Source organism: Roseitalea porphyridii, assembly GCF_004331955.1.
Taxonomy (GTDB): domain Bacteria; phylum Pseudomonadota; class Alphaproteobacteria; order Rhizobiales; family Rhizobiaceae; genus Roseitalea; species Roseitalea porphyridii.
On sequence record NZ_CP036532.1, the window covers coordinates 2,414,789 to 2,527,370 of the forward strand.

The following is a 112,582-nucleotide window of genomic DNA, read 5'->3' on the forward strand; positions in this document are numbered from 1 at the left end:
AGGATCACCGATTCGCCGTTCGCCATCTCGCCGCGCGCCCAGTCCCAGCGTTCGAACGTGTTCTCGAGCCCCGTTTCGCCCCAGTTGGAATCAAGATAGCCATGGCCGGACCAGTCCGGCATCGCGCCGCGGGTGAATTCGAGCGCGATGTCGCCGGACGGCGCGATCGGCCACCAGCGCTGCCGGCCTTCGGCGTCAATGTCGAAGGCGCGGTTCGTGATCGCGTGCGGGACGAGCGTGATGCGCCCCGCGACCCGTTCGGGCAGCCACTGGCGCGGCGGACGCGGCACGGCGATCTCGTCGAAATCGATGGTCAGCCGGTCGCCGTGCCAGACGAGCCGGCTCGGCCCGACGCGGAACTGCGTCGCATCGCGCCGCATGGCGGATCGGCCGCGCTCGGTCATCGTCCAGCGATGCCCCGACGGACCGTAGAGCGCCACGTTGATGCACACATGATCGTCCGGATCGTGCCGCCCGCGCCAGGCATAATAGGGCGAAAACACCGAGCCGATGAAGGCGATCACCGACACGCCGTAGCGGCCGCAGGCGCTCAGCCCGTCGACATACCACCAGAGATAGCCGCCGGACGGGACGCCGGCATCGAACCGTGGTCCCTCACCAGCGCGTCCGCCGCCAGCAAGCCCGAAAGCGTCGCCATCGGCACGCCCGGACCCGGATGCACGCTGCCGCCCGCCAGATAGAGCCCCTTGAGCGCCGTGCGCGCGCCCGCCCGCTGGAAGCTCGCCAACCATCCGTGCGTCGCCCGTCCGTAGATCGCCCCGCCGCTGCCCGGAAACAGCTTGGCGAAGCCCGCCGGCGTCGTCACTTCGGTCCGCAGCGACGCCCGGTCGAGCGTCAGCCCGCAGCGGTCCAGTTGTTCGAGGGTCAGGGTCAGGCATCGGTCGATCTCGTTGTGGTCGTATTGTTTCGTGTCACCGTCGGCCGGCGCGTTGACCAGCATCAGCACGCGCTCGCGCCCGGCCTGGCGCGCCGCGTCCGAAACCGTGCCGTGCGGGTCGCGATCCTGCGCGCAGATATAGACGGTCGGTTGGGCCGCGATGCGGCGCTCGTCGAAGATGGCCGAGAACTCGGCCGGATAGTCCGGGCCGAAGAACACCGTATGGTGGGCGAGCGGAAAGTCGGCGACCGGCATCGTGCCGGCGACCGCGATCGCCGACAGGGACCGTTTCGCCGGCGGCACGGGACGTGGGCGCACCGCGCGGCCCGCTTCGCCGGCAAGCCCGGCGCCGAGCGCCGAGACATCGCCGTTGAAGACCACCGCGCGCGTCTCGACCCGCTCGCCATCGTCCAGAACGACGCCCGAAACGCGTCCGTTTTCCGACAGGATTTCGGCGACGCCCGTGCCGAACCGGTAGCGCACGCCGCGCGCCTCGCCAAGCCGCACCAGCCCCTTGGCCAGCGCATGCATGCCGCCATCGACCATCCACACCCCTTCCTGCTCGACATGGGCGATCAGCATCAGCGTGGCCGGCGTCAGGAAGGGCGAGGAACCCACATAGGTCGAATAGCGCGCGAACAGCTGGCGCAGGCGCGGATCGGAGAAATAGTCGCCGAGCGCCGACCACATCGTGTCGAACGGCCGCAGCGTCAGGTGGCGCCGGATCGACAGCGGCCCCAGCCGCCACAGGAACCGCGCCATGGTCGGCCGCTGGCCGGCGATGAACGGCTCCTTGAGGATCGCGAAGATCGTCTCGCTGTCGGCGCAGAAGCGGCGATAGCCGTCCGCGTTGGCGCGGTCGCTGAAGGCCTCGATCGCCTCGGCCGACTTGCCGATGTCGGCGAAAAGATCGAGCGAGGACCCGTCGGTCCAGCGGTGGCGCGCCAGAAGATCGGCCTTCTTCAGCCCGACCGCGTCTTTCAGCCTCTGGCCGGAGCCTTCGAGCAGCCGGTCGAACACCCATTTCATCGTGAAGACGGTCGGCCCGCCATCGACCAGCGCCCCGTCGACCGCCACGTGCCGCATCTTGCCGCCGGGCGCGTTCTCCTTGTCGAAGACCACCACGTCATGGCCCTGCCCGGCCAGCCGGATCGCGGCGGCGAGCCCGCCCATGCCGGCGCCGATCACCACGGTCCGCTCGCGCCTGACGCCCATGTTCATGTCTGTCGCCGCATTGACATTCCCGACCAGTGTGTCAATTTCACTTTACAGTCTTTCTTGTCGTTGTAAATTGACGATCGGTGAAGCGGACGGAGGGTGGCCATGGACATGCAAAAGCGGATCGAGCGCGCCCTCGAAACGGCCCTCAAGCACACAACGGCCGGCGGCCAGCCGCCGAAGATCGCCGCCGCGCTGCGCTATGCGGTGTTTCCCGGCGGCGCGCGGGTGCGCCCGCGCCTGTGTCTGGCGGTCGCCATGGCCTGCGGCGACGACAATCCGCAGGCCGCCGACGCCGCCGCCACCGCGATCGAGTTCCTGCATTGCGCTTCGCTCGTCCATGACGACATGCCCTGTTTCGACAATGCCGATACGCGCCGGGGCAAGCCATCGGTTCACGCGGCCTACTCGGAACCGCTCGCCCTGCTTGCCGGCGACGCGCTGATCATCGCCGCCTTCGAGACGATTGCCCGCGAATGCGTCGCCACCCCGCACCTGATCGCGCCGCTGACCGGCACCGTCGCCCGCGCCGTCGGCATGCCGCACGGCCTCGTCGCCGGCCAGGCCTGGGAGAGCGAGGACGACGTTCCGCTCGCCGAATATCATCGCGCCAAGACCGCCTCGCTGTTCACCGGCGCGGCCATGGCCGGCGCCATCGCCGCCGGCGCCGACCCGCAGATCTGGCGGGCGATGGGTGACCGGCTTGGCGCCGCCTATCAGGTCGCCGACGATCTGCGCGATTTCGCCGCGAGCGCGACGGAACTGGGCAAGCCGGTCGGCCAGGACAGCCTCAATGCGCGGCCCAACGCGGTCGCCGCCGGCGGGCTCGACGAGACCGTCGCCCGGCTGCACGACATGGTCTCGCAGACCGTCGCGGCCGTGCCCGACTGCCCCGGCGCGCCGGTCCTGCGCGACCTGATCGCCGGCGAGGCCAAGCGGCTGATGCCCAAGAGCCTTGCCAGCCATGCGGCCTGACCGGCCATGGCCGACACCGCAAGCCGCGCCGAACCGCTGAACCAAATGGGCGCGGCCCGCCGCATGACGCTCGGCGACCGGCTGCGCGCCTGGCGCAACCGCACCATCGCCGATCCATCCTTTCGCGCCTTCGCCCGCCGCTGGCCGATCTTCCGGCAGATCACCAACCGGCGCGCCAACGACCTGTTCGCGCTGACGGCCGGCTTCGTCAATTCGCAGGTCCTGCTCGCCTGCGTCGAACTCGACCTGTTCGCCGCGCTTGACGACGACCCCCAGGACACCGCTTCCCTCGCCCGGCACATGAAGCTGACCGGCGATGCGGCCGGCCGGCTGTTGCGCGCGGCCGAAGGGCTCGACCTCGTCACCCGTACGTCGGACGGACGCTGGACGCTGGCCGACCACGGCGCGGTGCTCAGCGAGAGCCCCGGCATCACCGCCATGATCCGGCACCATGCGATGGTCTATCGCGACCTGGCCGATCCGGTCGCGCTTCTGCGCGATCCGCCCGCCGAGACCGAAACGTCCCGCTTCTGGTCCTATGTCGGCGGCGATGTCGGCAACGAAGACGGGGCGGCCTATTCGGAGCTGATGCGCGTCAGCCAGGACATGGTCATCGCCGAAGTGCTCGATGCGGTCGATCTGTCCCGGAACCGGCGTCTGCTCGATGTCGGCGGCGGCAGCGGCGCCTTCGTCAGCGCCGCCGGCGCGCGCTGGCCCGATCTCGATCTCGCCCTGTTCGACCTGCCCGCCGTTGCCGGGACTGCCCGCACGCGGCTTGCCGACACGCCGATCGCCGACCGGCTGGAAATCCATGGCGGCTCGTTCTTCGACGACCCGATTCCCGGCGAGGCCGACTATTACAGCCTGATCCGCGTGCTCTACGATCACGACGACGAGGCGGCGCTTGCGATCCTGACCGCGATCCGCAAGGCAATGGCGCCCGGCGACACGCTGATCATCGGCGAGCCGATGGCGGGCGACAGCGCCGGCGCGCGGCAGGTCGCCGCCTACTTCACCTTCTACCTGCTGGCGATGCGCTCGGGCCGCTGCCGCACGCCGCAGGATCATTTCGCCCTGCTCGAACGCGCCGGCTTTTCCCGCATGCGCGTGCACCCGACGGCCATGCCGGTCGTCGCAAGCGTCATTTCTGCTCAAATCTGAGGCAAGTTGCGTTCGTTGTGTGTAAAAAATAGTTGACACCTTATGTTGTCATTCTAGGATGACGGTCGGAGGAAGAGTCCGGCGAAAGATGCGGCCGGGCCAATGGGAATGCGAACCGAAGCGATCGTTCTCGAACAGCCAAAGGACATTGCCCTGCGCGATGTTCGCCTGACGCCGCCCGACGATGGCGACGCGCTCGTCGACGTGCTGTGGAGCGGCATCTCGACGGGGACCGAGAAGATGCTGTGGGACGGCACGATGCCGGCATTTCCCGGCATGGGCTATCCGCTGGTGCCAGGCTACGAGACCGTCGGCCGGGTTCGCGAGACCGGCGCCGATTGCGCGCTGCAGCCGGGCCAGATGGTCTTCGTGCCCGGCGCCCGCTGCTACGAGGACGTTCGCCCGCTGTTCGGCGCCACCGCCGCCCATCTCGTCGTGAACGGTGACAAGGTCTATCCGGTCGCCGACGCGCTCGGCCAGGACGCCGTGCTGCTGGCGCTCGCCGCCACCGCCCATCACGCGCTGACCCTGCCCGGGGTCGCGCTGCCCGGCCTGATCGTCGGCCATGGCGTCGTCGGTCGCCTGCTTGCCCGCATCGCCATCGCGCTCGGCGCCGAGGCGCCGGCGGTCTGGGAGATCAACCCGGCCCGCACAGATGGCGCGCGCGGCTACGCCGTCACCAACGCCGACGATGACGACCGGCGCGACCACGCCACCATCATCGATGCCAGCGGCGATCCGTCGATCATCGACACGGCGGTCCCGCGCCTTGCCAGGGGCGGCCAGATCGTCCTCGCCGGCTTCTACGCAAAGCCGCTGAGCTTCACCTTCCCGCCCGCCTTCATGCGCGAGGCCTCCATCCGCATCGCCGCCGAGTTCCAGCCGGCCGATGTCAACGCCGTGCTCGATCTGATCGCGCGCGGCCGGCTCGATCTGTCGGGCCTGATTTCCAATCAAGCGTCCGCCAGAGACGCAAGCACGGCCTACCGGACGGCCTTCGACGATCCGGCCTGCACGAAAATGGTTCTGACCTGGGAGAATGACGCATGACCGACTCCATGAGCCGGCCCGGCGCCGAAATGTACGACAATCTGCGCGACGAGGCGAGCCAGGAACCCGATCCGGTCCACACCGGCGAGGTCGTCAAGGAAACGCAGATCATCGCCATCTACGGCAAGGGCGGGATCGGTAAGTCCTTCACGCTGGCCAACCTGTCCTACATGCTCGCCCGCCAGGGCAAGAAGGTGCTGCTGATCGGCTGCGATCCCAAATCCGACACCACCTCGCTCCTGTTCGGCGGCAAGGCCTGCCCAACCATCATCGAGACCTCGTCCAAGAAGAAGGAAGCGGGCGAGGAGGTCGCCATCGGCGATGTCTGCTTCAAGCGCGACGGCGTCTTCGCCATGGAACTGGGCGGCCCGGAAGTCGGCCGCGGCTGCGGCGGACGCGGCATCATCCACGGCTTCGAGACGCTCGAGAAGCTCGGTTTCCACGACTGGGACTTCGACTACGTCCTGCTCGACTTCCTCGGCGACGTGGTCTGCGGCGGCTTCGGCCTGCCGATTGCCCGCGACATGTGCCAGAAGGTCGTCGTCGTCGGCTCGAACGACCTGCAGTCGCTCTATGTGGCCAACAATGTGTGCTCGGCGGTCGAGTACTTCCGCAAACTGGGCGGCAATGTCGGTGTTGCCGGCATGGTGGTCAACAAGGATGACGGCACCGGCGAGGCGGCCGCGTTTGCAGAAGCGGTCGGCATTCCCGTTCTGGCGGCCATCCCGCAGAACGAGGACATCCGCCGCAAGAGCGCCAACTACCAGATCATCGGCTATCCCGAGGGCCAGTGGGGCGATCTGTTCGGCGAACTCGCCGACAATCTGTGCGATGCCCCGCCCCATCAGCCCACGCCGCTGACCCAGGACGGCCTGCTCGCCCTGTTCGACACCGAGGACACCGGCGGCGACTTCGTGCTCACGCCGGCCACCCAGGCCGACATGTGCGCAGCCGACAAGCTCGATAAGCCCTCCCTCGAAGTGATCTACGACGAGGTGTGAGATGGCAGAGACGCTGATCAGGGATCCGCACATTCCAAAGGACATCGACGCGCCGCCCGACCACGACGCGGAACTGGCCCGTCAGGCAGCCGCGCAATCGGCGATCGACGGTGCCGGTTGCCATGCCGGCCCCGAACAGATGAAGGCGGCCGCCAAGGCCGCCGGCAATGCCGAACTGATGGAAGGCTTCGAGCGGGACTATCCCAAGGGCCCGCACGAGCAGCCGCAGTCCATGTGTCCGGCGTTCGGAAGCCTGCGCGTCGGCCTGCGCATGCGCCGCGTCGGCACGATTCTCAGCGGCTCCGCCTGCTGCGTGTACGGGCTGACCTTCACGAGCCACTTCTACGGCGCGCGTCGCTCGGTCGGCTATGTGCCGTTCAACTCCGAAACGCTGGTCACCGGCAAGCTCTACGAGGACATCCGCGACGCCGTCCAGGAGATGGCCAAGCCCGACGATTACGACGCGGTCGTGGTCACCAATCTGTGCGTGCCGACAGCTTCGGGCATTCCGCTGGGCGCCCTGCCCAAGGAAATCGACGGCGTGCGCATCGTCGGCATCGACGTGCCGGGTTTCGGCGTGCCGACCCATGCAGAGGCCAAGGACGTCCTGTCCGGCGCGATGCTGAAATACGCCCGCGAGGAAGCGGCGAGCGGGCCCGTGATGGCGCCGCGCGAAGGCGTTTCGGAGCGGCCGACCGTCACGCTGGTCGGCGAGATGTTCCCCGCCGATCCGGTGGTGATCGGCCAGATGCTCGAACCGATGGGCCTGGCCGCCGGTCCGGTCGTGCCCGTGCGCGAATGGCGCGAGCTCTACGCGGCGCTCGACTGCGCCGTGGTCGCCGGCATCCATCCGTTCTACACGGCAAGCTTCCGTGAATTCGCCGCCGCCGGACGCCCCGTCGTCGGCTCGGCCCCGGTCGGCGCCGATGGGGTCGATGCCTGGCTCACCGCGATCGGCGACAAGGCCAATGTGGCCAGGGCGAAGATCGATGCGGCGCGCAATGCGTTCGTCGGTGCCACGCGCGGCGCGCTTGCCGCCAACCCGATCAAGGGCCGCATCACGCTTTCGGGCTATGAGGGCTCCGAACTGCTCGTCGGCCGGCTTCTGGTCGAGGCCGGCGCGGATCTGCGCTATGTCGGCACCGCCTGCCCGAAGACGGCTCTTTCGAAGGACGATGCCGACTGGCTCGAAGCCCGGGGCGTGGAGGTGCGCTACCGCGCCTCGCTCGAACAGGACATCGCCGCGTTCGAGGAGTTCGAGCCCGATCTGGCCATCGGCACGACGCCGGTCGTCCAGCATGCCAAGCAGGCCTCGACGCCCGCGCTCTACTTCACCAACCTGATCTCGGCCCGCCCGCTGATGGGGCCGGCCGGCGCCGGCTCGATCGCCACCGTCATCAACGCGGCGATCGCCAACAAGGCGCGCTTCGACAAGATGAGCGAATTCTTCGAGGGCGTCGGCACCGGCGACACCGCCGGGGTCTGGGAAGACAAGCCGCAGATCAACACCGCCTTCCGCAAGAAGTACGCGGCCCGCGGCAAGGTCGCCAACAACGCCGTCGATGCCGGCGAGGCGGTGGGGACATGACCCTGATCATCGATCACGACCGCGCCGGCGGCTATTGGGGTTCGGTCTACGCCTTCACCGCCATCAAGGGCCTGCAGGTGATCATCGACGGGCCGGTCGGCTGCGAGAACCTGCCGGTCACTTCGGTCCTGCACTACACCGACGCCCTGCCTCCGCACGAACTGCCGATCGTCGTTACCGGCCTCGGCGAGGAGGAACTGGGCAAGACCGGCACCGAGCAGGCGATGAAGAACGCCCGCGCCGTGCTCGATCCGGACCTTCCGGCCGTCGTCGTCACCGGTTCCATCGCCGAGATGATCGGCGGCGGAGTGACGCCGCAGGGCACCAACATCCAGCGCTTCCTGCCGCGCACCATCGACGAGGACCAGTGGCAGTCGGCCGACCGCGCCATCAAGTGGCTGTGGACCGAGTACGGCCCCAAGAAGGGCAAGGTGCGCCCGCCACGCGAGCTCAAGGAAGGCGAAAGGCCGAAGGTCAACATCATCGGCCCGATCTACGGCACCTTCAACATGCCCTCGGACCTTGCCGAAATCCGCCGGCTGATCGAAGGGATCGGCGCCGAGGTCAACATGACCTTCCCGCTCGGCTCCCATCTGGCCGACGTGCCCAAGCTCGCCAACGCGCACGCCAATGTGTGCATGTATCGCGAGTTCGGGCGCGGCCTGTGCGAGGCGCTCGAGCGGCCCTATCTGCAGGCGCCAATCGGCATCCATTCGACCACCGCCTTCCTGCGCACCCTCGGCGAGATGCTCGGGCTCGACCCCGAACCGTTCATCGAGCGCGAAAAGCACACGACGCTGAAACCGATGTGGGATCTGTGGCGCTCCGTCACGCAGGACTTCTTCGCCACCGCCAGCTTCGCGATCGTTGCCAACGAAACCTACGAGCGCGGCGTGCGCAATTTCCTCGCCGACGAGATGGGGCTGCCCTGCACCTTCTCGTTCCAGCGCCGCGCCGGCATCAAGCCGGACAACGAGGCGATCCGCCAGGCGATCAAGGACACCCCGCCGCTGATCCTGTTCGGCTCCTACAACGAGCGCATGTATCTGGCCGAAACCGGCGGCAAGGCGATCTACATCCCGCTGTCCTTCCCCGGCGCGATCATCCGCCGCCACACCGGCACGCCGGTGATGGGCTATTCGGGCGCGTCCTGGATGATCCAGGAGGTCTGCAACGGCCTGTTCGACGCGCTGTTCAACATCATCCCGCTCGCCACCGACCTCGATTCCGTCGAGGCGACGCCGGCGCGCGTCCAGCGCTCCATGCCGTGGAGCGAGCAGGCCCAGTCCGACCTCGACCGGATCGTCGAGGCCCAACCCGTTCTGGTGCGCATCTCCGCAGCGAAGAACCTGCGCGATGCCGCCGAAACCATTGCCCAAAACGAGGATGCCGAGCGCGTTCAGACCAGCCATGTCGAGCGCGCCCGGCTTCAGATCGTGGCGGGCAAGGCCGCGTGAGGCGGCCGCTCAACGGTTCGCCTGCGGGCGAACGAAAGGAGTGAAACGATGACGACACAGACGCATCCGATCAAGGCGCCGCGCCATCACCGGAGCGAACGCCGGCGCGACCGGTTCGAGTATCGCACGCTCGTCGCCATCTCGTTCCTGCCCTGCCTGGGGGTCGCCATGCTGCGCCGTTTCGGCGCCGAGGCCCAGGCGGGACAGACCGTTTTCACGGAGGCGCTGTCTTCGGCCCGCGCCGCCGCCGGTTACGCCCTTCTGGTGTGACCGGACCCGTTTCACCGGGGCAACCCGGTGGAAGCCGAGGGGTGGTCCGCCGCCCCGAAGCACCCGGCCGCGGGGTTCCGCGGCAACCGTGACTAGGAGGTCTATGAATGTCTAGTCCGCAAAGCGTTTCGCTGTCCGGAATGACGGAAAGCGAAGCCCAGGAGTTCCACGGCTACTACATGCAGGGCTTTGGGATCTTCACCGCGATCGCGGTGGTGGCCCACTTGCTCGTATGGTTGTGGCGTCCGTGGATTCCGGGACCGGATGGTTACGCATCTCTCGAGAGCGTCAACCAGACGGTGTCGACCCTCCTGCCCATGCTTTCGTAAAGGAGAAGCGACATGTGGAGAGTCTGGATGATTTTCGACCCGCGCAAAACGCTGGTCGTCCAGGGAGTCTTCCTGTTCTCGCTGGCAGTTCTGATTCATTTCGTTCTGCTGAGCACGGAGCGCTTCAACTGGCTCGAAGGCAACCCCGCAACGGGAGCCGCCATGGAACAGTCCATGGAAGGTTCGGTGGATACACCGCGCTTTTTCGGCTGACGCTGCGACACCAAAGGTGGCGGGCAACGCCCGAGGGCTTCGTGCCTGACGGTTTGCCCGCCGCCGATCAGCGATTTTTCGGGCGGACGGTGCCGCTGAACGCCGTCCGTCATTGGAGGTAAACCATGGCAATGCTCAGTTTTGAGCGCAAATACCGCGTGCGGGGCGGGACGCTGATAGGCGGGGATCTGTTCGACTTCTGGGTCGGTCCCTTCTATGTCGGCTTCTTCGGCATCACGACCGCGTTCTTTGCAGCTCTGGGCACGGTGCTCATCGTCTACGGTGCGGCGCTCGGCCCGACCTGGAACATCTGGCTGATTTCCATCAATCCGCCACCGATCGAATACGGCCTCGGCCTCGCCCCGCTCGCGGAAGGCGGGTTGTGGCAGGTCATCACCATATGCGCCGTCGGCGCGTTCGTTTCGTGGATGCTGCGCGAGGTGGAAATCTGCCGCAAGCTCGGCATCGGCTATCACGTGCCGTTCGCCTTCGGCGTGGCGATCTTCGCCTACGTGACGCTGGTCGTCTTCCGGCCGCTGCTGCTGGGCGCCTGGGGCCACGGCTTTCCCTACGGCATCATGAGCCACCTGCAATGGGTGTGGGACACCGGCTACCAGTACGGCAACTTCCACTACAACCCGGCCCACATGATCGCCATCACCTTCTTCTTCACCACCACCTTCGCGCTCGCGCTGCACGGTGGCCTGGTGCTGTCGGCGGTCAACCCGCGCAACGCGCAGTCCTTCCGCTCCGGTCCGGCCGAGGTGAAGACCCCCGAGCACGAGGACACCTACTTCCGCGACACGATCGGCTATTCGATCGGCACGCTGGGCATCCACAGGCTCGGCCTGTTCCTGGCGCTGAACGCGGGCTTCTGGAGCGCGGTCTGCATCTTCATTTCCGCGGGCCCGATCTATGGCGGCTCGTGGATCGAATGGTGGGAGCCACTGCGCAACCTGTCCCTGCGCTGGGCCGGTTGAGGAGGATCTGACAATGCTACCCGAATATCAGAACATCTTCACGACGGTTCAGGTCCGCACCGCACCCGAGATGGGCATTCCCATCGAGAGCGAGATGGACCGGTCCAAGTCGGCCACCTTCAACTACTGGATCGGCAAGGTGGGCAACGCCCAGCTCGGCCCGATCTACCTGGGCTTTCTGGGCGTGGCCTCACTGATCACCTTCACGATCGGCTTCGTCATCATCGGCCTGAACTTCTGGGCGCAGGTGGACTGGAACCCGGTCCGCTTCGTGCTGGAAATGCCGTGGCTGTCGCTCGACCCGCCGCTGCCCGAGCACGGCATCAAGGTGATGCCCCCGCTCGCCGAGGGAGGCTGGTGGATGATCGCCGGCTTCTTCATCACCGTCTCGATCATCCTGTGGTGGTTCCGCATGTACCGCCGCGCGGTCGAACTGGGCATGGGCCTGCACGTGCCGGCCGCGTTCGCGGCGGCGATCTGGCTCTACCTGGTGCTCGGCTTCATCCGGCCGCTCGCCATGGGCTCGTGGAGCGAGGCGGTGCCGTTCGGCATCCTCAGCCATCTGGACTGGACCAACAACTTCTCGCTGATCTGGGGCGGAAGCCTGTTCTGGAACCCGTTCCACATGCTCTCGATCGTGTTCCTGTACGGTTCGGCGCTGCTGTTCGCCATGCATGGCGCGACGATCCTTGCGACCAGCCGCTACGGGGCCGAGCGCGAGATCGAGCAGATCGTCGACCGGGGCACGGCCGCCGAGCGCGGTGCGCTGTTCTGGCGCTGGACCATGGGCTTCAACGCCTCCATGGAATCGATCCACCGCTGGGCCTGGTGGTTCGCCATGCTGTGCGTGCTCACCGGCGGCATCGGCATCCTGCTCACCGGCACGGTCGTCGACGACTGGACCGCCTGGGGCATCAAGCACGGCATCGTGCCCGAGGATGCGAGCTGGTGGCCGATCACGCCCGACTCGACCCGCTCCTCCTGGGGTCAGCAGTAGCGGGCAGTCCCATGCCGGGCGGATGACCGACCTCCATCCGCCCGCATGACCGGCCGGGCACGGCGCGCCATGGCGCCGAACCGGTCACGGCCAGACCGAACCGCCGGCCATTGTCCTCCAAACATGGGGCCGGCCTACCTCCGCTTCGGACGCGAAGCGGAGGTTTTTCTTTGCCGGAGGTTCGGGAAGCGGCGCGACCGCGCGCCGGTCAGATCTTCAGGTCGGGAAACCGGTCGCAATAGATGCGGAACCAGGGCGTGAAGGCGTGCGGATTGTCGGCCATGTCGGCCTTCAGCGCCTCGGCCGTGACCCAGCGCACATCCTCCACCTCGTCCGGATTGGGCCGGATTTCGAGCGTGCTGCGGTCGGCATGGCCGACGAACATGGTCACGCGCTCGTGTTCGTGCAGCCCGTTGCCGACATCGGCGAAATACTCGACCTCGTGGCTTTCGATCAGCGGTACGCCGAAGCCGAGTTCCTCGCGCAGGCGACGGGCGGCGCTCGTCGCCACCGGCTCGTCCCAGTGCGGATGCGTGCAGCAGGTGTTCGCCCACTGCCCGCCGCAATGGTATTTGTGCGCGGCGCGCTTCTGGATCAGAAGGTGATCGCCGGAGAACACGAACACCGAAACGGCCAGATGCAACACCGCCTCGCGGTGCGCCTGCATCTTGCCGATCGGGTAGAAGGAGCCGTCCCCGGCGATCGCCGGGATGATCGTGTCGGTGTCGCGTATCGTATCCATCAGGCTGCCTGCATCGGTTCGATTTCGGGCTCGCCGGCCGCGAAACGGTCAAGGCCGGGCCAGCGGCCCTCGACGGCGAGCAGATTGAAGCGGGCGAAAAGGTATTCGGCGAACCAGCCCTCGTCCCAGGCGCGCCGGACGGCGACGCCATGGGTCGGGCTGTTGACGGAGAACGCGCGCATCGCCGCCTCGTCGTCCCAGATCGAGAACGTCATCATGTGCTTGTAGGGGACCTCGCCCAGACCCATCATGAAGTGCTGGTGCGGGTCGGCTTCGGCCATGTCGGAGATCGCCGGCACAAGCGACCAGAATTGCGTCAGCGTCGCCCAGCGCAACGTAGCGCGGGTCAGCGCGACGATCGGGCCGGTCGGCCGGGTCTGCGCATCGACGGCGAACGGCGCCCGTCCGTTCCACTGTCCCCGCGCCTGCGTCGCGGTCAGATAGAGCGTCGCCGACCGGTCCGCCCGGTCGCGATAGCGCGCAAAGGGTTTCGCATGGGCCTGCGCGGCGCGCGCGGCCCCCATGTCCCGCCACGCGCACAGAAGGCCGTAGGTTGAAAAATCCGGCTTGAGCGAAAAGCCCGCGCCGGCCCCCGATCCGAGCATCTTGGCGAAGCTGGTCCCTTCCATGCGCGTCACGGCCGGCCGCATCAGCCCCATCTGCGAGAACGCCCACAGCTTCGCCGGCAGACCGGTGAAATGATAGAGCGAGAGCGTGACGACCTGCATGGATTGGCGGCCCCTTTCGCCGCTCATGGTTCGGGATATACGAGCACCGTAACCGTGCCCTTACGCAATCCAACCCCAACCTTAGGGTCAATCGGTGGCGTCAGGATGTCCCCGGGCCGCCGATCCGTTGGCCCACGTGGCCCGCTTGCGTGCGCGGGAACCGAGGACGCGGGGCCACCCTTATCGACGTGCAGTCATCTCACCGGCCCAAGACCGGGTGAGCACGGAACCGCGATACAACCCTCATCCCGCGAGGGCGACACAGGGAAACGGGCGGGAGGCGTGAAGCCCTGCCCTACGCCACGGCCCTTGCGAGGGCGCACTGGCTCCACAGGTCGCACAGGGCGCCCGAAAGATGGGCGATGTCGGCGTCGGTGTGGAACGGGGTCGGCGTGATCCTCAGCCGTTCGGTACCCACGGGAACCGTCGGATAGTTGATCGGCTGCACATAGATCCCGTAATCCTCCAGCAGGATGTCGGAGATCCATTTGCACTTGGCCGCGTCCCCCACCATCACCGGCACGATGTGCGAGGGGTTTTGCATGTGCGGAATGCCCTGCCGGTCGAGCGCCGCGCGCACCTTGCGCACCGCCTCCTGGTGGGCCTGCCGCTTTTCGTCATGGGCCTTCAGATGCCGGATCGAGGCGACCGCGCCGGCGGCCAGTGCGGGAGGAAGCGCGGTGGTGAAGATGAAGCCCGAGGCGAACGAGCGCACGAAGTCGACCAGGTTCCTCGAACCGGTGATGTAGCCGCCCATCACGCCGAACGCCTTGCCCAGCGTGCCCTCGATCACATCGATCCGGTCCATCAGGCCCTCGCGCTCGGCGACCCCGCCGCCGCGCGGACCGTACATGCCCACCGCATGCACCTCGTCGATATATTTCAGCGCGCCATGCTTGTCGGCGACGTCGCAGATCTCGGCGATCGGCGCGATGTCGCCATCCATCGAATAGACGCTCTCGAAGGCGACCAGCTTGGGCGCGGCCGGATCGTCGGCGGCCATCAGCCGGTCCAGATCGCGCCAGTCATTGTGCTTGAAGATGCGCTTTTCGCATCTGGAATGGCGGATGCCCTCGATCATCGAGGCGTGGTTGAGCGCGTCGGTGTAGCAGATGATCCCGGGGATCTTGGCGAGCAGCGTGCCGAGCGCGGCCCAGTTCGAGACATAGCCCGAGGTGAAGATCAGCGCGGCGTCCTTGCCGTGCAGGTCCGCCAGTTCGCGCTCGAGCCGCACATGGCCATGATTGGTGCCCGAGATGTTGCGCGTGCCGCCCGCGCCGGTGCCGCAGCGCTCGATCGCATCGTGCATCGCCGCGACCACCTCCGGATGCTGGCCCATGCCCAGATAGTCGTTCGAGCACCACACGGTCACATCGTGCGTCGAGCCGTCCTCGCGATAGCGCGTCGCCCGCGGAAACGAACCCCGCTTGCGCTCAAGCTCGGCAAACACACGGTAATTGCCCGCCTCGTGAAGACCGGCGAGCGCCGTGTCGAAATGCTGCTCGAAGTTCATCGCGGTTCCCCTTCTAACTCATGACCGGCGCGGCACGCTTGTCGGCCCGGACGTCCTTGTTGGATGCTGTTTCCGGCTCGGGCGCCACCTGCGCCTGCCGCTTGACGAAGCCGCCCCCGGAGCGGCCGGTCGCCCAGCCCCACAGCGCGGCATCGCGCACGGGCAGGACGAGGAAAAGATGTTCGATCAGGCCGAGGAAGGCGAAGGTCGCCATCAGCGACCAGCCGGTGACCATGCCCGGCGCGTCGGCGGTGGCCGCCATGTAGACGCAGATCGTGAACAGGCAGGTGATCGCCGTGACCGAGACGATGAAGAACGGATGCACCCGGTCGGTGCGGAAATAGCTGGTCAGGTACGCCATGCGTTCGGGCAGGATCTCGCTGACCGCGTTCGGCGCGCCCAGGAACACGTTGAACTTGGTCAGGAGCCGCATCACCCACATCAGCGCGTAGATCGCCCAGGCGAACGGGTTCACCGCGCCCGCTAGCAGCGCGATCAGCACCACGCCCGTGGCGAACAGGACGAACTCGTGGTCGCGCACGGCCGCATAGGCGAGACGGAACCGCGCAGCGCCGGTCACGCCCGCCGGCAGCGCCGTCCGGCGCGGGCCGGCCACATGGCCGGTCAGGAAGGTGATCTCGTGGAACGCCCAGATGGCGAGCGCGGCGAAGAAGGCGCCATAGACGGCGACGACCGAACTCGAGCCCGCCGTCACCAGCGCCAGCACAAGCCCGGCCACCGCGAGCGCGGCCGCCGGCACCAGCAGATAGAGCGGATGGCCGACGTTGCGCCGCGCCGCGACGATCACCGCGCCGGTGGCGAACCACCAGGCGATGAGCGCGACCGCGAAGGCACCGAGGGCAAGGCTCATGTCCGCGCTCCTACCAGACCGGCTGCAGGCGGCTGGTCTCGGGGATCTCGTTGGAGATGCCCGGGATCATGTACAGCCGCGCGAAGTTGAGCGCGGCGCGCGCGCCGTGCCAGCCCTTCTTGACCCGGCCCGCGATGCCGCCCTGCGCATGGGCGCGCGCCATCGCGTCGTTGATCTCGACCATGCGCGTGAAGCCGCGCCGCAGCGCCGGATTGTCGAGGTCGAGCAGCACCGGAAAGACCTGCTTGGAGATCTCCGTGGTCAGGTTGAACACCTTCCAGTCATATTCGTCGATATCGACGCCGAGCGCCTCGTGGAACGCCGGGCGCTGATGGTCGCGCACATGCATGGTCACGAAGACGGCAAGCAGGAAGAACTTGATCCATAGCCGGTTGCGGCCTTCCAGCAGCTTCGGGTCGGTGCGCATCAGCAGCGAGAACGCCTCGCCATGGCGGAACTCGTCGTTGCACCATTCCTCGAACCATTTGAAGATCGGGTGGAAGCGCTTGTCCGGGTTCTGCTCGAGGTGCCGGAAGATGGTGATGTAGCGCGCATAGCCGATCTTCTCGGACAGGTAGGTGGCGTAATAGATGAACTTCGGCCGGAAGTAGGTGTACTTCTTGGCCTTGGCCAGAAAGCCCATGTTCACGCCGATGTCGAAGTCCTTGAGCGCATCGTTGATGAAGCCGGCATGGCGGCTTTCGTCGCGGCTCATATAGCCGAACAGCTCGCAGATCTCCTTGTTGGAGCCGCGCCGCTTCATCTCCTTGTAGAGCACGCAGCCGGAGAATTCGGCGGTGAGCGAGGAGACGAGGAAATCGATCAGTTCCTTGCGCAGTTCGGGCGACAGCGACTCGATGTCGATATCGTCCCACTCCTCGTTGCGCTTGAAGTGGCCCTTGTTGGGGTCCGAGCGCATCTCTTCCATCAGCGCGTCCCACTCCCCGCGCACCGGCGTGACGTCGATCCGGTCCATCTCGTCGAAGTCGGTGGTGTAGAAGCGCGGGTTGAGCATGGTCGTCTCGTGCGCCATGCGGGTTGTTTCGTTCTGCGCATCGAGCGGCGCTGCGGTCTTGCGGCCGGCGACCGGCGTTTCGACGTGCTTGTTCATAGCGCTGCCTCCTCGGAGAAGCTGAATTCGCACAGCTCCATGAATTCAAGATCGCCCGTCGCTTTCGTCCAGGCGCGTTCGATGCCGCTGGCCCGCGTGATGGTGGCCATCCGCTCGAACGTGGCGCATTCGCCATAGGGCACCGAGACCGGCGCGCCGTGCACCATCACCTCGTCGCCCGGCTCGACGGTCACCCCGCCCTCGAAGCGCACATGGGCCCCAAGTTGCTCGAACGTGTTGTTGATCTCGACCGTGCACGGCACATCTTCCCGCGTCCGGGCGATCAGACCGATCAGACTCATTTCTGTCCTCCATTGAGCGCCGCCACCTGGCTCGCCAGAGCCTGCGACTTGGCGCGGTTGAACGCATTCAGGCTGATCAGGTCGCCGGTCTCGATGTCCTCCAGGAAGACCAGACGGCCGTTGCCGATGCGCAGCACCGCGAATGTGCGGGTGCTTTCCTCCACTGCCGGCCGCATCCGTTCGAGCGAACGCAGCGCGCCGGCAAGGAATTGTTCCCGCGATTGCGGGTATGAGGCCACCACCTCTTTGGTCGAAGCGTCGAGCACGTGGATGGTGCCCTCGGCATCGCGCGCGACCTGCACATGGCCGGCGACGACGATCTCGTTGGCGCCGGTGTGCACCACGCCCTTGCCGGTCAGGTTGGCGAAGGTGACGACGCAGAGCGTGAACAGCACCATGCCGACCGCCATCGTCAGCGGCACCCACTTCACCGACGTGCCGTGAACGTGGTGGCCGTGTCCGTGCGCGGTGGCTTCGGTGTCGCTCATGATCGTCTCCTTGCGCCTTTCCTACTCGGCCGCTTCCGGGAACGGCATCAGGGTGCCGTCCATCGTCTGTTCGGCCGCACCGGCCGGGCGTTGCGTGCGCGCCGCATTGGCGTGCAGTTGCGTCGCCAGCAGACCGGCCACCTCGGTGACATCGTCGATGCAGATCAGCTGCGGCTCGGTGCGCGCCATGCGGAAACCGCGCACGTTCGGCCAGAACACCAGCCAAGCCAGCCGCACGTCGGGCTGGAACCTCAGCGCGATGTTGCCCGACCCGTCGGCCCGCTCCAGCACGTCCACCGATTCGATCTCGGCGAACGGCAGGTTGAAGGCGGTCGGCAGGGCCACGCCGAACTTCATCACGACGCGCTTTTCGGTGATCGTGTAGACGGTGGCGCGGGCCACCGCGCCGGCATACCAGCGGGCAAGGCCGATGACGACGGCGCCCGCCAGCGTCATGATCACCAGCGACATGATGATGTCGTCGGCGGCACGGCCGAAATAAAGGCCCGTCGCGACCAGCCAGACGAGCATGATGCCGAAATAGCCGGCGATCCAGCGCGTCTTCAGGACGTGCCTGGCGATGCCGGCCGCCCTGGGGCTGCCCTGCCAGACGATGTGCTCGCCGGCCGGCAGGGGCCCGGGCAGGCCGCCATGGGCCTTTTCGTCGAACTCCGGTGCGATGAAGCCCGTCACAGGTAGGCCTCCTGCCGCGCGGGGGTCGCATAGAGAAGGCCGGCGCCGTAATAGGCCATGATCTTCTCTTCCTCGAGCAGCGTGATCTCGTCGTCCTTCTTGGTGCCCGGCACCATGGCGAACTGCTCGCCGGTGATGGCATGCACGTAGAAGACCTTCTCACGGTCGCGCGGCGTCTTGACGACGCAGAAGTTCATCGGAACCAGCACCGAACGCGGCGCTTCGCCCACTTCGGTCTCGATCTCGAGGAACCGCGCCATGTGCTCCATGCGGTCGACCCAGACATCCTTGACGCGACCGGCCACGATGGAATCGCAGCCCACCACGCGCAGTCCGCGCGGATCGACATCGCCCTCGGCGATGGTCACCGTCTCGTCGGCGCGCATCGGAACGATCTTCGGACGGCCGTCATGCAGCGGATCGGGCACGTCGGCCCGCTCGGTCCAGGCGCCCGGGCCGATGCCGTCGAGCATCGGGTTCTCGGAGGTCGGCCGCCAGGGCGTGCCCTCGAAGCCCATGTGCTCGCCCTTGATGTTTCCGGCGGCGGCGACCGAGTCCACCTTCTGGTTCGGCGCTTCCACCGTGCCGCGTCCGTGCGGCATGTGGAACGTCTTCGGGCCCGGCGTGAAGATGAAGGACGGGGCGTTCTTTTCGCCCGCATCGTTCTCCAGCGGGAAGCCCTCGCGGCGGCTTTCGCGCTGCAGATAGACGACGAGTCCGATGAAGAAGACGACGAACACGTAAAACGTGATCAGCGCCACATCATAGCCTGCGGTGAGTTCAACCATGGCGGTTCTCCTGGTTCATGGTTATCCGGGCAGTTCGGCAAGGCCGAACCGCTTGGACGGGTTTTGGTCTTCGGCGCGCCGGCGCGTGCGGCCGGCGAGCGGGCCGAGCGCGACGAGGCTTGCGAACAGAAGACCGATTTCGATGTGGTAGACGACGCCGTAGCCGGCGGCGGGAGCGACAAGGGCCTGTCCGAACATGCCCGCTTCGACGGCCGCGTTGACGCCGTCGCGGATAAAGCCGCCGAACGCCAGGCCAAGGCCGATCGCGGTCGCCTGTACCGCGCCCCAGGCGCCGATGGCGATGCCGCTGTCGGTGGTGTCGGAGACGTCCATCGCGGCCAGCATGGTGCATACCGCGAACAGCCCGCCGCCAAGACCGATCAGCGCGGTGCCGATGCGGAACAGCGTCGGCGACTGCAGCGGTTCGGCGAAGACGACCGCCGAAAAGGCGAACACGCCGATCAGCGCGCCCACGGCGGCGAGCCGGTACATGTCGCGCCCCTTGTCCAGCCAGCGCCCGGCCATGGCGAACCCGACCAGCGTGCCGCCGGCCCAGATCGCCGTCAGCATGGTGGTCGCCGAGACCGAAAGCCCCAGAACCTCGCCGCCATAGGGTTCGAGCAGCACGTCCTGCATCGAAAAGCCGGCCGCGCCGAACGCGACGGCGACCAGCAGGCGCACCGTGCGGTCATCCTTGCAATAGCCTGTGAACGCCTCGCGGAAGCTCGGCACCTCACGGTCGTGCCGGGTGAGCTGGGCGTTGCGCGGCTCCTGCTTCCACAGCGCGACCAGATTGATCGCGACGGTGGCGACCGCTGCCCCCTGCACCACCTTGATCAGGGCGACGGCGGCGAAGTCACGCAGCAGCCAGCCAAAGGCGAGCGCGCTGACGATCATGCCGATCAGCAGCATCACATAGGCAAGCGCGACGACGCGCGGCCGATTGTCGGGCGCGGCGAGATCGGTCGCAAGCGCAAGGCCGGCGGTCTGCACCATATGCATGCCGATGCCCGTCAGAAGGAACGCGAGCGCGGCGCCCACCGGGCCTGCCCAGGTCGGACCGAGCGTCTGCGACTGCAGCAGCAGCAGCGCGAACGGCATGATGGCAAGGCCGCCGAACTGGAGCATCGAGCCGAGCCAGATGTACGGCACCCGCCGCCAGCCGAGGAAGGAGCGATAGGTGTCGGACCGGTAGCCGATCAGCACGCGGAACGGCGCGGCGAGCACCGGAATGGCGACCATCAGCGCGACCAGGCTGGTCGGCACGCCCAGTTCGACGATCATCACCCGGTTCAGCGTGCCGGTCAGCAGCACCATGGCCATGCCGACAGACACCTGGAACAGGGTCAGGCGCAGCAGCCGGCCGAGCGGCAGATCCTCGGTGGCCACATCGGCGAACGGCAGCCAGCGCGGGCCGAGCCGCTGCCACATGGTGGCCATGGACCGCTTCTTGCGCGGATAATGAACGCCGCCAAAGGCCATCAGCGCATCACCTCCATGGCTTGCGAAATGTAAAAGCCGCGCGCGACGCGATGCGTCTGTCCGGCGCGCCAGTCCGTCATGTCGGGACGCGCCAGCAGCAGGTCGGCGAGCCGGCGCGGCGCGACGGGCTCGATGCCCGGCGACCGGTCGCCGCGCGGAAACAGCTGTCCGACCGCGTGCATCGCGGCCAGCATCGCCGTGCGCGGCGCGACGGTGAAGACCAGCTTGCGGTCGGTGCGGCCGGCCAGTCTGGCGATCGCGCTGACCGCGTCTTCAGTCCGGTAGTGGATCAGCGAATCCATGGCGAACACCGCGTCGAACCGGCCCCGGTCGGCCAGCATGTCGCCGGCTTCGAACGTCACGCGCGCTTCGAAAGGACGGTAGCGTTCGATCTCGGCGAGCCGCTCGCGCGCAAAGCCGATCATCTGCTCGGACAGATCGACGCCGACCACGTCGGCGCCGCGCCGGGCAAGCTCGAACGTGGCGACGCCCGAGCCGCAGCCCGCATCGAGCACGCGCCAGCCGGTCAGGTCGTCGGGCAGATAGGACAGCATGGTCGCGCGCATCGCATCGCGGCCCTCGCGGACGGTCTGGCGGATGCGGCTGACCTTTTCGTCGGTGACCAGCTTCTTCCAGCCGTCGACGGCCGTGCGGTCGAAATAGACCTCCAGCTCGCCGCGCCGCTTGGCGTATGTGCCGCTATGGACGTCCGCCGTCGTCATCTCATTCGAACCCCAGGAAATCGAAGATGTCCCGGTCCTTCATCGGATCGGCCTTCAGCTCGTCCGTCCCCGCCCAGAGCTGTTCGGCAAGCTGCAGATATTCGTTCTGGATGGCGACGATCTCGGGATGATCGCCCAGTTCGAACAGGGTGGACTTCTTCAGGCGCGACTTGCGCACCTCGTCGCTGTCGGGAATGTGCGCCAGGCGCTTGAGCCCGATCGCCTCGTTGAACCGGTCGATCTGGTCGGTCTCGCGCGAGCGGTTGGCGATCACCCCGCCAAGGCGCACGTCGTAGTTCTTCGACTTGGCCTTGATGGCCGCGACGATCCGGTTCATCGCGAAGATCGAATCGAAATCGTTGGCGGCGACGACCAGCGCCCGTTCGGCATGCTGGAGCGGCGAGGCGAACCCGCCGCACACCACATCGCCCAAAACGTCGAAGATGACGACGTCGGTGTCCTCGAGAAGATGATGTTCCTTCAAAAGCTTGACTGTCTGGCCGACGACATAGCCGCCGCAGCCGGTGCCGGCCGGCGGGCCGCCCGCCTCGACGCACTGCACGCCGTTATAGCCTTCGAACACGAAATCCTCGGGCTTGAGTTCCTCGGCGTGGAAATCGACCTCCTCGAGAATGTCGATGACCGTCGGGATCAGGCTCTTGGTCAGCGTGAAGGTGGAATCGTGCTTCGGATCGCAGCCGATCTGCAGGACGCGCTTGCCCAGCATGGAAAAGGCCACCGACAGGTTCGACGAGGTGGTCGACTTGCCGATGCCGCCCTTGCCGTAGATCGCAAACACCTTTGCGCCCTCGATCTCCATGGACGGATCGAGGTGGACCTGCACCGATCCTTCCCCGTCCTCGCCCTTGCCCGGCTTTGCGGCGGCCGGGGCCTTGCCCGACGCCTTCGCCAGTAGGCGGGCCTCGCGCTCGGCGGTTTTCGGATGCGTAAAGACGTTCATGCCGCCACTCCCACTGTGCCAATGCCCTCGACACGGTCTTCCAGCTCGTCGCTGGCCGCGCACAGGGCCTGGTATGTTTGCTCGTCGGGCTGCCAATAGGCCCGTTCGGTTGCTTCGATCAGCCGATTGGCGAGTTTGGCGCTCGCCTTGGGATTGAGATCGGCCAGCCGCTGGCGCATCTCGGCGTCCAGCACGAAGGTTTCGGCGATGTTCTTGTAGACCCAGGGCTGCACCTTGCCGGTGGTCGCCGACCAGCCCAGCGTGTTGGTCACCTGGCTCTCGATCTGGCGCACACCCTCATAGCCATGGTCGAGCAGCGCCTCGTAGAATTTCGGGTTGAGCGTGCGGGTGCGGGTTTCGAGCGCGACCTGTTCGTCGAGCGTGCGCACCTTGCCCTTGCCGGAGGTCTGGTCGCCCACATAGACCTGCGCGTCGCGGCCGCCGGCCTTGCGGATCGCCCGCGAGATGCCGCCGAGCGTGTCGAAATAATGGTCGATCGTGGTGATGCCCAGCTCGACCGATTCGATGTTCTGGTAGGCCGCATCGACATCCTTGAGGATGGTGCCGAGCATGTCGGCGCGCTGCACCGGCTGACCGTCGACGCCATAGGCAAAGCTCTTGCGACGGGTGTAGGTGTCGGCGATCTCGTCTTCCTCGTCCCAAGCGCCCGAGTCGATCAGCAAATTGACGTTCGAGCCGTAGGCGCCGGCCGCGTTCGAGAAGACGCGCAGCGCGGCCGTCTCGAAATCGCAGCCATGCTGTTCGGCATAGGCCAGCGCATGGGCGCGCACCGGGTTCATCTCGACCGGCTCCTCGGCCAGCGCCGCCTGCAGCGCGGCATCGGCGAGCAGTTTCGTCTGCAGCGGCATCAGATCGCGGAAGATGCCCGAAAGGGTCATCACCACGTCGATGCGCGGCCGGCCCAGTTCCTCAAGCGACATCAGGTCCGCGCCGGCGAGCCGGCCGAAGCCGTCGAAACGCGGCTTTGCCCCGATCAGCGCCATCGCCTGGGCGATCGGCGCGCCCTCGGACTTGAGATTGTCGGTACCCCACAGCACCATGGCCACAGATTTCGGCAGTTCGCCGTCATTGTCGGCCGCAAAGCGTGCGATCAGGAGGTCGGCCTGCTTGCGCCCGTCGGCCACCGCAAAGGCGCTCGGCAGGCGGAACGGGTCGAACCCGTGCAGGTTGCGGCCGGTCGGCACGATCGAGGGCGAACGCACGATGTCGCCGCCCGAAACCGGCCGGATGTAGCCGCCGTCGAGCGCGTGCATCAGCGCCGGCAGTTCATGGTCCCGGCGCAGATCGTGATCGAGCCGGGCCAGCGTCTGAACGCCTTGCGGCGCGCGGTCGCCCTGCTTCTGATAGGTCTGAAGGGCGGCGTCGATGGTCATCGCGCCGATGCCGTCCTCGCCCATCGCCGTGTTGACCGCTTCGAGCAGATCGTGCCGCTCGTCATCGGACACCGGCTCGCCGACCACATGCAGGCCGTGCGGAATCAATGTCTGCTCGAACTCGGCCAGCTCGTTGACAAGGCTGGGGATTTCGTCGGTTCCGCCGGCGCTCCATTGGGCGTCCTCGGCGACCAGATCGAGCGCTTCGGCCTGCGCCCTGATGGCAACGGCCAGATCGTTGCGCTCGTTTACCGCCTGCGGCTCCAGCGCCCGCCAGCGGTCGAGCGAGGATTTGAGGTCGGCAAGACCCTTGTAGAGCCCGGCATTGGCGACCGGCGGGGTCAGGTGCGAGATCAGCGTGGCCGCCGAACGCCGCCGCGCGATCGCGCCTTCGGACGGGTTGTTGGCGGCATAAAGATAAAGGTTCGGCAGATCGCCGATCAGCCGGTCCGGCCAGCAATCGCCCGAAAGGCCGGCATGCTTTCCGGGCATGAATTCGAGCGCGCCATGGGTGCCGAAATGCAGGACCGCGTCGGCGCCGAAATCGTCCTTCAGATAGCGGTAGAAGGCGGCAAAGGCATGCGTCGGCGCGAACCCCTTCTCGAAAAGAAGCCGCATCGGATCGCCCTCGTAGCCGAACGCGGGCTGCACGCCGACGAAGACGTTGCCGAACCGGTGGCCCATCACGAAGATGTTGCGCCCGTCGGTCTGCTGGCGGCCCGGCGCCGGGCCCCACTGCGCCTCGATCTCGGCGAGCCACGGTTCGCGCCGGACGTGGGTGTCCGCATCGATCTTGGCGGCGACGTTGGCCGGCGTGCCGTGGCTGTCGGCATTGCCGCCCAGGATCATGTCGCGCAGCGCATCGGCGCTTTCGGGCACATCGACCGTGTAGCCCTCGGCCTTGAGCGCCTTGAGCGTGTTGTGCAGCGAACGGAAGACGGACAGATAGGCCGCCGTGCCGGTCGCCCCGCCATTGGGCGGGAAGTTGTAGAGGATGGTGGCGATCTTGCGCTCGGCCTTGTCGCGCCGGCGCAGGGCGACGGTCTTCGCCACCCGGCTCGCCAGCATCTCGGCGCGCTCGGGACAGGACTGCATGTCGCGGCCGTTAACGGCGTTGTCGAAGCGGCATTGCCGCGTGCAGCCCGCGCAGGGGCCAGACCCGTCATTGCGCCCACCGTAAAGGATCGGTCCTGTCGCGCCGTCGATCTCGGGCAGCGAGACCATGATGGTCGCCTCGACCGGCGTCAGCCCCTGCTCGCCGCGGCCCCATTGCTGCAGGCTCTGGAACTCGCTGGCGAACGCCGAGACATAGGGGACATCGAGGCGGGCGAGCAGCTCTTCGGCCGCCGCCGCGTCATTGTAAGCCGGTCCCCCGACCAATGAGAAACCGGTCAGCGAAACGACCGAATCGACCGTCGCGCGTCCATCCTTCATGAAGAACTTCTCGACCGCCGGCCGCGCGTCGAGCCCCGAAGCGAACGCGGTGACGACCTTCAGTCCGCGCGCGGCAAGCGCCGCGATCACGCCTTCATAATGGGCCGTGTTGTCGGCCAGCACATACGAGCGCATCACCAGAAGACCGACCGTGCCGGCCTCCCCGCCCCTGCCCGTGGCGCGCTCATAGACCGCCAGATCGTCGGTGACCCGGTCCTTGAGCGCGGGATGATAGAGCCCGACATCGGGATAGATCGCCGGATCCGCCGGCTTGACGATGGTGCGCAGCACCTCGCGCGGCCCCTTGGCATAGCGCGCGATCAGGAACCGGACCAGATTGACGATGTTGTCGTCCGAGCCGGCCAGCATGTACTGCATGGTCAGGAAATAGGCGCGCACGTCCTGCGCCTTGCCGGGAATGAAGCGCAGGAATTTCGGGATCTGCCGCAGCAGCTTCATCTGCCCCGCGCCGGCCGAGCCGGTCTTGGACTTCTTGCCGCGCAGCCGCTTCAGGAGGCCGATCATCCCGCCGGTCGGGTTGGCCATGTTGAATTCGCCGAGCCGCGTCAGCTTGACGATCTCGGCGGCCGACAGCGTGCCCACCGTCGCATCGTTGCGCTCGCGCGCCTCGGTCAGCCACGGCTCGACGACTTTGATGTGTTCTTCAAGGAACACCATGTTGGCGATGACGATGTCGGCGCTCAGCACGTCCTCGCGGGCATGCGCCATCGCCTCGGCGTCGCCGGCCCATTCGGTCACCGCGTGCAGCGTCAGCGAAAGCCCCGGCAGCTCGCGCTTCAGGATCGCCCGGGCGCGTTCGACGGTCGAGGCCATGTGGCTGTCGAGGGTGACGATCGTCACCTTCACCGGAGTGGCCGCTGGCGATGCAGCGGCCCGTGCGGCCTCAGCGGCCGTAATGGGCTTTTGCATCATAGAGCGTCTCGATGGTGATGGGGTTCACGCCCTGCTCGGCGGCGAACCGTTCGGTGTTACGGCGCGCCTTGCCGCGCACGAAGAAGGGGATCTTCTTCAGCTCCAGTTCGGCGTCGTCGGTCCATGACGGGGACCCGAAGCTCGCCGCCACGCTGCCATTCGCCACTACATCCTGCGTTTTATCATCAGGCGCGGTCTGGGCTTCGGGTATCTCGATGGTCTCATGTTTCGCCCCGGCGTGCAACGCCGCCAGATGCGAAGCCTGCGCGTCGTCGTTGAACTCGAAGTCTTCCCGGAACATGCCCAGAAGATGCTCTTCGAGCCCCATGACGAGCGGGTGGACGAAGCTGTCGAAGATGACGTTGGCGCCCTCGAACCCCATGAAGGGCGAATAGCGCGCCGGGAAATCCTGCACGTGGACGGGCGCCGAGATCACCGCGCAGCCGATCCGCAGGCGCTTGGCGATGTGCCGCTCCATCTGCGTGCCGAGCACCAGTTCCGGCTGGGCCGCGACGATGGCGTCCTCGACCTCCAGATGATCGTCGGTGATCAGCGCCTCGATGCCGTATTCCTTGGCCGCGGCGCGCACCTCGCGGGCGAATTCGCGGCTGTAGGTGCCAAGCCCGCACACCTTGAAGCCAAGCTCGTGCTCGGCGATGCGCGCGGCGGCGATCGCATGGGTCGCATCGCCGAAGATGAACACGCGCTTGCCGGTCAGATAGTTGGAATCAATCGACAGCGAGTACCAGGACAGCCGTTCGTCGGCCTGGGCGATCACCGGCTCGGGATCGGCGCCGACCAGTTCGGCCACTTCGCGCACGAACTGCCGTGTCGCGTTCACGCCCATCGGCACGGTCGACACGATCGGCTGGCCGAAGGTGCGCTTGAGCCATTGCGCCGCCTGGCCGGCGACTTCCGGATAGAGGACAACGTTGAAGTCGGCATTCGGCAGCCGCGTCAGGTCGTGCGGCGTCGCGCCCATCGGCGCGACCACGTTGACCTCGACCCCGAGCGTGCCCAGAAGCCGCGTGATCTCGGTGACATCGTCGCGGTGGCGGAAGCCGAGCGCGGTCGGACCGAGGATGTTGCACGTCTTCGGCGCGCCCTCGGGCTTCTCTTCGGGCGTGCGCCCGCCGGCGAGCCCGCGCACGAGCTGGAAGAAGGTCTCCGAGGCGCCCCAGTTCTCTTTCTTCTGGTAGGACGGCAATTCGAGCGGAATGACCGGCACGTTCAGATCGAGCGTCTTGGCGAGACCGCCCGGATCGTCCTGGATCAGTTCGGCGGTGCACGAGGCACCCACGATGATCGCCTGCGGATCGAACCGCTCGACCGCCTCCTTGCAGGCGGTCTTGAAGATCTCGGCGGTGTCCGAGCCCAGATCGCGCGCCTGGAAGGTCGTGTAGGTGACCGGCGGACGCGCCTTGCGCCGCTCGATCATCGTGAACAGAAGGTCGGCATAGGTGTCGCCCTGCGGCGCGTGCAGCACGTAGTGCAGCCCCTTCATGCCGGTGGCGACGCGCATCGCGCCCACATGCGGCGGCCCTTCATATGTCCAGACCGTCAGTTGCATGTCAGACCTCCACCTGAAGCAGGTCGCGCCGGCCAAGCGGACGGGCGAACAGTTCAGCGAGGTCGCCGGCCTGCTCGTAGCCCTGGATCGGCGTGAATGCGAACTCGATCGACCATTTGGTCGTCCGGCCCTCGGCCTCGAACGGATTGCCAAGGCCCATGCCGCAGATGATCAGGTCCGGATCGTCGGCGCGCACCCGGTCGATCTGTTTGTCGACGTCCTGGCCCTCGGCGAGCCGCACGCTGGAGGGCAGCAGAGCAAGGTCCGGCGCCATGTGGTTCTTGTTGAGGTAGGGCGTGCCGACCTCGAGGATCTCAGCGTCCACCTCGCGCGACAGGAAGCGCGCAAGCGAGGGCTCCATCTGGCTGTCGGGGAAGAAGAAGACGCGCTTTCCGGCCAGACGGTCGCGATACAGCGAGACCGCCTTGCGGGCGCGCTCACGGCCCGCGTCGGTGATCGCCGCAAACCGGTCGGCCGGCACGTCGAACGCATCCGCCGCCGCGCGGAGCCAGGCCGTCGTGCCTTCCTCGCCCAGCGGGAACGGCGCGGTCAGCACGCGCGCGCCCTTCTTCTCGAGCATCTTGGCCGTCTCGGTCAGGTAGGGCTGGGCCATCAGCACGGTGGTGTTCGGGCCGATCGGCGGCACGCCCTCGGCGTGACGGGCCGGCAGGAAATGCACGTTCTCGATGCCGAGCCCGTGGAAGATGCGGGTGAACTGGTCCTCGATCACGTCCGCCAGACAACCGGCAATCAGCAGCTGGCGCGGTGCGTCGGGCGCGGCGCGCGGCGTGCCGCCGATCACCGCCTGGAGGAAATTGTCCTCGCCCTGCGTGAAGGTCGTCTCGATGCCCGAACCCGAATAGGACAGGACCCGCAGGTCCGGCGCGAAACGCTCGTTCAGCTTCATCGCGGCGCGGCCCAGATCGAGCTTGATCACCTCGGAGGGGCACGAGCCGACCAGCACCAGCATGCGGATGTCGGGACGGCGGGCGATCAGCCGCGCGACCACCTTGTCGAGTTCCTCGTTCATGTCGGCCATGCCCGACAGGTCGCGATCGTCGATGATCGCGGTGCCGAATCGCGGCTCGGCGAAGATCATCACGCCGGCGGCCGACTGCATCAGATGCGCGCAGGTGCGCGAGCCGACGATCAGGAAGAACGCGTCCTGCACCTTGCGATGCAGCCAGATGATCGAGGTCAGCCCGCAGAAGACCTCGTGTTGCCCGCGCTGCTTGATCGGCGTGACGTCGGTGCATCCGAGGCCGTCGGCCTCGCGCGCCTCGGCGGCGGCGACATGCGGGGGGACGTGGCGGTTCATGTCGCAGCTCCCGCCGGCACGACGGCCGCATCGCGCCGCGTGCGCGGATCGCTCAGCCGCGCCATCCGCAGCTTCCAGACGAACTGGGCCGCGTTGATGACGTAGGCGCCATAGGCAGCAAGCGCGAGCGCCATCAGCGGCGCAGGCGCCAGAAGGCCGCCGAAGGTGGCGATCAGATAGGCGGTGTGCAGGGCGAGCACAGCCATCGAGAAGACGTCTTCCCAGAAGAAGGCCGGCGCGAACAGATAGCGGCCGAACACGACCTTCTCCCAGATCGCTCCGGTGACCATGATCGTGTACAGAACGAGTGTCTTGACGATGATCGAAATGTCGGCCGCAAGAAGCCCCTCGCCCGTCCACAGATAGCGGACGATGAGACCGAGGCTGACGGCGAACACGAGGAACTGGAGCGGCGCCAGAATCCCCTGCACCAGCGTCCAGCGCGTGTTGTCGCGACGCACACGCTGCTCGGGCGTATACAGTTCAAATCGCGCGCTTTTTGGGATTTCGCCCTTCATCGTCGCTGCGCCTTGGCGGCTTCCTCCCTGACCATGGGAGAAATCTAAACCCGGGCTTCGCAGAGTGTCAACTTTAATTGACGTTTATTTTTGTTTACAATCGGAGCGCACTGTTCCATCCTTCATCGCGTCGGGGTTGGTCGCACGAGCGCAAAGCCCGGGTTCCGGCCAATGAACCGGTCGCCGTCCCTGGCACGTTCCATGGGTCCGCCGCTTCATGGGGGACCTGCAGTGCGCGATCGGGAACGCGCCAAGCGCGTCAAAAGCCATGACTGACGACACCAAGGCTATCGATGGGCTCGCGGCCACAGCGGCGGAGGATCCGGTCGGCCTGGAACCGTTGCACGACATCGAGGCACCGCCTCCTTCCGACGCACGCGCGCCGGCGCGGAAGCCACGCCCGGCCGTCACCGACGAGGTGGCACACCGGCCGCTTCTGCATGCCATCATCCGCACGCGCGTGTTCTGGCAAGCCAAGGAACGGCTTGGCATCGGAGGCCATGACGAGGCGGACCGGGCCCTGTCCGACGCGCGGACCCTCGACCGGTTCAAGCAATCGCTCTATGGCGGCGAGGAGAAACGCGGCCCCGGACCCAGGCGCGGCTCCGGCCGCCGCCCACTGACGGCGCCGGCCCGCTGGCTGGTGCGCCAGCGCCTGTCGATGCCGGGCAAGCTGGCCTTCCTGGAAGCGGTGGCCCGTTCGCTGGGCGATGACTGGTCGCGCGATTCGCGCAGCTTTCTGGACGTGACGATCGCCATGGGCCGCCTGCAGCTCGTGCTGCGGCAACTCGTACACGCCCAGGGCGAGCGCGGCCCCGCACCCCAGCGCGGCACCGCGCTCGTCACCGTTCCGCCCGCCGAGGCACACCATTTCGCCCAGTGCATGATCGAGGAACTGTTTCGCGCCGAGGGCTGGTCGACCGATCTGTACTGGCCCGAAAGCACCGGCGCGATCATCGACCGCATCGCCGAGCGGGGGCACGACATCGTCTGCCTGTCCTGGTCCACCGGGGCTCTGGCCGAAACGGCGCGCGCGACGATCAAGGCCATAGAATCAATGCCTTACGCCACGCGCCCGGCGGTGATCGCCGGCGGCCGGGCCAGCAGCGAGCACCAGCGCTGGCTCGTCCGGCTCGGCGTTGACTGCATTTGCGAGAGCACGTATGGCGCGCTGGCTGCGGCTCGGCAACTGCTCGATACGCGCGCTTCCGCGGGTGGCCATTCGCCGCCATCCCTTTCCGCATTGCCCGCCGCCCCGTGAGTGCTATGGAAAAGCAGGTCTCACGCCACAACCATCGCATCTTCAGCCGGTCGAACCGGCTCTTCGACAAGGCGAGCCCCGAAACGATCGCGTTTCTCGCGTCGGTCGGCGCCGATCTGTCGCTGCTGATCTCGCCTGAGGGCGACATCGTCGACGTCGCCTATCGCGAGCCGGGCGTCGAGCGCTATGGCGTGGACGACTGGATCGGCCGGGCGTGGCGCGACACCGTCACCCCGAATGCTTCGACAAGATCGATGCGCTGCTCGAAGAGAACGACAAGACCGGCACCACCCGGCGGCGCCAGGTCAATCATCCGGCAAAGGGCCTGCCCGACCTTCCGGTCGACTATACGCTCGTCACCATCGAGGGCATGCCTTGGCGGCTGGCGCTCGGCGAGGACATGCGCAAGCTGTCCGACATCCAGCAGCAGCTCGTGCGCACCCAGACCGAGCTCGAATCAGAATATCGCAAGATCCGCGAGGCCGAGGGCCGCTACCGGACCATTTTCCACAAGACCGCCCAGGCGATCATCATCGTCGACGGCGACAGCCACGCGGTCATCGACATCAACCTGACCGGCGCCAATCTGCTGCACCAGCCCGCCTCGCGGCTCATCGACAAGCCTGCCCAGCAGCTCGTCGAGCGCGATGACCGCAACGCGCTGACCGATGCGCTGGGCGCGGCCCGCCACGGCGGCGCCCGCAAGACACTGACCCTGCACGCGGCCGGCCACGCCGACCCGCTCAGCGCGGTGATCGAGCCCTATCGCGAGAACGGGCGCGGCAACCTGATGCTGTCGCTCCTGCCCGCCGCCGGCACGAGCGCCGAAATGTCGGAAAGCGCGGACATGGCGCTGCTCGACAGTTTCGCCGAGGCGCTGGTGATCATCGACCGCAAGGGCATGATCGCGGCGGCCAACGACCCCTTCCTCGACCTGATCCACGTGCTCAACAAGTCGATGGTCATCGACCGCAATCTCAACGGCTGGCTCGGAGCCTCGTCCGTCGATCTGCAGGTGCTGCTGTCGCGGGTTCGCGAGGAAGGCCAGGTGCGCCAGTTCTCGACCGTGGTCCGGGACGAGCTGGGGACCACCAAGACGGTCGCCGTTTCCGCCGCCCGCATGCCCGGAGAGAGCGACGGGCAGCGGATCGGCGTGCAGATTTCGGAGGCCGCCCGCCGCGACGCCCAGTTCACCGTCCCCTCGCCCGGCGCCGATGCGGGTTCGTCCGATTTCGCCGAACTGGTCGGCCGCGTGCCGCTCAAGGACCTCATCCGCGAGGCGGTCGATGTCATTGAAAAGATGTGCATCGAGGCGGCGCTGCGCCAGACCGACAACAACCGCGCCTCGGCCGCCGACATGCTCGGCCTTTCGCGCCAGAGCCTCTATATCAAGTTGCGCCGTCACGGGCTGGAGGATTTCGGCTCCGACAACGCCTGAGCCGGCCCGCGCCTCCTTCCGAAATCGTCGCCTATTTTTGACAACACGGACTGTCAATTTGAATTGACACTCTGAATGGACCGCTCTAGCTTTCCAGCCATGAGCGCGCCGTCCGCAACATCACCGGCCATCACCGTGCCCCGACCGGGCGCGGTTGTCGCGCTGCTCAAGCCGATCACCTGGTTTCCGCCGATGTGGGCCTATGCCTGCGGCACCGTCTCGGTCGGCGCGGTCGGGATCGACCGGCTGCCCTACATCATCGGCGGGATCATTCTCGCCGGCCCGCTCGTCTGTGGTGGCAGCCAGGCCATCAATGACTGGTTCGACCGCCACGTCGACGCGATCAACGAGCCCGACCGGGTCATCCCCTCGGGCCGCATGCCCGGCCGCTGGGGCCTTTACATCGCGCTGATCTGGACGGCGCTGTCGCTGGCGCTCGGAGCGTTGCTGGGCACCTGGGTTCTGGTCGCGACCGTGATCGGGCTGGTTCTCGCCTGGGCCTATTCGATGCCGCCGGTGCGCCTCAAGCAGAACGGCTGGTGGGGCAACGGCGCCTGCGGTTTCGCCTATGAGAGCCTGCCTTGGATGACGGCCGCTGCCGCCGCGCTCGGCGCGTTGCCGCCCGGACCGATCCTGGCCGTCGCCCTGCTCTATGGCCTTGGCGCGCACGGCATCATGACGATCAACGACTTCAAGGCGATCGAGGGCGACCGGCAGATGGGCGTGCGCACCCTGCCCGTCCAGCTCGGCGCCCGGCGTGCCGCGCTGGTCGCCAGCCTCGTCATGGCCGTCCCGCAAGCCATTGTCGTCGCGATCCTTTTCGCACTCGCCATGCCGTGGCACGCAGCAGCCATCGCGGTTCTCGTGCTGGTTCAGGCGGTCGCCATGGTCCGCTTCGTCGGCAACCCGCTCAAATACGACGTCTGGTTCAGCGCCATCGGCGTCGGGCTTTACGTCACCGGCATGATGATCGCCGCCTTCGCCCTGCGCGCGGCGACGCTCCCAACGGTCTGAGGAGGCACGAAAGATGTTTCAGACCCGCGCATTGTGGTACCCCCGCTCGCCCGGCCTGAGCTGGCTGGCGATCGTCCGGCTCGGGCTCGTCCAGGCCGCGCTCGGCTCGATCGTGGTCCTGACCACCTCGACGCTCAACCGCATCATGGTGGTCGAACTGTCGCTCGCCGCCGTCGTGCCCGGCCTGCTGGTCGGCCTGCACTATGCGGTGCAGATGGGCCGGCCGCTGTGGGGCCACGCCTCCGACAATGGTTCGAGCCGCACGCGCTTCATCCTCGGCGGGCTCGCCCTGCTCGCCTTGGCCGGCACCGGCGCCGCGGCGACCACGATGCTGTTCGAGCAGAGCTTCTGGCTCGGCATGGCCGCCGCGACCGCCGCCTTCACACTGATCGGCTTCGGCATCGGCGCCTCCGGCACGTCGCTGCTGGCGCTTCTCGCCAGCCGCACCGCGCCCGAACGCCGCCCGGCCGCCGCCACCGTCGTCTGGATGATGATGATCGCCGGCATCGTGATCACCGCGATCGTGTCGGCGCAGTTCCTCGACCCTTATTCGCACGCAAGGCTGGTCATCATCACGGCCATCTCGGGCACGATCGCCTTCCTCGTCGCGGCTCTTGGCGTTCGCGGCATCGAGCGGAGCACCCGCGACATCCGCGATCCCGGAACGCGCGCCGAAAACGTCTCCTTCCGCGAGGCCCTCGTCGACATCTGGCACGATCCGGCCGCGCGCACCTTCACCGTGTTCGTCTTCGTCTCGATGCTGGCCTACCAGACGCAGGATTTGATCCTCGAACCGTTCGCCGGCCTTCTGTTCGGCCACACGCCCGGCGAATCGACCGCGCTGGGCGGCATGCATCATGCCGGCGTGTTCCTGGGCATGGCCTTCGTCGGCATCGTCGGCAGCGTCTTCGCCAGGCGCCGGCCGGGCCTTCTGAAGCTGTTCACGATCGCCGGCTGTCTGGGCTCGGGCGTCGCGCTGGCGCTCATGGCCGTGGCGGCAAGCGCCGCCCCGGCCTGGCCGCTCGAGGCCAACGTCTTCGCGCTGGGCGTCGCCAACGGCATGTTCGCCGTCGCCGCCATCGGCACCATGATGACGCTCGCCGGCCAGGGCGCGAAATCGCGCGAGGGCATCCGCATGGGCGTGTGGGGCGCGGCCCAGGCCATCGCCTTCGGCCTTGGCGGCTTCCTGGGCACCGTCGCCATCGACATCACGCGCTGGCTGACGGGCGATGTCGCCCTGTCGTTTGCCGTCGTCTTCACCGGCGAGGCGCTTCTGTTCCTGGTTTCGGCGATGATCGCCACCACCATCGGCGTTGCCGCCACGCGGCAGCAGCGGCCGGCCGCGCACGCCCCGCTCGCGCCGGCCGAATAGGGAGGAAAGACCCATGTCCGACCACATCATCCACGACGTCATCGTCATCGGCGGCGGGCCAGGCGGCGCGACCGCCGCGCACGACCTTGCCGTTCAGGGCCACGATGTGGTGCTGGTCGACAAGCAGGGCCGCATCAAGCCGTGCGGCGGCGCCATCCCCACCAAGGCGATCACCGAATTCGCCATTCCCGCCGAGCAGATCGTCTCGCGGGCCCATGCCGCGCGGATCATCGCGCCTTCGGGCAAGACCGTCGAGATGCAGATCGGCAATATCGGCTATGTCGGCATGGTCGACCGCGACAAGTTCGATCCCTTTCTGCGCCAGCGCGCCGCCGACGCAGGGGCCGAGTACATCGTCGGCGCCTTCAAGGGTCTCGACCAGAACCCGGACGGCACCGTCACCGCCCACATTACCGACAAGGCGGACAAGTCGAAGACCCACGCCATCACCGCGCGCATGCTGATCGGCGCCGACGGCGCCAATTCGGCCGTCCGCCGCACCGCCTTCGACAAGGCCAGACAGCCGCCCTACGTCTTCGCCTATCACGAGATCGTCAAATCACCCGCCCGGCCGGATCCCGATCGGTTCCGCGCCGACCGTTGCGACGTCATCTATGACGGGCGCATCTCGCCGGACTTCTACGGCTGGGTGTTTCCCCATGGCGAGCACACCTCCGTCGGCACCGGTTCGGCGGTCAAGGGCCATTCGCTGAAGGAGGCGACCCGCAAGCTGCGCGAGGAAGCGGGGCTGGGCGATGCCGAAACGGTGCGCGAGGAAGGCGCGCCGCTGCCGCTCAAGCCGATGCGTCGCTGGGACAATGGCCGCAACATCGTGCTCGCCGGCGATGCGGCGGGCGTCGTCGCGCCCTCGTCGGGCGAAGGCATCTACTATGCCATGCTGACCGGCCGCCTGTGCGCCGAAGCCGCCGTCGAGGCGATTGCCACCGAGCGCGCCACCGCCCTGAAGACGGCCCGCAAGCGCTTCATGAAGGAGCACGGCAAGGTGTTCTTCGTGCTCGGGATGATGCAGTACTTCTGGTACGCCAACGACAAGCGCCGCGAGAAGTTCGTCACCATGTGCGCCGATCCGGACGTGCAGCGCCTGACCTGGGAAGGCTATCTGAACAAGAAGCTCGTCCGCCGCGATCCGCTGGCGCACCTGAAGATCATGGTCAAGGACACCGCCCAGCTTCTCGGCCTCGCCCGCACGACCTGACCGCTGCCGTGGATGGTTTGACCGACTGGCTCGATGCCATCGCCGCGTCCGGTCGGCTGGCCGAGATCGCCATGGCGGTTCTGGTCGCCGAACTGGCGCTGTTCCTGTTTGTCTATCGCGCGCCGGCCGCACGCCGCACGCTGGTCTTCAACACGGCCTCCGGGCTGGCGCTGATGGCCGCGCTGCGCGCCGCGCTGATCGGCCATGGCGCGCTCGTCATCGCGGGCTTCCTGTCGCTGGGCTTCGCGATGCATCTGGCGGAACTGTGGTTCCGCCACCGCGCCTTCACGAAGACGCCCGAACCGCCGCCATCGCCGCGGGATTGAGATCCATCACGCGCTTGTTGAGCGCGAAAGCCACGCTGACCCAAGCAAGATAAGGCACGAAGAGAAGCGCGGCGACCACCGAGATCGGCCAGGCCAGGACGATGAAGGCGGCGATCGTCAGCCACATGGCGCCCGAATCGACCAGCGCCCAGTCCATCCGCCTGATCCCGAAGAAGAGATACGACCACGCCGCGTTGAAGACCAGCTGCGCGCCCCACAGCATGGTGGCGATGCCGAACCCGTCGAGCCGCCAGACGATCCAGCCGGCCGCGCCGATCATCAGGTAGAGCGTCGTCCAGACCACCGGAAACGCCCAGTTGGGCGGTGTCCAGCCGGGCTTTTCGAGCCCTTCGTACCATTCGCCGGGCTTGAAGATGCCGCCCGACGCAGCGGCCACGGCCACCAGCAGGGCATAGACGACGGCACTGATCATGAAAGGTCTCCCGCGGCGCGTTCTGCACCGCACATAGTCTCGCACGGATCGGCCGCAACCGCGACCCTGTTACGCGCCGGCGTCCTTGACCGCCTCCATCGACACATAGGTCGAGGTGTTGGCGACGTGCGGCAGCGCGGAAATCTTCTCGCCCAGCACGCGCCGGTAGGCGGCGATGTCGCGCGTGCGCACCTTGAGAAGATAGTCGAACGGCCCGGCGATCATGTGGCACTGCTCGACCTCGGCCAGTGCCGCGGCGGCCGCGTTGAATGCCGACAGCGCCTTTTCGGTGGTGTCGCTGAGCTTGACCTCGACGAAGGCGACATGATCGCGGCCGATCCGGCCCGGATCGATCACCGCCCGGAAACCGCGAATGACGCCCTCGTCGATCAGCCGCTTCAGCCGGGTCTGGCACGGCGTCTTTGTCAGCCCGACGCGCGCGGCAAGCGTCGTCACCGGCATGCGCCCGTCCTCGCTGAGCGCCTCGACGATGCGCCGGTCGAAACGGTCCAGATCGACCTCCCGGTTACCATTTTCAGCCAATTCAATCTCCGATAAGGCCCAATATCAGGCAGATTTCGTTCAAGTTGCCAATGAACAGGCAACATGCCTGCTCGCTCTCCGATAGACTGGATGCATGTCCCATGCAATCGACACCACCGGCATGAACCCCGCCCCGCTCCACGATCTGCGCGCCGAGATCGCCCGTCTGTATCTCGCCGACGAGGCCGACGCGCTCGATACGATGGCCGCCCGCGCGCCCGTCGGTGACGCCTTGCGCGCCGCCGCCCACAGCCGCGCGACTGCCTTGGTCCAAGACATCCGCAAGATGGACACGCCCGGCCTGATGGAAGTGTTCCTGGCCGAATACGGCCTGTCCACCGACGAGGGCATCGCGCTGATGTGCCTCGCCGAGTCGTTATTGCGCGTGCCCGACGCCGAAACCGTCGACGCGCTGATCGAGGACAAGATCGCTCCGTCCGCCTGGGGCGAGCATCTGGGCAGGTCGGCCTCCTCGCTGGTCAACGCCTCCACCTGGGCGCTGATGCTGACCGGCAACGTGCTGCGCGACCCGCCCCCGGGCGGCTTTGCCTCGGTGATGCGCGGCGCGGTGCGCCGACTGGGCGAGCCGGTGATCCGTACCGCCGTGCGTCAGGCGATGCGGGAACTGGGCCGGCAATTCGTGCTCGGCCAGTCGATCGGCGAGGCGATGGATCGCGCCAAGGGCATGGAAGCCAGGGGCTTCACCTATTCCTACGACATGCTCGGCGAAGCCGCGCTGACCATGGACGACGCGGACACCTATTACACGGCCTACATGGCGGCGATCAACGCGATCTCCAAGGCCGCCACCCACGGCGCGGTCAAGGACAATCCGGGCATTTCGATCAAGCTGTCGGCGCTGCATCCGCGCTACGAGGAGCCGCAGCGCGCCCGCATCATGGACGAACTGGTCCCCCGCGCCCGCCAGCTTGCCCGCATGGCCGCCCGTGCCAATATCGGGCTGAACATCGACGCCGAGGAAGCCGATCGGCTGGAACTGTCGCTCGACGTCATCGAGGCGACCCTCGCCGATCCCGAGTTGGCCGGCTGGGACGGGTTCGGCGTGGTCGTGCAGGCCTATGGCAAGCGCGCCATGGCGGTCATCGACTGGCTGCACGCGCTGGCCGAGCGCCATGACCGGCGCATCATGGTGCGGCTGGTCAAGGGCGCCTATTGGGACAGCGAGATCAAGTGGGCCCAGGAAAAGGGCCTCGAGGGCTTTCCCGTGTTCACGCGCAAGCCGGCGACCGACGTCGCCTGGCTGCGCTGTGCCCGCCACATGCTGGCCCTGACCGACCGTCTCTATCCGCAGTTCGCCACCCACAACGCCCATTCGGTCGCCGCGATCCTGCAGATGGGCGCCGACCGCGAGACCTACGAGTTCCAGCGCCTGCACGGCATGGGCGAAAGCCTGCACACGCGCGTCCTCCAGACCGAGGGCACGCGCTGCCGCATCTATGCGCCGGTCGGCAAGCACCGCGACCTTCTGGCCTATCTCGTCCGCCGGCTTCTGGAGAACGGCGCCAACTCCTCCTTCGTCAACCAGATCGTCGATGCGAACGTGCCGCCCGAGACCGTCGCCGCCGACCCGTTCGACGCGCTAGCCCAGGCCCCCGAGCGCCAGGTGCGCCGGCCGGCCGAGCTGTTCGCCCCCGAGCGCGCCAATTCCAAGGGCTTCGACCTTTACGACCCGGCCGACATCGCCCGCATCGACGCCGCCCGGACGCCATTTAAGGACGCGCAATGGACGGCCGCTCCGCTCTTGGCCGAAGAGCGCGACGACCCCGAGCGCAAGGCGCTTGCGATCGCCAACCCCGCCCGGCCGGACGATGCGGTCGGCACCGTGCATGAAGCGGCGCAGGCGGACATCGAGAGCGCCCTTGCCGCCGCCGCGCCCTGGACCGCATCGGCCGCCGCGCGCGCCGAGACCCTGAACCGCGCCGCCGATCTTTACGAGGAGAACTTCGGCGAACTGTTCGCCATCATCACGCGCGAGGCCGGCAAGATCACCGAGGACGCCATCGCCGAACTGCGCGAGGCGGCCGATTTCCTGCGCTACTATGCCAGCCAGGCGCTGACCGACCCCGACGCCGAGCCGTGCGGCACCTTCGCCTGCGTCTCGCCGTGGAACTTTCCGCTTGCCATCTTCACCGGCCAGATCGCGGCCGCGCTCGCCGCCGGCAATGCCGTCATCGCCAAGCCGGCCGAGGCGACGCCGCTGATCGCCCATCGCGCCGTCCGGCTGATGCACGAGGCGGGCGTGCCGCGCACCGCGCTGCAGCTTCTGCCCGGCACCGGCGCGACCGTCGGCGCGGCGATCACGTCGGACCCGCGCATCGACGGCGTGTGCTTTACCGGCTCGACCGGCACCGCGCAGGCGATCAACCGCGCCATGGCCGACGCTCTCGACCCGGCCGCGCCGCTGATCGCCGAGACCGGCGGCATCAACGCGATGATCGTCGATTCGACCGCCCTGCCCGAACAGGCCGTGCGCGACATCATCGTCTCGGCCTTCCGTTCGGCCGGCCAGCGCTGCTCGGCGCTGCGCGTTCTGTACCTGCAGGAAGACATCGCCGAGCCGTTCATGAAGATGCTGTTCGGCGCGATGGACGAGTTGGCCGTCGCCGACCCCTGGGCGCTGTCCACCGATGTCGGCCCGGTCATCGACGAGAAGGCCCGCGACGAGATCACCGCCTATATCGACGCCGCAGAAAAGGCCGGCAAGCTCCTGAAGCGACTCGCCATTCCCGAAGGCGGCACCTTCGTCTCGCCGGCCGTGATCAGGGTCTCCGGCATCGCGGAGGTGACGCGCGAAGTCTTCGGCCCCGTTCTGCACGTCGCGACCTTCAGGGCGAGCGAGATCGGCAAGGTGTGCGCGGCGATCAACGCCACCGGCTACGGGCTGACCTTCGGCCTGCACACGCGCATCGACGACCGCGTCGAGGAGATCGCTTCTGCGATCCATGCCGGCAACATCTATGTCAACCGCAACCAGATCGGCGCCATCGTCGGCTCCCAGCCCTTCGGCGGCGAAGGCCTTTCGGGCACCGGCCCCAAGGCGGGCGGCCCGCTCTACGTGCCGCGCTTCAGGAAGACCGAAACGGTCTCTCAGCCTGCAAAGGAAGGCGCGGTTGCCGATCGCCGCGCGGTGCAGGACAGGATCGACGCGCTGCGCGCCCAGATCGCCGGCAACGCGCGCCAGACGCGCGACCTGCCCGGCCCGACCGGCGAATCGAACCGCTGGTCGACCTATGCCCGAGGGCTCGTCCTGTGTCTTGGTCCATCGCTCGACGACGCGCACGAACAGGCGCGGCAGGCGATGGCCGCCGGCTGCGCGGCGCTGATGGTGGCGCCCGGCGCCTGCGGCGCCAACGTGGTCGACGGCAGGCTCGATCCGGCCGATCTCCAGCGGCTCGACGGCTTCGACGCGGTCGCCTTCCGGGGCGATGAAGCCTCTGCCCGCGCCGTTCGAAAGGTCCTTGCCGGTCGCGACGGGCCGATCCTGCCGCTGATCACGGCGCGCGACATCGGTCCGGCCTGCCTCATCGAGCGGCACGTGTGCATCGACACGACCGCCGCCGGCGGCAACGCCTCGCTGCTTGCCGAGATGAGCTGATCAGCCGGCCGTCCAGCCGCCGTCGATCAGCAGCGACGTGCCGGTCACCAGCGCCGAGGCGTCCGAGGCCAGGAACGCGACCGCGCCCATGATGTCCTCGACCTCGCCGACGCGGCCGAGCTTGATCTTGTCGGTGATCCAGGCGACGCGCTCTGGATTGTCGAACGTCGCCTCGGTCAGCGGCGTGCGGATGAAGGTCGGGCAGATCGTGTTGACGCGAATGCCCTTCGGCCCCCACTCGATCGCCATTGCCCTCGTCATGCCCTCGACGGCGTGCTTGGTCGCGCAATAGACCGTCCGGTCGATGCCGCCGACATGGCCCATCTGCGAGGAGATGGTGATGATCGAGCCGCCCCGGCCCGCTTCGACCAGACCGCGCGCCACCTCGGTCGCCAGGAAATAGGCGCCCTTGAGGTTGGCCTCGGCGACGGCATCGAAATCGGCCTCTTCCGTCTCCAGCGCCGGCGCGTGCCGGGCCAACCCGGCCGAATTGACCAGCACGTCGAACGGCCCCGCTCCGGCCACCGCCGCGCGCATCGCGCCGATGTCGGAGACATCGAGCGTCATCGCTTCGGCGGAAAGCCCTGCCTCGCGCACCGCCGCCACGGCCGCCTCCAGCTTCTCGCGCCCGCGCGCGGCCATCACCACATGCGCGCCGGCTTCGGCCACGGCCGTCGCGCAGCCGAGCCCGATCCCGCTCGATGCGCCGGCGACGAGCGCCCGCCGGCCATCGAGCCGGAACGAGGGCGTGCGCGGAAGTTCGGTCATGCCCAAGACGGCGCCTCGGTCCGGGGCTGGTATGAGCCGAAGCTCCACTCATGGCCCTCGGGATCAGCGCAGCGATAACGCCACGTGCCCCAATCAGTGCGTTCGGGCGGATAGACGATCTCCGCCCCGGCATCTCGGGCACGCGCGTGGTGCGCCTCGACATCGTCGACCACGACATAGATCCTTGGCGATCCCTTGCCGGCCTTCGCAGTGCCGATCATCACCACGCCGTCGCCGAAGCACATCTCGGCATGAAGCAGCCTGCCCTCATCGTCATCATGGGCCTGGATGACGTCGAAGCCGAACGCATCGCGCAGGAACGCGATGGCCGCATGGCCGTCCTCGTAACTCAGATAGGGAACGATCGTCGGTTGACCGGCCATGGCTCACCTCCGTGCCGCAAGTGTCCCGAACGGCGCATAGCCAACCCCGCGCGGTCGATCAACTCCGCGATGGAACAGCAACCGCCTTAGACTTTCGTCTGCGACACTTGGCATGTCCGATCGACGCTTGCACGCTGCCGCGGCGAGGCGCATGTATCATTGGTCATCAATATAAGGGACACCCGCCGCCGACGGCGAAAATCGTGCCGTATTGAAACCGAAAAATGACGGCTGAAATTAACGGCGGCGAGGAACGAAGAAGAATCAGGCATTTGCGGCAGATGCGGGGCTGATCCCCAAAAACCTGCCGCATCGGTATATGTTTGCGCATTGCCGAGTGTCACGTTATGTTGACAGCATCGGGCGATCGGGAGAACGACCGTGGAAAACAGGAAGACGGCTGCGCGGGGCCAGCCGCGACTCGACGTACACAATTCGGACGTTCCGCTGGTCTGCCGGGCCTGTGAATCGCGGCACAAGGGCGTGTGCGGCTCGCTCTCGCCGGAGCAACTGATCCAGCTCTCGCGGCACACCACCAAGCATGTCTATCGCAGCCAGTCCGAACTGATCACGGTCGGCGAGGACGTCCACACCTATTCCAACATCCTGTCGGGCGTGGTGAAGCTGACCAAGCTGATGGCGGACGGCCGCCAGCAGATCGTCGGGCTGCAGTTCGCGCCGGACTTCTTGGGCCGCATCTTCTCGCACCAGAGCACTTATTCGGCCGAGGCGGCGACCGATGTGCGCGTATGCTCGTTCCCCAAATCGGTGATCGAGGACCTCGCCCGCACGGCGCCCGACATGGAGCACGCGCTGCACGAGCAGACGCTCAAGGAGCTGGACGAAGCGCGCGACTGGATGCTCACGCTTGGGCGCAAGACCGCGACCGAGAAGGTCGCGAGCTTCCTCTATCTGATCGCCTCCAACATCGATCCCGAGATCGACGCGGAAGAGCACACGATCCGCTTCGAACTGCCGCTCAAGCGGCTGGAGATCGCCGATTTCCTCGGGCTGACGATCGAGACGGTCAGCCGCCAGATCACCAAGCTGCGCAAGGCCGGCATCATCGAACTGGAGAACAACCGCACGGTGATCGTGCCCTCCCTCGCCCGCCTCGAGGACGCCTGCGAAAGCGAGCAGTAGGCGCACGCTTCAATCAAATCCGGCGGTTCACCCCCACCCTTCATCCCTCCCCCGCAAGCGTGGGAGGGAAGACCTCGACATGGCCTCAGTGCCGCCGACATCGAAGCGAGGCGCGCCAGTCTGTAGGGTGACGCGCGATTTTGATGTCCTCCCTCCCACGCTTGCGGGGGAGGGATGAAGGGTGGGGGCGCGACGAGGCGGACAAGGCCGCGCTGGCTGACTTTAAACCGCCTTCGAATAGCGGAAGTCGGACTCGTGCAGATGCGCGTCGAAGCGCGCCGCGACGAGCCGGGCAAACGGACGGGCATCCTCCGGCACGAAGAAGCCGTCGATATCGGCGCCGCAGATATAGTCCTCGTCGGCCTCGGCGATCGCCAGCGCCTCGTTGATGTAGGGTTCGGCGGCAGCGCCGAATCGCGCCTCCAGCGCCTCGAAGCCGATCCGGAAATCGCACATCAGCCGCTCGATCATGTGCGCCCGGATGCGGTCGTCCTCGCTCATCCGGTAGCCCTTCGAGGCGGTGCTGCGCGCCGCGTGAACTGCATCCTGATACTGTCCGGTGGCGACGATGTTCTGAACGTAGCCGCCGTCGAACGCGCCGATCGACGAGGCGCCCAGCGGAATCAGCGCGCGACACTGATCGGTCGTGTAGCCCTGGAAATTGCGGCGCAGATGGCCCGTCCGCGCGGCCACCGCCAGGCCGTCGTCCGGCCTTGCGAAATGGTCGATCCCGATCGCGTCATAGCCGGCCGCAACCAGCGCCGCGCCGGCGGCGAGCGCCTGCTGGAACCGCTCGTGCATGTCGGGCAGATGCTCGTCCTTGATCATCTTCTGGTGCTTCTTGACCCACGGCACGTGGGCATAGCCGAACAGCGCGATCCGGTCCGGCTGCAGCGAGATCACCTGCTCGATGGTCCGCATCAGGCGTGCCCGCGTCTGCAGCGGCAGGCCGTAGAGCGCATCGATGTTGACCGAGCCGACGCCGGCCGCGCGCATCGCCGCGATGACGTCGCGCGTCTGTTCGAGACTCTGCGGCCGGTTGATCGCCTTCTGCACCAGCGGGTCGAAATCCTGCACGCCGACCGACGCACGCGTGACGCCCAGTTCGTGCAGGCCTCTCAGCGTATCGTCGGTCACGTCCGACGGATCGATCTCGACGCTGATTTCGGTCTGTTCGGTAACGTGGAAGCTCCGGCGCAGGGCGGCGCCGAGCCGGCCCATGTCCTCGGCCGACAGGATCGACGGCGATCCGCCGCCGAAATGGATCTGTCCTGCCACCGGCCGGAAGCCAAGCCGATCGCCAAGGGCGGCGATCTCGGCCAGCAGCGCCTCGACATAGGTGTGAACCGGCTCGTATTTCAGCGTGTGCTTGGTGTTGCAGCCGCAGAACCAGCACAGCCGGTCGCAGAACGGGATGTGCAGATAGACCGACACGGGCGTCGCATCGTCGAGCGAACCGAAAAGCGCGTCCTGCATCTGCGGACCGATGCCGGCCTCGAAATGCGGGGCGGTGGGATAGCTCGTATAGCGTGGCACGGCGCCGCCGCGCTGCGAAAGCAGGATCGACAGATCGCGCTGGCTCGCCCCGGTCATCACGTCTTCTCCCGGCCTTCGATGATCGGAAGGATGTATTCGCGCTCGAACGCCAGGTGCCGCCGCACGCCGGTGAAGAAGCCGCGCAGCATGTAGCCCAGCTTTTCGACGTCGACCGCATCGCGATCGGCGGCGAACGCCATCAGTTCGTGCTGGACTTCCTCGGCGAACGCCTCGTCCTCCCAGTGCTCGCCGTGCAGCCGATCGAGCGTGTCGGGCAGCTCCGGGTCGGCCGGGCAGTGCGCCTTCAGATAGGGAAACAGCTCCCGTTCCTCGAACGTGTGGCTGCGATGAACGATCGGGTAGATGCTGCGCGCCAGCGCCAGACAGTCGTCGTTGCGCACCTCGGCCGGAAGCGCGTCGGCCAGTTGCTCGAGCGCCGCGCACAGGTTGGACTGCACGTTCAGATGGTGCTTCAGCGTCCCCGCCAGCGCTGTCGGATTGACGGCCGCGCCGTCGCCGTTGGCCGCATTGCGGCGATGCTCCGCCCGGCCATTGCCGGCACCGCCCGAAACCACGGTCATGACGGGTCCGCGCGAGCGCGCGCCATTGTGCTCGTCACCCCGATCCCTGGGCAGGCTCATGCGTGTTTTCCTGTCTTCGTGTGCCCTGTCGATGCGCCGAACGTAGGCTTCAGACCTCCGTAGGGTCCTTGATCAAGATCAAAGCGACGACGGGGGGTGGCTGGCACAGGTGAGACCGACCCGGCACGAACCGGGACGCAATTGCACGCCGGCGCGCCGTGGCGCGGCTTCGTGCAACGCAAGTGCGAGAGGACATTCCATGAAAAATGCAAGCTGGGTCGTGCTGCTGGGGGCCGGCGCCTTTCTGGCGCTGCTCGGCGCGGCGCTCGGCCAGGACCAACTGTTCAGGATCCACATGGCGATCCTGACCATCGTGCTGCTCGGCTCGACGATCGTCATGCTGCGCGCCATCCGGTTCGAACCTGCGCCGGCGGCCAAGATCCCGTTCACCGGCGCCGACACCGATCCACGCTACATGGACGAGGTGATCCGCTACGGCGCGATCGCCACCGTGTTCTGGGGCGTCGTCGGCTTTCTGGTCGGCGTCGTCGTCGCCGCCCAGCTCGCCTGGCCGCAGCTCAACATCGAGCCGTGGTTCAATTTCGGCCGGATGCGGCCGCTGCACACGTCCGCGGTGATCTTCGCCTTCGGCGGCAACGCGCTGCTGGCGACCTCGTTCTACGTGGTCCAGCGCACCACGCGCGCACGCCTGTTCGGCGGCGGCCTGCCATGGTTCGTGTTCTGGGGATACCAGCTCTTCATCGTGCTGGCCGCGACCGGCTATCTGCTCGGCATCACGGCGGGCCGCGAATATGCCGAGCCCGAATGGTATGTCGACCTGTGGCTGACGATCGTCTGGGTGGCCTATCTGCTGGTCTTCATGGGCACGCTGATGAAGCGCAAGGAGCCGCACATCTACGTGGCCAACTGGTTCTATCTGGCCTTCATCATCACCATCGCGATGCTGCACGTGGTCAACAATCTGGCCATGCCGGTCTCGTTCCTGGGCGCGAAATCCTACTCCGCCTTCGCCGGCGTGCAGGATGCGCTGACCCAGTGGTGGTACGGCCACAACGCGGTCGGCTTCTTCCTGACCGCAGGCTTCCTGGGCATGATGTACTATTTCGTGCCCAAGCAGGCCGGACGCCCGGTCTACTCGTACCGGCTGTCGATCATCCACTTCTGGGCGCTGATCTTCCTGTACATCTGGGCGGGTCCGCACCACCTTCACTACACCGCCCTGCCCGACTGGGCGCAGACCCTGGGCATGGTGTTCTCGGTGATGCTGTGGATGCCCTCCTGGGGCGGCATGATCAACGGCCTGATGACCCTGTCGGGTGCCTGGGACAAGCTCAGAACCGACCCGATCCTGCGCATGATGGTGATCGCCGTCGCCTTCTACGGCATGTCGACCTTCGAGGGCCCGATGATGTCGATCAAGGCGGTCAATTCGCTCAGCCACTATACGGACTGGACGATCGGCCACGTGCACTCAGGCGCGCTCGGTTGGGTCGGCATGATCTCGTTCGGCGCGATCTACTTCCTCGTGCCGAAGCTCTGGGGACGTCAGCGGCTCTACTCGCTGCGCATGGTCAACTGGCACTTCTGGCTCGCCACGCTCGGCATCGTCGTCTACGCGGCCGTCATGTGGGTCGCCGGCATCCAGCAGGGCCTGATGTGGCGCGAGTATAACGATCAGGGCTTCCTGGTGTACTCGTTCGCCGAATCGGTCGCCGCCATGCACCCCTACTACGTGCTGCGCACCGTGGGCGGGCTGCTCTACCTGACCGGCGGTCTGATCATGGCCTTCAACGTCTACATGACCATCCGCGGCGTCGAACGCGACGAGGTCCCGATGGGTGAAGAAGCCCCGCGGCCCGTCGCCCAGCCCGCCGAATAAGGACACCGACCATGGCAAAAGATGTACACGAAAACCCCATGGCGGGGGCCCTGCCCGAGGTGAAGGCCGACCCTGTCGCCAAGGGCGTCCTGGGCAAGCACGCCATCCTCGAAAAGAACGCCACGCTGCTGCTGGCCGCCTCTCTGGTGGTCGTCTCGATCGGCGGCATCGTCGAGATCGCGCCGCTCTTCTACCTTGAGAACACGATCGAGGAAGTCGAGGGGATGCGGCCCTACTCGCCGCTCGAGCTGGCCGGCCGGAACATCTACATCCGCGAGGGCTGCTATGTCTGCCATTCGCAGATGATCCGGCCGTTCCGCGACGAGGTCGAGCGCTACGGGCACTATTCGCTGGCCGCCGAGTCGATGTACGACCATCCGTTCCAGTGGGGTTCCAAACGCACCGGGCCCGATCTGGCCCGGGTCGGCGGACGCTATTCGAACGAGTGGCAGGTGCAGCACCTGATCGATCCGCAGTCGGTCGTGCCCGAGTCGATCATGCCGTCCTACGAGTTCCTGATAAACACCGATCTGGAAATCGAGAACGTCTCCGGACACCTGATCGCCAACCGGCGCGTCGGCGTGCCCTACACCGACGAGATGATCGACAACGCCCGTGCGGACCTTGAGGCCCAGGCCGATCCCGACGCGGACTGGTCGGGCATCGAGGAACGCTATCCCAAGGCGGTCACCGGCGATTTCGACGGCAATCCCGATCGGCTCACCGAGATGGATGCGCTGGTTGCCTATCTTCAGATGCTCGGAACGCTGGTCGACTTCTCGGTCTACCAGCCCGAAGAGAACTTCCGCTAAGGGGCCGACAGATGGACTTCGATTACCAAGCCATGCGTACCTTCGCCGACAGCTGGGGGCTGGTCTACCTGGTGGCGATCTTCGTGTTCGTCATCGTCTGGGTGTTCCGGCCCGGTTCGCAGAAACACATCGATGATGCGGCACAAATCCCCTTCAAGGAGGACCGGTAATGGCCGACGACAGAAAAGACATAGATGAGGTCTCCGGCGTCGAGACCACCGGCCATGAATGGGACGGCATCAAGGAACTGAACAACCCGCTGCCGCGCTGGTGGCTGTGGACCTTCTACGCCACCATCGTCTGGACGATCGGCTACACCATCCTCTATCCGGCCTGGCCCGGCATCACCGGCGCCACCGCCGGCGTGCTCGGATGGTCCTCGCGCGGCCAGCTGGCTCAGGAGATGGAGGCGGCCAAGGCCGAGCAGTCGGTCTATATCGACCGCATCGCCCAGACCGACATCACCGAGATCCCGACCGACCCCGAACTGGTCCAGTTCGCCGTCGCCGGCGGTTCGTCCGCCTTCAAGGTCTACTGCGTGCAGTGCCACGGCTCCGGCGCGCAGGGCGGCGAGGGCTATCCGAACCTGAACGATGATGAGTGGATCTGGGGCGGCACGCTCGAGGAGATCGCCTGGACGATCCGCCACGGCGTCCGCCACGAGCCCGACTTCGACACCCGCTTCAACGAGATGCCGGCCTACGGCCGCGACCAGATCCTCGACAGCGGCCAGATCGCCGACGTCGCCTGGTACGTGCGCCAGCTCTCGGGCCAGGAGTACGACGCCGAAGCGGCCGCGCGCGGCGCCGAGACGTTCGAGATCGAATGCTCGGCCTGTCACGGCGTCGACGGCGAAGGCATTCCCGAACTCGGCGGTCCGGCGCTCAACGACGCGATCTGGCTTTATGGCGGCAGCCACGCCGAGATCGTCGCGCAGATCAACAATCCGCAGATGGGCGTGATGCCGGCATGGGGCGAGCGCCTCGGCGAGACCACCGTCAAGCAGCTTGCGGTCTACGTGCACCAGCTCGGCGGCGGCCAGTAACCGCCGCGCGCTCCGGCGAACCAGTCACCGAACGGCGCCTCCGGGCGCCGTTTTTCTTTTGGCACAAGTGCCGGGGCGCGGTTCACCGGCGGACCGATGCCAACCTGTCGCACCCGCCGCCCGGCCCTTGTTGACCCAAGTCAACGACCCGATCGGCACCTCCATCTAGACATGTCGATATGCCGGGGGACGTGCGCGTCACCCCGGCCTCGTGCAAGCCCGGCAAAGAGGCATGAAGTGTTGGACCAGACCGCCGTCGAAAAGCTCGATGTTGAAGCCGTCAACAAGGGCGCCAAGCAGAAGGGCGAGCCGCTCTACGCCGCCCACCAGAAGGTCTATCCCAAGCGTGCCGAGGGTTTCTATCGCCGCCTGAAATGGATCATCATGGCGATCACGCTGGGCATCTACTACATCACGCCCTGGCTGCGCTGGGACCGTGGTCCGTACGCGCCCGATCAGGCCGTGCTGATCGATTTTCCGAACCGGCGCTTCTACTTCTTCTTCGTCGAGATCTGGCCGCAGGAGTTCATCTTCATCGCCGGCCTGTTGGTGATGGCCGGGATCGGGCTGTTCCTGATCACCTCGGTGGTCGGGCGCGCATGGTGCGGCTACACCTGCCCGCAGACCGTCTGGACCGACCTGTTCCTGGTCGTCGAACGCTTCTTCGAGGGCGACCGCAACGCCCGCATCAAGCTCGACAAGGCGCCCTGGTCCGGTGAGAAACTGGCGAGGAAAGTGCCCAAGCACATCGTCTGGCTGCTGATATCGGTGGCGACCGGCGGCGCCTGGATCTTCTATTTCGCCGACGCGCCGACGCTGGCGGTCGACTTCGCCACCGGCCAGGCCCCGCTGGCCGCCTATCTGACCGTTGCCGTGCTGACGGCGACCACCTACGTGCTCGGCGCCATCATGCGCGAACAGGTCTGCATCTACATGTGCCCCTGGCCACGCATCCAGGCGGCGATGCTCGACGAGAATTCGCTCGTCGTCACCTACAATGACTGGCGCGGCGAACCGCGCATGCGCGGCCAGAAGAAGGCGCGCGCGCAGGGGCTCGTGCCCGGCGACTGCGTCGACTGCAACGCCTGCGTGGCGGTCTGCCCGACCGGCATCGACATCCGCGACGGCCAGCAGCTCGAATGCATCACATGCGCGCTGTGCATCGACGCCTGCGACGCGGTGATGGACAAGGTCGGCCACGAGCGCGGCCTGATCTCCTATGCCACGCTCGCCGATTACAACCACAACATGCGCGTCGCCACCGGCGGCGAGGCGACCGGCGCGATCGATCCGTCAAGGGTGCGCGACGACAAGGGCAACTTCGTCGACGCGATCCGCGGCTTCCGCTGGCGCGAGATGCTGCGCGTGCGCACGATCATCTACTTCGCCGCCTGGGGCCTGATCGGCCTTGGCCTGCTGGTGGCGCTCGGCACGCGCGACCGTCTGGAAGTCAACGTTCAGCACGACCGCAACCCGGTCTTCACGCAGCTTTCGGACGGCTCGATCCGCAACGGCTACACGGTCAAGATCCTCAACATGGTCGCCGAACCGCGCACCTTCACGCTGACGCTCGACGGCCTTCCCGGCGCGACGATGGCCATCAACGGGATTGACGGCGAGCCCGCGCGCAGCTTCGATATCCCCGTCGAGCCCGACAAGCTGCGTCCGCTGCGCGTCTTCGTCTCGCAGAGCCCCGATCAGGTCCAGCCCGGATCGACGCCGTTCAGCTTCACGGTCGAAGAGGCCGGCTCCGGCGAGGTAGACGTCTACAACGCCAATTTCGAAGCGCCGGAAGAGTAGGAACCGCCATGCTGCAACGCATCTTCGCACCCGAACGATTCACCGGCTGGCATTTCCTGGCCATCATGCTGGGATGGTTCGGCATCGTCATCGGCGTGAATCTGTTCATGGCCTGGAACGCCACCTCGAGCTGGACCGGCCTCGTCGTCAAGAACTCCTACGTCGCCAGCCAGCAATTCAACGAGGTAACCGCCGAAAAGCGCCGGCAGCTGGCCATGGGCTGGAAGGCCACGCCCGCCTACGAGGCCGGCACGCTGACGCTCGACATGCGCGATGCTGCAAGGGCGCCGATCGCAGACGCCATCATCACGGCGAAGCTGGGCCGGCCCTCCTACGAGGCCGACGACCACATGGTCCAGTTCGCCGAGACCGCCCCCGGCATCTACGAAGGCCGGACCGACCTGACCGCCGGCGTCTGGAACGCGGACGTCACGGTCACCGGCGCTGGCGGCGACGTCTGGACGCGCACGCTGCGGTTCAGCGTCAGGTAGGGCCGATGACCTGTTGCGGGGGAAACATCGCCGCCGACGGCGCCGAAAGCGCGAAAGCCGCCCATGACTTCGCGCGCGCCGAGGAACTGCTGCACGCCGGCCGGTCCCGCGACGACGGAACGGTCGAGTACGTCTTCTCGGTGCCCGACATCCATTGCGGCGCGTGCATCTCGTCGATCGAGCGCACGATCGGCCCGATGCACGGCGTGCGCCATGCCCGCGTCAACCTGTCCCTGAAACGCGTCACGGTGCATCTGGACCCCGACGAGACCGGCCCGGTGGAAGTGGCGACGGCGCTGTCGACGCTCGGCTTTCCCGCCCAGCCGGTCGATCTGGGCGATCTCGACGATCTCGAACGCAAGCGGACCGATTCCGAACTGCTCAAGTCGCTGGCCGTCGCCGGCTTCGCCTCGGCCAACATCATGCTGCTGTCGGTCTCGGTCTGGTCCGGCGCGGACGGGGCGACGCGGGACCTGTTCCACCTGATTTCGGCGCTGATCGCCATTCCGGCCGTCGCCTATGCGGGCCGGGTGTTCTTCCGCTCCGCCTGGACCGCCCTTTCGGCCGGCCGCGTCAATATGGACGTGCCGATCTCGCTGGCCATCATGCTGGCAACCGGCATGAGCCTGTTCGAGGCGATGACCGGCGGACCCAAGACCTATTTCGAAGCGGCGACCATGCTGCTGTTCTTCCTGCTGATCGGCCGCTATCTCGACCAGCGCATGCGCGAGCGGGTGCGCACCGCCGTCGTCCAGCTTTCGCGGCTCGCCGCCAAGGGCGCCAATGTCGCGCTCGAGGGTGGCGAGACCCGCTACATGCCGCTCGACGAGATCGAGCCGGGCATGACCGTGCGCGTGTTCGCCGGCGAGCGCGTGCCGATCGACGGCACGGTGATCGCCGGCCGTTCCGATGTCGACCGGTCGCTGGTGACCGGCGAGAGCATGCCGGTCGCCGCCCGGACCGGCGTCGCGCTCGAGGCGGGCGCGATGAACCTGACCGGCGCGATCGACCTGAAGGTGACCAACGCCGCCGACCGCTCGTTCCTGGCCGAGGTGCGCGCGATGATGGAGGCGGCCGAGAACGGTCGCGGCGCCTATGTCCGCGCCGCCGACCGCGCCGCCCGGCTCTATGCGCCCTTCGTCCACTCGCTTGCCGCGATCGCGTTTGCCGTCTGGATGGTCATCACCGGCGGTGACTGGCACACCTCGCTCTACATCGCCATCGCGCTCCTGATCATCACCTGCCCCTGCGCGCTCGGCCTTGCCGTGCCGGTCGTCCACGTGATCGGCGCGAGCCGGCTGTTCGAGAACGGCATCCTGATGAAGGACGGCGCCGCGCTCGAACGGCTGGCCGAGGCCGACACCGTCGTCTTCGACAAGACCGGCACGCTGACCACCGGCACGCCGACCGTGACCGCCTGCGCCATCGACGACGAAACGGAAACCCGGATCGCGCGGGCGCTCGCCGCCTCCTCCGGCCACCCGGCCTCGCGCGCGCTGATGCGCCATCTCGGAACCGGTGCGCTCGACCGGGGCGAGAACGTCACGGAATCCCCCGGACTGGGCGTCGAGGGCGTCTTCGACGGCCGCCGCGCGCGCCTTGGCCGGATGGGCTGGGTGGCCGCGATCGCCGATGCGTCCGCGGTGTCCGAAGCCGACGGAGGGCTCGCCTTCGCGATCGAGAACGCGCCCGTGCGCTCGGTCACGCTCGGCGAGGACATCCGTGCGGGCGCCCGCGCCACCATCGCCGATCTGCAGAACGCCGGCCTTGAAACCCGGATGCTGTCGGGCGACGCGCCCGGCCCGGTCGAACGGCTGGCGCGCGGCCTCGCAATCGACACATGGCACGCCGAACAGACGCCCGCCGACAAGATCGGCCATGTCGCGGCGCTCGCCGAAGCCGGCCGCAAGGTGCTGTTCGTCGGCGACGGCATCAACGACGCGCCCGCGCTCGCGGCCGGCCATGTCTCGATGGCCCCCTCCTCGGGCTCCGATGTCGGCCGCACCGCCGCCGATTTCGTCTTCACCCGCGACAGCCTCGAGGCGGTCACCGCCGCGCGCGGCATCGCCCTTCGGGCGCAATCGCTGGTCCGGCAGAACTTCGCCCTCGCCGCGCTCTACAACGTCATCGCGGTACCGATCGCCATGGCGGGCCTCGTCACGCCGCTTGTCGCGGCGATCGCCATGTCCGCCTCATCGATCGTGGTGGTGATGAACTCGATGCGGCTGACGCGCGGCGCGCCGACCCCCGATACGCCGACCGCCGGCCAGGCCATGCCGACCGCCACCGCACGGCTGGAGGCCGCAGAGTAATGACACTTCTGTCCGTGCTCATCCCGATCGCGCTGTTCCTCGGCCTGCTCGGCCTTGGCGCGTTCATCTGGAGCCTGAATTCTGGCCAGTATGACGATCTCGACGGCGCCGCCGCCCGAATTCTCGACGACGACGAGGACTGACCGCCGGAGCGGTTTTTGACCATTCGGTAAAACCGGCTTGACCGGACCTTTGGCCGGGCCTAGCGTTCGCCATCGCCCGGCGGCGGGCGCGGTCGGCGCCGCCTTACGCTTTCCGGAGGCCAGCCATGCTCGACAAACCCGTCTCACGCCCGAACGATCTTTCCGCCTACTGGATGCCGTTTACGGCCAACCGCCAGTTCAAGCGCGCGCCGCGCATGATCACCGGCGCCGACGGCATGCACTATGTCACCGACGACGGCCGCAAGGTGCTCGACGGCATCGCCGGCCTTTGGTGCGTCAATGCGGGCCACAACCGGCCCAGGATCGTCGAGGCGATCCAGACCCAGGCGGCGACGCTCGACTATGCGCCCGCGTTCCAGATGGCCCATCCCAAGGCGTTCGAACTCGCTTCGCGCCTGACCGCCCTTTCCCCCGAAGGCCTCGACCATGTGTTCTTCACCAATTCGGGTTCGGAGTCGGTCGAGACCGCGCTGAAGATGGCGCTCGCCTATCACCGGGCGAAGGGCGATGGCGGCCGATTCCGCCTGATCGGTCGCGAGCGCGGCTATCACGGCGTCAATTTCGGCGGCATCTCGGTGGGCGGCATCGTCGCCAACCGCAAGATGTTCGGCACGCTGCTCACCGGCGTCGACCATATGCGCCACACCCATGATCTGTCCCGCAACGCGTTCACGCGCGGCGAGCCCGAGCACGGCATCGAACTGGCCGACGACCTTCTGCGCATCGCCCAGTTGCACGATCCGTCGACCATCGCCGCGGTGATCGTCGAGCCGGTTGCCGGCTCGGCCGGCGTGCTGCTGCCGCCCAAGGGCTATCTGAAACGTTTGCGCGAGATCTGCGACGAGCACGGCATCCTGCTCATCTTCGACGAGGTGATCACCGGCTACGGGCGTCTCGGCACCAATTTCGGCGCCGACTATTTCGGCGTCACGCCGGACCTGATGACCACCGCCAAGGGGCTTACCAACGGCACCGTGCCGATGGGCGCGGTCTTCGCCTCCGACAAGATCCACGACGCGTTCATGACCGGTCCCGACCACATGATCGAGTTCTTCCACGGCTACACCTATTCGGCTCATCCGCTCGCCTGCGCCGCTGCGCTTGGCACGCTCGACACCTATGCCGACGAGGGTCTGCTGACGCGCGGCGCCGAACTCGCCGACTACTGGGCCGACGCGATCCATTCGCTGCGCGACCTGCCGCATGTCATCGACACGCGCAATCTGGGCCTGATCGGCGCCGTCGAACTCGAGCCGATCGCCGGTCAGCCGACCAAGCGTGCATTCTCGGCGTTCCTGAGCGCCTATCACGACCACGATCTGCTGATCCGGACGACCGGCGACATCATCGCCTTCTCGCCCCCGCTGATCATCGGCAAGGAACATATCGACCAGATCGTCGACCGCATGACCAAGGTCCTTACGGCGCTCGACTGACGCCTTGTCGGCCAAGCCCACGCAGCCGACCGTGCCCGTCTGCGCGGGCGGGCAGGCAGGCCGCCCGCGCGCGTCTGCGGCCGGCCGCGCCGCTTCGTTGACCGTATGGTCAAACTTTCTGATTTTTCGCTGGATTTGCATGAAGCGCATTGTCTAGACTTTGGGCTCATGTCCGCGCTTCACGCGGGCACCATAATCAGGGAGAACTTCATGCACGTGAAAACGAAACTCATCGGCGCCACGCTGACGGCCGCACTGCTTGCGGGAACCAGCGTCATGGCAAGCGCCGAGACCCTGCGCTGGGCGCGCGCCGGCGACTCGCTGACGCTCGACCCGCACGCCCAGAACGAAGGGCCCACGCACGCGCTGTCGCACCAGATCTACGAGCCGCTGATCTCGCCAGACATGGCGGCCCAGCAGATCCCGGCCCTGGCGACCGAATGGTACGTCAAGGAAGACGATCCGAACGTATGGGTGTTCGAGCTGCGCGAAGGCGTCACGTTCCACGATGGCGCCGACTTCACCGCCGAAGACGTGGTCTTCTCGATCAACCGGGCGAAGATGCCCGATTCCGACATGAAGGAACTGCTCGTCTCGATCTCCGAGGTGCGCGCGGTCGACGACTACACGGTCGAATTCGTCACCGACGGACCGAACCCGCTCCTGCCCAACAATCTGACCAACACCTTCATGATGGACAAGGGCTGGGCCGAAGCCAACGACGTCACCAAGCCACAGGACTTCGAGGGCGGCGAAGAGACCTACGCGGTCCGCAACGCCAACGGCACCGGTCCGTTCAGGCTCGTCAGCCGCGAGCCGGACACGCAGACGGTTCTCGAGCAGAACCCGGACTACTGGGGCATGGACGACTTCCCGATGGAGGTCACCGAGATCATCTACACGCCGATCCAGAACGCGGCCACGCGCGTCGCGGCCCTGCTCTCCGGCGAGGTCGACTTCATCCAGGACGTCCCGGTTCAGGACCTTGACCGCGTCGGTGACACCGAAGGCCTGATCGTCAACAAGACCGCCCAGAACCGGACCATCTTCTTCGGCATCAATGTCGGCGACGAGGACCTTCAGAACGATACGGTCGAGGGCGAGAACCCGTTCGCCAGCAAGCAGGTCCGCCAGGCCATGAACATGGCGATCAACCGCGAGGCCATCCAGCAGGTCGTCATGCGCGGCCAGTCGGCGCCGACCGGCGTGATCATGCCGCCCTTCGTCAACGGCTGGACCGAGGAACTGGACCAGTATCCGGAAACCGACGTCGATGCCGCCAAGGCGCTGATGGAAGAAGCCGGCTACGGTGACGGCTTCACCGTGACCATGCACTGCCCGAACGACCGCTACATCAACGATGAGGCGATCTGCCAGGCCGTGGTCGGCATGATGGGCCAGATCGGCATCGACGTGAACCTGGTGGCCCAGACCAAGGCCAACCACTTCCCGCTGATCTCCAACAAGGAGACCGACTTCTACATGCTCGGCTGGGGCGTTCCGACCTTCGACAGCGAGTACATCTTCAACTTCCTCGTCCACACGACGACGGACGATCGCGGCTCGTGGAACGGCACCCGCTATTCCAACCCCGAGCTCGACGAGAAGATCAAGTCGCTGGCATCCGAGGTCGATCTGGAAAAGCGCAACCAGACCATCGCGGAAATCTGGGAGGTCGTGCAGGACGAGACCATCTACCTGCCGGTCCACAACCAGGTGCTGAACTGGGGCATGACCGAGAACATCGTCTTCCCGGTGCAGCCGGAAGACCAGCCGCACTTCAAGTTCATGCAGTTCAACTAAGCGTGACCGCGACGTGACACCGAAAGGCTTGGGGGCCCTGTGCCCCCGGCCTACCCTGACCCGCCCGGCCGATGCCGCAACCGGCCCGACCGAAAGGGGAAATCTCATGAAAACCAAGAGCTTCATCGCCGCGACGGCGCTGCTTCTGGCAGCCGGCGTGGCGCACGCAGAAACGTTCCGCTGGGCCGCGCAGACCGACCCGCAGACGATGGACCCGCACGCGGTCAACTCGACCCCGGTGCTGGGCTTCCTGAACAACGTCTATGAGGGCCTCGTCCGCCGCGACAGGGACATGGCCGTCGAGCCGGCGCTGGCCGAGAGCTGGGAACCGCTGGGCGGCGATGGCTGGCGCTTCAACCTGCGCCGCGACGTCACCTTCCACAACGGCGCCGAGTTCACCGCCGAGGACGTCCTGTTCTCCTATGAGCGCGCCTCCTCGGAGGCGGCCGACACCGCCTCATGGTTCGCGCCGGTCTCCGAGGTGCGGGTCGTCGACGACTACACGATCGACTTCATGACCAGCGCGCCCAATCCGATCTTCCCGGATTCGATCGCCAACTTCATGATCATGGACAGCGGCTGGGCCGCCGAGAACGGCGTCGAACTGCCCGCCCGCGATGCCGAGAACTTCGCCACGCTGAATGCCAACGGCACCGGCGCCTTCCGCCTCGTCGAGCGTGACCCGGGCCTCAGAACCGTGCTCGAACCGTTCGAGAACTGGTGGGGGGAAGCCGAACACAACATCACCCGGGCCGAGTTCACGCCAGTGCAGAATTCGGCCACCGCCGTCGCCGCGCTGCTGACCGGCGAGGTCGACATGATCAACCCGGTGCCGATCCAGGACGTCGAGCGCATCGAGGCGCGCGACGGCGTGTCCGTCATCCAGGGCATCGAGGCGCGCGTGATCATGCTGGGCTTCGCCCATCAGGCGGACGCGTTGAAATTCGCCGACGATGCCGGCGCGCCGAACCCGTTCCGGGACGTGCGCGTGCGCCAGGCGGTGGCCCACGCCATCAACGTCGATGCGATCCTGCAGACGATCATGCGCGGCGCCGCCGAACCGGCGGCACAGCTCGTCAGCCCCGCGATGCGCGGCTATGTCGACGCCCTCGGCGACCGCCCCGCCTTCGATCCGGACCGGGCGCGCGCGCTGCTCGCCGAAGCCGGCTACGAGGACGGTTTCTCGTTCGGCCTCAAATGCACCAACGATCGCTATCTGAATGATGAATCGGTCTGCCAGGCGATCGTCTCCATGCTGGCCCAGGTCGGCATCGAAGCGGAACTCGACGCCATGCCGGTGCGCAACTACTGGCCGGAGCTGCGCGAGGACAATTTCGACATGTACCTCCTGGGCTGGTCGCCCGGCACATTCGACCACGAGCACCCGATCCGCTTCCTTGCCGCCACGCCCGATGAGGAAAAGCGGCTTGGAAGCTGGAACTTCGGGGATTTCTCCAGCGATCGTGTTGACGCGCTGCTGCCGATGATCCAGTCGGAAATCGACGACGCGGCGCGCCAGGCGATGATCGACGAAGTCGCGCAGATCCTGCAGGACGAGATGGCCTATGTGCCGCTCTACGTTCAGCCGCTGCTGTGGGGCGTGCGCGACGGCATCGAACTGACCCAGCGGCCGGACAATTTCTTCATTCTGCGCTGGGTGACCGTCGAGTGACGTTCGCACCCGCGCACGACGGACGGACCAGGGCCGTCATTCCGGGGCCACGTCCCCTTGTCGTCATTGCGGAGCCGCGTAGCGGAACCCGGAATGACGCCGGACAGACGGATCGTTAAACCCCATGCTCGCATTCATCATCAGACGGGTCCTGCAATCGATCGTCGTTCTGCTGATTGTCGGGCTCGTTGCCTTCTCGCTGTTCCGGTTCGTCGGCGATCCGATCGACAATCTGCTCGGGCAGGAACGCACCATCGAGGACATCGAGCGCCTGCGCTCGGAACTCGGCCTCGACCAGCCCTTCCCGGTCCAGTACTTCAACTTCCTGCAGGGCGTCGCACAGGGCAATCTCGGCGTCTCCTACCGCCAGGGCCGGCCGGTCGCCGACATTCTCGTGGAACGCGCGCCCGCAACACTCGAACTCGCCGCCGTCTCCGCGCTTCTGGCCATCCTCATCGGCGTCACGCTCGGCGTCTACACCGCGATCCGGCGCGACGGCTGGCTGTCGAACTTCATCATGACATCGTCGCTGATCGGCGTGTCGCTGCCGACCTTCCTGATCGGCATATTGCTGATCTACGTCTTTGCGGTCGAACTCGGCTGGCTGCCGAGTTTCGGACGGGGGGAGACCGTCCGGATCGGCTGGTGGACGACAGGGCTCCTGACCGAATCCGGCCTCAAGGCGATCATCCTGCCGGCGATCACGCTGGGCCTTTATCAGATGACGCTGATCATGCGCCTCGTCCGCGCCGAAATGCTCGAAGTGCTGCGATCGGACTATGTCAAGTTCGCCCGCGCGCGCGGGCTCGGCCAGCGCTCGGTCTATTTCCGCCATGCGCTGAAGAACACGCTGGTGCCCGTCATCACGATCACCGGCCTGCAGCTCGGCTCGATCATCGCGTTCGCGATCATCACCGAGACCGTGTTTCAGTGGCCCGGGGTCGGGCTTTTGTTCATCAACTCCATCCAGTTCGTCGATATCCCAGTCATGGCCTCCTACCTGATGCTGATCTCGGTGATGTTCGTCGTCATCAACCTGGTGGTCGATCTTCTCTATTTCGCGATCGATCCGCGCCTTTCGGCCAGCCGCGGCGGAGGTCACTGACATGAACGCCATCGGCCGCGCCCTCGATTCCGACCTCGCCTACCGGTTCCGCAAGTCGCCTGTCGCCATGGTCGCCGCCTTCGTCGTCGTGCTGCTGATCGGCAGCGCCGTGTTCGCGCCGTTCATCACCAGCCAGAACCCGTTCGATCCGGCGTCGCTGAACCTGATGAACGGCTTCTCCGAACCCATGCAGCCCAACCAGTTCACCGGCGAGACCTTCATTCTGGGCACCGACGACCAGGGCCGCGACGTGTTCGCGACCATCCTCTACGGCATGCGCATCTCGCTGTTCGTCGGGTTCTCGGCCGTCATCTTCGCCATGGTGCTCGGCGTCACGCTGGGCCTTCTTTCGGGTTATGTCGGCGGGCGCACCGACACGATCATCATGCGCATCGCCGACGTGCAGCTCACCTTCCCGGCGATCCTCGTGGCGCTTTTGATCTTCGGCATCGCCAAGGGCATCACCCCGCCGGACCGGCGCGACGAGGTGGCGATCTGGGTGCTGATCTTCGCCATCGGCCTGTCCGAATGGGTGCAGTTCGCGCGCGTCGTGCGCGGCGCCACGCTGGTCGAAAAGAGCAAGGAATATGTCCAGGCGGCGCGGCTGATCGGCCGTTCGCCACTCGCCATCATGGTCCAGCACATCCTGCCCAACACGCTGTCGCCGGTGCTGGTGATCGCCACCATCTCGCTGGCGCTCGCGATCATCGCCGAGGCGACCCTGTCGTTCCTTGGCGTCGGCGCGCCACCCACCCAGCCCTCGCTCGGCACGCTGATCCGCATCGGCCAAGAGTTCCTGTTCTCGGGCGAATGGTGGATCCTGTTCTTTCCGGCGCTGACGCTGCTCGCCCTTGCCCTGTCGGTGAACCTGCTCGGCGACTGGCTGCGCGACGCGCTCAATCCGAAGCTGAGGTGACCGCCATGGACGACGTGCTGCTCTCCGTGCGCGATCTCGTCGTGCAGTTTCCGACCCGGGGCGGCCTGCTCACCGCGCTCGACGGCATCTCGTTCGACATCAGGCGCGGCGAGGTGCTGGGCGTGGTCGGTGAATCGGGCGCCGGCAAGTCGATGACCGGTTCGGCCATCATCGGGCTGATCGAGCCGCCCGGCCGCATCGCCGGCGGCGAGATCCGGCTCGAGGGGCAGCGTATCGACAATCTGTCGATGGACCAGATGCGCACCGTGCGCGGCCGCCGCATCGCGATGGTGTTCCAGGACCCGCTGACCTCGCTCAACCCGCTCTTCACGATCGCCGAACAGCTCGTCGAGACCATCCAGACGCATCTGCACGTTTCGGCCAAGGAAGCCCGCCAGCGCGCCATCGGCCTGCTCGACGATGTCGGCATTCCGGCAGCCAGCCGCCGCATCGACGACTATCCGCACCAGTTCTCCGGCGGCATGCGCCAGCGCGTGGTTATCGCGCTCGCCCTTGCCGCCGAGCCCGAACTGGTCATCGCCGACGAGCCGACCACCGCGCTCGACGTGTCGGTTCAGGCGCAGATCATCGACGTGCTCAAGCGGCTGTGCGCCGAACGCGGCGCCTCGGTCATGCTGATCACCCACGACATGGGCGTGATCGCCGAGACGGCCGATCGCGTGGCGGTCATGTATGCCGGCCGGATCGCCGAGATCGGTCCGGTGCGCGACGTCATCAAGGACGCGCTGCACCCCTATACGTCCGGCCTGATGGGCTCGATCCCGACGCTCGCCCAGGAAGAGGACCGGCTCGTGCAGATCCCCGGCGCCATGCCGCGTCTGACCAACATCCCGCCCGGCTGCCCGTTCAACCCGCGCTGCCCGAAGGTGTTCGACCGCTGCTATGTCGAACGGCCCGACCCGATGCCCCATGGCACCCGGCAGGTGGCATGCTGGCTCTACGACGAACCCAGCATAAAGGCCGCCGAATGAGCGACGTCCTCGTCAAGGTCGAAAACCTGACCCGCACGTTCGACGTGTCGATGCCCTGGCTCAACCGCGTCATCGAGCGTCAGGAGCGCCAGTTCCTGCGCGCGGTCGACGATGTGAGCTTCGAGATCCGGCGCGGCGAGACCTTCGCGCTGGTCGGCGAGAGCGGCTCGGGCAAGTCGACCATCGCCAAGATGGTGGTCGGCCTGCTGTCCGCATCAAGCGGGCGGATCCTGTTCGACGGGCAGACCATGGACGTCAATTCGAGCGCCGCGATGACCGCGTTGCGCTCGCGCTTCCAGATGATCTTCCAGAGCCCCTATGCGAGCCTGAACCCGCGCTGGCGCGTGCGCGACGTGATCGCCGAACCGATGAAGGCGTTCGGCACGTTCGACAGCAGCGCCGGCATCGACAAGCGCGTCGACGAACTGCTCGATCTTGTCGGTCTTGGCGCCTCGGACGCGGGCAAATATCCGCACGAATTCTCCGGCGGCCAGCGCCAGCGCATCGCCATCGCACGGGCCCTGTCGTCGAACCCCGAATTCATCGTCTGCGACGAACCGACCTCGGCGCTCGACGTCTCTGTGCAGGCGCAGATCCTCAACCTGATGCGCGATCTTCAGGACGAATTGGGCCTGACCTACCTGTTCATCAGCCACGACCTGTCGGTCGTCCGCCACATGGCCAACCGGATCGGCGTTCTGTATCTCGGCGCGCTGGTCGAGACCGCCGACGGCAAGGAATTGTTCCGCAATCCGCGCCATCCCTATACGCGCATGCTGCTCGAAGCGGTGCCGGACCTGGAAATGACCGGCAAGAAGCACGAGGCGGTCAAGGGCGAAATCCCCAACCCGATCTCGCCGCCATCGGGCTGCACCTTCCACCCGCGCTGCCCCTACCGGTTCGAGCGCTGCCCGAACGAAGTCCCCCAGCCGGTGCCGACGCCGACCGGCGAAGCCAAATGCTTCGCCGTGGAGGAAGGGCGGATCTGAGGGTCACCCGCCGCTGACGTCATTCCGGAACTTGATTCCGGAATCCATCGCGGCGTCGGCATCGCCTGGATACCGGGATCAGGTCCCGTATGACGCTTCGTGTGAGTGCCCCCACCCCTCCCCCATACATGTGGGAGGGGAGACCTCGGCATCACACGAGACTTCAGACTTCGAGCGTGGTTCGATTTTCACAGTGGGGCGGTATGAGGAAGAGCGGATCTGAGGGCCACCCTCAACTGACGTCATTCCGGAACTTGATTCCGGAATCCATCGCGGCGTCGGCATCGCCTGGATACCGGGATCAAGTCCCGGTAGGACGCTTCGTGTGAGTGCCCCCACCCCTCACCCCTCCCCCATAAATGTGGGAGGGGAGACCTCGGCATCACACGAGAACTCAGACTTCGAGCGTGGTTCGGTTTTCACAGTGGGGCGGTATGTTGACGACCCCCTCCCAACTGTATGGGGGAGGGGTAAGGGGTGGGGGGTATCCCTCTCAGAACGAAGGACCAGCGCCTACCCCTTCCCCAGCTCCGCAAGGCCCGCCACGCCGCGTTCGCGGGTGAAGCCGAGCCGGCCGCCATCGGCCGAAAAGCTCAGCGCGTTGACCGCGCCGGCCTCGTGCTCGTCGGCGACGGGCACGAACGCCTGGCTCTTGCGGTCGAAAAGGGCGACAGAGCCGTCCACATAGCCGATGGCGATCTGCTGCGAATTGGGCCGCGAAGCGACCGTGCGCGACAAAAGGCTCTGCTCGGGCGCGAACACGCCCGCCTGCTGGCCGATCGGCCCGTCCGCCCCGAAGAACGGCCACAGCACCAGCACGTCGGCGCCGGCGGTCGCAAGATAGCGACCGTCCGCGGTCCAGTCGAACGAGACCGGCTTGGCCGGATAGCCGCCCATCCGGCCATGCTTTTCGTCGGGCTTGTCGATGCGCCACACATGCAGCGCGTTTTCCAGCATCGAGGTCACGCAGAAGCGCCCGTCCGGCGAAAAGCCGACCGCATTGTGCGCGCCCTGCCAGTTCAGCATTGTGGTTTCGGAGGGTTTGGACAGCCGGATCAGGAACGCCCCGCCATAGACCGCCGCACCGAGCCATTTGCCGTCGGGCGAAAAGGAAAGATCGGCGATCGAGGACGGCGCGGTCGCCTCGACCGGCGTATCGGCGCCCTTCGGCAGGAGGAAGATCGTCTTGCCCGCCGTCCACGCCACGTGCCCGCGCGGTGAAGCGGCGACCGTGTCGACCCATTTGCGCCCGGCGTGCAGAACTTCGGGCTCGCCCTCGGGGCGCACGCGGATCGCCCTGCCGTCGTCGCCCGCGGTGACGATCGTGCCTGTCTTCTGGTCTGTGGCGACGGCCAGCACCGCGCCCTCGTGCAGCTTGCGATGGCTGACGGCGCCGTCGAAGCCGCACACGTGCACGTGCCCGTCGCCATCGGCGACCGCATAGGCGTTGCCGGCAAAGCCGCCGCCCGTCAGCGGCACGCCGACTTCCAGTGCTTTCAGCGTCAGGTTCATGCGTGCGCCGGCTGCTTGGCCCGGCACTTGAAGAACCCGTCCTCGATGATGTCGCGCGGCAGGTTTCGGCCGATGAAGACCATACGGCTGACGCGCGGCTCGTCCTGGCGCCACGGCCGGCTGTGATCGCCCTCCAGCATCATGTGGACGGCCTGCGCCACATAGCGCTTGGGATCGTCCGGAAAGGCGACGATGCCCTTCATGCGCAGAAGATCAATGCCGAATTCCTGCGTGATCGTCTGCACCCAGGGGAAGAACTTTTCGGGATCGAGCGGTTCCTCGGAGACCAGCGAAAAGGACGACACATGCTCGTCATGCCGGTTCACGTCGTGATGATGGTGGTGGTGGTGATCGTGCCCGTGATGATGATGGTCCTCACCCAGAAAGTCCGGCGCGTTCTCGAGAATGCGGTCGAGATCGAAGGCATGCCGGCCCAGGATCGTCTCGAGCGGCACGTCGGCGCGCTGCGTGCGCACGATCTGCGCCGTCGGGTTGATCCGGCGGATGCGTGCCTCGACCGCCGCCAGATCGTCCTCGCCGACCAGATCGGTCTTGTTGACCAGCACGATGTCGCCGAACGCGATCTGCTCCTGCGCCTCGGGCGCCCGGCCCAGTTCGTCCGTCAGGTGCCTGGCGTCGGCGACCGTGACGATCGCATCGAGCCGGGTGCGCGCGGCGATGTCCTCGTCGACGAAGAAGGTCTGCGCCACCGGCGCCGGGTCAGCCAGGCCGGTCGTCTCGACGATGATGCCGTCGAACTGCCCTGCCCGCTTCATCAGCCCCGACAGGATGCGGATCAGATCGCCCCGCACCGTGCAGCAGATGCAGCCATTGTTCATCTCGAACACTTCTTCATCGGCGTCGACGATCAGATCGTTGTCGATACCCACCTCGCCGAACTCGTTGACGATGACGGCATACTTCCTGCCGTGGTTCTCGGTCAGAATGCGGTTGAGCAGCGTCGTCTTCCCGGCGCCCAGATAGCCGGTCAGCACGGTGACGGGCGTCTTGTCGGTGGCCATGTCCATCAGATGATCCTTCCGGTCTGTTGCGCGCAGATGTGCGCCCCTCGCCGCGATCTTTCAAGCCCGCCGCAACCCGTTGGGCGACCCGGAACCCGGCTTCACCGCCCCGGGGCGCGAAAGCTCAGAACGCCGCCATCTTGCGCCGCACGCGGGAAAGGAAGGCGGCGCGGCTGTCCGGCGTCGACACATCCATCAGGTAATGCGCCATGAACACCGTTCTGCAGCGCTTGTGGAACAGGGCCCGCATGCCCCGCGCCAGCGTCCGCCGGCCGGGATGGCCGACGACATGGGTCCACCAGCGCGGCGCCCCGCAGGTGGTCACGATGCCGAGCTTGCGGACATGGGTCATCTTCGGCCGGATCGGGCCCGGTCCGGTCGGGATGTCGAAGGTGATCTCGGGCGTCCAGACCCGATCGAGCCAGCCCTTGAGCATGGCCGGCAGGCCGTACCACCAGGTCGGATAGACGAACACCATCGCCTCGGCCCATTTGAGGTGCTCGGCCTGTTCGGGCATGGGGTGCGGATTGCCCGGCTCGTTGTAGGCGCGCCGCTCGGCGCAGCCCATCACCGGATCAAATCCGATGGCGTAGAGATCGAGAAGCCGCGTTTCGTGCCCCGCCTCGCCCAGCGCTTCGAGCACCGCGTCCCGCAGCGCCGCGCAGAAGCTGTCGGGCACCGGATGGCAGTAGATGACCAGCACGCGCATCAGAACGCGTCCATCTCGCGTCCCACCATCTCCATGAACCGTTCGCGGATGCGCGGGGTCGACCGATTCATGTCGTACTGCGCCAGATAGCGCACCGACGCGCCCGGCCTGACCGTCAGCCGCAGCACCCGCTCGACCAGCTTGCGCGGCGGATCGCCGGCCAGCAGCGCCCGCGTGCGCGAACCGCCATAGGTGGTGATCACCGCGACCTTGCCGATGTTGTGCAGGCACGGCACCACCCGGCCGTTCTCGATGGTGAAGGACACGCCGGGCAGGAACACCCGGTCGAAGAACCCTTTCAGGATCGCCGGGTAGCCGAAATTCCAGACCGGGTAGCACAGCACCAGCGCGTCGGCCGCCCGCAGCCGCTCGACGTAAGGGCGCACCGGCTCGATGTTGGGACCGATCTCGTGATAGCCGCGCCGCTCCTGCGGTGACAGCCGCGGATCGAAATCCTCGGCGTAGAGGTCGCAATCGTCGACCGCGTGCCCGGCCGCCGCGAGCCGCTCCACGGCGAGCCTGTGCAGCGCGCCGCCGAAGCTCTCCTCGACCGGATGCGCGTGAAGAACCAGAATGCGCATGACCGTCCCCGTCAGCTTGCCTTCTGCAGGCCCTTGAACAGCCAGACCCCACCGGACGCGTAGTCATAGTCGGGGTCGTCCCAGGCGATCATCTTGCCCGGGTTGAGCAGGCCCTTGGGATCGGCCTCGCGCTTGAAGGCAAGCTGCACCGCGTCGGTCTGCTTCATGCCGCCCTCCTCGAGCGTGTAGCGGTGCGGGTTGAAGATCGGCGCGCCAGTAGCGCTGAAGATATCCATGATCTCCTCGAGCCGTTCCTCGGTCGAAAAACGCACCATGGGCAGGCCGAAACAGGTCACGTCGCCGTCGAAGCGCACGAATTCGAGATGGTCGATCACCTCGCCTTCGAACCGCGTGTGCAGTTCCTCGATCAGCGCAAGCTGGTTCGGGAACGGGTAGAGCACCTGCAGATATGTGATCGCAGGATCGACGCGCAGGCCGCGCAGCGTGGTGTGATTCCAGCTCAGCTCGAACGCCGGCGGCAGGCCCTTGAGGTCGTCGGCGCCCAGTTCGGACTGGTTGAAGGCGATGCGCCCGCCATGGTCGGCGGCGAAGGCGAGGAAGGCGTCGAGCGACTGCGGCGCGACCATCACCAGCACCGTGTTCTCGCCTTCGCGCAGGAACTTCCGGTGGCGCTTGAAATAGTCGTACGGCGCAGGGGCCGCGACGACGGCGTTCAGCTTGAGCAGGATGCCGTCCTGCCGGCCAAGCTCGTTGCCGAAACGCGCGGCCTCAAGAAAATCGTCGAAGGCGACGATCACGTCGACCCAGTCATAGGCCGTCGTCAGCGGCATCTCGACCTCGGTGATGATGCCGTTGGTGCCATAGGCGTGCGTGACCTTGTGCAGGTCCTGCCCGGTCAGTTCGAGCACCCGCGGTTCGGCCTCCATCGTCACCACGCGCAGCCGGATCACGTTGCCCCAGTCGCGCAGGCCGCCCCAGCGGATCGAGCCGACCCCGCCCGATCCGCCGGCGATGAAGCCGCCGATCGTCGCCGTGTGCGCGGTCGAGGGATGCATCCGAAGCTCCTGACCGGAACTGGCTTTCGCCGCCTTGTCGAGTTCGGCGCAGATGACGCCCGGCCCGCACACCACGCGCCCCGGCGCGATCTCACGGATTTCGTTCATGTCCGCCAGCGACAGCACGACGCCGCCCGACAGCGGCATCGCCTGGCCGTAATTGCCCGTGCCCGTGCCGCGCGGGGTCACCGGCACGTCATGGGCGTAACACGCCTTCAGCACGCGGATCAGTTCGTCCTCGTTCTTCGGCGAGACGATCAGATCGCCGGTAACGTGTTCGAGCCGTTCCTTGAGCACGGGCGAATACCAGTAGAAGTCGCGGCTCTTCTGCTGGACGATCTTCTCGTTGTCCTCGGTCTTGATGCCGTCGATCGCCGCGCGCAGCGCGTCCAGATTGCCCATGGCTCACTCCATCAGGTGGTCGAGTTCTTCGTAGGCGGGAACCGTCCGCTCGATCAATGCGCCGTCGCGGATAACGATCCGGTTCGCCTCGGGCCGCGACAGGAGTTCGGTCCACGACCGGCCCTCGAAGACGATCAGATCGGCCCGCTGGCCGACCGCGAGCCGGCCGCTGCCGGCCTCGAGCCCCATCGCGGCGGCGGGATTGGCGAAGACCGTCTTCGGCCAGTCGCTGACCGGATGGTCGAAATGGCAGATGCGCGTCGCCATCCGGTAGACCTCCAGCATGTCGAGATCGCCATAGGCGTAGAACGGATCGCGCGTGTTGTCGGAAGCAACCGCGACATTGATGCCGCGCGCGGCCATCTCGTGCAAAAGCGTCACCCCGCGCCAGCGCGGTGTGGTCGCGTTGGTGCGACGATCCTGCAGGTAGAGATTGCACAGCGGCAGCGAGACGATCGAGATGTCCCGGGCCGCCACCTTGTCGAGCGTTGCCAGAACCTCGGCGTCGGGCTGGCGGGCCAGCGAGCAGCAATGGCCGACGAGGATCGGGCCGCCGAAATCATGCCGCTGCGCCGCCTCGGCGATATGGCGCAGGGAGCGGGCGTTCACATCGTCGGTCTCGTCGGCATGGAAATCGAGCGCGAGGCCGTGCTCGATCGCGGCCGCGAACATCCGGTCAAGGAGTTCGTCGAGATCGGGCACCATGTAGGTGACCGCCCCCAGCACGCCTCCCGCCCCGGCGACGCGCTCGACCAGCGTTGCGAACCAGGCTTCATCGCGCACCGCCTCGATGCCGACAAGACACACGCCCTGAAGGTCGATCCGGCCGGCCCAGCGCTCCCGCATGGCTTCGAACACCGGCCAGGAGATCGTCTCCTGTGGCGCGATCGAATCGAGATGCGTGCGGATCGCGCGGGTACCGTGCGCGTAGGCGCATCTGAGCGCAAACTCCATGCGCGCCTCGACGTCGTCGGCCGACCAGTTGGCGGCACGGTCGGTATCGACGGCTTCGAGCGCCCCCGCGAACGTGCCGTCGGGGTTGGGCCGGCGCGGCCAGACATGGCCCTTGTCCAGATGCGTGTGACAGTCGATGAAGCAGGGCGTGACGATCCGCCCGCGCAGATCGTTGCCGGCGCGCCCGTCATCGGCAGCCGCAGGGCGGATGGCGGCGATGCGCCCGCCGGAGACCTCGACATCGTAGAGCCCGAAACCGTCCGCATCGTGCCGCGCGCGCGTCTCGGCCAGCCATGATGCATGGAGGCGGGCACGGGTCAGCGTGAAGCCGGAGGCCGGTGTCGCCAGAACTTGCGCGGGCATCTAGTGCTCCCCGACGAGCGCGCTTTCGTGCCAGCGGCGCAGGATGCGGTTCGACAGCCAGCTCAGCGCCAGGAAGATCACGATGCCGGTAAACGAGATCAGGATCAGCGCGGCGAACAGACGCGGCGCGTTCAGCCGGTAGCCGGCCTCGATGATGCGGCTTGCGAGCCCGGTCGACTGGCCGGCCGAACCGGCCACGAACTCGGCGACGACGGCGCCGATCAGCGCAAGCCCGCCGGCGATCTTCAGCCCGCCCAGGAAATAGGGCATCGAGGCCGGCAGCCGCAGGTGCCAAAGCGTCTGCCAGCGGCTCGCGCCGTTCATCTTGAACAGGTCGAGCAGGTTGCGGTCGACCGAATTGAGCCCGAGCGTGGTGTTCGACAGGATCGGGAAGAAGGCGACGATCCAGGCGCACAGCAGCAGCTTGGCCGTCTGGTTCTCCACATAGATGTTGATCAGCGGGAAGATCGCGACGATCGGCGTGACCTGCAGGATCACCGCGAACGGAAAAAAGCTCATCTCGACCCATTTGGACTGGGTGAAGAGCACCGCCAGCCCCACCCCGCCGAGGACCGCCAGCAGCAGCGACAGGAAGGTGATCTTCAGCGTCACCCACAGCGAGGAGAACAGGAGCGGCGCGTCGGCGACAAGCGTCTCAAGCACGACGCCCGGCCGCGGCAGGATGAAGTGCGGAATGTCGTTCCACACGCAGATCCGGTCCCACAGCCAGATCGCCGTGACCATGATCAGCAAGGGCAGCGCCCAGCGGCCGATCCGCTCAAAGCGCCGCTGCCGCTGCCGCGCCAGTTCCTCGGCATCGGCCCGTTCGAGCGGCGCCGGCCTGCGTTCCGCCCCCGCTTCAATGGTGGACATCGGCACCCTCCCCGGCCTCAACGCCCATCGCCGCCCGCAGCATGGCCGAGGCCTTGCGGATCAGGTGAGTGTAGCGATCGGACGTGCGGAACGCCTCGTCGCGGGGATAGGGCGCGTCGACCTCCATCTCGTCGAAGACCTGGCCCGGCTTGGCCGACATCACGATCAGCCGGTTGGACAGGAACACGCTCTCGAACACCGAATGGGTCACGAAGATGACCGTGAAGCGCTCGGCTTCCCACAGTTCGAGCAGGTCGTTGTTGAGCCTGGATCGCGTGATCTCGTCGAGCGCGGCGAACGGCTCGTCCATAAGCAGGACGCGCGGCCGCGTCACCAGCGCCCGGGCGATCGAGGTCCGCATCTTCATGCCGCCCGACAGTTCGCGCGGCACCGCGTCCTCGAACCCGGTCAGGTGCACCTGCTCGAGCACGGCGGCGATCCGCTCGCGCGCCGCATCGCGCGCCACACCCTGCAACCTCAGCGGCAGCCAGACATTGTCGAACACGCTGGCCCACGGCATCAGCGTCGGTTCCTGGAAGACGAACCCGATATCGGCCTTGCCCATCGGCGGTCCGCGCCAGTCGATCAGCCCGGAACTGGGCGTCGAAAGCCCCGCGATCAGTCTCAGCGCGGTCGACTTGCCGCAGCCGGACGGGCCCAGCAGCGACAGGAAATCCCCCTGCCTGATCGTCATGTCGACGTCGCGCAGCGCAACGACATCGTTGCCGAATGTCTTGCCGACCGCGCGCAGCACCAGTTGCGGCGCGCCGGTCCGTTGCGTCTCAGGAAGGGCCGCGCTCACCGCGCGCCGCCCCTGTCACTACTGCTTGAGGTCAAGCCCCAACCCCTGGTTCACATAGTCGAGCGTGTAGGCCTTGGAGATGTCGAGCCCTTCGGAGGCGACACCGGCGGCGACCATCTTGTCATAGAAGCTCTGGATTCGCTCGGCCGTCATCCCGCCGATGCCCAGTTCCTCGGTGTCGCCGGAATCGACGATGCCATACTCCTTGAGCTTGTTGATCGAAAAGGCGATCTGCTCGTCGGTCATGTCGGGATTGTCGGCCTGGATCAACTCGTTGGCGGCGCTGTTGTCGCCATAAAGGTAGTTGTACCAGCCAAGGATCGAGCCCTCCACGAAGCATTTGACCGCCTCGGGCCGCTCGTCGATCGTCTCCTGCATCACCTCGATCGTCGTCGAATAGGTGTCGAAACCGTAGTCGGCGACGAGGAACAGGTTCGGCACGAAGCCGCCCTCGCGCTCGACCGCGAACGGCTCGGAAGTGATGTAGCCCTGTTGCACCGAACGCGGATTGGCGATGAACGGCGCGGGGTTGAATGTGTAGGGCACGCGCTTGGAGGCGTCGAAGCCGAACTCGGTGATCATCCACTGATAATAGCTCTGGAAGCCCTGATCGCCCAAAATGAACTCCTCGGCCTCCTTCAGGCTCTCCCACGTGTCGAGGCCCTGGTCGGGGTGGGTCATCAGGACCTGCGGCTCCTTCTGGAACGAGGCCGCAACGACCACCACCGGAATGTCCTGCTCGACCGCCGAGAACGCCTCGAGCAGATTGCCGCCCATGTGCGCGTCGATCCGCCCGGCCAGCATCAGGGCCCGGTTGTTGACCTGCGGGCCGCCCTGCTGGATTTCCACCTCGAGCCCGCATGCCTCATAGGTGCCGTCGGCGACCGACTGGTAGAAGCCGCCATGCTCGGGCTGCGCCAGCCAGTTGGTGCCGAATATGAACGGTTCGGCGTGCGCGCCGGCGGCGGGAAGGACCATCATGGTGGAGGCCAGAAGGATGCGTTTCATCGATGACACCTCGTCAGTTTCGCCGGCCGGTTGCCGCCGGCCTCATGGTTGACCGATATGGTCCGTGATGCAAGCGACGTGCCATTAGACGGCCGCGACGATCTTACCGCCGCGCCGGCTTGCCAACCGGTCCGGCTTTTGCATGATCGCACGCGACCCGGATCGGATATGCCATGCTCGTTCATCACACGCCCGCGACCATCCACCCGCCCTTCGCCCGCTACAGCCATGCCGTCGAGGTGCCGCCCGGCGCTCGCCTCCTGTTCTGCTCGGGCCAGCTCGGCATCGCGCCGGACGCCGACATCCCCGCCGGCACCGAGGCGCAGACCCGGCTTTGCTTCGCCAACATTGACGCGATCCTCGGCGACGCCGGCATGGGGTTCGAGCACATCGTGCGCATCAATGCCTTCGTCACCGGTCGCGAGCATCTGGCGCCTTATATGAAGGTCCGCGACGAGCTGTTTGGCGAAAGCCCGCCGGCCTCGACGCTGATGATCGTGTCGGGCTTTGCGCGCGAGGCATTCACCGTCGAGATCGAGGCGATCGCCGCCGCGCCGGCCGGAGATGCATCATGACCCGCAGGCGCTGGTGGGGCGACTTCACCGCCCGGCAGTTCGAGAACCTCGATCCCGAGGCGACCATCGCCGTGCTGCCGGTCGCGGCGACCGAGCAGCACGGGCCGCACCTGCCCGTCGCCACCGATTATGCGATCATGGAAGGCATGCTGGAAACGCTGTTCCCCCTGCTGCCGGCCGAACTCGATGTGCGCTTCCTGCCGATCCAGTGCGTCGGCAAGTCCAACGAGCATATCCGCGTTCCGGGCACGCTGACCATCGGCGCCACCACGCTGATCGACCATTGGAGTGACCTTGGCGATTCGATCGCCCGCGCCGGCATCCGCAAGCTGGTCTTCCTCAACTCGCATGGCGGCAACGAGGAGATCATGGGCATCGTCGCCCGCGAGATGCGCGTGCGCCACGACATGCTGGCGATCAAGACGAGCTGGATGCGCTTCGGCCTGCCCGAGGGGCTCTATTCGGAGACCGAGCGCCAATTCGGCATCCATGGCGGCGATGTCGAGACCTCGCTGATGCTGCATTTCCGCCCCGAGACGGTCGACCTCAAGCGGGTCATGGACTTCCCATCGACCACCGTCGACGCGCGGGCCAGGTTCGGCCATATCGCGCCGCAGGGCACCCACGCCTGGGCCTGGATCGCCGGCGATCTCAATCCCGAGGGCGTGGTCGGCGAGGCCGGCCGGGCGAGCGCGGAAAAAGGCGAGGCGACGGCCCGCTACCAGGCCGAGGGCATGGCCGCGCTGCTCGGCGAAGTGCGCGAAGCCTCGCTGGCGGACTGGCTTGGCGGCTGACCAAACGCACGGCAGATGACGCCCAAAATTTGAGCAGTGCCGCATCGCTTTGCAGCCTTCCCCGGCGCGGTTTTCGGTTCTAGCATGGGTGAAAACGACGATCGGGGAAGCGCATGCAACTGACGCCGCGCGAAAAGGACAAGCTTCTGGTGGCGATGGCCGCCGAGGTGGCGCGCAAGCGGCTGGCGCGCGGCGTGAAACTCAACCATCCCGAAGCGATCGCGCTGATCACCGAGTTCGTCGTCGAGGGCGCCCGCGACGGCCGAACCGTCGCCGACCTGATGGACGCCGGCGCTCATGTGATCACCCGCGAACAGGTCATGGAGGGCGTGCCCGAGATGATTCACGACATCCAGGTCGAGGCGACCTTTCCCGACGGCACCAAGCTGGTGACCGTGCACGAGCCGATCAGGTGAGCCGATGATCGCCCCGTCAGCCGACCCGAACGCCAACGCCCGGCTGATCAGCGAGGCGGCGCTCTTCGCGGCCCATGCACACGGCAACCAGACCCGCACGGACAGGGGCGATCCGTATCTGGTCCATCTCGCGGAGGTCGCCGCCATGTGCGCGATGCTCGAACCGTTCGATCCCGTGCTCGTCGCCGCGGCATGGCTGCACGACACGGTCGAGGACACCGGCGTGCGCGAACCCATCCTCCGCGAGCGGTTCGGCGGCGAGATCGCCGATCTGGTCATGGACGTCACCGATCCGCCGGACCTGAAGGGCGATGCGCGGCGCCAGCGCCAGGTCGACCACACGCGCGATGCGGGCGACCGGGTCAAGCGGCTCAAGCTGGCCGACAAGACCTCGAACGTCGAGGAACTCCTCGACCTGCCGCACGAAGCGTTCGACGCCGGGGCCAACGCCGGCTACCTTCACTGGGCGCGCAAGGTCGTCGATGTCTGCCGCGGCCTCGAACCACGGCTCGAAGCCCGCTTCGACCGTTCGGCGGCGCGGCTGGAAGCGGAGATCGAGGCGGCACGCAAACGGGAGAGCGGATCATGATCCCCGGCGAGATCATAACGCCCGACACCGAGATCGAACTCAATGCCGGCCAGCAGACGATCACGCTGACCGTCGCCAACACCGGCGACCGTCCGGTGCAGGTCGGCTCGCACTATCATTTCCATGAGACCAACCCGGCGCTCGACTTCGACCGGGAGGCCGCGCGCGGCTTCCGGCTCGACATACCGGCCGGCACGGCGGTCCGCTTCGAACCGGGCCAGAGCCGCGATGTCACGCTCATCCATATCGGCGGAAACCACGAAATCTACGGCTTCAGGAAGATGGTGATGGGGAGTCTCTAGCAACCGGGGACAGAACAAGGGAGAACGATCATGTGCGATGCCTGTGTCATCAACGCGGTCAAGGACCGCATGCTTTCGAGGCGCAATTTCTTCACTGCGACGGCGGGCGCCGGGGCGGCGGCGACGTTTGCGGCGACGGCCGCGCGGCCGGTGCTGGCGCACGAGGCGACCAGCGTCACCGACATGACGCATGAACTCAGCGAAGACTTTCCGACCTTCGGCGGAACGCCGGGGATCGCCTACGACAAGGCCTTCGATATCGGCTCTGATGGCTACAATCTCTACAATCTGACGATCAACGAGCACACCGGCACCCACATCGACGCGCCGCTGCACTTCTCCGAGGACGGCCAGTCGGTGGCCGAGATCCCGGTGGAGAACCTGGTCTGCCCGCTCTGCGTGATCCACATCCATGAGCGCGCCGCCGACAATCCCGACGCCCAGGTCACGCCCGACGACATCAGGGCCTGGATCGACGCCAACGGCCCGATCCCGGACGGCGCATGCGTCGCGATGCATTCGGGCTGGGATGCCAAGACCGGCTCGGACGCGTTCAGGGGCGCCGACGCGGACGGCACGCTGCATTTCCCGGGCTTTCACGTGGAAGCGACGGACATGCTGATGGAGGAGACCGGCGCGGTCGCCATCGCCGTCGACACGCTGTCGCTCGACCACGGCCCCTCGCCCGACTTCGCCGTGCATTACTCGTGGCTGCCGTCCGGCCGCTACGGCATCGAGGCCATCGCCGGATTGACCCAGGTGCCGGTGGCCGGTGCCACGCTTATCGTCGGCGCGCCCAAGACGCGCGGCGGCACCGGCGGGCCCGCGCGCATCTTCGCGATGGCCTGATGGCGACCGTACCGCTGATCACCGACGAGATGGCCGGCGCCGAGGTGCTGGCCGTCTTCGACGACATCCGCGCCACGCGCGGCACCGACTTCATCAACAATTTCTGGCGCGCGCTGGCGCACGATCCCGCCCAGCTCAGGCGGACATGGGAGGAGGTCAAGCAGGTCATGGGCGCCCCCGGCGCGCTCGACCCGCTGACGCGCGAGATGATCTACATCGCCGTGTCGACCGCCAACGCCTGCGCCTATTGCGTCCACTCCCACACCGCCGCCGCGCGCGGCAAGGGCATGACCGACGCCCAGCACGCCGAACTGGTCTCGATCATCGCGCTGGCCGGCAAGACCAATCATCTGGCCAACGCGCTGCAGATCCCCGTCGATCCGGAGTTCGATCCTTCCGGCTCAATTCGTTCCACCAATTGAAGAGATTGTGACAAATGGAAAGTGGGGCCTCTGGGTTAATCAATCTCGGCCTCACAGAGGCCATCTCAGCTCTTGCGTTTGAACCCTGGGTAGGCGCTTCGTCCGCACGCCGCAGTGGCCTCTTCCCATTGATTGTCGGCGAGTCTCATTACGGAGATCCCAGTACTGAGATCACGATCAATGTCATCCAGGAGAATGCAATTGAAGGTCGGATGGCGTTCTTTACGCGGTGCGCCTCGCTCATCACAGGGCTGCCGGGAGACTGGTTGCAACCCGAGGAGTTCTGGCGGCGAGTGGCATTTGCCAACCTCGCTCAGGAAACGGTGGACGGTCCACGCAGTCCATCACAATGGAGTGCGCTTCTGGCGGGCGCAGCGCCACTTGCCGAAGCGGTCGAACGCGTTCAGCCGACGCACATCGTCTGTCTGGGCAACAAAGTCTGGGAAGCGCTGTCAGAGTCTGGCCACCTTGATCATCGGCCATTCAGCGCGACCGAAGGCGTGGACATCTGTGATTCCGGAATGCTGAATGGCAGGCCGCTGTTCTGGACATACCATCCCTCGTCATTCGGTTACTTCAATTGGCAAGAAGGATCGCGCTGTTTGGGATCCTTCTTGAAAGAAACGGGCGTGGATCGTGAAGAAATCAACGAATTCATCCAATTCGGTCTTGCCTCACCGCCCCCCTCTTATCTGCTAGCAGGATTCGATCAGTGAGCAAACGCTTTCTTTTAACAGCATTTCTGATGGCATTTTGTGCCAGTGCCACGGCCCAGGACTGGGATTGCGACGATGCGGGCAATCTGCCCCAGCAGGGCATGAACTGGTGCGCCTATCAGGACTGGCAGCGCGCCGACCGGGCGCTCAACGCCGACTGGCCGCTGGTGGTCGATGCGATGAAGGAGATGGACGGCTTCGCCGCCGAGAGCTTTCCCGAACAGGCCAACGGCCATGACAGTCTGCTCGAGGCCCAGCGCGCCTGGATCACCTACCGCGACGGCCAATGCACCGCCGAGGGCGCAAGGTTCGCCGGCGGCTCGCTCCGACCGCTGATCGAGAATTCCTGCAAGGCAGCGCTGACCCGCAAGCGCACCGAGGAACTGCTCCTGATGCTGGAGGAGGGCTGATCATGGCGCGCAAGCTTGCGCGCGGGGCCGCTTCAGTTGCCCGGCGCCTGCGTGGCGAAGGCGTAGACGGTGATCGCGTTGTCCTCGCCGACATCGGCGGCCAACACCTCCGGCGCGCCGATGCCCTTGGCGTTGAGGATTTCGAACAGGACGGCGTTGATCTGCACCGCGTTGCGCAAGTCCGCCAGCACCGGCTGGTGATCGCGCATGAACTGCTCGATCTCTTCGGTGATCGCGGTGCGCCGCTCGCCGAGCTGGATGATCGTGACTTCCTCAGGATCGGTGACCAGGCGGATGCGATCGGCCGTGTCCTCGGCATTTTCGAGAAGTCCGTCGAGCCCGATCTCGGACACGTCTCGGCTGACTTCGTTGATCGTCACGTCCGCACCGATGATCGAACTCTCCGAAACGCCCTGCGCGAACGCCGCCGGCATGGCGGTCATGCCGAGCGCGATCAGGGCGATGACGGTTTTCGCAAGTCTCATTGCTTCCCTCCGGAACCGGTTGTCTTGAACAGACCAACGACGGCGTCCCGCCACGGTTCCAGTCACGACACCCAGCGCCACTGAGGTTCTGCCATGCCCGCCCGCATCTCCCGCGCCGCCTATGCCGACATGTTCGGCCCCACCACGGGCGACAAGGTCCGCCTGGCCGACACGGAGCTGTTCATCGAGGTCGAAAAGGACCTCACGACCTATGGCGAGGAAGTGAAGTTCGGCGGCGGCAAGGTGATCCGCGACGGTATGGGCCAGTCCCAGATCACACGCCATGACGGGGCCGTCGATACGGTCATCACCAACGCGCTGATCGTCGATGTCACCGGCATCTACAAGGCCGATGTCGGCCTGAAGGACGGCCGCATCGCCGCGATCGGCAAGGCCGGCAATCCGGACACGCAATCGGGCGTCGACATCATCATCGGCCCCGGCACCGAGGCGATCGCCGGCGAAGGCAAAATCCTGACCGCCGGCGGGTTCGACAGCCACATCCATTTCATCTGTCCCCAGCAGGTGGACGACGCGCTGATGAGCGGGGTGACGACCATGCTCGGCGGCGGCACCGGGCCGGCGCACGGCTCGCTGGCGACAACCTGCACGCCCGGCCCATGGCACATCGGCCGCATGATCCAGGCCGCAGACGCCTTCCCGATGAACCTGGCCTTTGCCGGCAAGGGCAACGCGTCGCTGCCCGCCGCGCTCGAGGAACAGGTGCTGGGCGGGGCCTGTGCGCTCAAGCTGCATGAGGATTGGGGCACGACGCCCGCCGCCATCGACTGCTGCCTGCGGGTGGCCGACGCGTTCGACGTGCAGGTGATGATCCACACCGACACGCTCAACGAAAGCGGCTTCGTCGAGCAGACGATCGAGGCGATCCATGGCCGGACGATCCACGCCTTCCACACCGAGGGCGCCGGCGGCGGCCACGCGCCGGACATCATCCGCATCTGCGGGCTGCCGAACGTGCTGCCCTCGTCGACCAACCCGACCCGGCCCTACACGGTCAACACGATCGACGAGCATCTGGACATGCTCATGGTCTGCCATCACCTCGATTCCAACATTCCCGAGGATGTGGCGTTTGCCGAAAGCCGGATCCGGAAGGAGACCATCGCCGCCGAGGACATATTGCACGACATGGGCGCGTTCTCGATCATCGCCTCGGACAGCCAGGCCATGGGCCGCGTCGGCGAGGTGATCATCCGCACCTGGCAGACCGCCGACAAGTTGAAGCGCCAGCGCGGCGCGCTGCCCGAGGAAAAAGGCGACAACGACAATTTCCGCGTGCGCCGCTACATCGCCAAATACACCATCAACCCGGCCATCGCGCACGGCATTTCGGGCGAGATCGGCTCGATCGAGGTCGGCAAGCGCGCCGATCTGGTGCTCTGGGACCCGGCCTTCTTCGGCGTCAAGCCGGCGATGATCCTGCTGGGCGGCTCGATCGTCGCCGCGCCGATGGGCGACCCGAACGCCTCGATCCCGACGCCCCAGCCGGTGCATTACCGGCCCATGTTCGGCGCCTTCGGCAGGGCGCTGACTAATTCGTCCGTCACCTTCGTCTCCAAGGCGGCCATCGAGGACGGGCTCGCCCACAAGCTGGAAACGGCCAAGGAGATGGTCGCGGTCGACAATGTGCGTGGCGGCATCTCCAAGGCCGATCTGCGGCTCAACGACGCCACGCCCGATGTCGAGGTCGACCCGGAGACCTACGAGGTCCGCGCCGACGGCGAACTGCTGACCTGCGAGCCGGCCGAGGTGGTGCCGATGGCGCAGCGCTATTTCCTTTTCTGATACCGTTTCGCGATTGGCCGGCACTGCGGTAGAGTAAGGCATGAACAAGCACACCCGCCTTGAAAAGCCCCGCGCCTATGAGGCCGACTACTATGGCTGGACCATGGACCAGGCTGCCGCCGTGCGCGCAGGACGCTTCGATCTCGTCGATCGCGAAAACCTGGCCGAGGAGATCGAAAGCTTGGGGAAGAGCGAGAAGCGAGAGATCGAAAGCCGGCTGGTGCTTGTGCTGTTGCATCTTCTGAAGTGGCAGTTCCAGCCGGAAAAGCGAAAGGGCGGCTGGGAGGCGAGCATCAGGGTTCAGCGCGACCGGCTGGCGAAGATCATGCGCGAGAATCCGAGCCTCAAAAACTACCCGGCCGAAGAGATGCCGCATGCCTACATGGAAGCCCGCCTCGCCGCCGAACGGGAAACCGGCATCGCCTATGAGGCTTTCCCGGAAGCCTGCCCCTATTCGGTCGCGCAGGTTCTCGACGAGAGCTTCTTTCCCGATGGCGCCAAGGCCTGACGCCGAAGTGCGCTACGGCCCAAGCCCGCGCCACGCCTGGCTTGCGCCATCAAGGGCGGCGGTCTCGCGACCGGCCCCATGGCGATGACGCTCTCCTTCCCCTCCCGTCAAGAGACCTTCGCGGGCCACCCCCATCTCGCCCGCCACGTGCACGACTGGCAGGCCGAGTGTCTCGACCCCGCCGACCATCGGTTCGAGGCGGGCGAGGCTGTGATCATGGACCTCGAAGACGACGAGGCTGCCGTTCTGACCGCCGAGATGGCCGAGGATCTGAACCGCCGGACCGAAGCCGACCTTGCGGCCCTGCGCGACACGTTCGCCACGCCCCTGCCCCGCGACCCGCTGCTGCCGATGATCGTCGCCGAACCGCCCGGCGCGACGATGGCCGAATGCGCGAGGGCCTGCGGCCCCGCCTTTGTAGCGTTATGCGCGCAAATGGGCTGGCGCGAGATCGCCATCATGCCGATCACCCGCGCCCCGATCCTGATCCAGCATAATGAGAGCCCTCAGGCGGCGGCCGCCGAAGCCGCGCTCGAAGCGGCCGGCCTGTCCCGCGACCATGAAGGCGCGATTTCCGGCGCGCCGCGGGCCGTTGCGCCGCTGTTCGGCCCGCTCTTCTGGATTGCCCGCTGCAATGCGAGCGCGCCGCATATCCTGTTCAATGCGGCTGGCTCGTCTGTGGTCGGTACCTTCTGCAAATACGTCAATCTGCATCTGGAAGCCTACGATGCGGACGAGCGCAACCGGCTCGCCGCCGCCCTCACCGCTTCCGGCTTCACCGAGCCGCCCGAGGGCTATTGCGTCGAGCGCTTCGCCGATGACGGGATGATCGAAGGCCGGCGCCTCGATCTGGGTTGATTGCGGGAACCCGCGCCCGTTAACGGCGTTGACCCGGCGCCCATGCAAAGAACCCTGAGATACATAGCCGCCGCCTGCGCCATCATCGCCGCAACGCCCGCTGCGGCGCTTGAAGCATCGGCGATCAACCAGGCCCGCTACAGCGACACGCTGCCCGAAGGCCGCAGCGCCATGATGGTCAAGCTGCAGGTGCTGCTCGACCGTGCCGACGTCTCGCCCGGCGTCATCGACGGCCGCTGGGGCGGCAACACGCAAAGCGCCGTGCGCGCCTTCGAAGAGGTTGAAGGCCTGCCCGTCGACGGACAACCGGACGAGACGCTCTGGCGCCGGCTGACCGGGTCGGGGAAGATGGCAGACATCGCCGCGCCCTACACGATTTCGCAAGCAGATGCCGACCGGTTGAGGCCCGACCTGCCCGAAGACTATGCCGAACTCGCCGCGATGGATTGGCTCGGCCACACATCTGTCGCCGAGGCGGTCGCGGAGAAGTTCCACATGGATGTCGACTTCCTGCGCGACCTGAACGCCGGTGTGCGCTTCGCTGTCGGCGCGCGGGTCATGGTTGTGCGTCCCGGCGAGAACCTCGACACGCCCGTCCGGCGCGTCGTTGCCGACAAGTCGGCCAATCGGCTCCATGCGTTCGATGCCGGGGGCACCCGGATCGCCAGCTATCCCGTCACCATCGGCTCGAGCCAGTTGCCCTCGCCATCCGGTACGCACGAAGTGGTCGGCATCGCGGTCGAGCCGACCTATGCCTACAAGCCCGACGAGAATTTCCAGCAGGGCGACAATGACGAGCAGCTGACTCTTCCGCCCGGCCCGAACGGCCCGGTGGGCATTGTGTGGATCGATCTGTCCAAGCCGACCTACGGCCTGCACGGCACGTCCGATCCGGCCACGATCGCCAAGACCGTCTCGCATGGCTGCGTGCGACTGACCAACTGGGACGCGCTCGAACTGGCCCGCAATCTCGATCCGGGCGTTCCGGTCGAATTTTCACGGTGACATGCGCGCGCTCTTCTTCCTGACCCTTCTGACCGCGCTGGCGGTGGCTCCAGCCTCCGCCCAGATCGACATCGATGATCTGCCGACACCCGAAACAGCGCCCGAAAGGCCTGAAGCCGACGCTCGTCCCGATGACGGTGACGAACCCGCGGCCGAAGGCGACGCGGCGCCGCAGGAGCAGGAGGAGGCGGCCGTCGTCGACGCCGAGGACATCCCGCCCCTGCCGGTGATCACCGAGATCGAGGGATGCCAGGCGCGGCTCGACGAACTCGACGTCCGATACCGGAAGGTCGACCCCGTCGACGGTGACAATGGCTGCGGCTTTTCGCCGGCCTACCGTGTCGAGGCGGTCGGCGATGTCGCGCTCGGCGCGAACGGCAGCACGATGCGGTGCGAGACCGCGCTCGCGTTGGCGCTGTGGATCCGCCAGGGCGTCATTCCCGCCACGCGCGGCCTGTCGCGCGAAGCGCGCGTCGCCGGCGGCCAAGGCGTCCGTTTGACCGGCATCCGCCACGGCCCGTCCTATGCCTGTCGCCGGCGCAACAACCAGCCGACCGGCAAACTGTCCCACCACGCCATCGGCGCGGCGATCGATGTCACCGGGTTCGAGTTCGAAGGACGCGCCCCGATCCCCGTCCAGCCGCGCGCCGGACGCGGCACCATCGAGGAGGCCTTCCAGCGCGCCGTCCGCGCCTCGGCCTGCCTGTCCTTTTCAACCGTTCTCGGTCCGGGCTCGGACGAGTATCATGACGATCACCTGCATCTGGACATCGCCAGCCGCTCGAGCCGTTATCGTCTGTGCCAATAGGCAAGCGCATGGAACCGGCCGGCACCGGGCCTGTTGGTGATCACACGCAAACGGAGGCATCCATGTCCGAACATGAAATCAGGCTCAAGCACGATGGCTGGATCGTGGTCGCCGATGGCGAGAAGGCGCTGTTCCTGCGCAATGAGGGCGACGAGAAGTTCCCCAACCTCGAAGTCTTCCGCGAGGACGAGCAGCGCAATCCGCCCACGCGCGAACAGGGCACCGACACGCCCGGCCGGTTCAACGACGGCGCACCCTCGAGCCGCGCCATGCCGGCCGGTTCGGCCGGCGCCCACCGCAGCGCGGTCCAGGAAACCGACTGGCACCGGCTGGAGAAGGACCGGTTCGCCAGGCAGGTGGCCGAATGTCTCTACAAATATGCCCACGCCGGTCGCTTCGAGCATCTGGTGATCGCCGCCGCGCCGCATGTGCTCGGCGAAATCCGCAAGGAGCTGCACAAGGAGGTCGCCGACCGCGTGATCGCCGAGGTCGACAAGGATCTGACCAATCACGAGGTCGACAAGATCGAAAAATTGCTGCTTCATTCGGACGGAAAGCAAGCAGGGAGCCACAGGTGACGCTACCGGTTGCCGGGACGGTCGTCCGACCCGCCCTCGAACCCGCCGACACGATCACGCTCGACGAGACGGACCGCCACCGGCGCCGCATCCGCCTGACTTCCGACGGCGGCATCGCCTTCATGCTCGACCTGCCGCGCGCGCAACTGCTCCGCCACGGCGACGGGCTGGTGCTTGGCGATGGCCGCGTCATCGAGGTGCACGCCGTGCCCGAGCCGCTCATGGAAGTGCGCGGTCGGGACGGCCGGCATCTGCTGGCGCTGGCCTGGCAGATCGGCAACCGGCACCTCGCCGCCCAGATCGAATCTGACAGGATCCTCATCCGGCGCGACCATGTCATCGCCAGCATGCTCGAAGGGCTCGGCGCCACTTTGTCAGAGGTGACCGAACCGTTCGACCCCGAGGGCGGCGCCTATGGCGACAGCCATCACGGTCACCATCACGCCCACGACAACACGCATGACCACGACCGCAACCCGAACGCCGCCTGACCATTGCCCGTCTCGAAAGCTCAACCCCGCAAAACGGAGCGTTCCCATGGCACTGTTCGCACCCGGCAACCGGACGAAATCGCCCCGGCACAAGAAGGTCTATGCCGCCTATGAGATCGCCTTCACGGCCGTCGACTTTGCCGCGGCCTTCGCCTTCGTGATCGGCTCGGTCCTGTTCTTCTTTCCTGAATTCGAGACGGTCGCCATCTGGTTCTTCGTGATCGGATCGGTCTTCTTCGCGCTCAAGCCGACCATCCGGCTGACGCGCGAAATCCACTATCTGACGATCGGCGACGTCGACGACATCGCCGACAAGCTGAGCGTATGAGCGCGGACACGCGCGCCCTGGTGCGTCTGATGAGCTGGCTGTCGCCGGTGTTTCCGACCGGCGGCTTTGCCTATTCGGCGGGCCTCGAGGAAGCGGTTGCTGTCGGCACGGTCGACAGCGAGCCCTCCCTTGCCGCATGGCTGGAGGCCGGCATAGCCCGTGGCGCGCCATGGAACGATGCGGTGCTGCTGGCCGAAGCGCACCGCGCAGCGGCGGACAGGGCCGTGCTCGCCGATCTGTCGGCGCTGGCACGCGCGCTTTCGGTCTCCGCCGGACGTCATCGCGAAACCGTCGATCAGGGCGCCGCCTTCCGCGATGCCGCCTCGGCCTGGATCACGCCGGATGCGCTGCCCCCGCGCGACACGCCCCTGCCGGTGGCGGTCGGCGCCGCCGCCGGCCTTGCAGACATCGCGCGCAAGGACGTGCTCGCCGCCTATCTGAACACGTTTGCCACCAACCAGGTTCAATGCGCGATCCGCCTGTCCGTGACGGGCCAGTCGGGCGCGGCCCGCGTTCTTGCGGCGCTCGAGCCGGTCATCGCCAAGACCGCCGCCCGCGCCGCCGAGGCGACGCTCGATGATCTTGGCAGCTGCGCGATTGGCAGCGATATTGCATCGATGAACCACGAGATGCGCCAGCCCCGACTGTTCCTGTCATGACATCGCCCGCCCCCGGCACCAACGGCCCCTTGCGCGTCGGCATCGGCGGGCCGGTCGGCTCTGGCAAGACGACGCTCACCGCGCGCCTGTGCGAGGCCATGCGCGAAACCCGCTCGGTGGCGGTGATCACCAACGACATCTACACGCGCGAGGATGCCGAGGCGCTGACGCGCATGCAGGCGCTGCCGGCGGATCGCGTCATGGGCGTCGAGACCGGCGGCTGCCCGCACACGGCGATCCGCGAGGACGCCTCGATCAATCTGCGCGCCATCGAGCAGATGATCGCCCGCCATTCCGGCCTCGACATCATCTTCATCGAATCGGGTGGCGACAATCTCGCCGCGACCTTCTCGCCCGACCTCGCCGACCTGACGCTCTACGTCATCTCCGTCTGTCAGGGTGGCGACATTCCGCGCAAGGGCGGGCCTGCCGTCACGCGATCCGACCTTCTGATCATCAACAAGGCCGATCTGGCGCCTTATGTCGGCGTCGACCTCGAACGGATGGACGCCGATGCCCGTGCCAGCCGGCACGGGCGGCCGCACCTGTTCACGGACCTCAACCGCGGCCAGGGCGTCGAGGAGATTGTCGCTTTCTTGAGCGACCGGGGCGGGCTTGACTAGGCATTTGCCCATTTGGTGGGCGTCCGGTCATTTGCGCTTGAAAACTGTGCAATTCCCGGTGCAATCTTTCCGATGATCCGCGTTGGCGGCACAAGCAGGGAGACAAGAATGCACAAACTGTTGGGAGCGCTGGCGGCGCTTGCGCTGACCGCCGGAACGGCCTTCGCCGAGACCGATATCAAGTTCACGCTCGACTGGAAGTTCGAGGCGCCGTCGGCGCCCTTCTTCATCGCGCTCGACGAAGGCTATTTCGCAGAAGAGGGCCTGAACGTGACGATCGACTCCGGTGCGGGCAGCCGCGAGAGCATTCCGCGCGTGGCGACGGGCGCCTACGACATGGGATTCGGCGACGTCAATGCGCTGATCAAGTTCCTGGAGGAAAACCCCGACCAGCAGGTCAAGGCGGTGATGATGGCCTATGAGCGTCCGCCCTTCGCGGTGATCGGCCTGAAGAGCCAGGGCATCACCGAGGATCCCAAGTCGCTCGAAGGCAAGACGCTGGGCGCCCCGCCGCCCGATGCCGCCTTCGGCCAGTGGCCCGCCTTCGTCGAAGCCGCCGGCATCGACACATCGAACATCACCATCGAAAATGTCGGTTTCCCCGTGCGCGAGCCGATGCTGGCCCAGGGTCAGGTCGACGCGATCTTCGGCTTTTCCTTCTCCTCGGTCATCAACCTGAAGGCGCAAGGGGTCTCCGACGACGACATCGTGCCGATCATGATGGGCGAGAACGGGCTCGACCTCTACGGCAATGTGGTGATGGTCAATCCGGCGTTCGCCGAGGAGAACCCCGAGGCGGTGCGCGGCTTCATCCGCGCGCTGATCAGGGGCTATCAGGATGCCGTCGCCGATCCGGCCTCGGCCGTCGACCATGTCATCGAGCGCAACGGCGTTCTGAACCGCGATGTCGAGATCGACCGGCTCAACATGGCGATCGAACAGTCGATCAGGACACCGGCGGTGGTCGAGAACGGCTTCGGCGGCGTCGACATGGCAAAGCTGGGCGAGACGATGGACTGGCTCGCCATCTCCATGGACGTGCAGAACCCGCCGGCGCCCGAGGACGTGTTCGATCCGTCCTTCCTGCCGCCCGCCGAGGAGCGCATGCTGCCCTGACCGGCGGCAATGGCGATCAACTTCAACGCGCCGGATGTGGACAAAGCCCGCATCCGGCGTTTGAGTGGGCAAGGCCGCCGACAAGGGCGGCGGGCAGGAAACCGGTGTGAGCAACCACCTCGTCACCATCGATGATGTCGACATGCGCTATGGCGGCGAGACCGGCACGCTGGCCGTCTCCGGCCTTTCGCTGCATGTCGAAAAGGGCGAGTTCACCGCCGTCGTCGGCCCGTCGGGCTGCGGCAAGTCCACCCTGATGAAGCTGGTGACCGGCCTGCACATCCCCCAGCAGGGGGTGATCACGGTCGCCGGCAAGGAAGTGACCGAACCGGTCTCGATCGTCGGCATGGCGTTCCAGAACCCCACGCTCCTGCCGTGGCGGACCACGCTCGACAACATCCTGCTGCCGCTCGAGATCGTCCAGCGCCATCGCCGGCGGCTGCGCGCCAACAAGGCCGAATATGTCGAAAGGGCCGAGCATCTGCTGGAGACGGTCGGCCTGAAGGGCTTCGGCGACAAATATCCGTGGGAGCTCTCCGGCGGCATGCAGCAGCGTGCGAACCTGTGCCGCGCGCTGATCCACGAGCCCGAACTGCTGATGCTCGACGAGCCGTTCGGCGCGCTCGACGCGTTCACGCGCGAGGAGCTGTGGTGCGTGATCCGCGACCTGCACCACGAGACCGACGTGACGATCCAGCTCGTCACCCACGATCTGCGCGAGGCGGTCTTCCTCGCCGACCGGATCTTCGTGATGAGCGCCCGTCCCGGCCGCATCATCGAGACGCACACCGTGCCGTTCGAGCGCCCGCGCGACCTCGAAGTGATGTACACGCCGCAATTCACCGACCTCGTGCACGATCTGCGCGGCCTGATCGCGGCGGCGCGCACCGAACAGCTCGAGGCCGCCGCATGAGCGCCGAACCGACCCAGGCCGACGCCGCCAAGCCCGCCGAGGCCCGGCGCGTTGAGGCGCGCCAGCGCGGCGAGGCCGTCCGCGCGGCAAAGCGCCGGCCCTTTCCCTGGGTGAAGGCGGCGCCCTGGCTCTACACGATCGGCCTGTTCCTGATCTGGGAGGCGAGCGTTTGGCTGTTCGCCCTCCCCCAATATGTGCTGCCCGCGCCGACCGTCATCCTGGGCGCGATCATCGACTACTGGCCGACGATCTGGACCAATTCGGTGCAGACGCTCTACACCACCGTCGTCGGCTTTCTGATGGCGGTGGCCGGCGGCCTCGCGCTCGGCCTGCTGGTCGGCTGGTCGCGCTTTATCTATGCCGGGCTCTACCCGCTGATGATCGGCTTCAACGCCATCCCCAAGGTCGCCGTCGTGCCGATCCTGGTGATCTGGTTCGGCATCGGCGACGTGCCGGCGATCCTGACCGCCTTCCTGATCGCCTTCTTCCCGATCGTAGTCAACGTCGCCACCGGCCTTGCGACGATCGAGCCGGAGATGGAGGACGTGCTGCGCGCGCTCGGCGCCAAGAAGCTCGACGTCATGCTCAAGGTCGGCATCCCGCGCTCGATGCCCTACTTCTTCGGCTCGCTGAAGATCGCCATCACGCTCGCCTTCGTCGGCTCGGTCATTTCCGAGACGATCGCGGCCAATGCGGGCCTCGGCCACATGATGCTCGCCGCCCAGAGTCAGTTCAACGTGCCGCTGGTCTTCGCCGGGCTGATCATGCTGGCCGTCGAGGGCATCGCCATGTACGCGCTGATGGCCTGGATCGAAAAGCGCACCACCGGCTGGGCGCACCGGTCGGGCATGGCGCAGGGGAACTGAGCGGGACGGGCTCCGGTCGCTAACCTGAAAGGCCGTACGACACCGCCAGCAGCAGCGCTCCGATCGCCATCAGAAGCGTATCCTGCGCAGAGAAGCTGTTGCGCTCGCGATCGTATCCATTGGCGATCGCCTCGCCGAGCCGGGCGAAGCGCCGGGCCATGGTCTCCGGAACCGCCTGTCCATCGGGGCGCAAAGGCGCCTCACGGTTGCGTGTTCGCTTGATCTTCAGGCGAGAAAGCTGGTCCCTGAACGGTGGCACGAACAGGCAGAGCGACCCGATCAGTCCCGACAAGGCCGATGCGTCCAGCATTACGGACGCTCCATCATGTCCTTCGCCGCCGGCGCGGCGGCATTCAGGGCGAAGACGTCGGCCGGATCGAGACCGATTGCCATCGCATAGCGAAGCAGCGTCTCCAGGCCGACATCGACGGACCCCGATTCCAGTCGCGAAACGGCCGACTGGGAGGTCTGCATCGCCCGTGCGACCGCCACCTGGCTGATCTCGCGGCGGGCCCGCTCCTGTGCCAGCGCGCCAATGATCGAACGCGCACCCTGCTCGGCGCGTTCGCGCACCGCTTGCGCTTCGGCCACTTGAGGAAAACGCTCGTCGAGCGTCGTCAGATAATCGCGCAGACGGGATCGTCCGGCGGCATCAGCGCTCGGACGTGCACGGACGGGTTGGTCGTCCTTACGTTCGATAGCATGTTCGGTCGTTGGCTTGGCCATGACTGCTCATATATCACATTCGATATGTTTCTCAAAGTCCTGTGGAGCGAATGCACCGAAGGCGGCCGACGATGCATCAAATCCCAAGTTCGCGCTCGATCATCAGGATGATCCTGCCAACAGCTTCATCGACCGCACGGACCGAGGAAAGATCAAACGAGAGCACGCTGAACCGGACGGCGATACCACGACGGTCGACATGCAGCAGAATACCGGTACCATCCGTCTTCGCCAGTAAATGGCGCCGCGGCACGAGATAGACGCTGACCGCTTCGTCACCCCGCAAATACTCCGTTCTGATTTCACCACCGTTCATCAGATCGGCGAGGCAGGCGCGCAGTTGATCGGCAATGACAGGCTGATCATGGGCGAGCCGATCGAACCAATCCGAGAATTCGGAAAAGAGTTCATCGTCGAAATCAATGAGCATTACCAAGCCCGTCCCTGGCGAAGAGCCGAGTCTTAGCTGCTTCACAAGCCGATCGCCATCCCGTCCTGACCGATATGCAGCGGGCCTTCGTAGCCGCCCGCCCGCACCGCGCGCTCCCAGTTGTCGTTGCCGATCGCCGGATCGTCGACCGGGATGAGGTGGTTGAGCGCCAGCGCCCTGACGCCCGCCTTCGCCGCAAGCCGTCCGACATCGACCGCCTCCGTGTGGCTGGCTTCCAGATGCGCCTTAAGCCGCTCGCCATTGCCGACGCGCGCGACCAGCCGGTCGACGCCCTCGGCGATCATCGCTTCATGGACGAGAAGATCGGCGCCCCGCGCGAAACCGGCCATGCCGTCGAACGGCGCGGTGTCGCCCGACAGCACGACCGCCTTCCCGCCGGCCTCCAACTTCACCGCATAGCTGTCAGTGATCGGCGGATGGGCATTGCGGATGGCCGACACGGCCACGTCGCCGATCTCGGCGAAGACCCCCTCGCCGATCGTGTGCAGATGGACGAGCCCGGCGAGATCGGGCCGGCCTTCGTCGGCGATGCGCGTTTCGATATCGAACGCCATCGACCGCAGGAAGGCTTCCCAGCAGGCGGCGAGCCCGGCCGGCCCGTAGACCGCGACCGGCGTCTTCAGCCCGGCGGTCCAGGCGGTATGGATCAGCGGGCCAAGCTCCAGATAATGGTCCGAATGAAGATGGGTGACGATCACGCTGGTCAGATCGCGCAGGTGCATGCCGGTGCCGACCAGCGCGCGCGTGACGCCCAGGCCGCAATCGACGGCGATCCTCTGGCCGGCCATCTCGACCAGCGTCGCCGTCGGCATGCGCACCGGCGCGCCCGGATAGATCGCCGGCCCGCCCTTGGTGCCCAGCAGCGTGACCCGGTCGCTTGCCACGGTCAGCGCCGGCTCAGCGTGCGGCTGACCGCGTCGTCCCAGCCCGCGATCTTGGCGGCGCGCGTCTCGGCGTCCATCTGCGGCGCAAACCGCCGGTCGCGCGCCCATGTGGCGGCGAAGCCGTCGCGATCGGGCCAGACGCCGGCGCGGCTGCCGGCGAGCCAGGCAACGCCCAGCGCCGTCGTCTCCAGCATCATTGGACGGTCGACCGGCGCGTCGAGCAGGTCGGCCAGGCACTGCATCGTCCAGTCCGAGGCGACCATGCCGCCATCGACGCGCAGCGTCGTCTCGGCGCCCTCCGCCTCGGGCCAGTCTCCATGCATCGCCTCGATCAGATCGCGCGTCTGGTAGCAGACCGCCTCGAGCGTGGCGCGGGCGATCTCCTCGGGCCCGGTCGCCCGCGTCAGGCCGAACATCGCGCCGCGCGCGTCGGCATCCCAATGCGGCGCCCCCAGACCCACGAAGGCCGGCACCAGATAGATGGTCTGCTCGGGATCGGACCTCTCGGCCATCTCCCCGCTTTCGGAGGCGTGTTGGATGATCTTCAGCTCGTCACGCAGCCACTGCACGGTCGCGCCGGCCATGAAGATCGACCCCTCGAGCGCATAGGTCGTCTCGCCGTCGAGGCGATAGGCGATCGTCGTCAGCAGCCGGTTCTTCGAAGGCACGCGGTCCGGCCCGGTGTTCAGAAGCGCGAAACAGCCCGTGCCGTAGGTCGACTTGACCATGCCCGGCGCAAAGCAGGCATTGCCGATCGTCGCCGCCTGCTGGTCCCCGGCAACGCCGTAGATCGGCATCTCCGCGCCCAGGATATCGGCCCTTGCCGTGCCGAAGTCGGCGGCGCAGTCGAGCACCTCGGGCAGCAGCGCCGCGGGCACGCCCAGAATGGCGAGCAGTTCGTCGTCCCAGCGGTTTTCGCCGATATTGTACATCAGCGTGCGCGCCGCATTGGTCGCATCCGTGACGTGCCGGGCCCCGCCGGTCAGCCGCCAGATCAGGAACGTGTCGATCGTGCCGAAGGCGATCTCACCGGCCTCGGCGCGGGCGCGCAGCCCGTCGACAGTGTCCAGCATCCACTTGACCTTGGTGCCGGAGAAATACGGATCGAGCAGCAGCCCGGTGCGCTCGGTGAAAATCGGCTCGTGGCCCGCCTCCTTCAGCGCCGAACATATCGAGGCGGTGCGCCGGTCCTGCCAGACGATCGCCTTGCCGACCGGCTCGCCCGTCGCCCGGTCCCACATCGCGACCGTCTCGCGCTGGTTGGTGATGCCGATCGCGGCGATGTCCGAGGCGGCGATGCCGGCCTTTTCGATCGCGCCCCTGCAGGTCTCGACCGTGGTGCGCCAGATGTCCTCGAGATCGTGTTCGACCCAGCCGGATTTGGGAAAATGCTGCGGAAACTCCTGCTGGTCGATGCCGGCGATGGTCTGGTCCTTGGCGAAGACGATCGCCCGCGACGATGTCGTGCCCTGGTCGATGGCGAGTATGTATTCGCCCATGTCCGGTCCTCCCGTGCGTATCCGTCGCGGCTGTTTAAACCGTTTCAGGACCCGATGGGAACGGGGCGGCACGCTTTTTCAGGACGTGGTTTCGACCCGGCCGGCACACAGCCAGCGCGCCACGTAGACCGCGCAGGCCGCCCCGATCAGCTGCATCAGGATGAACAGCGGCACGTCGGCCGGCCTGATGCCGGCGAAGGTGTCCGACAGGCCCCGCGCGATCGTCACCGCCGGGTTGGCGAACGAAGTGGAGGCGGTGAACCAGTAGGCCGAGGTGATGTAGAGGCCGACCCCCATCGGCACCGCTGCGGGGCGCACCTTCAGCGTGGCGAGAATCGTGAAGACCAGCCCGAAGCATGCGACCCATTCGGAGAACCATTGCGCGCCGCCGGTGCGCGCGGTGGTCGAGAACTGGATGAGATCGTCGGCGAACATCAGGTGCGCCGCCCACACGCCGACGATGCCGCCGGCGATCTGGGCGAGCACGAAGCGCACCGCTTCGCCCGCGCCGATCTCGCCGCGCAGGAAGAAGGCGAGCGTCACCGCGGGGTTGAAATGGGCGCCCGAGACCGGGCCGAGCATGGTGATGAGCACGACAAGGATCGCGCCCGTGGCGATCGTGTTGGCGAGCAGCGCGACGGCGACATTGCCGGCCGCCAGCGTGTCACCCATGATGCCCGAGCCGACCACTGCGGCAAGCAGGAACGCGGTGCCGATGAACTCGGCGCCAAGGCGCTGGGACGGGCTGGACATGGAAGACCCTCGACCGGTGATACATCAATACATCATGGACTATTGATATATCACGCCCGCGTCAACGCGAGCGCGTGTCGGGATCGGTTCGGGGGACCGGTCAGGCCCGGCCGGGCTTGGCTCCCGTCGGCGGGCCGGCCTCGATCATCGACAGAAGATTGATCACGGCCGCGCTCGGCCGCGCGAGATCGTCGACCGTATACTTTTCGAGCACCGCCAGAAACGCATCGAGCGCCTCGCGCAGCGCGGCGGTCAGCCGACAGTTCTCGATCAGCGGGCAATCGGCGTCATCGAGGTCGAAGCATTCGGCCATGGTGAAATTGTCCTCGGTCAGCCGCACCACCTCGGCCAGCGTGATCTCGCTTGCGGGCCGCGCCAGCCTTATGCCGCCATTGCGGCCGCGCACGGTCTGCACCACCCCGCCCTCGACCAGCGGATGCAGGATCTTGAACAGGAACGGTTCGGACGCCCCGTAGACGCGCGAGATATCGGCGACGCGGCTCAGCCTGTCGCCGCCGGCGGCGCAGAACATCAGGATGCGGAACGCATAGTCTGTCTGTTTGGTCAGCTTCATCGGTTCAGCTTTATCATGGTCGCAATCGGGCCGGAACGCAAAAAGCCCGCGCCGGCGCATCCGGCCATCAGATTGGAATCGTTCCAGAAAAAACTTCCAAAAATCGTCAACTTTATGGCCGGGCCCGCATTGACATCGGATTGGCGCTTCTACAAAACATGATTGCCATTATCAAGTTAAGGAGTGCCTCCATGCCACGCCTCAAGTCCATGACGATTGCGCTGCTCGCCACGGCCATGGCCGTGCCCGCCGGGTCGGCTGCGTTCGCCGACGGCGAACTGAACCTTTATTCCTCGCGCCACTACGACACGGACGAGCGGCTCTACTCCGATTTCGAGGAGATGACCGGCATCACCATCAACCGCATCGAGGGCAATGCCGACGAACTGCTCGCCCGGATGGAAGCCGAAGGCGCCAACAGCCCCGCCGACGTGCTGCTGACGGTCGACACCTCGCGGCTCGAGCGCGCCAAGGAGATGGGCCTTCTGCAGTCGATCGAGAGCGACACGCTCGAAATGCGCATCCCCTCCTATCTGCAGGACGAGGAGAACCAGTGGTTCGGCTTTTCCCAGCGCGCGCGCATCCTGTTCTACGACAGGAACGACGTCGAAAACCCGCCGCAGAGCTACGCCGATCTCGCCGACCCGCAATATGAAGGCATGGTCTGCATCCGCTCGGGCACCAATGTCTATTCGCAGACGATCATGGCCGCGCTGATCGAACATCTGGGCGAGGAAGAAGCCAGGGCCTGGGCCGAAGGCGTGGTCGCCAACTTCGCCCGTTCGCCGCAGGGTGGCGACACCGACCAGCTGCGCGGCATCGTCTCGGGCGAGTGCGACATCGCCATGTCGAACACCTATTATTTCGCCCGCGCCATCCGCAAGGACGTCGACGGCGTGTCGGACAGCCTCGACATGTTCGGCTGGGTGTTCCCCAACCAGGACAGCACCGGCGCGCACATGAACCTGTCGGGCGGCGGCGTCGCGGCCAACGCGCCCAACCGCGACAACGCGGTCCGGTTTCTGGAATATCTCGCCTCCGACCAGGCGCAGCAATATTTCTCCGCCGGCAATGACGAGTATCCGGCCGTGCCGGGCGTCGCCATCTCACCGTCCGTCGCCGCGCTCGGCTTCTTCAAGCCCGACGATCTGGACGCCTCGGCGATCGCGGCCAACGTTCCGGCCGCCCAGCAGATCTTCAACGAGGTCGGCTGGGAGTAAGGTTCCTCCGGGCGGCCGGTCTCTCCCCGAGCCGGCCAGAGGGTCCTCATGGCCCGTCCCGACTTGCCCGCGTGGTGCTCCGGCCCGCGCGGGCTTTTTATCGGCCAACAGCCCCCGTACTATCGGCTCGAGAGCTGACCGGGGTCTTTTGTTATGAAGTTGAAGCCATACAAGATTTCTGTCGTAACGCTTCTGGCCATTCAGTCGCTTGTGCTGGAAGCGAATGGACAAGAACACCGAGTTGGCATGTCCGGGGCCGACTTCCTGAATGCCTGCTCAAGGATGGACGAGAGCTGGATAAGCTTCTGCCACGGCTACGTTCAGGCAGTCGTCGACGGTCCGCGCGTTGACAACAACGGCTACTGCATTCCTTCGGGAACCACGCGGGCAGACCTTGTCGGCCATGTCGTCCGAATTCTCCAAACCCATGAAGGACTTCATGGCTTGGGTGCGTACTCCGTTGTGTATGCGGCGATCGCAAGCGCCTATCCCTGCGACCCAGGTTAACGCGGGACCTAAACCGCCCTTTGCTCTTCGGGCTCGGGCGCGGCGTAAGGGTCGGCCAGCGCGGCGGGGATTTCCGAATGGTGGCGCGGCCGCTCGCGGGCGATCGTTCGCATCATCACCACCACCGGCAGCAGCCCGAACGCGACGATGATCAGCGAGGGCACGGCCGCCTGCGCCAGCCGTTCATCCGAGGCGAGGCGATAGGCCTGCACGGCGAGCGTGTCGAAATTGAACGGCCGCAGGATCAGCGTCGCCGGCAGTTCCTTCATCACGTCGACGAAGACGATCAGCCCGCCTGTCAGGAGGCTCGCCTTCATCAGCGGCAGGTGCACCCGGCCCAGCATGCGCCCGGTCGAGCAGCCGAGCGTCCGCGAGACCGCGTCCATGTTCGGCTTGATCTGGCTCATGCCCGTGTCGAACGAGGAAAGGGCCACCGCCATGAACCGCACCATGTAGGCGAAGACCAGGATCGCCATCGAACCGGTGATCAGAAGCCCGGTCGAAATGCCGAACCGCGCCTCCATGAAGGCATCGAGCGCATTGTCGAAACCGGCCATCGGCACGAGCACACCGACGGCGATCACACCGCCGGGAATCGCATAGCCCATGCCGGCGACGGTCTTGATGAAATGGGCCGTCCGCCCGGGCTTGAGACGCACCAGATAGCCAATGATCACCGCGCCGCCCATCGTCACCAGCGCGGCGACGAAGGAAACGGCCAGCGAATTGGTGATAAACCCGGCATAGCGGTCCGAGAACGGGCTCTGGCCGGAATCGATTGCCATGTCGAGCAGGACGCCCAGCGGGATTGCAAAACCGACCAGCACCGGCAGCGCGCACAGCGCGATCGCGCCCGCCGCGCGCCAGCCATCGAGCCGGTGCGGAGCCATTGCCTCGATCCTGCGGCCGGCCTCGTGATGCTTGCGCGCGCCGCGCTCGATGCGTTCGATGAAGACCAGGAACAGCGCGACCAGCAACAGGCAGAAGGCGAGCTGCGCCGCCGCCGCCCGGTCGCCCATCGAGAACCAGGCCTGGTAGATGCCGGTCGCAAACGTCTGCACGCCGAAATGGGCGACGGTGCCGAAATCGGCGACCGTCTCCATCAGCGCCAGCACGACCCCGCCCGCGATCGCCGGCCGGGCCATCGGGATCGACACGCGGAAGAACGCGCTCCAGGGCGAATGGCCGAGTGTGCGCGCGGCGAAATAGGCGGTCGGCGACTGGCGCAGGAACGCCGCGCGGGCGAGCAGATAGACATAAGGGTAGAGCACGCAGATCAGCATGATCGCCGCGCCGCCCACCGAACGGATCTCCGGGAACCAGTAATCGCGCGGGCCCCAGCCGGTCAGCGCCCGCAGACCGCTCTGCACCGCGCCGGGGTGATCGAGCAGGTCGGTATAGGCATAGGCGAGCACGTAGGCGGGAAAGGCGAGCGGCAGCGCCAGCAGCACCTCGAACAGCCGCCGGCCGGGAAACTGGCAGATCGTCACGAGCCATGCCGCCCCGGTGCCGACCAGCGCCGTGCCGACGCCGACGAGAACCACAAGCTGGACCGTGGTCCAGGCGTAGCGCGGCAGCACGGTCGCGGCGAGCCCGCGCCAGACATCGAGGCTGCCGCCCAGTGCCGACACGGCGACCGCCACCATCGGCAGGATGCACAGCGCCGCGATCGTCCCGGCGGCGAAAAGGATGACACGGTTCGACAAGTCGGAGCCCGGATCGTGTTGCGATAAAGTGGAGTATGGCAACCAGCTTTAGCGGTCAACCGCCGCGCGCGCCCGTGGCGGCCGCCTCCACACGCGCCGGACCGGCCATGTCGGCCCTCGACCCGCCACGGCCGGGCCGATGTCGTTTTCAGACATTCCCGAAATCGTCGCCATGGCCGATCCTGACCGTCGCCGCATGGAGCCGGGAGGTTGGCCATGAACATCATGCCGCTGGAGCGCGACACCGAACTCGCCGCCGTGCTTGCGCCGGTCGACCGGGCGCGCGGCCTGCCGAACCATTTCTACACCAGCGCCGAGACCCATGCGCGCGAGAACAATGCCGTGTTCGCGCGCAACTGGGCCGGCATCGGCTTCGCCAAGGACCTGCCCGATCCGGGCTGGGCCGTGCCCGTCGATTTTCTCGGCCAGCCGCTGCTGATGGTGCGCGATCGCGCCGGCACGGTGCGCGTGTTCCACAATGTGTGCCGCCACCGCGGCATGGTGCTGGTCGAAAAGGCCGGCCCGATCCGCGGCGCGATCCGCTGCCCCTACCATTCCTGGTGCTACGATCTGGACGGCGCGCTCAAGGCGACCCCGCATGTCGGCGGACCCGGGCACAACGCGCACGAGGCGGTCGACCGCGCCACGCTCGGCCTGATCGAGGTGCCGAGCCATGTCTGGCGCGACGTGGTCTTCATCAACCTGGCCGGCAACGCGCCGCCGTTCGAGACCGCGCACGCCACCCTGATGGCCCGCTGGGCCGATTTCGACCATCCGCTCAGTTTTGCCGGTGAAGACAGCGCGTTCACGCTCGATGTCGCCACCAACTGGAAGCTTGCCGTCGAGAATTATTGCGAGAGCTATCACCTGCCCTGGGTGCATCCTGGCCTGAACGCCTATTCGCGGCTCGAGGACCATTACAACATCGAGGAGCCCGACGCCTTTTCCGGACAGGGCACCCACGTCTACCGCCAGCTTGCCGGCGAAGACGGGGAGAGGTTCCGCGACGCGCCGGACTTACCGGCCAAGTGGGACACGGCGGCCGAATATGTCGCGCTCTATCCGAACGTCCTTTTCGGCGTGCACCGCGACCATTCCTTCGCCATCATCATTGAGCCGCACGGCCCCGAACGCTCGGTCGAGCATGTCGCGCTCTACTATCATCATCCCGGCGACACCGGGCCCGAACGCGCGGGCCTGCGCGCCCGCAACACGGCGCAATGGAAGACGGTGTTCGAGGAGGATTTGTTCGTCGTCGAGGGCATGCAGCGCGGCCGTCATGCCGGCGGGTTCGATGGCGGCCGCTTCTCGCCGGTGATGGACAGCCCGACCCATTTGTTCCACCGGTGGATCGCGCGGCAGTTCGCCGATGTCGCTGCTTGACCGCGCCACGCTCGACGCCGCGCTGATCGCCGCGCACGAGGCCGGCGATCCGGCCATGCTCGCCGCGCTCTACCGCAAGGCCGCCGACACGCTCGAACGCCTCGGGCAGGTCGACGCCGCCCTGTTCTTCTTCACCCAGGCCTATGTGTTCGCGCTCGACGCGGGTCTTGCCGAGGCCGACGATGTCGGACGAATCCTGCGGGCGAACGGCCGGCTGTGAGGCCCTTCAGACCAGATCGTCGATCGTCACGCCGAGCGCGTCGGCGAGCTTCCTGAGCGTCTTCACCGAGCCGGTCTTCCGGCCCGCCTCGATCTCGGCGATCTGCACGCGATTGACGCCGGAAGCCTCCGACAGCGCCGCCTGCGTCAGGCCGCGCCATTCGCGGTAGACCGCAACAGGGCTGTCACCCTCGATGAGACGAACCATGAATGGGTGCGGGATACCCTCCCCACCCTCTTCGATCGCCTTGTCGTATGCGAGAATGTCCTCGAGATCCTCCTTGGCGGCGACGAGCGCCTCATACTCCGCCTCGGGAATGGTGATCATCTTCATCATAGCCTCAATCGTAGACGCTGCCGCGCGGCCCCACGGCGAGCACTTCCAGGACAACCCCGTCCCTCATGATGACGCGCCAATCGCCGACCCTGAGCCTGATACCGTCCCGGCCCTTCAATGTCTTGACGTTGTTGGCCAGCGACGCCGGATCGGTGGCGTACGCCTCCACCTTCCTGATGATACGCATGGCAACGTTCCGCGGAAGCCGTCGCAACGTCTTCTCGGCACCGGGAAGATAGACGATCGGCTTCATGCCACAATGTAGCCCTTGGCGACATTGCGGTCAAGAAACCGTCAGGCGAGGGCCCGTGCGGCCTGCGGCTCGAACGCATGCACCGAATGCACCTCGAACGGCGCCCCAGGCTCGCGCTCGACGAAAAGGGTAAGGCGGTCGATTGTCAGCCCGGCCTCCGGCAGCGCCCCGAAATGGCGCCTGAGCGCCATCTCGACGCGGTCGCGCTCATGCTCCTCCACATGGCCGGTCAGTGTCATGTGGAAGCGGAACGCGTCGAACACGTAAGGATAGCCCCAGTTGTAGAGGTTGCGCAGTTCGGTGCGCGACAGCCGCTCGGGCCGGCGGCGCTCCAGTTCGGCGTCGCTGAGCGGCGCGCGAAACTTGTCGAACATCGCCACCACCCGGTTGGCCAGATCGTTCAGCCGGCCGTTCTCCTGCGCGGGAACCAGCGCGAAGAAGCCGCCCAGAAGGCCGATCTTCATCTCGGGCAGGTCGACCGTGGTCATGCCGGCGCAGAAGTCGCCGAGCGCACGCAACAGATCGGCCTCGCGCGCATGACCGGCCAGGCGGAACGGCGCCTTCAGCGTGCCGTGGAAGCCGTAGCGGCGCGGCGCGGCCGTGTAATAGGCCTGCGCGCCCGCGCCGAGCGCGCCCAGTCCGGTCGCCGGGATCGGCAGACCCGAAAAGGGATCGCGTCCAAGCCACTGGGCGGCGGCGACCGTCAGGTCGTTGTCGCGAGGCGGACTGAAGTAGATCGCGTAACGCATGGGGCGAATCACATGGCCGTTTCCTTGGCGCATTAGCTACGTTCGATGTGTGACAACCAAGCGACTCCGCATCTGTTTTCGCGCAGCCCTCGACTTGGGCGCCAAGAATTCTCGTCGGATAGGCTTACGACGAAAGCTGCGCCCATAAAGTGTTAGCCGAACCCGCAACCTGATTATCCAATTGATTTTTCTGTTTTTTCCGTGGTTTCCGCCAACGCTTCCGGATGGCTTAGCACTAAGTAGTGTTGAGAACGGGGCACCCCTCGACTGATATGCCGCCACCCCGCCATGCCGGCCGGAAACGATCCGTCCGCTGGCGGCAAACGCGATCAGGACCAAGCGCCGATCGCTCTTCATCCAAGGGGTCGGGAGGATCCCGCGCGATCCGCTTGCGACGTCCCGCGTGGACGTCCGGTTGCCGTTGCGCGCCTTCTTCCGTGCCCCGAACGTGGCATGCACTCGAGGGAGGACAACTCAATGAGTGACAATCAGGGTTCGGCGGACAGCTACTGGTCGGCCAATCTCCGGCTGATCGGCGTTTGCCTTGTGATCTGGGCGCTGGTCTCGTTCGGCTTCGGCATCCTGCTGCGCCCGCTTCTGGCCGGCATCACCATCGGCGGAACGGATCTCGGCTTCTGGTTCGCCCAGCAGGGATCGATCCTCGTCTTTCTCTTTCTCATCTTCTTCTATGCCTGGCGCATGAACGCGCTCGACCGCAAGCACGGCGTCGAAGAGTGACGGCGACAAGCGCCTAGGGACCTATCATCATGGACCAATACACACTCAATCTGCTGTTCGTGGGCGCGTCCTTCGCGCTCTACATCGGCATCGCCATCTGGGCCCGCGCCGGCACGACGGGCGAGTTCTACGCGGCCGGGCGCGGCGTCAACCCGATCATGAACGGCATGGCCACCGCCGCCGACTGGATGTCGGCCGCATCCTTCATCTCCATGGCCGGCCTGATCGCCTTTGTCGGCTATGACAACTCGACCTACCTGATGGGCTGGACCGGCGGCTACGTGCTGCTGGCGATGCTGCTCGCGCCCTATCTGCGCAAGTTCGGCAAGTTCACCGTGCCCGAGTTCATCGGCGACCGGTTCTACTCGCAGACCGCGCGCATCGTCGCCGTGGTCTGCCTGATCGTCGCCTCGGTCACCTACGTCATCGGCCAGATGACCGGCGTCGGCGTCGCCTTCTCGCGCTTCCTTGAAGTCGACAACACGACCGGCCTTCTGATCGGCGCGGCCGTCGTCTTCTTCTACGCGGTCCTTGGCGGCATGAAGGGCATCACCTACACCCAGGTCGCCCAGTACTGCGTGCTGATCTCCGCCTACACGATCCCGGCGATCTTCATCTCGCTGCAGCTCACCGGCAATCCGGTCCCGGCGCTCGGCCTGTTCGGCGAGCATTCCGAATCGGCGACCCCGGTTCTGGCCAAGCTCAACCAGGTCGTCACCGACCTGGGCTTCAACGAGTACACCGCCCATGACGGCAACACGCTCAACATGGTGCTGTTCACCCTGTCGCTGATGATCGGCACGGCCGGCCTGCCGCACGTCATCATCCGCTTCTTCACCGTGCCGAAGGTGGCCGACGCCCGCTGGTCGGCCGGCTGGGCACTGGTCTTCATCGCGCTCCTGTACCTGAACGCCCCGGCCGTCGGCGCCATGGCGCGGCTCAACATCACCGACACGATGTGGCCAAACGGCGTGCAGGGCGAGGCCGTCTCGCTCGAGGCGATCCAGAACAGCGAAGAGCTCGACTGGATGCGCACCTGGGAACAGACCGGTCTGCTCGGCTGGGAAGACAAGAACGGCGACGGTCGCATCCAGTACTACAACGAAGGCTCGGCCGCCATCGCGGGTTTTGCCGAGGAGCGCGGCTGGCAGGGCAACGAGCTGACCAACTTCAACCGCGACATCCTGGTGCTCGCCAACCCCGAGATCGCCAACCTGCCCGGCTGGGTGATCGCGCTGGTCGCCGCGGGCGGTCTCGCCGCCGCCCTTTCGACCGCGGCCGGCCTCTTGCTGGCGATCTCCTCGGCCATCAGCCACGATCTGATCAAGAGCGCGATCAATCCGAACATCTCGGAGAAGAACGAGCTTCTCGCGGCACGTATCTCGATGGCCGTGGCGATCTGCGTGGCGACATGGCTGGGGCTGAACCCGCCCGGCTTTGCCGCCCAGACCGTGGCGCTCGCCTTCGGTCTTGCGGCGTCGTCGATCTTCCCGGCGCTGATGATGGGCATCTTCTTCAAGCGCATCAACAACACGGGCGCGGTCGCCGGCATGGTCGCGGGCCTTGGCGTCACCCTTGTCTACATCTTCCTGCACAAGGGCTGGTTCTTCATTCCCGGAACCAACTCGTTCACCGATGCCGAGCCGCTGTTGCTGACCATCAAGTCGACCTCGTTCGGCGCGGTCGGCGCGGCGATCAACTTCGCGGTCGCCTTCGCGGTGGCCCGCGCCACCGAGGCTCCGCCCCGGCACATCCAGGATCTGGTCGAAAGCGTCCGGATCCCGAAAGGCGCCGGCGCGGCAACCGCCGACCACTGACACGCGGACCGGGCCGGATTCTCCCGCCGGCCCGGCCGCCACGAAAAGCCCCGCTTGACAAGAGCGGGGCTTTTTGCGCCCAAGTCCAAAAGGGGTTCACAAAGTTCATGCCGTCGGCTCCGATGACAGACAAGGCCCGGGCCTTTGCCGACTTCGCCGCCTTCGCCGAAGGCCGCGCCCCGTTCCGGTCGCTCGCGCCGGACCATTTCGAGGCGATCACGCACAATGCCGGCCGCCACACGGTCGAGGCGGGCGATACCGTCTGCGACATCGGCGATTCGATCGCCGGCCTGCACGTCATCGTGTCTGGCAACATGCACCTGATCTCGCCCGAGGGCGAAGTACTGGCCGACATGCATGCCGGCGACATATTCGGGCACCGCGCCCTGATGCGCGACGGCCGGGCGATCCTCAAGGTCGTCGCGCGCAGCCGGGCCGAATTCGCGGTGATCCCCGCCCCCGTCTTCAAGCGGATCATGGCCGACGATCCGGTCTTCGCGGCCTTCTTCAGGCGGCGCGCCGATGCCCCGCAGGCGCGCAGCACCGCGCCCACCGCCGCCGATCTCGCCGCGACGACGCTCGGCGACCTGATGACGGCCAACCCGATGACCCTGCCGCGCGACGCCACTGTGCGCCAGGCGGCAGAGATCATGTGGGACCGGCACATCTCCTGCATGCTGGTGACCGGCGACGACGGACGGCTTGCCGGCATCGTCACCGCCGGCGATCTCGTCGGAACCGTCATCGCGCGCGGCGTTTCGCCCGACAGCCCCCTCTCGGCGGTGATGACCGCCGATCCGGTCGCGCTGGGACCGACGTCGACGATGCTCGAAGCGGTGATCGTCATGACCGAGCGGCGCATCGGCCATCTGCCGGTTGTCGACGCCGGGGGCAGACCGGCCGGCATCGTCACCCAGACCGATCTGGTGCGCCGCAACTCCAACTCGCTGATCTACATGATCGCCGACATCAACCGGCGCGACAGCTACGAGGGCCTCGCCGAAGTGGTCGCGCGCGCGCCGCAGATGCTGGTCGAACTTGTCGCCAGCGGCCTTGAGGGCCATCAGGTCGGCCGGATGATGACCGGCGTCGCCGACGCCGTCACACGCCGGCTGATCGCGCTTGCCGAAGAACGGTTCGGACCGGCGCCGGCGCCCTTCCTGTGGCTCGCCTGCGGCAGCCAGGGCCGCATGGAGCAGACCGGCGTCTCCGACCAGGACAATTGCCTGTTCCTGTCCGATGCCTATGAGGAAGCAGCGCACGGGCCGTGGTTCGCAAAAATGGCGAAGTTCGTCTCCGACGGGCTCGACGCGGCCGGCTATTTCTACTGCCCCGGCGACATGATGGCGACCAACCCCAGATGGCGTCAGCCGGTGCGCGTCTGGCGCGGCTATTTCGACGGCTGGATCGACAAGCCCGACCCGATGGCGCAGATGCTGGCGAGCGTCATGTTCGACCTGCGCCCCATCGCCGGCGACGAGGGCCTGTTCGGCGACCTCAACGTGACCACGCTCGAAAGGGCCAGCCGCGATTCCATCTTCCGCGCACACATGATCGCCAATTCGCTGACCCATACGCCGCCGCTCGGCCTGTTCGGCGGGCTGTCGCTGATGCGCGACCGCGAGCATCGCAACGCGATCGATCTGAAACTGTCCGGCGTCGTGCCGATCACGGATCTCGCCCGCGCCTATGCGCTCGCCGGCCGCATCACGGCGGTCAACACGCGCGAACGGCTGATCGCGGCACGCGACATGGAAGGCGTCCTGTCGAAGACCGGCGGCAACGACCTGATCGACGCCTACGACCTGATCGTCGAACTGCGGCTCAAGCACCAGACCGCGCAGATCCGCGCCGGCGGCAAGCCCGACAACTTCATGGTGCCGGACACGCTGTCGGCGCTCGAGCGCAACCACCTCAAGGACGCCTTCTCGGTGGTCAAGACGCTGCAATCGGCGATTGGCCAGGTCGGGGCGAGGCGATAGGCTCGCACCGGGGGAGAACACCATGTTCCTGACCATCGTCGGCGCCATCGTTCTGGCCATCGCCTGCGCGGGCCTCGTCTCGCTGGGCTTCCGCGCGTCCGGCCAGCGTGCGCCGAGGGGCGTGCTGCCGCTCACCGGCGGCGTTGCCATGATCGTCTTCATGGCCTGGATCGAGAACTCCTGGTACGGCCGCACCGTCTCCGAACTGCCGGAAAGCCATGTCGTCGTCGCGACCGGCGAGTTCTCCAACTTCATCCAGCCCTGGACGCTGGTCTTTCCGCGCATCAACCGCTTCATGCTGGTCGACACCGACACGATCCGCGTCAACCAGGCCGAGCCGACCGTGCGCCAGGCCGAGATCATCCTCGTCCAGCGCTACACGCCCACCGTCGTCACGCGCCAGTTCATCGATTGCGCGGACGGGCGCCGCGCCGACAACACCGATGCGACCGAACTGGACGACAACGGCCTTCCGACGAATGTGACGTGGATCGACATCCCTGCCGACGGAGACCTGATGGCGACCGTCTGCAACCATCCGGTCGGCTGATCGAACCACCAACCGCTGCCAAGGTCATAGGCCCAAAGACGGGGTGGCTTGCCCCCCGGCCAGACCCCACAATTCGTTCAGTTCGGGACTGGGTGCGCGTCCGACGCGCCGCCAAGGGAGGTTCACGTTATGCATTGGGTCGAGCGCCTGAGCCTTCGGGCTCGCATCGCCCTGTTCTTCGCGCTGATCGGATCGGTCAGCGTGGGCTTGCTCGTGGGCGCGATCATCTGGCTGTCGCAGCGTCTGGGCGCCGGCGCGGTCGACCATATCGTCGTCATCGTCGGCAGCGCCGCCTTCGCGATCACCGGCCTGATCGCCTGGGTGGCGCTGAAGTTCGACGAGAACCTCGCCAAGCCGCTGATGGCGATCGCCGCCGACCTGAAGACCATCGCGCATGCCGATGGCAAGGCCATGCGCCTGCAGTCCGATGGCGAATATCTGGGCATGATCGCGCCGGCCGCGCGCGAGGTCTCCGGCGCGCTGATCGACGCCCGCGCCCGCACCGACGCCGCGATCGAGGACGCGATCCGCGACGCTGCCCGCCAGAAGGCCGAGCTCGAAGCGCTGCTGCGCGACCTGCATCAGGGCCTCGTCGTCTGCACGATGACGGGCCGCGTCACGCTCTACAATCATCGTGCCGTCGAGATCCTGCATGTCGAGGAGTTCCGCCGCGACGACCCCGGCTCTACCGAGATCATGATCGGCTCGCTGGGCCTTGGGCGCGACTTCTTCAACATCGTCGAGCAGGGCCCGTTCCGCGCCGCGCTTGAGGCCTTCGATCTGGACGATGGCGCCAATCCGCTGCCCATGGCCGATCAGGGCGCGGTGCCGATCGTCTTTTCGACCTGCGATGGCGCGGTGACCATGCGCGGCCACATCGCCCTGCGGCTGAACGAGGCGGGCAATGCGCCGGCCGGCTTCATCGCCGTCTTCGACGACGTGACCGCCGAACTGGCGGCCGGCCTCGAACGCGACCGGGTGCTGCGCGAGGCGATCGGCGATATCCGCGCGGCCGTCGACACGAACGCCGGATCGGACGGGCTGCGCGGCGCCCTCGCCCGGCTCGAGGCCGTCTCGGGCAACATCATCGCCTCGGCCTGGCCGATGGCCGACGTGCCCGCCGGCCGCCTATTCGGCGCCGTCCGCAAGGCGCTCGCCGGCACCGGCGTCACGCTGGCGACCACCGGCGATGCCGAATTCATCCATGCCGACAGCGCCACGCTGATCGCGCTGCTGCGCCATCTGTCGCGCGCGCTGATCGCCCATGAAGGCGCCGCCGGTCTGACGCTGGCCGCAAGCGGAACCGGCCATGCGCGGGCCATCCGCATCGCCGCCAGGGGCGCCGGGCCGGATGCGGCATGGCTGGAGGCGCACCTGGACGCGAACGCGGACCCGTCGACCGCTTTCCTGTCCGGCCATGCGATCCTCGAGCGCCACCGCGCCACTGCCCGCATTGAAAACGGCGCCATCGTCATCGACTTTCCGGTCAACACGACCGCGCGCCCGCACGCCGAAAGGCGCGAAGCCGAGCGCGTCGGCGCCCGCCCCGAATTCTACGATTTCGACCTGTTCGAGCGCGACACCTCCCGCGACCTGCTCGACGTGCCCCTGTCGCAACTCCATGCGGTTGTCTTCGATTGCGAGATGACCGGGCTCGACCCGCGCCGGGGCGACGAGATCGTCTCGATTGCCGGCGCGCGCGTCGTCAACGGCCGCGTGTTGACCGGCGAAATCTTCGATCTCTTCGTCAATCCGGGCCGGCCGATACCGGCCGCCTCGACCAACATCCACCACATCACCGACCGCATGGTCGCCGACGCGCCCGGCGTGCCGGCAGCGCTCAAGCGTTTCCACGCCTTCGCCCGCGACCAGGTCCTGGTCGCCCACAATGCGGCCTTCGACATGGCCTTTCTGGCCAAGGGTGAAGCGGCCGCCGGCGTGCGGTTCGACAATGTGGTGCTCGACACGGTGCTGCTCGCCGCCTGGCTGCAGGGCACCGAGGGCGAACTGACGCTCGATGCCCTTGCCGAACGGTTCAACGTGACGATCGCCGAGGCGGACCGGCACACCGCGCGCGGCGACGCGCTGGCGACCGCGCACATCTTCGCCAAACTGATCAGGCTGCTCGAGGCCAGCGGCGTGACCACGCTGGGCGACGCGCTGCGCATCTCCGAGGCGCAGACGGCGATCCGACGACGCCAGGCCGCCTACGGGTGAGCGGGCCAATCACCGCCTCGAGAATTGCCCCCACCCTTCGTCCCTTGCCCGCAAGCGTGTGAGGGAAGACCTTGGCGCCGCCGAGATTGACGCGCGCTTTGCGCCTGGTTCGAAGATCGGAGGGGATTGCTGGATGTGGAAGTCCTCCCTCCCACGCTTGCGGGGAAGGGACGGAGGGTCGGGAAAGCGGCCGGAAGCGGGGGCAACGCGGCGAGACGCGGCGGAACACACCGGACGCTACTCCGCCGCCTCGCCCGGGAAGTTCCGGCGCCGCTCGCGTTCTTCGATCAGATCGAGCAGGTCTTCGGCCGCCTTGAGCACGTCCGTGCCCGGGCCGAAGATCGCCGCCACGCCCGCTTCCCGCAACAGCGCGTAATCCTTCTGCGGGATCACCCCGCCGACGATCACCGCCTTGTCGGCGGCATCGCGCGCCGCCAGTTCCTTGACGAGGATCGGCGCCAGCGTCGTGTGGGCGGCGGCGTGCGAACTCATGCCGACGATCTCGACATCGTGGTCGACCGCCATCTGCGCCGCCTCGTCGGGCGTCTGGAACAGCGGGCCGACATGGACGTCGAAACCCATGTCGCCGAACGCGGTGGCGATCACCTTGGCGCCCCGGTCATGCCCGTCCTGCCCGAGCTTGGCGATGAAGATCGACGGCGCCCGGCCGCTGCCGCTCTTGCGCGCCTCGATCCGTTTCCTGATGCCGGCGAAGCGTTCGTCCTCGGCGTAGGCGTCGCCGTAGACCCCCCTGATCGTCACCACATCGGCGACGTGCCGGCCGAAGACGCGCTCCATGGCCGCCGAAATCTCCCCGACGGTGGCACGCGCCCGCGCCGCCTCGACCGCCCTTTCGAGCAGATTGCCCCTGCCGGACGCGGCCGCCTGTTCCAGCGCCTCGAGCGCGGCGCCGCACGCCGCCTCGTCCCGGCTCGACCGGATGCGCTTGAGCCGCGCCACCTGCGCCATGCGCACCGCCTCGTTGTCGACGTTCAGAAGATCGATCTCCTCTTCGGCCTCCAGCCGGTACTTGTTGACCCCGACGATCACCTCCTCGCCCCGGTCGACCGCGGCCTGGCGCCGTGCCGCCGCCTCCTCTATAAGCCGCTTGGGCAGACCGTCCTGCACGGCCTTGGTCATGCCGCCGAGCGCCTCGACCTCCTCGATCAGGTCCCAGGCCTTGTCGGCGAGCTCCTTGGTGAGGCTCTCGACATAATAGGACCCCGCCAGCGGATCGACCGTCCGCGTCACGCCGGTCTCATGGTTCAGGATGAGCTGCGTGTTGCGGGCGATGCGCGCCGAGAACTCGGTCGGCAGCGCCATCGCCTCGTCGAACGAGTTGGTGTGCAGCGACTGCGTGCCGCCCAGCACCGCCGCCAGCGCCTCGTAGGCGGTGCGCACGACATTGTTGTAGGGGTCCTGCTCCTGCAACGACACGCCCGATGTCTGGCAATGGGTGCGCAGCATCTTCGATTGCGGCTTCTTCGGCTCGAACTCCTCCATGATCCGCGACCACAGGAGGCGCGCGGCGCGCAGCTTCGCCGCTTCCATGAAGAAGTTCATGCCGATGCAAAAGAAGAAGGACAACCGGCCCGCGAACGCGTCGACATCCATGCCCTTTTCGAGCGCGGCGCGCACATATTCGCGCCCGTCGGCGAGCGTGAAGGCCAGTTCCTGCACCAGCGTCGCGCCGGCCTCCTGCATGTGATAGCCGGAGATCGAGATGGAGTTGTAGCGCGGCATCTCGCGCGCCGTGTACTCGATGATGTCGGCGACGATCCGCATCGAGGCCTCGGGCGGATAGATGTAGGTGTTGCGGACCATGAACTCCTTGAGGATGTCGTTCTGGATGGTCCCCGAGAGCTGCGCCCGGTCGACGCCCTGTTCCTCGCCGGCGACGATGAACATGGCGAGCACCGGGATCACCGCGCCGTTCATCGTCATCGACACGCTCATCTCATCGAGCGGAATGCCGTCGAACAGGATCTTCATGTCCTCGACGGAATCGATGGCGACGCCCGCCTTGCCGACGTCGCCGACGACACGGTCATGGTCGGAGTCATAGCCCCGGTGGGTGGCCAGATCGAAGGCGACCGAAAGCCCCTTCTGGCCGGCCGCCAGCGCCTTGCGGTAGAACGCGTTGGATTCTTCGGCGGTCGAAAACCCCGCATACTGCCGGATCGTCCAGGCCCGGCCGGCATACATGGTCGCGCGCGGGCCGCGCGTGAAGGGCGCCACGCCCGGCAGCGAACCCAGATGGTCGACGCCTTCGAGATCGGCTTCGGTGTAGAGCGGCTTGACGGCGATGCCCTCGGGCGTGTGCCAGGTCAGATCGTCGGGCGAAGCGCCCTTGAGCTCGCGTTCGGCGAGTGCCCGCCACGCGTCCAGTTCGGGCTTGTCCTGATCGGCCATGGCGCGCCTCCTCCTTTGGCGTTGGCTGTTCATAATGCGCCGCCCCGCGCCCGCAATGCAACGAACGTATGGACAGGCCGCGATCGCCTCGCTATCGGCGCTGCATGCGTGTGGTCTCCATCGGCGAATGCATGATCGAACTGTCCGGCCGCGACGGCGCGACGTGGCGGCAGGGCTTTGCCGGCGATACGCTGAACACGCTGTGGTATCTGCGCGCCCTGCTGCCGGCCGATGCGGTCACCGACTATGTCTCCGCCTTCGGCGACGACCCGTTTTCGGCCGAACAGATCGCTTTCCTGAAGCAGAACGGCATCGGCACGGCGCACAGCCCGGTGATCGAAGGCAAGGCGCCCGGTCTTTACGCGATCACGCTCGACGGAACGGGCGAACGCTCCTTCACCTACTGGCGCGGCGATGCCGCGGCACGCCGCCTCGCCGACGACCCCGCGGCGCTCGCCGCGAGCATCGACGGCGCCGACCTCATCTATTTCTCCGGCATCACCCTGGCGATCATCGACGAGGCGGCGCGCGGGCATCTGTTCGACGCGCTTGCGCAAGCAGCCGAGGCCGGCGCGACCATCGCGTTCGATCCCAATTACCGCCCCCGCCTCTGGCCGTCGCCCGAAACCGCCCGCGCGGCGATCGAACGCGGCTGCATGGCGAGCGCCATCGTGCTGCCGACATTTGACGACGAGCAGGCCCTGTTCGGCGACGCGATGCCCGAGGACACGGTCGGCCGCATCGGCATCGGCGGCGCGCGCACGGTGATCGTCAAGCGCGGCGGCGATGATGCCCTCGTCTGGCAGGACGGCACGGTGCGATCCGTGGCGCCTCCGGAACCCGCCGCGCCGGTCGACACGACCGGCGCCGGCGACAGCTTCAACGGGGCCTTTCTCGCCGCCCATTTGTCCGGCATCGGGGCGGTCGGGGCGACCTTGTTCGCCCATCGGGTGGCCGCGCGCGTCATCGGCCGACATGGTGCGCTGCTCCCCGCCGATGCGCTTGCCGACCTGCGTCCGGACGGCGGCACAACGGCCTTTTCCTGACGCGCCAAACCGGTTAGACACGCGCTCGAATTGGCGCCCATGCCCGCAAGAACAAAGGACACAGCCGTGGCCAGCACGTTTGACAAAGTCGCCGACATCATCGCCGAGACCAGCGAGATCGACCGCGAGACCATCACGCCGGAAAGCCACACCATCGATGACCTCGGTATCGACAGCCTCGACTTCCTCGACATCGTCTTCGCCATCGACAAGGAGTTCGGCATCAAGATACCGCTCGAACAGTGGACGCAGGACGTCAACGACGGCAAGGTGCCTACCGAAGAGTATTTCGTCCTGAAGAATCTGTGCGCGAAGATCGACGGGCTGGTCGCCGCCAAGGCCGCCTGAAGACGCGCACCAAGCCGGAACACAGCGTGACCCACAAGAACGCCGTCATCACCGGCATCGGCCTGATCAGCGGCCTTGGCGTGGGCGCGCAGGCAAACTGGCAGGCGCTCGCCGAAGGCCGCCGCTCGCCGGTCGACACCGAAAGCTTCGCCCCCTACCCCGTCCATCCGGCCCCCCAGATCGACTGGTCCGGGCAGATCCCGCGGCGCGGCGACCAGCGCCAGATGGAACCCTGGCAGCGGCTCGGCACGTTCGCGGCGGGTCTCGCCCTCGACGATGCGGCGATCAAGGGCGACGAGGCGCTGACCGGCACCATGGACATGATCGTCGCCGCCGCCGGCGGCGAGCGTGACGTCGCCGTCGACACGATGATCCTGTCCGGCGTCGCCGGCGGTCGCAACGATGCCGACGTTCTGGTCAACGAGGTGCTGACCAGCGAACTGCGCCCGACCCTGTTTCTGGCCCAGCTCTCCAACCTGCTCGCCGGCAACATCTCGATCGTCCACAAGGTGACCGGATCGTCGCGCACCTTCATGGGCGAGGAAGGCGCCGGCATGTCCGCGCTCGAGACGGCCGTTGCGCGTATCCGCGCCGGCCAATCCACCCACGCGCTCGTCGGCGCCGCCTACAATTGCGAGCATCCCGACATGCTGCTCGGCTTCGAGACCGGCCAGCTTCTCATGCGCGGGGACTGGCGCCCCGTTGCCGAACGCGACGGAGCCAAAGGCGGCGGCATCGTGCCGGGGTCCGGAGCGGTCTTCCTCGTCATCGAGGAACAGGAGCATGCCGCCGCCCGCAGCGCGCGCGCCCATGCGCGGATCGGGCCGGTTGCAACCGACGCCGGCGATCCCGCCGAAGACAAGGTGCGCGGCCGGCTCGAAAGGCTCGCCGAGCGCTCGGGCATCGGTCGCGCCGACATGGTCGTTTCGGCCGCTTCGGGCATTGCCGCGCGCGGTGCAACCGAACGCGCATTCCTCGCCCACCGGTGCGCGGACAAGCCCGCGCGCGTGATCGCCAACCTCACCGGCCATCTGCGCGAGGCGCAGTTTCCGCTTGCCGTCGCCGCCGGCGCACTGGCGCTTTCAAACGGCGCGACGATCGCGCCGACGGACAGCGCAACCGAACGGGCGGCAGACGGCGCGCCATCGGCCGTCGGCGTCATCGGGCTGGGTCACGCGTCGGCGGAAGCGATGGTGCTGCTCGAACGGGCTGGAGACACCTCATGAGCGCTGCGACCGATCATGCCGGCCGGCCGCTCGTCGCCATCACCGGTGCCGGCGTCGTCTCCCCGCTCGGCCGGGGCAAGAAGGACAACTGGGATGCGCTGACGGCGGGTCGGTCCGGCATTCATCGCATCGCCCGCTTTCCGACCGATCATCTGCGCACGACGATCGCCGGCACGGTCGACTTCATGACCGCGCCCGAGGACGGCTCGGCCGCGCTGACCTATGCGCTCGCCGAGGCGGCCGTACTCGAGGCGCTCGATGAGGCCGGCCTCGACGGCGGCGACTTCGGCGGCCCGCTGTTCGTCGCCGCCCCACCGGTCGAGCTCGAATGGCGCCAGCGGCTGGCGCTCGACGCCGAAGGCGCGCTGCTCGGCGAGGAAGAAGCCGGCTACGGGCGCATTCTCGCCGCCGCCCGCGCCGCTCCGCATCCGGCCTATGCGGGCAGTGTCTGGTTCGGCAACACGGCGATGCATCTGAAAGAAAGGATCGGCGCGCGGGGCCTGCCGATCACGCTTTCGACCGCATGCGCATCCGGCGCGACGGCGATCCAGCTCGGTGTCGAGGCGATCCGGCGCGGCGAGGCCGACCGCGTCGTCTCGGTCGGCACCGACGGCTCGGTCACGGCCGAGGCGCTGGTGCGTTTCTCGCTGCTGTCGGCGCTGTCGACCCAGAACGAAGTGCCCGAAAAGGCCTCCAAGCCCTTTTCCAGGGATCGCGACGGCTTCGTCATGGCCGAGGGCGCCGGCGCCTTCGTCATGGAGACGCTCGAGGGTGCCCGGGCGCGCGGCGCGACGATACTCGGCATCGTCGAAGGCTGCGGCGACAAGGCCGACGATTTCCACCGCACCCGCTCC

At 66.8% G+C, this 112,582-nt stretch carries 115 protein-coding genes (2 of these 115 cut by a window edge); 69 read left to right on the plus strand and 46 right to left on the minus strand.

All coding sequences use genetic code 11. The features are described from left to right. Positions 1-524 carry the 5' portion of a carotenoid 1,2-hydratase gene (locus tag E0E05_RS11765; RefSeq protein WP_131616891.1) on the minus strand. Its footprint begins 340 nt before the window's first position, so only the first 524 of its 864 coding nucleotides appear in the window; the start codon lies at positions 522-524; its stop codon lies off the left edge, out of view. Positions 525-550: 26 nt separating this feature from the next. Continuing rightward, positions 551-2,119 (minus strand): 1-hydroxycarotenoid 3,4-desaturase CrtD, encoded by a 1,569-nt coding sequence (crtD, locus tag E0E05_RS11770; RefSeq protein WP_342212091.1) that lies wholly within the window; start codon positions 2,117-2,119, stop codon positions 551-553. A 102-nt stretch (positions 2,120-2,221) separates the two neighbouring features. Here crtD and E0E05_RS11775 point away from each other — a divergent pair, with 102 nt between their 5' ends. From E0E05_RS11775 to pufM, 11 genes are all read left to right on the plus strand, one after another. Beyond that, on the plus strand, positions 2,222-3,091 hold the full coding sequence (locus tag E0E05_RS11775; protein WP_131616892.1) for a polyprenyl synthetase family protein: 870 nt from the start codon (positions 2,222-2,224) through the stop codon (positions 3,089-3,091). A gap of 6 nt (positions 3,092-3,097) precedes the next feature. After that, entirely contained in the window at positions 3,098-4,252 is a 1,155-nt protein-coding gene (locus tag E0E05_RS11780) for an acetylserotonin O-methyltransferase (protein ID WP_244597706.1), read from the plus strand. Between the two features lie 108 nt (positions 4,253-4,360). Beyond that, positions 4,361-5,302, plus strand: a complete 942-nt coding sequence (gene bchC / locus E0E05_RS11785) for a chlorophyll synthesis pathway protein BchC (RefSeq protein ID WP_131618017.1) — start codon at positions 4,361-4,363, stop codon at positions 5,300-5,302. Beyond that, positions 5,299-6,303: a chlorophyllide a reductase iron protein subunit X gene (locus E0E05_RS11790; protein WP_192900406.1), complete on the plus strand. Its 1,005-nt coding sequence runs from the start codon at positions 5,299-5,301 to the stop codon at positions 6,301-6,303. The genes bchC and E0E05_RS11790 overlap by 4 nt, the downstream gene beginning before the upstream one ends. A 1-nt stretch (position 6,304) precedes the next feature. Continuing rightward, on the plus strand, positions 6,305-7,891 hold the full coding sequence (bchY, locus tag E0E05_RS11795; RefSeq protein ID WP_131616893.1) for a chlorophyllide a reductase subunit Y: 1,587 nt from the start codon (positions 6,305-6,307) through the stop codon (positions 7,889-7,891). Beyond that, on the plus strand, positions 7,888-9,348 hold the full coding sequence (bchZ, locus tag E0E05_RS11800) for a chlorophyllide a reductase subunit Z (protein WP_131616894.1): 1,461 nt from the start codon (positions 7,888-7,890) through the stop codon (positions 9,346-9,348). Before bchY ends, bchZ begins: the two co-directional genes overlap by 4 nt. A gap of 48 nt (positions 9,349-9,396) precedes the next feature. Continuing rightward, on the plus strand, positions 9,397-9,618 hold the full coding sequence (locus E0E05_RS11805; protein ID WP_039723519.1) for a hypothetical protein: 222 nt from the start codon (positions 9,397-9,399) through the stop codon (positions 9,616-9,618). A gap of 107 nt (positions 9,619-9,725) precedes the next feature. Then, positions 9,726-9,947 carry a light-harvesting antenna LH1, beta subunit gene (gene pufB / locus E0E05_RS11810; RefSeq protein WP_039723520.1) on the plus strand — a complete coding sequence of 74 codons (222 nt, stop codon included), beginning with the start codon at positions 9,726-9,728 and terminating at the stop codon, positions 9,945-9,947. 12 nt (positions 9,948-9,959) lie between these two features. After that, entirely contained in the window at positions 9,960-10,160 is a 201-nt protein-coding gene (gene pufA, locus E0E05_RS11815) for a light-harvesting antenna LH1, alpha subunit (protein ID WP_039723521.1), read from the plus strand. A gap of 125 nt (positions 10,161-10,285) precedes the next feature. Beyond that, positions 10,286-11,140: a photosynthetic reaction center subunit L gene (gene pufL, locus E0E05_RS11820; RefSeq protein ID WP_039723522.1), complete on the plus strand. Its 855-nt coding sequence runs from the start codon at positions 10,286-10,288 to the stop codon at positions 11,138-11,140. A gap of 13 nt (positions 11,141-11,153) precedes the next feature. Next, positions 11,154-12,137: a photosynthetic reaction center subunit M gene (gene pufM / locus E0E05_RS11825; protein WP_039723523.1), complete on the plus strand. Its 984-nt coding sequence runs from the start codon at positions 11,154-11,156 to the stop codon at positions 12,135-12,137. Positions 12,138-12,345: 208 nt separating this feature from the next. On the opposite strand, the gene idi is transcribed toward pufM, so the two are convergent. The 16 genes from idi to bchF all read right to left on the minus strand — a co-directional run bounded on the left by idi (position 12,346) and on the right by bchF (position 29,705). Next, positions 12,346-12,879 carry an isopentenyl-diphosphate delta-isomerase gene (gene idi, locus E0E05_RS11830; protein ID WP_131616895.1) on the minus strand — a complete coding sequence of 178 codons (534 nt, stop codon included), beginning with the start codon at positions 12,877-12,879 and terminating at the stop codon, positions 12,346-12,348. Beyond that, positions 12,879-13,607 carry a spheroidene monooxygenase gene (locus E0E05_RS11835; protein WP_131616896.1) on the minus strand — a complete coding sequence of 243 codons (729 nt, stop codon included), beginning with the start codon at positions 13,605-13,607 and terminating at the stop codon, positions 12,879-12,881. The genes idi and E0E05_RS11835 overlap by 1 nt, the downstream gene beginning before the upstream one ends. A gap of 295 nt (positions 13,608-13,902) precedes the next feature. Continuing rightward, positions 13,903-15,120, minus strand: coding sequence for a 5-aminolevulinate synthase (hemA, locus tag E0E05_RS11840; RefSeq protein WP_131616897.1), 1,218 nt, complete (start codon positions 15,118-15,120; stop codon positions 13,903-13,905). Between the two features lie 13 nt (positions 15,121-15,133). After that, complete coding sequence (gene puhE / locus E0E05_RS11845) at positions 15,134-15,991, minus strand: putative photosynthetic complex assembly protein PuhE (RefSeq protein WP_131616898.1); 858 nt, start codon at positions 15,989-15,991, stop codon at positions 15,134-15,136. Positions 15,992-16,001: 10 nt separating this feature from the next. Further along, complete coding sequence (gene acsF, locus E0E05_RS11850; RefSeq protein WP_131616899.1) at positions 16,002-17,102, minus strand: magnesium-protoporphyrin IX monomethyl ester (oxidative) cyclase; 1,101 nt, start codon at positions 17,100-17,102, stop codon at positions 16,002-16,004. Then, a complete protein-coding gene (locus E0E05_RS11855) occupies positions 17,099-17,404 on the minus strand; it encodes a hypothetical protein (protein WP_131616900.1) in 306 nt (101 codons plus the stop codon). Before E0E05_RS11855 ends, acsF begins: the two co-directional genes overlap by 4 nt. Then, positions 17,401-17,892, minus strand: a complete 492-nt coding sequence (gene puhC, locus E0E05_RS11860; protein ID WP_131616901.1) for a photosynthetic complex assembly protein PuhC — start codon at positions 17,890-17,892, stop codon at positions 17,401-17,403. The genes E0E05_RS11855 and puhC overlap by 4 nt, the downstream gene beginning before the upstream one ends. Positions 17,893-17,913: 21 nt before the next feature. Continuing rightward, positions 17,914-18,585 (minus strand): photosynthetic complex putative assembly protein PuhB, encoded by a 672-nt coding sequence (gene puhB / locus E0E05_RS11865; RefSeq protein ID WP_131616902.1) that lies wholly within the window; start codon positions 18,583-18,585, stop codon positions 17,914-17,916. Further along, entirely contained in the window at positions 18,582-19,373 is a 792-nt protein-coding gene (gene puhA, locus E0E05_RS11870; protein ID WP_131616903.1) for a photosynthetic reaction center subunit H, read from the minus strand. Before puhA ends, puhB begins: the two co-directional genes overlap by 4 nt. A gap of 21 nt (positions 19,374-19,394) precedes the next feature. Further along, the gene (locus E0E05_RS11875; protein WP_131616904.1) at positions 19,395-20,813 is read right to left on the minus strand and encodes a BCD family MFS transporter; all 1,419 of its coding nucleotides are present in this window, start codon (positions 20,811-20,813) and stop codon (positions 19,395-19,397) included. A 41-nt stretch (positions 20,814-20,854) separates the two neighbouring features. Continuing rightward, a complete protein-coding gene (gene bchM / locus E0E05_RS11880; protein ID WP_131616905.1) occupies positions 20,855-21,577 on the minus strand; it encodes a magnesium protoporphyrin IX methyltransferase in 723 nt (240 codons plus the stop codon). A 1-nt stretch (position 21,578) separates the two neighbouring features. Then, positions 21,579-22,538 carry a ferredoxin:protochlorophyllide reductase (ATP-dependent) iron-sulfur ATP-binding protein gene (bchL, locus tag E0E05_RS11885; protein ID WP_131616906.1) on the minus strand — a complete coding sequence of 320 codons (960 nt, stop codon included), beginning with the start codon at positions 22,536-22,538 and terminating at the stop codon, positions 21,579-21,581. After that, entirely contained in the window at positions 22,535-26,296 is a 3,762-nt protein-coding gene (locus tag E0E05_RS11890; RefSeq protein WP_131616907.1) for a magnesium chelatase subunit H, read from the minus strand. Before E0E05_RS11890 ends, bchL begins: the two co-directional genes overlap by 4 nt. Continuing rightward, on the minus strand, positions 26,271-27,869 hold the full coding sequence (bchB, locus tag E0E05_RS11895) for a ferredoxin:protochlorophyllide reductase (ATP-dependent) subunit B (RefSeq protein WP_131616908.1): 1,599 nt from the start codon (positions 27,867-27,869) through the stop codon (positions 26,271-26,273). Before bchB ends, E0E05_RS11890 begins: the two co-directional genes overlap by 26 nt. 1 nt (position 27,870) lies before the next feature. After that, the gene (locus E0E05_RS11900) at positions 27,871-29,187 is read right to left on the minus strand and encodes a ferredoxin:protochlorophyllide reductase (ATP-dependent) subunit N (RefSeq protein ID WP_131616909.1); all 1,317 of its coding nucleotides are present in this window, start codon (positions 29,185-29,187) and stop codon (positions 27,871-27,873) included. After that, a complete protein-coding gene (bchF, locus tag E0E05_RS11905) occupies positions 29,184-29,705 on the minus strand; it encodes a 2-vinyl bacteriochlorophyllide hydratase (RefSeq protein ID WP_131616910.1) in 522 nt (173 codons plus the stop codon). Before bchF ends, E0E05_RS11900 begins: the two co-directional genes overlap by 4 nt. Before the next feature lie 217 nt (positions 29,706-29,922). On the opposite strand from bchF, the gene E0E05_RS11910 reads away from it, so the two are divergent. From E0E05_RS11910 to E0E05_RS11935, 6 genes are all read left to right on the plus strand, one after another. Next, positions 29,923-30,966 (plus strand): cobalamin B12-binding domain-containing protein, encoded by a 1,044-nt coding sequence (locus tag E0E05_RS11910; protein WP_131616911.1) that lies wholly within the window; start codon positions 29,923-29,925, stop codon positions 30,964-30,966. Between the two features lie 214 nt (positions 30,967-31,180). Next, positions 31,181-32,404: a transcriptional regulator PpsR gene (gene ppsR / locus E0E05_RS11915; protein WP_158629357.1), complete on the plus strand. Its 1,224-nt coding sequence runs from the start codon at positions 31,181-31,183 to the stop codon at positions 32,402-32,404. 99 nt (positions 32,405-32,503) lie between these two features. Continuing rightward, positions 32,504-33,418, plus strand: a complete 915-nt coding sequence (gene chlG / locus E0E05_RS11920; RefSeq protein ID WP_131616913.1) for a chlorophyll synthase ChlG — start codon at positions 32,504-32,506, stop codon at positions 33,416-33,418. Positions 33,419-33,431: 13 nt separating this feature from the next. Beyond that, on the plus strand, positions 33,432-34,790 hold the full coding sequence (locus tag E0E05_RS11925) for a BCD family MFS transporter (RefSeq protein WP_131616914.1): 1,359 nt from the start codon (positions 33,432-33,434) through the stop codon (positions 34,788-34,790). Between the two features lie 13 nt (positions 34,791-34,803). Then, on the plus strand, positions 34,804-36,006 hold the full coding sequence (locus E0E05_RS11930) for a geranylgeranyl diphosphate reductase (RefSeq protein ID WP_131616915.1): 1,203 nt from the start codon (positions 34,804-34,806) through the stop codon (positions 36,004-36,006). An 8-nt stretch (positions 36,007-36,014) separates the two neighbouring features. Beyond that, positions 36,015-36,332, plus strand: coding sequence for a hypothetical protein (locus E0E05_RS11935; RefSeq protein ID WP_131616916.1), 318 nt, complete (start codon positions 36,015-36,017; stop codon positions 36,330-36,332). Here the strand turns inward: E0E05_RS11935 and E0E05_RS11940 are convergent. Together E0E05_RS11940 and E0E05_RS11945 are read right to left on the minus strand one after the other, a co-directional pair. Then, a complete protein-coding gene (locus E0E05_RS11940; protein ID WP_131616917.1) occupies positions 36,292-36,765 on the minus strand; it encodes a TspO/MBR family protein in 474 nt (157 codons plus the stop codon). The genes E0E05_RS11935 and E0E05_RS11940 overlap by 41 nt on opposite strands. Before the next feature lie 69 nt (positions 36,766-36,834). Next, positions 36,835-37,227, minus strand: a complete 393-nt coding sequence (locus E0E05_RS11945) for an Lrp/AsnC family transcriptional regulator (protein WP_244598073.1) — start codon at positions 37,225-37,227, stop codon at positions 36,835-36,837. Between the two features lie 175 nt (positions 37,228-37,402). On the opposite strand from E0E05_RS11945, the gene putA reads away from it, so the two are divergent. Next, a complete protein-coding gene (gene putA, locus E0E05_RS11950) occupies positions 37,403-40,924 on the plus strand; it encodes a bifunctional proline dehydrogenase/L-glutamate gamma-semialdehyde dehydrogenase PutA (RefSeq protein ID WP_244597708.1) in 3,522 nt (1,173 codons plus the stop codon). Here putA and E0E05_RS11955 read toward each other — a convergent pair whose 3' ends face one another. Together E0E05_RS11955 and E0E05_RS11960 are read right to left on the minus strand one after the other, a co-directional pair. Further along, the gene (locus tag E0E05_RS11955; RefSeq protein WP_131616919.1) at positions 40,925-41,692 is read right to left on the minus strand and encodes an SDR family NAD(P)-dependent oxidoreductase; all 768 of its coding nucleotides are present in this window, start codon (positions 41,690-41,692) and stop codon (positions 40,925-40,927) included. After that, a complete protein-coding gene (locus E0E05_RS11960; RefSeq protein ID WP_131616920.1) occupies positions 41,689-42,075 on the minus strand; it encodes a VOC family protein in 387 nt (128 codons plus the stop codon). Before E0E05_RS11960 ends, E0E05_RS11955 begins: the two co-directional genes overlap by 4 nt. A 381-nt stretch (positions 42,076-42,456) precedes the next feature. On the opposite strand from E0E05_RS11960, the gene E0E05_RS11965 reads away from it, so the two are divergent. Beyond that, a complete protein-coding gene (locus E0E05_RS11965; protein ID WP_131616921.1) occupies positions 42,457-43,218 on the plus strand; it encodes a Crp/Fnr family transcriptional regulator in 762 nt (253 codons plus the stop codon). Between the two features lie 222 nt (positions 43,219-43,440). On the opposite strand, the gene hemN is transcribed toward E0E05_RS11965, so the two are convergent. Continuing rightward, positions 43,441-44,811: an oxygen-independent coproporphyrinogen III oxidase gene (gene hemN, locus E0E05_RS11970; RefSeq protein ID WP_131616922.1), complete on the minus strand. Its 1,371-nt coding sequence runs from the start codon at positions 44,809-44,811 to the stop codon at positions 43,441-43,443. Beyond that, positions 44,811-45,395: a hemerythrin domain-containing protein gene (locus E0E05_RS11975; RefSeq protein ID WP_131616923.1), complete on the minus strand. Its 585-nt coding sequence runs from the start codon at positions 45,393-45,395 to the stop codon at positions 44,811-44,813. The genes hemN and E0E05_RS11975 overlap by 1 nt, the downstream gene beginning before the upstream one ends. 199 nt (positions 45,396-45,594) lie before the next feature. On the opposite strand from E0E05_RS11975, the gene ccoN reads away from it, so the two are divergent. The 15 genes from ccoN to E0E05_RS12050 all read left to right on the plus strand — a co-directional run bounded on the left by ccoN (position 45,595) and on the right by E0E05_RS12050 (position 62,772). Beyond that, positions 45,595-47,235, plus strand: coding sequence for a cytochrome-c oxidase, cbb3-type subunit I (gene ccoN / locus E0E05_RS11980; RefSeq protein WP_131616924.1), 1,641 nt, complete (start codon positions 45,595-45,597; stop codon positions 47,233-47,235). A gap of 38 nt (positions 47,236-47,273) precedes the next feature. Continuing rightward, the gene (gene ccoO, locus E0E05_RS11985) at positions 47,274-48,047 is read left to right on the plus strand and encodes a cytochrome-c oxidase, cbb3-type subunit II (protein WP_052288117.1); all 774 of its coding nucleotides are present in this window, start codon (positions 47,274-47,276) and stop codon (positions 48,045-48,047) included. 11 nt (positions 48,048-48,058) lie between these two features. After that, on the plus strand, positions 48,059-48,217 hold the full coding sequence (locus E0E05_RS11990) for a cbb3-type cytochrome c oxidase subunit 3 (RefSeq protein ID WP_052288118.1): 159 nt from the start codon (positions 48,059-48,061) through the stop codon (positions 48,215-48,217). Next, positions 48,217-49,092, plus strand: coding sequence for a cytochrome-c oxidase, cbb3-type subunit III (ccoP, locus tag E0E05_RS11995; protein WP_131616925.1), 876 nt, complete (start codon positions 48,217-48,219; stop codon positions 49,090-49,092). Before E0E05_RS11990 ends, ccoP begins: the two co-directional genes overlap by 1 nt. A 237-nt stretch (positions 49,093-49,329) precedes the next feature. Next, positions 49,330-50,892, plus strand: coding sequence for a cytochrome c oxidase accessory protein CcoG (ccoG, locus tag E0E05_RS12000; RefSeq protein WP_131616926.1), 1,563 nt, complete (start codon positions 49,330-49,332; stop codon positions 50,890-50,892). A gap of 8 nt (positions 50,893-50,900) precedes the next feature. Beyond that, positions 50,901-51,383: a FixH family protein gene (locus E0E05_RS12005; protein ID WP_131616927.1), complete on the plus strand. Its 483-nt coding sequence runs from the start codon at positions 50,901-50,903 to the stop codon at positions 51,381-51,383. Positions 51,384-51,388: 5 nt separating this feature from the next. Next, on the plus strand, positions 51,389-53,695 hold the full coding sequence (locus E0E05_RS12010) for a heavy metal translocating P-type ATPase (protein ID WP_131616928.1): 2,307 nt from the start codon (positions 51,389-51,391) through the stop codon (positions 53,693-53,695). Continuing rightward, the gene (gene ccoS / locus E0E05_RS12015) at positions 53,695-53,838 is read left to right on the plus strand and encodes a cbb3-type cytochrome oxidase assembly protein CcoS (protein WP_131616929.1); all 144 of its coding nucleotides are present in this window, start codon (positions 53,695-53,697) and stop codon (positions 53,836-53,838) included. Before E0E05_RS12010 ends, ccoS begins: the two co-directional genes overlap by 1 nt. Positions 53,839-53,963: 125 nt before the next feature. Continuing rightward, a complete protein-coding gene (aptA, locus tag E0E05_RS12020) occupies positions 53,964-55,295 on the plus strand; it encodes an omega-aminotransferase AptA (protein ID WP_131616930.1) in 1,332 nt (443 codons plus the stop codon). Positions 55,296-55,505: 210 nt separating this feature from the next. Further along, positions 55,506-57,098 (plus strand): ABC transporter substrate-binding protein, encoded by a 1,593-nt coding sequence (locus tag E0E05_RS12025; protein WP_131616931.1) that lies wholly within the window; start codon positions 55,506-55,508, stop codon positions 57,096-57,098. A gap of 106 nt (positions 57,099-57,204) precedes the next feature. After that, positions 57,205-58,770: an ABC transporter substrate-binding protein gene (locus E0E05_RS12030; protein WP_131616932.1), complete on the plus strand. Its 1,566-nt coding sequence runs from the start codon at positions 57,205-57,207 to the stop codon at positions 58,768-58,770. A 124-nt stretch (positions 58,771-58,894) separates the two neighbouring features. Further along, entirely contained in the window at positions 58,895-59,875 is a 981-nt protein-coding gene (locus E0E05_RS12035) for an ABC transporter permease (RefSeq protein WP_131616933.1), read from the plus strand. A gap of 1 nt (position 59,876) precedes the next feature. Continuing rightward, the gene (locus E0E05_RS12040; RefSeq protein WP_131616934.1) at positions 59,877-60,791 is read left to right on the plus strand and encodes an ABC transporter permease; all 915 of its coding nucleotides are present in this window, start codon (positions 59,877-59,879) and stop codon (positions 60,789-60,791) included. 5 nt (positions 60,792-60,796) lie between these two features. After that, positions 60,797-61,783, plus strand: a complete 987-nt coding sequence (locus tag E0E05_RS12045) for an ABC transporter ATP-binding protein (RefSeq protein ID WP_131616935.1) — start codon at positions 60,797-60,799, stop codon at positions 61,781-61,783. Then, complete coding sequence (locus E0E05_RS12050) at positions 61,780-62,772, plus strand: ABC transporter ATP-binding protein (protein ID WP_131616936.1); 993 nt, start codon at positions 61,780-61,782, stop codon at positions 62,770-62,772. Before E0E05_RS12045 ends, E0E05_RS12050 begins: the two co-directional genes overlap by 4 nt. 513 nt (positions 62,773-63,285) lie before the next feature. Here E0E05_RS12050 and E0E05_RS12055 read toward each other — a convergent pair. From E0E05_RS12055 to E0E05_RS12095, 9 genes are all read right to left on the minus strand, one after another. Continuing rightward, positions 63,286-64,284 carry a WD40 repeat domain-containing protein gene (locus E0E05_RS12055; protein ID WP_131616937.1) on the minus strand — a complete coding sequence of 333 codons (999 nt, stop codon included), beginning with the start codon at positions 64,282-64,284 and terminating at the stop codon, positions 63,286-63,288. After that, positions 64,281-65,312, minus strand: a complete 1,032-nt coding sequence (locus E0E05_RS12060; RefSeq protein WP_131616938.1) for a CobW family GTP-binding protein — start codon at positions 65,310-65,312, stop codon at positions 64,281-64,283. Before E0E05_RS12060 ends, E0E05_RS12055 begins: the two co-directional genes overlap by 4 nt. A 118-nt stretch (positions 65,313-65,430) precedes the next feature. Then, positions 65,431-66,015: an NAD(P)H-dependent oxidoreductase gene (locus tag E0E05_RS12065; protein ID WP_131616939.1), complete on the minus strand. Its 585-nt coding sequence runs from the start codon at positions 66,013-66,015 to the stop codon at positions 65,431-65,433. Then, the gene (locus E0E05_RS12070) at positions 66,015-66,596 is read right to left on the minus strand and encodes an NAD(P)H-dependent oxidoreductase (protein ID WP_131616940.1); all 582 of its coding nucleotides are present in this window, start codon (positions 66,594-66,596) and stop codon (positions 66,015-66,017) included. The genes E0E05_RS12065 and E0E05_RS12070 overlap by 1 nt, the downstream gene beginning before the upstream one ends. Positions 66,597-66,607: 11 nt before the next feature. Then, positions 66,608-68,014: an FAD-binding oxidoreductase gene (locus E0E05_RS12075; RefSeq protein WP_131616941.1), complete on the minus strand. Its 1,407-nt coding sequence runs from the start codon at positions 68,012-68,014 to the stop codon at positions 66,608-66,610. 3 nt (positions 68,015-68,017) lie between these two features. Next, on the minus strand, positions 68,018-69,331 hold the full coding sequence (locus E0E05_RS12080) for a cytosine deaminase (RefSeq protein WP_131616942.1): 1,314 nt from the start codon (positions 69,329-69,331) through the stop codon (positions 68,018-68,020). Then, a complete protein-coding gene (locus E0E05_RS12085) occupies positions 69,332-70,204 on the minus strand; it encodes an ABC transporter permease (protein WP_131616943.1) in 873 nt (290 codons plus the stop codon). After that, entirely contained in the window at positions 70,191-71,006 is an 816-nt protein-coding gene (locus E0E05_RS12090; RefSeq protein ID WP_244597711.1) for an ABC transporter ATP-binding protein, read from the minus strand. The genes E0E05_RS12085 and E0E05_RS12090 overlap by 14 nt, the downstream gene beginning before the upstream one ends. Positions 71,007-71,024: 18 nt before the next feature. Then, positions 71,025-72,014 carry an ABC transporter substrate-binding protein gene (locus E0E05_RS12095; protein ID WP_131616944.1) on the minus strand — a complete coding sequence of 330 codons (990 nt, stop codon included), beginning with the start codon at positions 72,012-72,014 and terminating at the stop codon, positions 71,025-71,027. 173 nt (positions 72,015-72,187) lie between these two features. Here E0E05_RS12095 and E0E05_RS12100 point away from each other — a divergent pair, with 173 nt between their 5' ends. The 9 genes from E0E05_RS12100 to E0E05_RS12140 all read left to right on the plus strand — a co-directional run bounded on the left by E0E05_RS12100 (position 72,188) and on the right by E0E05_RS12140 (position 77,087). Further along, positions 72,188-72,589, plus strand: a complete 402-nt coding sequence (locus tag E0E05_RS12100; protein WP_131616945.1) for a RidA family protein — start codon at positions 72,188-72,190, stop codon at positions 72,587-72,589. After that, positions 72,586-73,383: a creatininase family protein gene (locus E0E05_RS12105; RefSeq protein ID WP_131616946.1), complete on the plus strand. Its 798-nt coding sequence runs from the start codon at positions 72,586-72,588 to the stop codon at positions 73,381-73,383. Before E0E05_RS12100 ends, E0E05_RS12105 begins: the two co-directional genes overlap by 4 nt. 113 nt (positions 73,384-73,496) lie before the next feature. Next, on the plus strand, positions 73,497-73,799 hold the full coding sequence (locus tag E0E05_RS12110; protein ID WP_039724443.1) for an urease subunit gamma: 303 nt from the start codon (positions 73,497-73,499) through the stop codon (positions 73,797-73,799). A 4-nt stretch (positions 73,800-73,803) separates the two neighbouring features. Then, positions 73,804-74,388 (plus strand): HD domain-containing protein, encoded by a 585-nt coding sequence (locus E0E05_RS12115; protein WP_131616947.1) that lies wholly within the window; start codon positions 73,804-73,806, stop codon positions 74,386-74,388. Beyond that, on the plus strand, positions 74,385-74,690 hold the full coding sequence (locus E0E05_RS12120) for an urease subunit beta (protein WP_131616948.1): 306 nt from the start codon (positions 74,385-74,387) through the stop codon (positions 74,688-74,690). The genes E0E05_RS12115 and E0E05_RS12120 overlap by 4 nt, the downstream gene beginning before the upstream one ends. Before the next feature lie 30 nt (positions 74,691-74,720). Further along, positions 74,721-75,539 carry a cyclase family protein gene (locus tag E0E05_RS12125; protein WP_131616949.1) on the plus strand — a complete coding sequence of 273 codons (819 nt, stop codon included), beginning with the start codon at positions 74,721-74,723 and terminating at the stop codon, positions 75,537-75,539. After that, entirely contained in the window at positions 75,539-75,961 is a 423-nt protein-coding gene (locus E0E05_RS12130) for a carboxymuconolactone decarboxylase family protein (RefSeq protein ID WP_131616950.1), read from the plus strand. The genes E0E05_RS12125 and E0E05_RS12130 overlap by 1 nt, the downstream gene beginning before the upstream one ends. Before the next feature lie 14 nt (positions 75,962-75,975). Next, on the plus strand, positions 75,976-76,677 hold the full coding sequence (locus E0E05_RS12135; RefSeq protein ID WP_131616951.1) for a hypothetical protein: 702 nt from the start codon (positions 75,976-75,978) through the stop codon (positions 76,675-76,677). Positions 76,678-76,706: 29 nt separating this feature from the next. Then, positions 76,707-77,087: a lysozyme inhibitor LprI family protein gene (locus E0E05_RS12140; RefSeq protein WP_131616952.1), complete on the plus strand. Its 381-nt coding sequence runs from the start codon at positions 76,707-76,709 to the stop codon at positions 77,085-77,087. 32 nt (positions 77,088-77,119) lie between these two features. Here E0E05_RS12140 and E0E05_RS12145 read toward each other — a convergent pair whose 3' ends face one another. Continuing rightward, entirely contained in the window at positions 77,120-77,572 is a 453-nt protein-coding gene (locus tag E0E05_RS12145) for a hypothetical protein (protein WP_131616953.1), read from the minus strand. Positions 77,573-77,665: 93 nt separating this feature from the next. Between E0E05_RS12145 and ureC the strand changes: the two genes are divergently transcribed. The 13 genes from ureC (at position 77,666) to E0E05_RS12210 (ending at position 88,131) form a co-directional block, all read left to right on the plus strand. Then, complete coding sequence (gene ureC, locus E0E05_RS12150; RefSeq protein ID WP_131616954.1) at positions 77,666-79,378, plus strand: urease subunit alpha; 1,713 nt, start codon at positions 77,666-77,668, stop codon at positions 79,376-79,378. Between the two features lie 40 nt (positions 79,379-79,418). Then, positions 79,419-79,886: a DUF29 domain-containing protein gene (locus E0E05_RS12155; RefSeq protein ID WP_131616955.1), complete on the plus strand. Its 468-nt coding sequence runs from the start codon at positions 79,419-79,421 to the stop codon at positions 79,884-79,886. A gap of 78 nt (positions 79,887-79,964) precedes the next feature. Next, positions 79,965-80,744 (plus strand): hypothetical protein, encoded by a 780-nt coding sequence (locus tag E0E05_RS12160; RefSeq protein WP_131616956.1) that lies wholly within the window; start codon positions 79,965-79,967, stop codon positions 80,742-80,744. 42 nt (positions 80,745-80,786) lie between these two features. Further along, the gene (locus E0E05_RS12165; RefSeq protein WP_131616957.1) at positions 80,787-81,749 is read left to right on the plus strand and encodes a L,D-transpeptidase family protein; all 963 of its coding nucleotides are present in this window, start codon (positions 80,787-80,789) and stop codon (positions 81,747-81,749) included. A 1-nt stretch (position 81,750) separates the two neighbouring features. Beyond that, entirely contained in the window at positions 81,751-82,557 is an 807-nt protein-coding gene (locus tag E0E05_RS12170) for an extensin-like domain-containing protein (RefSeq protein WP_131616958.1), read from the plus strand. Between the two features lie 62 nt (positions 82,558-82,619). After that, positions 82,620-83,135 (plus strand): baeRF12 domain-containing protein, encoded by a 516-nt coding sequence (locus tag E0E05_RS12175; protein WP_131616959.1) that lies wholly within the window; start codon positions 82,620-82,622, stop codon positions 83,133-83,135. Further along, entirely contained in the window at positions 83,132-83,626 is a 495-nt protein-coding gene (locus E0E05_RS12180; protein ID WP_131616960.1) for an urease accessory protein UreE, read from the plus strand. The genes E0E05_RS12175 and E0E05_RS12180 overlap by 4 nt, the downstream gene beginning before the upstream one ends. A gap of 46 nt (positions 83,627-83,672) precedes the next feature. After that, positions 83,673-83,954: a YrhK family protein gene (locus tag E0E05_RS12185; protein ID WP_131616961.1), complete on the plus strand. Its 282-nt coding sequence runs from the start codon at positions 83,673-83,675 to the stop codon at positions 83,952-83,954. Continuing rightward, entirely contained in the window at positions 83,951-84,613 is a 663-nt protein-coding gene (locus tag E0E05_RS12190; protein ID WP_131616962.1) for an urease accessory protein UreF, read from the plus strand. The genes E0E05_RS12185 and E0E05_RS12190 overlap by 4 nt, the downstream gene beginning before the upstream one ends. Further along, positions 84,610-85,236, plus strand: a complete 627-nt coding sequence (gene ureG, locus E0E05_RS12195) for an urease accessory protein UreG (protein WP_131616963.1) — start codon at positions 84,610-84,612, stop codon at positions 85,234-85,236. The genes E0E05_RS12190 and ureG overlap by 4 nt, the downstream gene beginning before the upstream one ends. A 108-nt stretch (positions 85,237-85,344) precedes the next feature. Continuing rightward, positions 85,345-86,352 (plus strand): ABC transporter substrate-binding protein, encoded by a 1,008-nt coding sequence (locus E0E05_RS12200; protein WP_131616964.1) that lies wholly within the window; start codon positions 85,345-85,347, stop codon positions 86,350-86,352. Between the two features lie 142 nt (positions 86,353-86,494). Next, on the plus strand, positions 86,495-87,265 hold the full coding sequence (locus E0E05_RS12205) for an ABC transporter ATP-binding protein (protein WP_131618021.1): 771 nt from the start codon (positions 86,495-86,497) through the stop codon (positions 87,263-87,265). Further along, a complete protein-coding gene (locus tag E0E05_RS12210; protein WP_084606818.1) occupies positions 87,262-88,131 on the plus strand; it encodes an ABC transporter permease in 870 nt (289 codons plus the stop codon). Before E0E05_RS12205 ends, E0E05_RS12210 begins: the two co-directional genes overlap by 4 nt. A gap of 19 nt (positions 88,132-88,150) precedes the next feature. On the opposite strand, the gene E0E05_RS12215 is transcribed toward E0E05_RS12210, so the two are convergent. The 7 genes from E0E05_RS12215 to rirA all read right to left on the minus strand — a co-directional run bounded on the left by E0E05_RS12215 (position 88,151) and on the right by rirA (position 93,018). After that, on the minus strand, positions 88,151-88,441 hold the full coding sequence (locus E0E05_RS12215; protein ID WP_131616965.1) for a hypothetical protein: 291 nt from the start codon (positions 88,439-88,441) through the stop codon (positions 88,151-88,153). Beyond that, complete coding sequence (locus E0E05_RS12220; protein ID WP_131616966.1) at positions 88,441-88,857, minus strand: helix-turn-helix domain-containing protein; 417 nt, start codon at positions 88,855-88,857, stop codon at positions 88,441-88,443. The genes E0E05_RS12215 and E0E05_RS12220 overlap by 1 nt, the downstream gene beginning before the upstream one ends. A 76-nt stretch (positions 88,858-88,933) precedes the next feature. Continuing rightward, the gene (locus E0E05_RS12225) at positions 88,934-89,287 is read right to left on the minus strand and encodes a hypothetical protein (protein WP_131616967.1); all 354 of its coding nucleotides are present in this window, start codon (positions 89,285-89,287) and stop codon (positions 88,934-88,936) included. A gap of 41 nt (positions 89,288-89,328) precedes the next feature. Next, positions 89,329-90,192 carry an MBL fold metallo-hydrolase gene (locus E0E05_RS12230; RefSeq protein ID WP_244597713.1) on the minus strand — a complete coding sequence of 288 codons (864 nt, stop codon included), beginning with the start codon at positions 90,190-90,192 and terminating at the stop codon, positions 89,329-89,331. A 2-nt stretch (positions 90,193-90,194) separates the two neighbouring features. After that, positions 90,195-91,691 (minus strand): glycerol kinase GlpK, encoded by a 1,497-nt coding sequence (glpK, locus tag E0E05_RS12235; protein WP_131616969.1) that lies wholly within the window; start codon positions 91,689-91,691, stop codon positions 90,195-90,197. Between the two features lie 78 nt (positions 91,692-91,769). Continuing rightward, the gene (locus E0E05_RS12240) at positions 91,770-92,444 is read right to left on the minus strand and encodes an aquaporin (protein WP_131616970.1); all 675 of its coding nucleotides are present in this window, start codon (positions 92,442-92,444) and stop codon (positions 91,770-91,772) included. 100 nt (positions 92,445-92,544) lie between these two features. Beyond that, positions 92,545-93,018, minus strand: coding sequence for an iron-responsive transcriptional regulator RirA (rirA, locus tag E0E05_RS12245; RefSeq protein ID WP_039723535.1), 474 nt, complete (start codon positions 93,016-93,018; stop codon positions 92,545-92,547). A gap of 191 nt (positions 93,019-93,209) precedes the next feature. Here rirA and E0E05_RS12250 point away from each other — a divergent pair, with 191 nt between their 5' ends. After that, positions 93,210-94,238, plus strand: a complete 1,029-nt coding sequence (locus E0E05_RS12250) for a Fe(3+) ABC transporter substrate-binding protein (RefSeq protein WP_131616971.1) — start codon at positions 93,210-93,212, stop codon at positions 94,236-94,238. A gap of 282 nt (positions 94,239-94,520) precedes the next feature. Further along, on the plus strand, positions 94,521-94,745 hold the full coding sequence (locus tag E0E05_RS17910; protein WP_350148992.1) for a Rap1a/Tai family immunity protein: 225 nt from the start codon (positions 94,521-94,523) through the stop codon (positions 94,743-94,745). Between the two features lie 8 nt (positions 94,746-94,753). Here E0E05_RS17910 and E0E05_RS12255 read toward each other — a convergent pair whose 3' ends face one another. Next, positions 94,754-96,451 (minus strand): ABC transporter permease, encoded by a 1,698-nt coding sequence (locus E0E05_RS12255; protein ID WP_244597715.1) that lies wholly within the window; start codon positions 96,449-96,451, stop codon positions 94,754-94,756. A gap of 216 nt (positions 96,452-96,667) precedes the next feature. Between E0E05_RS12255 and E0E05_RS12260 the strand changes: the two genes are divergently transcribed. Together E0E05_RS12260 and E0E05_RS12265 are read left to right on the plus strand one after the other, a co-directional pair. After that, on the plus strand, positions 96,668-97,834 hold the full coding sequence (locus E0E05_RS12260; RefSeq protein ID WP_131616972.1) for an aromatic ring-hydroxylating oxygenase subunit alpha: 1,167 nt from the start codon (positions 96,668-96,670) through the stop codon (positions 97,832-97,834). Continuing rightward, on the plus strand, positions 97,821-98,054 hold the full coding sequence (locus E0E05_RS12265; RefSeq protein WP_131616973.1) for a hypothetical protein: 234 nt from the start codon (positions 97,821-97,823) through the stop codon (positions 98,052-98,054). Before E0E05_RS12260 ends, E0E05_RS12265 begins: the two co-directional genes overlap by 14 nt. 6 nt (positions 98,055-98,060) lie before the next feature. Here the strand turns inward: E0E05_RS12265 and E0E05_RS12270 are convergent, their stop codons facing one another. The 3 genes from E0E05_RS12270 to E0E05_RS12280 are packed head-to-tail and all read right to left on the minus strand — an operon-like array spanning position 98,061 to position 99,392. Then, the gene (locus E0E05_RS12270) at positions 98,061-98,387 is read right to left on the minus strand and encodes a helix-turn-helix transcriptional regulator (protein WP_210215706.1); all 327 of its coding nucleotides are present in this window, start codon (positions 98,385-98,387) and stop codon (positions 98,061-98,063) included. Positions 98,388-98,394: 7 nt separating this feature from the next. Continuing rightward, a complete protein-coding gene (locus E0E05_RS12275; protein ID WP_131616975.1) occupies positions 98,395-98,643 on the minus strand; it encodes a type II toxin-antitoxin system RelE family toxin in 249 nt (82 codons plus the stop codon). 41 nt (positions 98,644-98,684) lie between these two features. Further along, positions 98,685-99,392 carry a DUF1045 domain-containing protein gene (locus E0E05_RS12280; RefSeq protein ID WP_131618023.1) on the minus strand — a complete coding sequence of 236 codons (708 nt, stop codon included), beginning with the start codon at positions 99,390-99,392 and terminating at the stop codon, positions 98,685-98,687. Positions 99,393-99,869: 477 nt separating this feature from the next. Here E0E05_RS12280 and E0E05_RS12285 point away from each other — a divergent pair, with 477 nt between their 5' ends. From E0E05_RS12285 to E0E05_RS12305, 5 genes are all read left to right on the plus strand, one after another. Beyond that, positions 99,870-100,130 carry a DUF4212 domain-containing protein gene (locus E0E05_RS12285; protein WP_039723052.1) on the plus strand — a complete coding sequence of 87 codons (261 nt, stop codon included), beginning with the start codon at positions 99,870-99,872 and terminating at the stop codon, positions 100,128-100,130. A gap of 29 nt (positions 100,131-100,159) precedes the next feature. After that, on the plus strand, positions 100,160-101,947 hold the full coding sequence (locus tag E0E05_RS12290; RefSeq protein ID WP_131616976.1) for a sodium:solute symporter family protein: 1,788 nt from the start codon (positions 100,160-100,162) through the stop codon (positions 101,945-101,947). 122 nt (positions 101,948-102,069) lie between these two features. Then, complete coding sequence (locus E0E05_RS12295) at positions 102,070-103,929, plus strand: DUF294 nucleotidyltransferase-like domain-containing protein (RefSeq protein WP_158629358.1); 1,860 nt, start codon at positions 102,070-102,072, stop codon at positions 103,927-103,929. A gap of 22 nt (positions 103,930-103,951) precedes the next feature. Then, entirely contained in the window at positions 103,952-104,479 is a 528-nt protein-coding gene (locus E0E05_RS12300) for a hypothetical protein (protein WP_131616978.1), read from the plus strand. Between the two features lie 129 nt (positions 104,480-104,608). Then, entirely contained in the window at positions 104,609-106,696 is a 2,088-nt protein-coding gene (locus E0E05_RS12305) for a 3'-5' exonuclease (RefSeq protein ID WP_131616979.1), read from the plus strand. A gap of 237 nt (positions 106,697-106,933) precedes the next feature. Here E0E05_RS12305 and scpA read toward each other — a convergent pair whose 3' ends face one another. Further along, positions 106,934-109,108 carry a methylmalonyl-CoA mutase gene (scpA, locus tag E0E05_RS12310; RefSeq protein ID WP_131616980.1) on the minus strand — a complete coding sequence of 725 codons (2,175 nt, stop codon included), beginning with the start codon at positions 109,106-109,108 and terminating at the stop codon, positions 106,934-106,936. A 131-nt stretch (positions 109,109-109,239) separates the two neighbouring features. Here scpA and E0E05_RS12315 point away from each other — a divergent pair, with 131 nt between their 5' ends. The 4 genes from E0E05_RS12315 to E0E05_RS12330 form a co-directional block, all read left to right on the plus strand. Beyond that, positions 109,240-110,154: a sugar kinase gene (locus tag E0E05_RS12315; RefSeq protein ID WP_244597716.1), complete on the plus strand. Its 915-nt coding sequence runs from the start codon at positions 109,240-109,242 to the stop codon at positions 110,152-110,154. 66 nt (positions 110,155-110,220) lie between these two features. Continuing rightward, entirely contained in the window at positions 110,221-110,502 is a 282-nt protein-coding gene (locus E0E05_RS12320) for an acyl carrier protein (protein WP_192900408.1), read from the plus strand. 26 nt (positions 110,503-110,528) lie between these two features. Continuing rightward, positions 110,529-111,728: a beta-ketoacyl-ACP synthase gene (locus E0E05_RS12325; protein WP_131616983.1), complete on the plus strand. Its 1,200-nt coding sequence runs from the start codon at positions 110,529-110,531 to the stop codon at positions 111,726-111,728. Then, positions 111,725-112,582, plus strand: the 5' portion of a protein-coding gene (locus tag E0E05_RS12330) for a beta-ketoacyl-ACP synthase (protein WP_131616984.1). It continues 426 nt past the right edge of the window; only the first 858 of its 1,284 coding nucleotides appear in the window; its start codon is at positions 111,725-111,727; its stop codon lies off the right edge, out of view. The genes E0E05_RS12325 and E0E05_RS12330 overlap by 4 nt, the downstream gene beginning before the upstream one ends.

Coding starts and splice junctions, on each gene's coding strand:
- crtD (WP_342212091.1), bottom strand. CDS start 2,119: ATGAACATGGGCGTCAGGCGCGAGCGGACCGTGGTGATCGGCGCCGGC.
- E0E05_RS11775 (WP_131616892.1), top strand. CDS start 2,222: ATGGACATGCAAAAGCGGATCGAGCGCGCCCTCGAAACGGCCCTCAAG.
- E0E05_RS11780 (WP_244597706.1), top strand. CDS start 3,098: ATGGCCGACACCGCAAGCCGCGCCGAACCGCTGAACCAAATGGGCGCG.
- bchC (WP_131618017.1), top strand. CDS start 4,361: ATGCGAACCGAAGCGATCGTTCTCGAACAGCCAAAGGACATTGCCCTG.
- E0E05_RS11790 (WP_192900406.1), top strand. CDS start 5,299: ATGACCGACTCCATGAGCCGGCCCGGCGCCGAAATGTACGACAATCTG.
- bchY (WP_131616893.1), top strand. CDS start 6,305: ATGGCAGAGACGCTGATCAGGGATCCGCACATTCCAAAGGACATCGAC.
- bchZ (WP_131616894.1), top strand. CDS start 7,888: ATGACCCTGATCATCGATCACGACCGCGCCGGCGGCTATTGGGGTTCG.
- E0E05_RS11805 (WP_039723519.1), top strand. CDS start 9,397: ATGACGACACAGACGCATCCGATCAAGGCGCCGCGCCATCACCGGAGC.
- pufB (WP_039723520.1), top strand. CDS start 9,726: ATGTCTAGTCCGCAAAGCGTTTCGCTGTCCGGAATGACGGAAAGCGAA.
- pufA (WP_039723521.1), top strand. CDS start 9,960: ATGTGGAGAGTCTGGATGATTTTCGACCCGCGCAAAACGCTGGTCGTC.
- pufL (WP_039723522.1), top strand. CDS start 10,286: ATGGCAATGCTCAGTTTTGAGCGCAAATACCGCGTGCGGGGCGGGACG.
- pufM (WP_039723523.1), top strand. CDS start 11,154: ATGCTACCCGAATATCAGAACATCTTCACGACGGTTCAGGTCCGCACC.
- idi (WP_131616895.1), bottom strand. CDS start 12,879: ATGGATACGATACGCGACACCGACACGATCATCCCGGCGATCGCCGGG.
- E0E05_RS11835 (WP_131616896.1), bottom strand. CDS start 13,607: ATGCAGGTCGTCACGCTCTCGCTCTATCATTTCACCGGTCTGCCGGCG.
- hemA (WP_131616897.1), bottom strand. CDS start 15,120: ATGAACTTCGAGCAGCATTTCGACACGGCGCTCGCCGGTCTTCACGAG.
- puhE (WP_131616898.1), bottom strand. CDS start 15,991: ATGAGCCTTGCCCTCGGTGCCTTCGCGGTCGCGCTCATCGCCTGGTGG.
- acsF (WP_131616899.1), bottom strand. CDS start 17,102: ATGAACAAGCACGTCGAAACGCCGGTCGCCGGCCGCAAGACCGCAGCG.
- E0E05_RS11855 (WP_131616900.1), bottom strand. CDS start 17,404: ATGAGTCTGATCGGTCTGATCGCCCGGACGCGGGAAGATGTGCCGTGC.
- puhC (WP_131616901.1), bottom strand. CDS start 17,892: ATGAGCGACACCGAAGCCACCGCGCACGGACACGGCCACCACGTTCAC.
- puhA (WP_131616903.1), bottom strand. CDS start 19,373: ATGGTTGAACTCACCGCAGGCTATGATGTGGCGCTGATCACGTTTTAC.
- E0E05_RS11875 (WP_131616904.1), bottom strand. CDS start 20,813: ATGGCCACCATGTGGCAGCGGCTCGGCCCGCGCTGGCTGCCGTTCGCC.
- bchM (WP_131616905.1), bottom strand. CDS start 21,577: ATGACGACGGCGGACGTCCATAGCGGCACATACGCCAAGCGGCGCGGC.
- bchL (WP_131616906.1), bottom strand. CDS start 22,538: ATGAACGTCTTTACGCATCCGAAAACCGCCGAGCGCGAGGCCCGCCTA.
- E0E05_RS11890 (WP_131616907.1), bottom strand. CDS start 26,296: ATGCAAAAGCCCATTACGGCCGCTGAGGCCGCACGGGCCGCTGCATCG.
- bchB (WP_131616908.1), bottom strand. CDS start 27,869: ATGCAACTGACGGTCTGGACATATGAAGGGCCGCCGCATGTGGGCGCG.
- E0E05_RS11900 (WP_131616909.1), bottom strand. CDS start 29,187: ATGAACCGCCACGTCCCCCCGCATGTCGCCGCCGCCGAGGCGCGCGAG.
- bchF (WP_131616910.1), bottom strand. CDS start 29,705: ATGAAGGGCGAAATCCCAAAAAGCGCGCGATTTGAACTGTATACGCCC.
- E0E05_RS11910 (WP_131616911.1), top strand. CDS start 29,923: ATGGGGGACCTGCAGTGCGCGATCGGGAACGCGCCAAGCGCGTCAAAA.
- chlG (WP_131616913.1), top strand. CDS start 32,504: ATGAGCGCGCCGTCCGCAACATCACCGGCCATCACCGTGCCCCGACCG.
- E0E05_RS11925 (WP_131616914.1), top strand. CDS start 33,432: ATGTTTCAGACCCGCGCATTGTGGTACCCCCGCTCGCCCGGCCTGAGC.
- E0E05_RS11930 (WP_131616915.1), top strand. CDS start 34,804: ATGTCCGACCACATCATCCACGACGTCATCGTCATCGGCGGCGGGCCA.
- E0E05_RS11940 (WP_131616917.1), bottom strand. CDS start 36,765: ATGATCAGTGCCGTCGTCTATGCCCTGCTGGTGGCCGTGGCCGCTGCG.
- E0E05_RS11945 (WP_244598073.1), bottom strand. CDS start 37,227: ATGCCGGTGACGACGCTTGCCGCGCGCGTCGGGCTGACAAAGACGCCG.
- putA (WP_244597708.1), top strand. CDS start 37,403: ATGTCCCATGCAATCGACACCACCGGCATGAACCCCGCCCCGCTCCAC.
- E0E05_RS11955 (WP_131616919.1), bottom strand. CDS start 41,692: ATGACCGAACTTCCGCGCACGCCCTCGTTCCGGCTCGATGGCCGGCGG.
- E0E05_RS11960 (WP_131616920.1), bottom strand. CDS start 42,075: ATGGCCGGTCAACCGACGATCGTTCCCTATCTGAGTTACGAGGACGGC.
- hemN (WP_131616922.1), bottom strand. CDS start 44,811: ATGACCGGGGCGAGCCAGCGCGATCTGTCGATCCTGCTTTCGCAGCGC.
- E0E05_RS11975 (WP_131616923.1), bottom strand. CDS start 45,395: ATGAGCCTGCCCAGGGATCGGGGTGACGAGCACAATGGCGCGCGCTCG.
- ccoN (WP_131616924.1), top strand. CDS start 45,595: ATGAAAAATGCAAGCTGGGTCGTGCTGCTGGGGGCCGGCGCCTTTCTG.
- ccoO (WP_052288117.1), top strand. CDS start 47,274: ATGGCGGGGGCCCTGCCCGAGGTGAAGGCCGACCCTGTCGCCAAGGGC.
- E0E05_RS11990 (WP_052288118.1), top strand. CDS start 48,059: ATGGACTTCGATTACCAAGCCATGCGTACCTTCGCCGACAGCTGGGGG.
- ccoP (WP_131616925.1), top strand. CDS start 48,217: ATGGCCGACGACAGAAAAGACATAGATGAGGTCTCCGGCGTCGAGACC.
- E0E05_RS12005 (WP_131616927.1), top strand. CDS start 50,901: ATGCTGCAACGCATCTTCGCACCCGAACGATTCACCGGCTGGCATTTC.
- E0E05_RS12010 (WP_131616928.1), top strand. CDS start 51,389: ATGACCTGTTGCGGGGGAAACATCGCCGCCGACGGCGCCGAAAGCGCG.
- ccoS (WP_131616929.1), top strand. CDS start 53,695: ATGACACTTCTGTCCGTGCTCATCCCGATCGCGCTGTTCCTCGGCCTG.
- aptA (WP_131616930.1), top strand. CDS start 53,964: ATGCTCGACAAACCCGTCTCACGCCCGAACGATCTTTCCGCCTACTGG.
- E0E05_RS12025 (WP_131616931.1), top strand. CDS start 55,506: ATGCACGTGAAAACGAAACTCATCGGCGCCACGCTGACGGCCGCACTG.
- E0E05_RS12030 (WP_131616932.1), top strand. CDS start 57,205: ATGAAAACCAAGAGCTTCATCGCCGCGACGGCGCTGCTTCTGGCAGCC.
- E0E05_RS12035 (WP_131616933.1), top strand. CDS start 58,895: ATGCTCGCATTCATCATCAGACGGGTCCTGCAATCGATCGTCGTTCTG.
- E0E05_RS12040 (WP_131616934.1), top strand. CDS start 59,877: ATGAACGCCATCGGCCGCGCCCTCGATTCCGACCTCGCCTACCGGTTC.
- E0E05_RS12045 (WP_131616935.1), top strand. CDS start 60,797: ATGGACGACGTGCTGCTCTCCGTGCGCGATCTCGTCGTGCAGTTTCCG.
- E0E05_RS12050 (WP_131616936.1), top strand. CDS start 61,780: ATGAGCGACGTCCTCGTCAAGGTCGAAAACCTGACCCGCACGTTCGAC.
- E0E05_RS12055 (WP_131616937.1), bottom strand. CDS start 64,284: ATGAACCTGACGCTGAAAGCACTGGAAGTCGGCGTGCCGCTGACGGGC.
- E0E05_RS12060 (WP_131616938.1), bottom strand. CDS start 65,312: ATGGACATGGCCACCGACAAGACGCCCGTCACCGTGCTGACCGGCTAT.
- E0E05_RS12065 (WP_131616939.1), bottom strand. CDS start 66,015: ATGCGCGTGCTGGTCATCTACTGCCATCCGGTGCCCGACAGCTTCTGC.
- E0E05_RS12070 (WP_131616940.1), bottom strand. CDS start 66,596: ATGCGCATTCTGGTTCTTCACGCGCATCCGGTCGAGGAGAGCTTCGGC.
- E0E05_RS12075 (WP_131616941.1), bottom strand. CDS start 68,014: ATGGGCAATCTGGACGCGCTGCGCGCGGCGATCGACGGCATCAAGACC.
- E0E05_RS12080 (WP_131616942.1), bottom strand. CDS start 69,331: ATGCCCGCGCAAGTTCTGGCGACACCGGCCTCCGGCTTCACGCTGACC.
- E0E05_RS12085 (WP_131616943.1), bottom strand. CDS start 70,204: ATGTCCACCATTGAAGCGGGGGCGGAACGCAGGCCGGCGCCGCTCGAA.
- E0E05_RS12095 (WP_131616944.1), bottom strand. CDS start 72,014: ATGAAACGCATCCTTCTGGCCTCCACCATGATGGTCCTTCCCGCCGCC.
- E0E05_RS12100 (WP_131616945.1), top strand. CDS start 72,188: ATGCTCGTTCATCACACGCCCGCGACCATCCACCCGCCCTTCGCCCGC.
- E0E05_RS12105 (WP_131616946.1), top strand. CDS start 72,586: ATGACCCGCAGGCGCTGGTGGGGCGACTTCACCGCCCGGCAGTTCGAG.
- E0E05_RS12110 (WP_039724443.1), top strand. CDS start 73,497: ATGCAACTGACGCCGCGCGAAAAGGACAAGCTTCTGGTGGCGATGGCC.
- E0E05_RS12115 (WP_131616947.1), top strand. CDS start 73,804: ATGATCGCCCCGTCAGCCGACCCGAACGCCAACGCCCGGCTGATCAGC.
- E0E05_RS12120 (WP_131616948.1), top strand. CDS start 74,385: ATGATCCCCGGCGAGATCATAACGCCCGACACCGAGATCGAACTCAAT.
- E0E05_RS12125 (WP_131616949.1), top strand. CDS start 74,721: ATGTGCGATGCCTGTGTCATCAACGCGGTCAAGGACCGCATGCTTTCG.
- E0E05_RS12130 (WP_131616950.1), top strand. CDS start 75,539: ATGGCGACCGTACCGCTGATCACCGACGAGATGGCCGGCGCCGAGGTG.
- E0E05_RS12135 (WP_131616951.1), top strand. CDS start 75,976: ATGGAAAGTGGGGCCTCTGGGTTAATCAATCTCGGCCTCACAGAGGCC.
- E0E05_RS12140 (WP_131616952.1), top strand. CDS start 76,707: ATGGCATTTTGTGCCAGTGCCACGGCCCAGGACTGGGATTGCGACGAT.
- E0E05_RS12145 (WP_131616953.1), bottom strand. CDS start 77,572: ATGAGACTTGCGAAAACCGTCATCGCCCTGATCGCGCTCGGCATGACC.
- ureC (WP_131616954.1), top strand. CDS start 77,666: ATGCCCGCCCGCATCTCCCGCGCCGCCTATGCCGACATGTTCGGCCCC.
- E0E05_RS12155 (WP_131616955.1), top strand. CDS start 79,419: ATGAACAAGCACACCCGCCTTGAAAAGCCCCGCGCCTATGAGGCCGAC.
- E0E05_RS12160 (WP_131616956.1), top strand. CDS start 79,965: ATGGCGATGACGCTCTCCTTCCCCTCCCGTCAAGAGACCTTCGCGGGC.
- E0E05_RS12165 (WP_131616957.1), top strand. CDS start 80,787: ATGCAAAGAACCCTGAGATACATAGCCGCCGCCTGCGCCATCATCGCC.
- E0E05_RS12170 (WP_131616958.1), top strand. CDS start 81,751: ATGCGCGCGCTCTTCTTCCTGACCCTTCTGACCGCGCTGGCGGTGGCT.
- E0E05_RS12175 (WP_131616959.1), top strand. CDS start 82,620: ATGTCCGAACATGAAATCAGGCTCAAGCACGATGGCTGGATCGTGGTC.
- E0E05_RS12185 (WP_131616961.1), top strand. CDS start 83,673: ATGGCACTGTTCGCACCCGGCAACCGGACGAAATCGCCCCGGCACAAG.
- E0E05_RS12190 (WP_131616962.1), top strand. CDS start 83,951: ATGAGCGCGGACACGCGCGCCCTGGTGCGTCTGATGAGCTGGCTGTCG.
- ureG (WP_131616963.1), top strand. CDS start 84,610: ATGACATCGCCCGCCCCCGGCACCAACGGCCCCTTGCGCGTCGGCATC.
- E0E05_RS12200 (WP_131616964.1), top strand. CDS start 85,345: ATGCACAAACTGTTGGGAGCGCTGGCGGCGCTTGCGCTGACCGCCGGA.
- E0E05_RS12205 (WP_131618021.1), top strand. CDS start 86,495: ATGCGCTATGGCGGCGAGACCGGCACGCTGGCCGTCTCCGGCCTTTCG.
- E0E05_RS12210 (WP_084606818.1), top strand. CDS start 87,262: ATGAGCGCCGAACCGACCCAGGCCGACGCCGCCAAGCCCGCCGAGGCC.
- E0E05_RS12215 (WP_131616965.1), bottom strand. CDS start 88,441: ATGCTGGACGCATCGGCCTTGTCGGGACTGATCGGGTCGCTCTGCCTG.
- E0E05_RS12220 (WP_131616966.1), bottom strand. CDS start 88,857: ATGGCCAAGCCAACGACCGAACATGCTATCGAACGTAAGGACGACCAA.
- E0E05_RS12225 (WP_131616967.1), bottom strand. CDS start 89,287: ATGCTCATTGATTTCGACGATGAACTCTTTTCCGAATTCTCGGATTGG.
- glpK (WP_131616969.1), bottom strand. CDS start 91,691: ATGGGCGAATACATACTCGCCATCGACCAGGGCACGACATCGTCGCGG.
- E0E05_RS12240 (WP_131616970.1), bottom strand. CDS start 92,444: ATGTCCAGCCCGTCCCAGCGCCTTGGCGCCGAGTTCATCGGCACCGCG.
- rirA (WP_039723535.1), bottom strand. CDS start 93,018: ATGAAGCTGACCAAACAGACAGACTATGCGTTCCGCATCCTGATGTTC.
- E0E05_RS12250 (WP_131616971.1), top strand. CDS start 93,210: ATGCCACGCCTCAAGTCCATGACGATTGCGCTGCTCGCCACGGCCATG.
- E0E05_RS17910 (WP_350148992.1), top strand. CDS start 94,521: ATGGACGAGAGCTGGATAAGCTTCTGCCACGGCTACGTTCAGGCAGTC.
- E0E05_RS12260 (WP_131616972.1), top strand. CDS start 96,668: ATGAACATCATGCCGCTGGAGCGCGACACCGAACTCGCCGCCGTGCTT.
- E0E05_RS12265 (WP_131616973.1), top strand. CDS start 97,821: ATGTCGCTGCTTGACCGCGCCACGCTCGACGCCGCGCTGATCGCCGCG.
- E0E05_RS12270 (WP_210215706.1), bottom strand. CDS start 98,387: ATGAAGATGATCACCATTCCCGAGGCGGAGTATGAGGCGCTCGTCGCC.
- E0E05_RS12275 (WP_131616975.1), bottom strand. CDS start 98,643: ATGAAGCCGATCGTCTATCTTCCCGGTGCCGAGAAGACGTTGCGACGG.
- E0E05_RS12280 (WP_131618023.1), bottom strand. CDS start 99,392: ATGCGTTACGCGATCTACTTCAGTCCGCCTCGCGACAACGACCTGACG.
- E0E05_RS12285 (WP_039723052.1), top strand. CDS start 99,870: ATGAGTGACAATCAGGGTTCGGCGGACAGCTACTGGTCGGCCAATCTC.
- E0E05_RS12290 (WP_131616976.1), top strand. CDS start 100,160: ATGGACCAATACACACTCAATCTGCTGTTCGTGGGCGCGTCCTTCGCG.
- E0E05_RS12295 (WP_158629358.1), top strand. CDS start 102,070: ATGACAGACAAGGCCCGGGCCTTTGCCGACTTCGCCGCCTTCGCCGAA.
- E0E05_RS12300 (WP_131616978.1), top strand. CDS start 103,952: ATGTTCCTGACCATCGTCGGCGCCATCGTTCTGGCCATCGCCTGCGCG.
- E0E05_RS12305 (WP_131616979.1), top strand. CDS start 104,609: ATGCATTGGGTCGAGCGCCTGAGCCTTCGGGCTCGCATCGCCCTGTTC.
- scpA (WP_131616980.1), bottom strand. CDS start 109,108: ATGGCCGATCAGGACAAGCCCGAACTGGACGCGTGGCGGGCACTCGCC.
- E0E05_RS12315 (WP_244597716.1), top strand. CDS start 109,240: ATGATCGAACTGTCCGGCCGCGACGGCGCGACGTGGCGGCAGGGCTTT.